Here is a 114,624-nt window from a genome sequence, read left to right as displayed (position 1 = left end):
CAAGGAGTTTTTCGTTTCGACTGCGCCGGAAGTGGGGCGAATTATAGACGTCCAGGATTTGCCGTCAAGAACTAATTTAAGCTTTATTCGGATTTCAACACGATACGCGCAAAAGCCTTCTTCCCGGCCTGACAGACATGGGCGGCACCCAGCTTATATATATAGGTGCGATCCACAACCTCACCATCTATGCGCACCCCTCCCGAACCAAGAAGGTCTCGCGCCGCCGCCGCATTCTTGACCAGGCCCGCTTTATTAAGGACAGCCGCAATCGGCATATCTTCGGCCGCAGTCAATTCGATCTCAGGCAGGTCATCCGGCAACTCGCCATCCTTCATGCGGTTGCCCGCCGCACGATGAGCATTGGCCGCAGCCTCTTCACCATGGAAACGAGCGACGATCTCCTCAGCCAGCTTGATCTTGATGTCCCGAGGATTTGCGCCAGCCTCAACATCCGCACGGAATGCATTGATCTCATCCATGGAACGGAAGCTGAGCAACTCGAAGTAACGCCACATAAGCGCGTCAGGAATGGAAACCAACTTACCGTACATCACTCCTGGCGCTTCCTGGATACCCACATAGTTGCCCAACGATTTGGACATCTTCTTCACACCATCCAACCCTTCCAGCAACGGCATGGTCAGAATGCACTGGGCTTCCTGGCCATAGCCACGCTGAAGCTCACGCCCCATCAGCAGGTTGAACTTCTGATCCGTACCGCCGAGCTCGACGTCGGCACGCAACGCGACCGAGTCATAGCCTTGCACAAGCGGGTAGAGGAATTCATGAATGGCGATCGGCTGACTGGTTTTATAGCGCTTGTCAAAATCATCGCGCTCCAGCATACGAGCCACGGTGTACTGGGAAGTCAGGCGAATGAAGTCCGCCGGCCCCATCTGATCCATCCAGGTAGAGTTGAAAGCGACTTCGGTCTTGGCCGGATCAAGAATCTTGAAGACCTGAGTCTTGTAGGTCTCGGCGTTATCGAGAACCTGCTCGCGAGTCAGCGGTGGACGCGTCGCACTCTTGCCGCTCGGATCACCGATCATCCCGGTGAAGTCACCTATAAGAAAGATGACCTGATGCCCCAAGTCCTGGAACTGACGCAGCTTATTAATAAGCACGGTATGCCCCAGGTGCAGATCCGGGGCCGTCGGGTCGAAACCAGCCTTGATGCGCAGCGGCTGGCCGCGCTTGAGCTTTTCAATCAGCTCGGACTCGACCAACAGTTCTTCCGCACCACGTTTGATCAGCGCTAGCTGCTCTTCAACCGACTTCATAACAGACCCGCAAGGCTCAGATTCAAAGGGACCCAACCATACAAGATCGCACACCAAATACAAGGTTTGCGGGGCGCGCAGACACCAATCCACGACCAGAGTGTCCGCGGGCTTGCTTCGCAGGTGATTTGGTTATATTTTATACAGTTATTTCATCTTCATCATGTCATTCATCTTTTCCAATTCACCTTTTCAAAAGTCAAATTACCTATGACCACAAAACCATCCAAGGCGCCGCCGCTTTACCCCAAGACCCACCTGCTCGCCGCAAGTGGCATCGCCGCCCTTCTTAGCCTGGCGCTCTTGGTATTCCCTTCCAGCGATGTTGAAGCCAAAAAGACGACCCTGAGTCTCGAACTGGAAAGTCCCGCTGAACAACTGACACAAGATCAAGACGCTGCCGAAGCCGTTCAAGCCACAAACGAGGCGACTGCTTCCCCCTTCGCGCAGATCGAAAACACCGCTGAAGACACTGCCGCGTCCGCCCAAGCGGAACCCGCAGCAGAAGAAAAGAAAGACCCGGGCCACCATGAGGTGATTGTTGCCAAAGGCGACACGCTCTCCACCCTCTTCGAAAAGGTTGGCCTGCCGTCGACGTTGGTCCACGAAATCCTGGCCAACGACAAGAAAGCCAAACAGTTCGCTCGACTACAGAGGGGTCAGAAACTCGAGTTCGAACTCAGCCCAGACGGACAACTGACCAGTCTGCACACCAAGCTGAGCGATCTGGAAAGCATCACCCTGACCAAAAACGACAAGGGCTATGCGTTCAACCGCGTCATCACCAAACCCACCGTGCGCTCAGCCTATGCTCATGGCGTCATTAACAGCTCATTGTCGCAATCGGCCGCACGCGCCGGCCTTTCCCATAGCCTGACAATGGACATGGCCAGCGTATTTGGCTACGACATCGACTTCGCTCAGGATATTCGCCAGGGCGATGAGTTCGATGTCATTTACGAACAGAAAATGGTCAATGGAAAAAGCGTCGGCAACGGCCCTATTCTTTCCGCCCGTTTCACCAATCGCGGCAAGACCTACACGGCGGTACGCTACACCAACAAACAAGGCAACAGCAGCTATTACACTGCCGACGGCAACAGCATGCGCAAGGCATTCATCCGTACGCCGGTTGATTTCGCCCGCATCAGCTCAAGATTCTCCGTAGGCCGCAAACACCCAATCCTGAACAAGATCCGTGCCCACAAGGGCGTCGACTACGCAGCTCCCCGCGGCACGCCAATCAAGGCCGCCGGAGACGGCAAAGTGCTGCTGGCCGGACGTCGGGGTGGCTATGGCAACACCGTAATCATCCAGCACGGCAACACTTACCGCACTCTGTATGGCCATATGCAGGGCTTCGCCAAAGGCGTGAAGACCGGGGGCAGCGTCAAACAAGGCCAGGTGATTGGCTATATCGGCACTACCGGCCTGTCCACCGGACCGCATTTGCATTATGAATTCCAGGTCAACGGCGTTCACGTTGATCCACTGGGCCAGAAGCTCCCAATGGCCGATCCGATCGCCAAGTCCGAGCGCTCCCGCTTCCTGGCTCAGAGCCAGCCCTTGATGGCTCGCATGGATCAGGAAAAAGCCACCATGCTGGCCTCGAGCAAGCGCTAAGCCATGGCGCGCTATATCGGCGTGATGTCTGGCACCAGTCTGGATGGACTGGATATCGCGCTGATCGAGCTGACTCCGGCGATCAAGTTGATCGCCACACACTACATCCCCATGCCCGCCTCCCTGCGCGCCGAAATACTTGCGTTGTGCAGCAGCGGGCCCGATGAGATTGCTCGCTCAGCCATTGCTCAACAACACTGGGTAAGGCTGGCTGCGCAAGGCGTCCACACGCTTCTTGAGGGGCAGACGCTCAAACCTGAAGATATCAGAGCGATCGGTAGCCATGGCCAGACCATACGACACGAGCCGGCCCGTGGCTTTACCGTGCAGATCGGCAACCCGGCATTGTTGAGCGAATTGACCGGCATTGCCGTCGTCAGCGATTTTCGCAGTCGCGATGTTGCCGCTGGCGGGCAAGGTGCCCCGTTGGTTCCTGCGTTTCACGAAGCGCTGTTTGAAGAACGGGCTGGCAATCGCGCCGTACTGAATATCGGTGGCTTCAGCAATCTCAGCCTGATAGAACCCGAAAAGCCCGTAGCCGGCTTTGATTGCGGCCCTGGCAACGTATTGCTGGACGCCTGGATACATCAGCAACGGGGCGAGCACTTTGATCGCGATGGCCTGTGGGCGGCCGGCGGAAAAGTCGAACCGGCTTTGCTAAAGACTCTGCTTGGCGACCCGTTCTTTATCACTCAAGGCCCTAAAAGCACAGGCCGGGAAGTGTTCAACCTGTCCTGGCTGACCCAGCATCTGTCGCACCTACCGGCCTTCGCCCCTGAAGACGTGCAGGCAACGCTGCTCGAATTGACGGCCCTGACCATCGTCCAATCACTGCAAAATGCCCAAACCAACACTCAAGAGCTGCTGGTTTGCGGCGGCGGCGCACACAACCGCACACTCATGAAGCGGCTGGCCGACTTACTGCCACACACCCAAGTCAGCAGCACGGCCGCTTACGGGGTAGACCCGGATTGGGTCGAAGCCATGGCTTTTGCCTGGCTGGCCCATTGCTGCCTTGAAGGCATTTCAGCGAATCGCCCAAGTGTCACCGGCGCACGGGGCCTGCGCATACTCGGCGCAATCTATCCCGCCTGAATCCATTTCCCCCGGACAGCAAAACGCCGCAGAGCTGTAAGGCGCTGCGGCGTTCTTATTGAGCCGTCAGATCGAAAACGAAGAACCGCACCCACAGGTCGTGGTGGCGTTAGGGTTCTTGATGACGAAACGCGACCCCTCCAGTCCTTCCTGATAATCCACCTCAGCACCCGCCAGGTACTGGAAGCTCATCGGATCGACCACGAGGCTGACACCTTCGCGCTCGACGATGGTGTCGTCATCAGCCACTTCCTCATCGAAAGTGAAGCCGTATTGAAAACCCGAACAACCACCGCCCGTCACAAAAACGCGCAGCTTTAAACGATCATTCCCTTCCTCATCGACCAGGCTCTTCACCTTGTGCGCGGCACCGTGGGTGAATTGCAAAGCCATGGGGGTGAAGGTTTCGACGCTCATGCTGAATATCTCCCGGCGCTTACGCCGCCATAATGCGTGATGACGCGCATTATCCGCTTCTCCTAGAAAATCGGTCAACTATTTGAGGGGCAGACGCAAACTACACGTTATAAGCTGCAAGCCTGGCACTTCAAGCTTGCAGCCTCAGATTGGAGTTAAGGCAACATCCCTGCGTGGGACAGACCCAGACGCTCATCCAGCCCGAACAGGATGTTCAAGTTCTGCACAGCCTGGCCGGACGCGCCTTTGACCAGGTTATCGATGACTGACAACACCACTACCAGATCGCCATCCTGCGGGCGATGCACCGCGATCCGGCAAACGTTCGCGCCGCGTACGCTACGAGTTTCAGGGTGGCTGCCAGCCGGCATCACGTCGACGAACGGTTCGTTGGCGTAACGCTTCTCGAACAACGCTTGCAGGTCTACGGAACGGTCGACGACGGTTGCGTACAGCGTGGAGTGAATGCCCCGAATCATCGGCGTCAGGTGCGGCACGAAAGTCAGGCCGACATCCTTGCCCGCGGCGCGGCGCAGCCCCTGGCGGATTTCCGGCAGATGACGGTGACCTTTGACTGCGTATGCCTTCATGCTTTCCGACGTCTCGGAATACAACGAGCCGACACTGGCGCCACGGCCGGCACCGCTGACACCGGACTTGCAATCAGCGATCAGACGCGACGCATCGGCAAGACCGGCCTCGAGCAGTGGCAGGAAACCCAGTTGCGTTGCCGTTGGATAGCAGCCCGGTACAGCGATCAGCCGTGCCTGCCTGATTTTCTCGCGATTGACTTCCGGCAGACCGTAGACCGCCTCGTCCAGCAGATCCGGCGCACCGTGGGGCTGACCGTACCATTTGGCCCATTCTTCGGCGTCTTGCAGGCGGAAATCTGCCGACAGGTCGATGACCTTGGTCCCGGCGGCCAGCAGCTCGCCTGCCAAGGCATGAGCGACCCCGTGAGGCGTGGCGAAGAACACCACATCACAGGCTCCGAGGGTCTTGACGTCTGGAACGCTAAACGCGAGGCCGTCGTAATGGCCCCGCAGATTCGGATACATGTCAGCGACGGCCAGTCCGGCCTCGGATCGGGAAGTAATGACCACCACCTCAGCCTGCGGATGCTGTGCCAACAGACGCAGCAGTTCGACACCGGTGTAACCCGTGCCGCCGACGATACCGACCTTGACCATATACCTGCCCTCAACGAACCCACTGGAAAGCTGTCGATGATAGGGGCCGCGCGGCTCGGCGACAACCGCCAAGGTGACGTGTGGGCGCTCTAGCCTCTACTATCGGGCTACCGTGAATCTGGGAATAAACCAAAATGCTCTATCTATGGCTCAAAGCACTTCATATCGTCAGCATGGTCTGCTGGTTCGCCGGCTTGTTCTACCTGCCTCGCCTGTTTGTGTATCACGCTCAAAGTGAAGACAGCATCAGTAAAGAACGCTTCAGCGTCATGGAGCGCAAGCTGTATCGCGGCATCATGGGCCCGGCGATGATCGCCACCCTCGTATTCGGCATCTGGCTGCTCAGTCTCAACGCCAGCGCCTACTTCACTCAAGGCGGCTGGATGCACGCCAAGTTGACCCTGGTGGTGCTGCTGATCGGCTATCACCATATGTGCGGTGCGCAATTGAAGCGCTTCGCCCGTGGCGAAAACACCCGCAGCCATGTCTTTTATCGCTGGTTCAATGAAGTGCCGGTTCTGATATTGCTGGCTATCGTAATTCTGGTCGTCGTTCGGCCGTTCTAACTTCCAATCAGCACCACTTATCCGGGGTACTTCCGATGTCGCTGCCCGCTCTGCTTGAACAACGTTTGCGCCTGCCCGTCGTGGCAGCGCCGATGTTTCTGATTTCCAATCCACAACTGGTACTGGCCTGCTGCCGCAACGGAATCGTCGGCAGCTTTCCGGCGCTGAACCAGCGCGAAAGCAGTGGCTTCAAGGCTTGGCTGGAAGAAATCGAAGCGGGCCTGGCAACAATGGAAGACCCGGCGCCCTATGCCGTAAACCTGATCGTCCATCACAGCAACCCGCGGCTTCAGGCCGACCTGGCCATCTGCATCGAACACAAGGTGCCGATTGTCATCACCAGCCTGGGCGCAGTGAAAGAACTGGTGGATGCGGTTCACAGCTATGGTGGGCTGGTATTCCACGATGTGACCACCCGCCGTCATGCCGAAAAAGCGGCCGAAGCCGGTGTTGATGGCTTGATAGCGGTCGCCGCCGGTGCAGGAGGCCACGCCGGGACCTGGAGCCCTTTCTCACTGGTCGCCGAGATTCGGCAGTTCTTCGATAAAACCCTGCTGCTTGCGGGATGCCTGAACCACGGCCAGCAGATTCTGGCCGCACAACTGCTGGGCGCGGATTTGGCCTACTTCGGCACACGCTTTATCGGCACGACCGAAAGCCATGCACCTGACGCTTATAAAGAGATGTTGCTCACATCCAGAGCCGCGGACATCGTGCATACTCCTGCGGTGTCCGGGGTGCCGGCCAGCTTCATGCGCCAGAGCCTGGAAAACGCCGGTTTCGACCTGGCCGCCCTGCAGGGCAAGGGCGAGGTGGATTTCGGTTCAAAACTCAAGCCGCTGAACGACGAAGCCAAGGCCTGGAAAACCGTCTGGTCCGCAGGCCAGGGCGTGGGTGAAATCCATGATCTGCCAAGTGTCGATCAGCTAGTGGCACGCCTGGATGAAGAATATCGGCAGGCGCTGGCCCGAGCGGCACAACTCGGCAGCCAATGGCCCCGCTGAAATCAGCCTGATCCAAACCATTGCTTAACCTAATGAGACAAGGATGCCTGGCATGAGCGAAACCCGTTTCAATATCGTATTCGATGGCGCCCTGCTGCCGGGTGTCGATACCACCACAGCCAAGCTTAACCTGGCTGAACTGTTCAAAAGTGATGTCAGTGCCATTGAACGGTTGTTCAGCGGGCGCAAGGTGGCGCTTAAAAGCAACCTGTCCCAGGCCGACGCGCAGAAGTACCTGGAGGCTCTCAACAAGAGCGGGATCGATGCCCGGATCGAAGCAGAGCCCTCCCTTGAACTGAACCTGGACGAGGTACAGCATTCGCCGCCGCAGTCGAGCGGACGCCACCCGGACTCAATCATCGACCCGGTATCGCCCTACGCGCCACCCCGAGCCGAGGTGGGTGAAGCAATGGCCGAGTACAGCACGCTCAAGCCCTTCAGCTTCGATGGGCGTATCGGACGGCTGCGATTTCTGGGCTGGACCATGGTCTTGACGCTGGTCATGCTGTTTGTGGTCGGCACAGCCTTTTCACTGGGTCTTACCTGGTTCCTCGCCTCCAGCTCCACAGCAGCAATGATCGTCGGCGGCCTGCTGGGGCTGATCATCGCTCTGGGCTTTGCTTATGTAAGCATTCAGTTCAGCGTCCAGCGCCTGCACGACCTGGGCTGGTCCGGGTGGTTGTGGCTGCTCAACCTGGTGCCGTTCGTGGGCAGTGTCTTCCCCTTCGTACTCATGGCGTTGCCCGGCAACACCGGCGCCAATCGCTATGGCCCCCCGCCGCCGCCCAACAGCACCGCGGTCAAGGTACTTTCGTCGCTGTGGATCGTCATGATCGTAGTGGCTTTCCTTGCCGCAATGGCCGGGACATTCAGCGGCATCACAGAGGAATACGACAGCAGTTCCTTGAGCAGCTATGAGAGCAGCGAACTCATTGATGAAGACACTGCAGAACCTGCCGTCGAAGCAGCCGAGCCTGCTGCGCCTTCTGTAGACTATGAAGAGGAACAATAAGCGCGCTTCGTGCCGGTGACAGCTCAGTACACTGGCGACGGGACCGTTGCGATGGAGAACTGCATGACCCGTTACGCTCTGATCACTGGCGCCTCCAGTGGCATTGGCCTGGCAATGGCCGAAGCACTCGCCCGCCGCGGTCGCGACCTGATATTGGTGGCTCGACAGCGTGATCGGCTGGAAAGTATTGCAATCGAACTGACTCAGCGTTTTGGCGTGGAGGTGTTGTTCCGGGCTTGTGACCTGGGGGAACCGCTGAGGCTTTCGGGCTTTCTGCTTGAGCTGGAAGAAGGCGAACGCCAGATCGACCTGCTGGTCAATTGCGCCGGCATCGGCACCAGCGGGCCGTTCCTGGGCCAGGACTGGATGACCGAGCAAGATCTGATCGAAGTCAACATCCTCGCCTTGACGCGGCTCTGTCATTCGGTGGGCAACAGCATGGCGCTGCAGGGCGGTGGCCAGATCCTGAACGTTGCATCGATCGCCGCGTTCCAGCCTGGACCCTGGATGAGTACCTATCACGCCAGCAAGGCTTACGTGCTGCACTTCTCCGAAGCCCTGCGGGTCGAACTGAAAAAAAGCGCAATCAAGGTATCGGTGCTTTGCCCCGGCCCGACACGAACCGGTTTTTTCGCCAAGGCACAGCTCAATGAACAGAAATTCATCGACAGCAAAGGGCTGATGAGCCCGGAGGAAGTTGCATTGTATGCCGTGCGCGCACTGGAGAAGAACCGGGCGATCATTGTTCCGGGGCGTCGCAATCGCTGGCTGGCTGCGTTACCGCGACTGGGGCCACGATGGCTGGTTCGAACTATCGCCGGCATGAGCAACAAGGCCTGTTGCCCCCGCTGAATGCCTTTATCCGTATAAAACCGGGCTCGCCAATCGAGCCTTCAGTACACTCGACCTCGACTAACCCAATGGAGAAACAGCTGTGGATACTCTGTTTACCAAGATCATCAACCGGGAGATTCCAGCCAAGATCATTTACGAAGATGATCAAGTTCTGGCATTCCACGACATCGCCCCGCAAGCACCTGTGCATTTTCTGGTCATCCCGAAGAAACCGATCCGCACGCTCAATGATCTGACCGAGCAAGACAAAGGCCTGGCCGGGCATATCCTGTTTACTGCCCAGCGCTTGGCGCTCGAGTTGGGCTGCGAAGAAGGTTTTCGTGTGGTGATGAACTGCAATGAACTTGGGGGACAGACTGTCTATCACATTCATATGCATGTGCTTGGGCAGCGTCAGATGCACTGGCCGCCGGGTTGATATCCTTGACCCCACGCAAATCCTCAGCGGCCGATTGGGTTAAACTGGCCGCCGTGATTTTTCCCGGAGGTAAGCATGACTACCCAACGTCACTACTCACCGATTGACCGTCTGCTGCTGCAGGCCGATACCGCGATGCGTACGCTGCTGCCCTTCAGTGGTCAGCCCTACCGCCCATCGCCGGCTATCGTGCAGCCGGACGTGCAAATGAGTGACGAGCAAACCCGCCATGTCGCTGGGTTGATGCGCATCAACCACACCGGTGAGGTCTGCGCCCAGGCGCTGTATCAGGGCCAGGCGCTGACGGCGAAGCTGCCCCAGGTGCGTGAGGCGATGGAACATGCCGCCGAAGAAGAAATCGACCATCTGGTCTGGTGCGAGCAACGCATTCGCCAACTGGGCAGCCATACCAGCGTCCTGAACCCGTTGTTCTACGGGATGTCATTCGGAATCGGCGCAGTGGCCGGGCTGATCAGCGACAAAGTCAGCCTCGGCTTCGTTGCGGCCACTGAACATCAGGTGTGCAAACACTTGAATGAGCATCTGGAGCAATTGCCGGCCGAGGATGAAAAGACCCGGGCGATTCTGGAGCAGATGCGCGAGGATGAAGAGCACCACGCCGAGAGTGCGCTTGAGGCTGGGGGGTTCCGTTTTCCGGCGCCGGTGAAGTTCGGCATGAGCCTGTTGGCCAAGGTCATGACCAAGAGCACTTATCGAATCTGATCGTGCAAGGTGGCGAGGGGATTTATCACCGAGCCACAGCGTTGCACGCTTTAGGGTCTATCCACGCTCTCACAGAAATTAAAAAAGGCGACTACCCATGGGTAGTCGCCTTTTTTTGCACTCGAAATCTTCAGCGCGGCATGTTGCGCGCGTAGAAAATTTCCAGCATCTCGTGTTTCACACGGTCTTCCACCTGGTCCCGCTGTTCAGCAGAAAGGTTGCTGGTAGCGTCGCCGAACAGGTAGTTATCAAGCTCGAAGTTCTTGAGCAGCATTTTGGTGTGGAACAGGTTTTCCTGATACACGTTCACGTCGGTCATCTGGTACGCGTCGCGAGTGTCTTCGGAGAGATAATTCTGAATCGAGTTGATCTCGTGATCAATAAAGTGCTTATGGCCTTCAACGTCGCGGGTAAACCCACGCACACGGTAATCCACCGTCACGATGTCCGAGTCGAACTGGTGGATCAGGAAGTTGAGTGCCTTGAGCGGTGAAATGACGCCACAGGTCGACACATCGATGTCCACGCGGAACGTCGCAATACCATCCACCGGGTGGATTTCCGGGTAGGTATGTACCGTAATGTGGCTCTTGTCGAGGTGGGCCAGGATGATTTCCGGCAACGGGCCCGGGGACTCTTCGATCTGGCTGTCGGTCGGTGTCACCGGCTCTTCCGAGATCAGAATGGTCACGCTGGCGCCTTGGGGTTCATAGTCCTGACTGGCGATGTTCAGGATGTTGGCACCAATGATATCGACAACTTCCGTGAGGATCTGCGTGAGGCGCTTGGCGTTGTACTCTTTATTGATGTACTCAACGTAGGCCTGCTGGTCCTGCGGGGTTTCCGCATAGCAGATGTCATAGATGTTGAAGCTCAAGGTCTTTGTCAGGTTGTTGAACCCATGGAGCTTGAGTTTGCTTTTCACCGTTTGAAAACTCTCTATGTATTGCGGCCTGGCCGCGTGATCAAGCATGCCCGTCAGATGCGAACGACGCACCTGCGTAGGACGGTTAACACCTCTTCGCGATGGCGATTTTGGTTGTCTGTCCAGACAAGGGACCGGTCGGGGACCGATCACTGCCCTGAAAAAAGTGGCGCATTATGCAGAGGTCGGCTTCTGATCGCCAGAGCTTGCACTGCTTTTATGATGGTTGGATGTCGATTCAACCCAATTCGATGATTTCATAATCGTGGGTGATTTCAACACCGGCGGCGCCGAGCATGATGGAAGCCGAGCAATATTTCTCAGCGGACAGCTCAATGGCGCGCTTGACCTGGGCTTCCTTCAAGGCACGCCCCTTGACCACGAAATGCATGTGAATTTTGGTGAACACTTTCGGGTCTTCAGTGGCCCGCTCCGCTTCCAGGAATGCTTCGCAACTTTCGACGGCCTGACGCGATTTTTTAAGGATGCTGACCACGTCGAAGTTACTGCAGCCACCCACGCCCAGCAGCAGCATTTCCATCGGCCGTACACCCAGGTTCCGGCCACCGGCTTCGGGCGGACCGTCCATGACGACCACATGACCGCTACCTGACTCACCGAGGAACATGGCTTCGCCAGCCCATTGGATGCGTGCCTTCATCGCCAAGACTCCACTGTCTGAAAAAAGGGTCGCCAGCTTAGCACAGCCCCCAGCCACGACGGCTTCTGCCTTAGGCTCCCTGACGAATGCACGTAGGTAAATTCTCAAATCAATTAGGGATGCCTCTGTTAAGCTGACGCCAATTAGCTGGCGCATGGCCAGCTATAGCGATTGCCATTCGCGCCCCACAAAAAATCCAAATCAATACACCGCGCAGTCTTTCGGGATACAACCATGGTTGCCATTACTCCCACACCCAAGATCAAGAATCTCGACAAGCTTTTGATGCATTGTCAACGCCGCCGCTACCCAGCCAAGCACAACATCATTTGCGCGGGCGATCGTTCCGACACACTGTTTTTCATCATCAAGGGGTCAGTCACTATCCTGATCGAGGATGATGACGGTCGGGAAATGATCATCGCCTATCTCAATTCCGGGGATTTCTTCGGCGAACTCGGACTGTTTGAACAGGCAGGCAAAGAACAGGAGCGCAGCGCCTGGGTAAGGGCCAAGGTCGAATGTGAGGTTGCGGAGATCAGCTACAGCAAGTTCCGGGAACTGTCGGTGCAGGATCCAGACATTCTTTACGTCCTCAGCGGACAGATCGCACAACGCCTGCGCAACACTACCCGCAAGGTGGGTGACCTCGCCTTCTTCGACGTAACCGGTCGCGTAGCCCGCTGCTTGCTGGAACTGTGCAAGCAGCCCGATGCCATGACCCACCCGGACGGCATGCAGATCAAGGTGACCCGCCAGGAAATCGGCCGGATTGTTGGCTGCTCGCGGGAGATGGTCGGTCGTGTGCTCAAGGATCTGGAGGAGCGCAACCTGGTCAGCGTCAAAGGCAAGACCATGGTGGTGTTTGGAACGCGTTAGGCGAGCAGCGTGGTCAGCAGTTCCCGGTATAGCGCCTCGAGCCGCTGCAGCGCGTGAGACGCCGGGAATTTTTCATGCAAGGCAATATGGCTCTCGGCACGCACTCGCTGCGCCAGGCCACAGGCTTCATTGAAGCGATTCACCGCGGCAACCATCGATTCGCGTTCGTTCTCCAGCAACAGCGCTCCATGCACCAGGCCCACCGGACGTTGGCCGCCTTTGCTCTGACGCCAGCGCTGAGCGGTACCGACCATTTTCCGGCCGTCGAGATTGACATTGAATCGACCATCGCAGAATGCACCGTCGACTTCGCCCAGCGAAGCCACCCCACCCAGCTCATCCAGCAACTGGCAGATCGGATCACACAACCGGCGATAACCGGTTTCGATCCGCCCATGATCGCCTTCGCTACGCGGCGGTGCGTACACCAGGGCGATATTGACGGTAGCGGCAGACTGCGGCACCGGCTCACCGCCGGTTTCGCGCAGCAGCACTGGCCAGCCGTGGGCCGCCGAGACTTCGCAGGCGTGTTCGAACCCCGGTAACCGACTCAACCGACGAGGCATGACCAGCGCGCGATCGTTGGGTTGCCAGAACAACAAGCCGAACTCAGCGTCGCCCGCGCAAATGCTGGCCAGCAAATCCTGTTCGGCTTGCAGGCCGGTTTCGACGCTCAGGGAAATCACGGGCGACATTGAGTCAATCCAGTGTCGAACCGCTTATCGGAACGCCGCGTTCAGGGAAGAACAGACGTTGCAACTCGGTACCCGGATTTTCCGCGCGCATGAACGCTTCGCCCACCAGGAACGAATACACATCGCTGACTTCCATCAGCTCGACATCGGCCCGGTTAAGGATCCCGCTCTCGGTGATCACCAAGCGGTCGCGCGGAATACGCGGCAACAAATCCAGGGTCGTTTCCAGGTTGACTTCGAAAGTATGCAGGTTGCGATTGTTCACGCCGACCAGCGGAGTATCGAGGGTCTTCAAGGCCCGCTCCAGCTCCTCGCCATCATGGACCTCCACCAGCACATCCAGGCCCACGCCTTTGGCGACCGCCGCCAGCTCGGCCATCTTCACGTCGTCCAGAGCGGAAACGATCAACAGCACGCAATCTGCGCCCAGAACGCGAGCTTCAACGATCTGGTAAGGATCGATCATGAAGTCCTTGCGAATCACCGGCAGCGTGCACGCCTCCCGCGCCTGCTTGAGGTATTCATCGGCACCCTGGAAAAAATCAATATCGGTCAGTACCGAAAGGCAAGTCGCACCGCCTTTCTCATAGCTCCTGGCGATGTCGGCGGGAACGAAGTGTTCACGGATCACACCCTTGCTGGGGGATGCCTTTTTGATTTCGGCAATCACCGCTGGCTGCTTCTTCTTGGCCTGATCGATCAGCGCCTTGGCAAATCCGCGCGGCGCATCCGCTGCCCGCGCCAAGGCTTCCAGCTCTGCCAGACTGACCCGAGCACTGCGCCCGGCCACTTCTTCAGCCTTGCGAGCCAGAATTTTTTCCAGAACCGTTGGCACGCTCATCCTTCGTTCTCCACTTTGAATACGGCGGTAAATGCACCCAACTCTTCGAGTTTTTCCCTGGCAAGGCCGGTGTGCAACGCATCATGGGCCAGTTCCACGCCCTGCTTGAGGCTGCTGGCGTGATCCGCCGCATACAACGCGGCGCCCGCATTGAGTACGATCATCTCGGCGGCCTTCTGGCCATTTTCGGTCTTGCGACGCCCCAAGGCATCGCGAATCAGTTCCAGCGACTGGGCCGGCCCATCCACCGCCAGCCCATGCAGGCTCTGGCTCTTCATGCCCAAGTCTTCAGGTTCGACCCAATACTCGCTGATCTGATCATTTTTTAATTCAGCCACGTACGTGGGTGCAGCCAGACTGAATTCGTCCAGGCCATCTTTCGAATGGACCACCAGCACGTGCTTGCTACCCAGACGCTGCAAGACCTCGGCCAGGGGCCGGCACAATGCCTGGCTGAACACACCCACCACTTGATGCTTCACACCGGCCGGATTCGTAAGCGGGCCGAGCATGTTGAACATCGTCCGCAGGCCCAGATCACGACGCGGCGCGGCGGCGTGCTTCATGGCACGGTGGTGGGTCTGGGCGAACATGAAACCGATGCCGACGTTATCGATGCAACGCGCCACCTGCACCGGGGTCAGGTTCAGGTAGATCCCGGCCGCCTCCAGCAGATCGGCGCTGCCACTCTTGCCGGAGACCGCACGATTACCGTGCTTGGCGACGGTGCAACCGGCCGCGGCGACGACGAAGGCCGAGGCGGTGGAAACGTTGAAGATATTGGCGCCGTCACCGCCGGTGCCCACCACGTCCACCACGCCATCCAGGGTCTTGAGCTCGACCTTGTCCGCCAACTCGCGCATGACCGAAACCGCGCCGACGATCTCATCGATGCTCTCGCTCTTCATGCGCATGGCCATCATGAACGCGCCGATCTGCGCATCCGAGCATTGGCCGGTCATGATTTCGCGCATCACGTCACGCATCTCGTCGGTACTCAGGTCGAGATGGCCGACGATACGGCTCAGGGCTGTCTTGATATCCATGAAAAGTCCTTAGCGCGTGCCGCCGGTTTGTTTGAGGAAGTTGGCGAACAGCTCGTGGCCCTGTTCGGTGAGAATAGACTCGGGGTGAAATTGCACGCCCTCGATATTCAGCGTCTTGTGACGAAGCCCCATGATTTCATCCACAGAGCCGTCCTCGAGCTGGGTCCAGGCGGTCAGTTCCAGACAGTCTGGCAGGGTTTGGCGCTCGACGATCAGGGAGTGGTAGCGGGTGACGGTCAGCGGAAGATTCAGACCTTCGAACACGCCCTTGTTCTCGTGAAATACCGGGCTAGTCTTACCGTGCATGACTTGCCGGGCGCGTACCACCTCGCCGCCGAAGGCCTGGCCGATCGACTGGTGCCCCAGGCAGACACCCAGGATCGGCAGCTTGCCGGCGAAGTACTTGATGGCTTCGATGGAAATGCCCGCTTCGGTCGGCGTGCAAGGACCGGGAGAGACCACGATGCGCTCAGGCTTGAGCGCTTCGATCTCAGCGATGGTCAGTTCGTCGTTGCGCACGACCTTGACCTCGGAACCCAGCTCACCGAGGTACTGCACAACGTTGTAGGTAAAAGAGTCGTAGTTATCGATCATCAGCAACATGGCGTAAGCAACCTATTGAATTCACTGACTTTAAATACAGCCTTCCGAGAGCGACCCGCGCGGCGCTGCGCTTGGCAAGGCGTGTGATGGGCCAGCGAAGCGACTTTCAAGCGGGTAAAGAAGGCAAATCGGTACAGGTCCGGCCAGGCCGGCAGAGAACGTTCAGGCGCGCCAACGCCAACGGGCGTGTGCCTTGATCAATTGATCCGGAAGTTTACTGACAATCGACACAGGGGAAGTCTCGTTCATACGTTCCGGCACAGTAGCTTAGCTGGACGGAGCACGCAATATGACGATCCCCTGAAGGGCTTTGAAACAATCGCGACGCGCCTGATGGATGGCAAAAAGCCGGAAGTTTTTGGTACTGTCGTTTCGTTTTCTAACAACAATAAGATAAAACGGACTTTCTCATGATAAAAAAAACGTTGTTCGTACCAATGGCCAGCTGTTTGCTGGCGATGGCCTGCGCCCAGGCGAATGCAGCGCCCAACCCCTATTCCAGCTTCATCGTCTTCGGTGACAGCCTCAACGATGCCGGCCAGTTCGCCGACCCGGACGGTCCGGCCGGGGCCGCCCAACGCTTTACCAACCGCACGGGCCCGCTCTATCTCGACGGAAGCGGCGAATCCTATTCCCTCAATTCCACCCAACTGCTGGGCGGACGGTTGGGCTTTTCCGACGATGAAACCGCAGCATCCACCTCGGCGGTTCGTGCCAGCGAAGGCCTGGCCGATGGCAACAACTGGGCCGTGGGCGGGTATCGTACTGACCAGATCCTCGATTCGATTACCGGTGTTTCCGACACTGGCGAGCGCAGCCGTGACGGATACCTGTTGTCCAATGGCCTGCGTGCCGACCCGAACGCGCTGTATTACCTTTCCGGCGGTGGTAACGACTTCCTCCAGGGACTGGTACTGACCCCCGCCCAGGCGACCGCCGCCGCGGACCGTCTGGCCGACAGCGTCCAGGTGCTGCAAACCGCCGGTGCCCGTTATGTGATGGTCTGGCTGCTGCCCGACCTGGGCCTGACCCCTGCGCTCAATGGCACGCCTTTACAAGACGCCGTTTCGCAGCTCAGCAACCAGTTCAACCAGCAACTGGTCACGCGCCTGCAAGGCATTGATGCCGAAATCATTCCACTGAACGTTCCGTTATTGCTGCAGGAAAGCTTCGCCGATCCGGCACGATTCGGCCTCGCCACTGGCGAAAACCTCACCGCCACCTGCTTCAGCGGCAACGGCTGCACGGAAAACCCCACCTACGGCATCAACAGCGCGACGCCAGACCCCACCAAGCTGATCTACAACGACTCGGTCCACCCCACCGAGACCGGTCAGCAACTGATCGCCGATTACGCCTTTTCCCTGCTCGCCGCGCCATGGGAGCTGACATTGCTGCCGGAAATGGCCCACTCGACCCTGCGCGCCCATCAGGATGAATTGCGCAGCCAGTGGCAATCGGACTGGGAGAACTGGCAGACCGTCGGTCAGTGGCGGGCGATCGTCGCAGGCGGCGGCCAGCACCTGGACATGGACAGCCAGAGCAGTGGCGCCAGCGCCGACGGCAGCGGCTACAGCCTGAACGTCGGTGGCAGCTATCGTCTTAACGAGGCTTGGCGCGTGGGTGTAGCCGCCGGTTTCTACCGCCAGGACATGGAGGCAGGCAGCAACGATTCGGACTACAAGCTCAACAGCTACCTGGCGACCGCTTTCGCCCAGTTCCAGCAGAATCGCTGGTGGGCCGATGCCGCGTTGACCGGCGGCAAGCTCGACTACGACAACCTGGAGCGCAAGTTCGACCTGGGCGTCAACCAGGCGCAAGAGAAAGGTGACACCGACGGCCACCTGTGGGCATTCAGCACGCGCCTGGGCTACGACATCGCCCAGCCGGGCAGTCAGTGGCACCTGTCACCATTTATCAGCGCCGATTATGCGAAGGTGGAAGTCGACGGGTATTCAGAAAAGAGCAACCGCTCCACCGCCCTGACTTTCGATGACCAGACCCGCGACTCGAAACGCTTGGGCATTGGCTTGCAAGGCAAATACAACTTCACCCGTCAGACCCAGGTGTATGGCGAATATGCCCACGAACGCGAGTACGAAGACGACACCCAAAAGGTGAATATCGCGCTCAACAGTTTGCCGGCCAATGATTTCACGCTTGAAGGCTATACGCCGCAAAGTCATTTGAATCGCCTGAGCCTGGGAGTCAGCCACAAGTTGACCAATGATCTGGCGCTGCGAGGCGGTTATACGCTGCGCAAGGACGATGACTTTACTCAGCAGGGGGTGAGTGTCGGGGTCAGTCTGGATTTCTAAAGAGGGCGGCTTGCTTCTGTAGGAGCTGCCGGAGGCTGCGATCTTTTGATCTGCTCTTTCGCTTGCGATTCAATTGTCTGGGACAAGATCGCAGCCTCGTTGCACTCGACAGCTCCTACGCAGTTCCTACGCAGTTCCAGAACGGTTCAGTCGCTTGGGGTCTGCTCGGCCAATGCCACGGCACGGAACATTGCCCGACGCTTGTTCAGGGTTTCTTCCCACTCCAGCACTGGCACCGAGTCAGCAACGATCCCGCCACCGGCTTGGACGTGCAGTTCTCCGTCCTTGATCACGGCGGTGCGGATAGCAATGGCAGTGTCCATGTTGCCGTTCCAGGCAAAATAGCCCACGGCCCCGCCATATACCCCACGCTTGACCGGTTCCAGTTCGTCGATGATTTCCATGGCGCGGATCTTCGGTGCTCCCGACAACGTTCCCGCCGGCAGGATGGCCCGCAGGGCGTCCATCGCCGTCAGCCCGGCCTTCAATTGACCCGTGACGTTGGAGACGATGTGCATCACGTTGGAATAACGCTCGATGACCATCTTTTCGGTGAGCTTCACCGAACCGACTTCCGAGACGCGCCCGGTGTCATTGCGGCCCAGGTCGATCAGCATCAGGTGCTCGGCGATTTCCTTGTCATCTGACAGCAGGTCTTCTTCCAGCGCCCGGTCGGCTTCTTCCGTGGCCCCACGGGGACGGGTGCCAGCGATAGGCCGCACGGTGATCAGATTGTCTTCGACCCGCACCAGCACTTCGGGCGAACTGCCCACGACATGGAAGTCGCCGAAGTTGAAGAAGTACATGTAAGGCGTCGGATTGAAACAGCGCAGCGCCCGGTACAGATCGATAGGCGCGGCCTTGAAGTCGATGGACATCCGTTGCGACGGCACCACTTGCATGCAGTCGCCGGCCAGAATGTATTCCTTGATGGTATCGACGGCCCTTTCGTAATCGTCCTGAGTGAAACTGGAACGGAACACCGGATCGGCCGCCGACTGTTTGCTGAAGTCCAGGCCAGGACGCGGAGTGATCGGCTGCCGGAGTTTTTCCAGCAGCATCTGAAGACTTTTCTGACCTTGCTCGTAGGCGTCTTCCCGGGACGGATCAGCCAGGACAATCGCGTGCATCTTGCCGGCGAGGTTATCGAAGACCACCACTGCGTCAGAGACCATCAGCAAAATGTCCGGCACGCCCAGCGGATCCGGGTTCGGGCAGGTGCCCAGGCGCTTTTCCACATAGCGTACGCAGTCGTAGCCGAAATAACCCACCAGGCCACCATTGAACCGCGGCAGGCCAGGGATGGTGGGCACGTTGTAGCGGGCCTTGAAGGTTTCGACGAAGGCCAGCGGATCTTCGACTTCCAGGCTTTCGATCTCGACGCCGTCATGGGTCACGCTGACACGATGGTCATGGACCCGCAGCACCGTGCGGCACGGCAGGCCGATGATGGAATAACGGCCCCACTTCTCACCGCCCTGCACCGATTCGAGCAGGTAAGAGTTGGGCTCATCGGCCAGCTTGAGGTAGATCGACAGCGGCGTGTCGAAGTCGGCCAGGGTTTCGCAGGCAAGCGGGATGCGGTTGTAGCCGGCAGCGGCTAGACGCAGGAATTCTTCGCGGATCATGGTGTGCCTCGTGGCAGGAGGAGCTGACAGTCAGGTATGCAAACGCGCCGGCTAACCGGCCAGGATCAGGTCAGGCGCGCCAACGCCAGCGGGCCAGGGCCTTCATGACTTTCATCCAGAGTTTGCGAGTGACCACCACGATGGCGTTTCCAGAAGAGGATTGAACAGCGTCGGGCAACGTTATCTCAGCAGCCGGGTCCAGGCAACCGGGAATTAACAGCCGCAAATCGTCAATCACCAACGCGGGAAATTCTTCGGCGATCGGCCGGCCATGGTTGTAGCCGTAGCTCAGCGCCACACATTTGACCCCCGCCGCTTTCGCCGCCAGCACATCGCTGCGTGAGTCGCCGACGAACAGCGATTGGGAGGCCGGAATGTTGGCCATTTTCATCACAAAAAATAGCGCAGCCGGGTCAGGCTTTTTCTGTGGCAGGGTATCGCCACCGATGATCCAGCGAAAATAACGACCGATTTTCATCTGGTCCAACAACGGAGCGACGAAGCGCTCCGGTTTGTTGGTGATCAGGGCCATTTCCACGCCCTGCTTTTGCAGCCACTTGAGGGTGGAGCGCACGCCGGGATAGACCACCGTCAGTTGATGATTGTCTTCGTAGGCGTCATTGAACAACGCCAGCGCCCGCTCGGCCTCGGCATCATCGACACCTTGGGCATCGATGTGGTTGGCCAGGGCCCGGCGCACCAGCATCGGCGCGCCGTTGCCGACCCAGTGGCGCACGGCGTCAATTCCGGCGGTCGGGCGGCCGAGCGTGAGCAGCATGTTGTCCACCGCCGCCGCCAGGTCCGGCACCGAGTCGACCAGAGTGCCATCAAGGTCGAACATCACCAGACGCGGCAAACTGCCGGGAAACAGCTGCTCGAACCCGCTCATGGACGGGCCAGGGCCAGTTCGGCACGCATTTTTTCAATGACCTCTTTGTAGTCCGGCGCATTGAAAATTGCCGAGCCTGCGACAAAGGTGTCGGCACCGGCCTCTGCGATTTCGCGGATGTTGTTGACGTTCACGCCGCCGTCGATCTCCAGGCGGATGTCGCGGCCCGAAGCCTTGATCAGCGCGCGGGCTTCACGCAGCTTGTCGAGCGTGCCAGGAATGAACTTCTGCCCGCCAAAGCCTGGGTTGACGCTCATCAGCAGAATCATGTCGACCTTGTCCATCACGTACTTGAGCACGTCCAGGGGCGTCGCCGGATTGAACACCAGGCCAGCCTTGCAACCGCCCTCACGGATCAACTGCAGGGAGCGATCGACGTGCTGCGTGGCTTCGGGGTGGAAGGTGATATAGGTGGCGCCAGCCTCGATGAAGTCGCCGACGATGCGATCCACCGGGCTGACCATCAGGTGCGCGTCGATCGGCGCCGTGACGCCATACTTGCGCAGCGCCGCGCAGACCATCGGGCCGATGGTCAGGTTGGGTACGTAGTGGTTGTCCATGACATCGAAGTGCACGATGTCGGCGCCGGCGGCCAGAACGTTGTCCACTTCCTCGCCCAGGCGGGCGAAGTCGGCGGAGAGAATCGACGGAGCAATAGCGAAGGGCTGCATGACGCACCTGTTTTGAGCGAAATCACGATGGCGCGCATTGTATACCTCAAGATTTGGCGCGCCCACCGTAGCAGACGATCAATACGCCGCGCGGTAGATCTTCTCGATATCGCTGGCGCTCAGTTTGCGTGGATTGTTGCGCATCAGTCGCTCGATTCCGGCCGCTTCCACCGCCATGGACGGGATCACCTCGTCCGTCACCCCCAGGCTGCTCAGGCCCTGGGGAATTTCCACGGCAGCACACAGCGCAACCATGGCCTCCACGGCTTCGTCGGCGGCTTCAAGGTCACTCAGGTGCGCGGTCTTTATGCCCATGGCTTCGGCGATGTCGCGCATGCGCTCGACGCACGCCATCTTGTTCCACGCCATGACATACGGCAGCAACAAGGCGTTAGCCACACCATGGGACACGTGAAAACGCCCGCCCAACGGATACGCCAGCGCATGCACGGCCCCGACTCCGGCATTGCCGAAGGCCATGCCGGCCATCAGGCTTGCAGTGGCCATGTCTTCGCGAGCTTGCAAATGAGAGGGGTTGGCGTAGGCCTTGGGCAAGGCGCGGGTGATCAGTTTTATAGCACCGATAGCCAAAGCGTCGGTGATCGGCGAGGCATTGAGCGACAGGTAGGACTCGATGGCATGCACCAGCGCATCGACGCCACTGGCGGCGGTCACGCCCCGTGGACAGGTGAGGGTCATCTGCGGGCTGACCAGCGCGACGTCCGGCAACAAATAATCGCTGACAATGCCCTTTTTCAGCTGCGCGGCCTTGTCGGAGAGAATCGCTACGTTGGTGACTTCCGAACCGGTACCGGCCGTGGTGGGAATGGCGATCAACGGTGGGCCTTTGCGCGGCACCTGATCGACGCCGAACAAGTCCTGCAGCTCGCCATGATAACCAGCGTAGGCCGCCACGCTCTTGGCAATGTCGATGGCACTGCCGCCGCCCAGGCCGATCAAGCCATCATGACCACCGTCGCGGTAGGCCTGCATGCAATCTTCGACGATGGCGATTTCCGGATCGGGCATGACCCGGTCGAACACCTCGTAGTCACGCCCGCCCAAATGCTGCAACGCCAGCTCCACGGTGCCGGACTTGACCAGCGCAGCGTCGGTGACGATCAGCGGGTTGTCGACATCCAGCCGCGTCAGCTCGGCCGCCAGTTGCTCGATGGCAGCGGCACCGGTGATCAGTTTGTGGGCGATCTTGAATGAAGAAAGACTCATGTGCGCGGCCTCTTATTCGAGTATGGGCTGGCACAAGGATAGCTCGGTATTGCGGGTTGTCTGCTATTCAGCTCGTGAATGCGATAAAGGAATCTGTGGATGGGCCATTGATCCTCAGACTTGGGTCGTGCGCAGTTTCTCGCTACGCCCACGCAACCACTCCAGAGTCAACAACAGGATCACCGAAAAGGCGATCAGCAGCGTCGCGGCGGCAGCGATGGTGGGGCTGAGGTTTTCGCGGATGCCGCTGAACATCTGTCTTGGCAGAGTTGCCTGCTCGGGACCTGCCAGGAACAGCGTCACCACCACTTCATCGAACGAGGTCGCGAAGGCGAACAGTGCGCCGGAGATCACACCCGGGGCAATCAAAGGCAGGGTCACCCGACGAAACGCGGTCAAGGGCGAAGCCCCGAGGCTGGCGGCGGCCCGAACCAGATTGTAGTTAAAGCCCTGCAAGGTCGCCGACACCGTGATGATGACGAACGGCACGCCCAGCACCGCATGGACCACGATCAGCGAGAAGAAACTGTTGCCCATCCCCAGCGGCGCGAAGAACAGGTAACTGGCCACCCCGATGATCACCACCGGCACCACCATCGGCGAGATGACCAGGGCCATCACCAGTGCCTTGCCCGGAAAGTCGCCACGGGTCAGGCCAATAGCCGCCAGGGTGCCGAAGATCATCGCCAGTACCGTCGCCGCCGGGGCCACGATGACGCTGTTCCTCAGCGCCCGCATCCACTCCGCCGAGGCGAAGAAATCGTGGTACCACTGCAACGAAAAGCCTTGCAGTGGGTACACCAGGAAGCTGCCGGAGTTGAACGACAACGGAATGATCACCAGCACCGGCAGGATCAGGAACAACAGGAGCAGCCCGCAGAATATGCGCAAGCTGTAGAACCACACCCGCTCGACGGGGGACATGTAAGGACTCAGCATTTCAATCTCCCCTCAGCTCAGGCGCAGGCGACTGGCGCCCACCAGCCAGTTGTAAATCAGATAGAGCACGACGGTTGCCAGCAACAACAACCCGCCGAGCGCCGTGGCCATACCCCAGTTGATGCTGGTGTTGGTGTAGAACGCGACAAAATAGCTGACCATCTGATCGCTCGGGCTGCCCAGCAGCGCCGGGGTGATGTAGTAGCCGATGGCGAGGATGAACACCAACAGGCAACCGGCGCCGACACCGGCATAGGTCTGCGGGAAGTACACGCGCCAGAAACTGGCAAACGGATGGCAACCCAGGGAAATCGCCGCACGCATGTAAGTCGGCGAGATGCCTTTCATCACGCTGTAAATCGGCAGGATCATGAACGGCAGCAGGATATGGACCATGGAGATGTAGACGCCAGCGCGGTTGAACACCAGCTCCAGAGGCTTATCGATGATACCCATGGCCATCAGGCCACCGTTGATCAGTCCGCCCGATTGCAGCAGCACGATCCACGCTGCCACCCGTACCAGGATCGACGTCCAGAACGGCAACAGCACCAAAATCATCAGCAGGTTGCTCTGGCGCGACGGCAGGTTCGCCAGCAGGTAGGCCAACGGATAGGCCAGCACCAGGCAGATCGCGGTAATCACCAGGCCCATCCAGAACGTACGGGCAAAAATATCCAGGTAGATCGCCTGATCGGGGGTGGCCGGGGCCAGTTCACCGAGGTCATCGATGCGATGATCGACAGCCGCCAGCAGGTAATACGGGGTGACATCACTGGTGTTGCGGCGGATCACCTGCCAATACGCCGGATCGCCCCAGCGTTCGTCGAGGTTCTCCATCGCTTCTTTATAGGAGGCCGGCTCAGTGGCGAACGGCAGCGCGCGGGCGGTCTTGGTCATCAGGCTGCGGTAGCCAGCCAGTTCCATGTTCAGGCGCTTGGACAAATCGCCCAATGTCTGATTCTTGCGGGCCTCGGCCAGGTCTTCACTGGCGGCCTTGTATACCGGCTCGCCTGGCAACCCACGTCCGTCCCAGGCAGCGACCGCAGCGACGGTGCGCGGCATGCCGTTGACCACTTCCGGGTTGCTGACACTTTTGAACAGCAGCGCCACGATCGGCACCAGGAACACCAGCAACAGAAACAACACCAGCGGCGCGATCAAGGCCTGGGCCTTCCAGCGGTTGACCCGCTCGGCGCGCTTGAGCCGCTGCTTCAAGGTGGGGCTGGTGCCCGCGTTCAGTGGAACGGCGATGGCCATGGCGAACTCCGCAAATCTTTTTGATCGTTACAGAGGCGGCGTACCGCCTCTGTTCTTTTAAAACACCAACCTATGGGAACGAGTCATTGTGGCGAGCGAGCTTGCTCGCGCTGGGCTGCGAAGCGGCCCCAAAATTTTGTCGGCAACGCCAATTTTGTGAGTGCTGCGCACTCAAGCGGGAGCAAGCTCCCTCGCCACAAAAGCCCGTTCACCCATGAACGCTTTGGTTACTTGGCAGCCCAGGAGTTGAAGCGCTGCTCCAGTTGCTCACCGTTATCAGCCCAGAAGCTGACGTCGATCTGCACCTGGTTGGCGATGTTTTCCGGGGTGGTCGGCATGTCTTTCAAGACATCCTTGGACAGCAGCGGTACAGCCTGGGTGTTGGCCGGACCGTAGGCGATGTTTTCCGAGTAGGTCTTTTGCTGCTGCGGCGCCACCGAGAAGGCGATGAATTTCTTCGCAGCTTCGGCGCGGGTCTTGTCCAGGCCGCGTGGGATCGCCCAAGCGTCAAAGTCGTAGATGCCGCCGTTCCACACCACTTTCAGGTTGCTTTCGTTCTGCACCGCGGCGATCCGGCCGTTGTAGGCCGAACTCATGACCACGTCGCCGGAAGCCAGGTATTGCGGCGGCTGGGCGCCGGCTTCCCACCACTGGATGTTCGGTTTGAGTTCGTCGAGCTTTTTGAAGGCGCGATCCTGGCCATCCTTGCCGGCCAGTACCTTGTAGACGTCTTTAGGCGCGACGCCGTCGGCCATCAAGGCAAATTCCAGGGTGTACTTGGCGCCTTTGCGCAGGCCACGCTTGCCCGGGAATTGCTTGGTGTCCCAGAAATCCGCCCAACTGGTCGGCGCGGTTTTCAGCTTGTCGGCGTTGTAGGCCAGCACGGTCGACCATACGAAGAAGCCCACGCCGCAAGGCTGGATGGCACCCTTGACGTAGTCTTCGGCCTTGCCGAACAGAGCCGGATCCAGTTGCTCGAACATGTCTTCGTCACAACCACGGGACAGCTCTGGGGATTCGACTTCCACCAGATCCCACGAAACGCTCTTGGTGTCGACCATGGCCTTGACCTTGGCCATTTCGCCGTTGTATTCACCAGCGATAATCTTACCGTTGCCGGCCGCTTCCCATGGTGCGTAGAAGGCTTTGGCCTGAGCCGCCTTGTTCGCCCCACCAAAAGACACCACAGTCAGGTCCGGGCCCGCCGCCATCGCGCTTGCCGCACCCATCATGCCCAGGGTCAGGGCTGTGAACTTCAGGGATCTCAACATTTATTGTTCTCTCCACGTGCAGGGTTGGTGTTGGTACAGCAGGGGGCGATCAATTCGCCTCTAGAAGGGGGTCGAGCGCACGCACATGCTCGACTTGCCAGCCAAGCGGAACCACGTCCCCAACGGTGAGCCCGGGATCGAGCTCGGCAATGGGTTGTTTCACGAAGAAGTCATTCTTGCCGCAGACCTCCAGGCGAACCCGGACGTGGTCGCCCAGATAGATGAATTCCGCCACCCTCCCTGAGAAGCGGTTGACACATTGTTCGCTTGCGCCGTTGAGGCTCACCCGTTCCGGGCGGATCGACAAGGTCACCGGCTCGCCGGGCTTGCCGACGTTCACCGCCAGGGCCTCGACCTTTTCACCGCGCCCCAGTTCAACCAGGCAACGGTCGCCAGTTTGGCTATGCAGGCGGCCGTTGAGACGGTTGTTCTCGCCGATGAAGTTGGCGACGAAAGTATTTTTCGGCTCTTCGTAGAGAGTGCGCGGCGGGGCAATTTGCTGGATTTCGCCCTGGTGAAACACCGCTACGCGGTCGGACATGGTCAAGGCTTCGCCCTGGTCGTGGGTCACGTAGACCACGGTCACACCGAGGCGCTGATGCAGGTGCTTGATCTCCATTTGCATGTGCTCACGCAGTTGTTTGTCCAGCGCGCCGAGGGGTTCGTCCATCAGCACCAGCTGCGGCTCGAACACCAGCGCCCGGGCCAGGGCCACGCGCTGTTGCTGGCCGCCGGACAACTGCGCCGGGTAGCGTTGGGCAAACGTGTCCAACTGAACCATGCTCAAGACGCGCTTGACCCGATCACTCACGTCGCTTTTGTTCAAGCCGCGCACGGTCAGCGGGAATGCCAGGTTCTCGGCAACGGTCATGTGTGGGAACAAGGCGTAGTTCTGGAACACCATGCCGATGTCACGCTTGTGGGGCGGCACGTTGTTGATGGAGCGCCCGGCTAGTTGGATCTCGCCGGCGGTCGGTGTTTCAAACCCGGCGAGCATCATCAGGCTGGTGGTTTTGCCGGAACCGGACGGCCCGAGCAGAGTCAGGAATTCGCCTTTGCGAATGTCCAGGTTGAGGTCCTTGACGATCAGGTTCTCGCCGTCGTAGCTCTTTTGCACACCACGAAAGCTGACCAGCACATCACTGGCCCCCGCGCTTGAATCGACCTGGCTCATACCCGCACCTTTTGTATTGATGACTGCTTGTGAATCAAGCCTAGTGGAGCCTGGGGGCCGCGCAAATCGGGACGCAGGAGAGAATAGCCTCAGCCGGATGGAAGAGTCGGTGTAGGGATTTCCCTACAAGGATGGCGGGATTGGATAAGAACGGTGGTGAGTTATGAGCTGCAAGCTGCAAGCAAGGGCAAAAGCGGTGCTGGGGCGTGTCGCAAATGGATATGCCGACACACTGCCCCTGTGGGAGCGAGCCTGCTCGCGATGGCGGTGTGTCAGTCAACTACGACGCTGAATGGTCCAACGCTATCGCGAGCAGGCTCGCTCCCACAGGGGATTGTGGTGGGCTTAGAGCAACTTATGCTCCATCGCATACTTCACCAGCTCCGCCAATGAGGTGATGTTGAGTTTCTGCATCAGCCGCGCTTTGTGAGTACTGATGGTTTTGCTGCTCAGGGCCAATTGCTGGGCGATGTCATTGACGTTGGCCCCTTGGGCCAGGCGCTCGAATACCGAGAATTCGCGCTCGGACAGCAGCGAGTGCAGCGGTCGGCTGTCGGTCAGGCCAACTTCGAAAACCATGCGGTCGGCCAACTCCGGGTCGATGTAACGTCCGCCGGCCGCGACCTTGCGGATCGCCATGAGCAGCAAGGCCGGGTCACTGTCCTTGGTCGCGTAGCCGGCGGCACCGACCTTCAGCGCCCGCGCCGCCATTTGCGCCTCGTCGTGCATCGACAACACCAGGATGGCCGGCGGATTGTTCAACGCACGGATCCGCGGGATCGCCTCCAGGCCATTGACGCCAGGCATGGAGATATCCAGCAACACCACCTCACAGGGCACATGCCGCAGGGTCTCCAGCAATTGCTCGCCATTGCTCGCCTCCCCCACGACCACCAGGTCCTTCGCCAGGCCAATCAACTGTTTAATGCCTTCGCGGACGATGGTGTGGTCTTCGGCTACCAGTACACGGATCACTCTTTTCTCCAGATTCAGGTTCTCATCGCGAGCAGGCTCGCTCCCACAGGGTTGTGTGCGTGTATGTATCTCAATCAATGTGGGAGCGAGCCTGCTCGCGATAGCGTCAGCCAAGCCAACCAAAAACCATCAGGCCTCATTCACCGGCACCCGCACCGCCAGGGTCGTACCCTCCCCTGGCTCACTTTCCAACGATAACTGCCCGCCCATGATCAACACCCGCTCCCGCATGCCGACCAGACCAAAGGAGGTCGGCCGACCCGTGGCGGGAACGAATCCTACACCGTCGTCGCTCACCGTCAGACAGAGCTGGTCGTCTTCCTGCACCAGCGTCAGTTCTACAGTATGCGCCTGGGCATGGCGCATCACATTGGTCAGCGCTTCCTGGAGAATCCGAAACAGGCCGATGGCCTTGGCGTCGCTCAAGGGTGGCAGGTTATCCGGCACCTGCACCAGGCACGGGATCTGCGTGCGCGCCTCGAAACGCCGCGCCTGCCATTCAATGGCCGAGGCGATGCCGGCGTCAAGGATCGGAGGTCGTAGCGCCGTCGCCACGTCCCGTACCAACTGGAACAGTTGGGCAATCAGGCGTTTCATGCTGTTGAGCCGCTCTTGCAGGCCCGGGTCGAGCTGCGCATAGGCCAGTTCGCACATGGACGTTTCCAGCTTCAAGACCGTCAACATCTGACCCAGCTCGTCGTGAACTTCCCGGGCTATACGCGCTTTTTCCTCTTCCCGCACGCTCTCCAGATGCGCCGACAATTCGCGCAGTTGTTCCCGGGAGCTGGCCAGCTCGAGTTCGATGCGCTTGCTTTCGGTGATATCCCAGACGATGCCATCCCAGACGTAGGCACCGTCCTCGAGACGACGGGTAATGGCCTTGATCTCGGCCCAGCGCTCCCGACCTTCGCGGGTCAGAATGCGGCCCTGCCACGACCAGTCGCTGTCGCTGTCCAGCGCCTGGTCCTGAGTGCGGTGGTAACTGGCCTTGTCCTGAGGGTGTACGAGGCTGCGCAGGCCGGTGTCGCTACGGGCCAGGGTCGCGGGGGAATACCCCACGAGGCTTTCGCTGCCTTCACTGATGTAGGCAAAGTCGATCTGCCCGGTCACGGGGGCCCGTTCCAGGCGAAAGACCAGGCCCGGGACGTTGGCGGCGATCCCCTGCAAGCGCGCCTCGCTTTCGCGCAGCGCCGCCAGCGCACGACGGCGCTCGGTTACGTCGTTTATGTAGACCACCAGGTATTCGGCATCTCGAAAACGCAGGAAGCTCAAGGAAACGTCGGCTGGAAGGATACTTCCATCGGCCCGCACGCATTCGGTTTCGAAACTCTGTGGCCCCTCCTCGCTGGCCCGGGCACGCTTCCACAGGTTCAGCCAGCGATCCATGTGCAGGCCCGGTTCGAAGTCGATCAAGGGTCGCTCAATGATGGCGCCCGGCGCATAGCCCAGCATGATTTCGGCAGCGCGATTGGCATAGCGTACATGGCTATCCCAATTGACCCAGAGAATGCCGACAGTGCTTTGATCGATGGAAAATTGCGTCAGGCGCAGGGCTTCCTCGCTGGCGGCCCGCTGGGCGATGTCATTTCGCGCGTAGCGCAGGCGCCGTTCCAGCGCCCTTTGCTCGCGGCGCTGCCAGAACACGATGGCCACGCAGCTCAAGAGCAGGGCCAGCAGCAACAGGGTCAGGTTTTGCCAGAAACCCGGGGAATCGGTCAGCCGCGGATATTGGGGTTTGAGCCAGCGACTGTGCAATTGCTCAAGTTCCTTGGCCGGAATCGCCTGCAAACCGCTCTCGATGATGTCGGCCAACTCCGGCCAATCCCGGCGGGTGGCGACGCGCAACAGTTGCGGCAGGCCGATATCGCCCACGACCACCAGCCCGGAGAATTCGGGCTCGACCATCAATCGCCCTAGCTGCGCCTCATCGACCACCGCGTAACCGGCCTGTTGACTCAACAACAGTTGCAGGGCCTGGCGTTCCAACGGTACGCCTTGAAGATTCAACGTCGGGTAATTGCTGCGCAAATAATCGGCCGTGGTGCTGGGCATGCGCACCGCCACCCGCACTTGAGCATCGAGCTTTTCCAGTTCGACCCCTTCGGCACCTTTCTTCTGGCCGACGATCAATTGCGGCACGCGCATGTAGGGGTCGGAAAACCGCCAGAGACGCAGCCCGGCCGGGGTCTGGGTCAGTCCTGGGGCAACGTCCACCTCACCGGAGCGCAACGCCGCTTCCAGTTGCGCCACGTCCTGGAAATTGCGCCAGGTCAGCTCGACATTCAACGCCTTGCCCAACCATTGCATCAGCTCGACATTGGTACCGGACAGACGCTGCAAGCGCCGGTCATATTGCGCATACGGCGCCTGCAACACGAGCCCGACGCGCAGTTGCGGATGCTGGAGCAGCCATTGTCGCTGGCCTGCGTCCAGTTGCACTTCATTTACCGACGGTGCAGGCGCGGCCCACGCCATCAAGGGAAGCCATAAACAGCCGATAACCCACAGGCAGCAAAAACGCATCTTCGAAGTCTCACGCACTGACAAATACTGACCAACCCATTAGGCTGCCGGAAATACTTCTGGCCCTGGAATATCCGATGCCCTTTGTTTATCGCCTGGCATTGCCAGCATTGTGCCTGTCGCTGATCCTGCCGAGTGCCTTTTCTGTACAGGCTGAAGAACCGACGCCCGCGGCGGCCGATCAAACCGCCGAGGAAAAACCGGTCGAACGTCCGCCTTTACTCGAGCGTAGCGAGGAAGAAGCGACGGCACTTGAACGAAATCTCCCTCTTCAGGAGCAACAACAGCTACAGACCGGCAGCGACACTTTCCTGGCTCTCTGGAAGCCGGCCAACACTAGCGAGCCCCAAGGCGCGGTCATCATAGTCCCCGGCGCCGGCGAAACTGCTGACTGGCCTCAAGTGATCGGCCCATTGCGCAAAAAACTACCGGACATTGAGTGGAGTAGCCTGAGTATCACCCTGCCGGATCTGCAAAGCGACGTCATCGCACCGCGCGTCGTGGAAACTCCTCCCGAAACCAAACCGGCCGACGTGGCCGGCGCAGCACCGGACGCCACCACCGCAGCACCGATTGAACAGGTGGCGGGCGGCGAGGCCGACGCTGTGGATCCGGTCGTTGCCCAAACCAACGAGGAACACCTTCTGGCCGATGCCGAACGTATCTTTGCCCGTATCGATGCGGCACTGGCTTACGCCGAACAGCAGAGCGCCCGCAGCATTGTTTTGCTGGGCCACGGCACCGGCGCCTATTGGGCGGCACGCTACCTGAATGAAAAACAACCTTCGCAGATAGAGCGTTTCGTGATGGTCGCCGCCCAGACTCCGGTCACAGTCAAACCCGCCCTGGCCGAACTGACCCCCACCTTGAAACTGGCGACCGTCGACATCTTCTACATGGACAAACCGCAGGATCGCAATGAAGCACTGGAGCGCCTGCAGGCCAGCAAACGTCTTAAAGGTTCTAGCTTCAGTCAGGTATCGCTCAAAGCAGTGCCCAATTCATCGGCACAGCAGGAACAGCTGTTTCGTCGGGTTCGCGGGTGGTTGAACCCGCAAAAGCCGGGGGAGTGAGGCTTAGGCAAACCCCAAGCCAGCCACAGCGGCTATCACCTTCTAGCGAAAATCCCGCCGCTCGCGGATCAACCGATAGGCGTTATGCAACTCTCGGGTTCTGTCGGTGGCGTCACGGACCTGCAATGGCGTCGCCCCACTACCGGCAATCTTGTCCGGGTGGTGACGGCTGAGCAGGCGACGGTAAGCCCGCTTGATCTGCGACGGCTCGCTGGTGGCCGAAACCCCCAGCAAACGCAACGCTTCCTGATAGGTCACACCGTTGTTGGGCAGCGAATGTTTGTGTGGTTCGTAATCCACCGCCAGTGCCTGGACCTGCTGCGGCGTCCAACCCAGCCACTTGCCCCACTGGGCAAGCAACTCACGCTCGCCGGTGCCTGCGCGACCATCGGCCCAGACCATCCGCCAGCAGGCCCGCAGCACGCCTTCCGCCGCATGGGGCTGGGTCGCAAGGCGACGCAAATAACCGCGCAAATGGTCGTTTCCGGTTTTGCCCCGGTTGAATGCCGCGACCGCCCGGCGCTGCGCCGGTTCGCTCAAGTCCAGGGCGCGCATTTCCTGACGAGCCTGTTGGATGTGACCATCGACCACTCGGCCATCGCTCTTGGCCAGTCGCCCAAGCAGTACAAACAGCAACTCATCGTTGCGTAACGCTGGCCGACCACCCAAACGCTCGCGCACCTGCGCCCAGCCTTGCAGATTAAGTCGCCGATCCAACGCCTGTCCTAACAACGCACCCAGCATGGCCCCCGGAATGCTGGCTATGGCAAAGCCCGCCCCGGCTCCAATCAGAGTCCCTGGCCACCACATATCAACGGCTCGCTTCTATCAAGATTTCAACCTGCGCCAAACGTTCATGAGTCCCTACATCCACCCAGTGTCCCTTCAGGTGCTCGCCGCTGACCAGGCCCTCGGCCATGGCCTTGCGTAGCAGCGGTGCGAGTTTGAACGCGCCGTCCGAGCAGCCCTCGAACAACCGCGGATGCAAGACGGCAATGCCGCTGTAGGTCAGTTTGTCGGCAGCGTCCCCGCCATCATGAATCTGTCCGTCGGCCAGGATGAAATCGCCCCCCCGGTGGTGTTCGGGATTATCCACCAGCACCAAATGCGCCAGGCCGTCGAGAGGCCGGCGCAAGGCGCTGAGATCGTAGTCGGTCCAGATGTCGCCATTGATCACCACGAACGCTTCATCGCCCAGCAACGGCAGGGCGCGGAAAATGCCACCGCCGGTCTCCAGCGGCTCACCCTCCGGGGAGAATTGGATACTCACGCCGAAACGGGAACCGTCCCCCAGATAATCTTCGATTTGCTGACCGAGCCAGGCGTGATTGATCACAATGTCTCTGAACCCGGCCCGAGCCAAGGCACGCAGATGGTATTCGATCAAGGGAACGCCGCCGGCGCGAACCAGCGGTTTGGGCGTGGTGAGGGTCAAGGGGCGCATGCGCTCCCCCTTACCCGCCGCCAGGATCATCGCTTTCATGCTATCGCTCCGGCCGATTGCCGCAGGCTGGAGAGCAACTGATCGAGTTCCGCCAGTTCAGGACGACGGGCAATGACCGCTTCTATATAGGCAAAGAAGCGCGGCACATCGCCCAGGTAACGCGGCTTGCCGTCGCGGTGGCAAATACGCGCGAAAATCCCGATGACCTTGAGATGGCGCTGCACGCCCATCAGGTCGCTGGCCCGCAGGAAGTCCTCGAAGTCCGGCTGGACCGGAATACCTAGCGCACCGGCCTGCTGCCAGTAACCCTCGAGCCAGCCGCGCACGCGCTCATCGGGCCAACTGAGAAAAGCGTCCTTGAACAGGCATGTCACGTCATAGGTCACCGGGCCATAGACCGCATCCTGAAAGTCCAGCACGCCGGGGTTCGGTTCGCTGAGCATCAGGTTGCGCGGCATATAGTCGCGATGCACCAGCACTTTCGGCTGAGCCAGCGCGCTGTTGATCAGAAGGTCGCTGGCCTGTTGCCAGAGCGCTTGTTGAGCAGCATCGAATTCGATGCCCAGTTCATGCTTGACGTACCACTCAGGAAACAGCTCCAGCTCCCGGCGCAGCAAAGCGACGTCGTAGCTGGGCAGTGGCGCGACCATCGGCAGTTGTTGAAAAGCCATGAGGGCCTGCAAGGCATCGCGGAATAATTCGTCGGCATTTTCGTCGGTGATCACGTCCAGATAAGTCTGATTGCCCAGGTCATTGAGCAAAAGAAAACCGCGATCGAGGTCTTCGGCATAAATTTTTGGCACGTTGATGCCGGATTTCGCCAGCAAAAACGCAATGTCCACGAAGGGTTTGCAGTTTTCCTGGGGCGGTGGCGCATCCATCACGATCAAACTGCGGCCCTCGCCTTCCCAGCGGAAATAACGGCGGAAACTCGCGTCGCTGCTGGCCGCGGTCAACGTGGCCGGGGGGACGGCGCCCCAGCCCTGTTGAACAAAAAGGATCGGCAGCTGTTCATCGAGCCAAACTTTCAGGTGTTGCAAGCGTACATCTTGGTCAGGCATTGCAAGGGTCTCCGACGGCGCTAGCCGTCAAGCGGGTCATGCTTTATTATCCAGCATCTTTTTCAGACCATCGAGAGGCGTGCGGCCCACACCGCGGGCAGATGGCACGCAGGAAGCCCGGACTAATAAGATGGCATTGAAATCCCCCGCGTTTCGTAAAAAATTTCCGTTGCTGGTCACCGGCAGTCTGCTGGCCCTGCAACCCCTGGCCTCTTCATTCGTCGTCGCGGCGCAGCAGTATGACTGCTCCGTCTCCGCTTCGGGTGCCTGGGACTGTTCGCCCAAGACGCCGGCTGCTGCATTGCCGCCGCGCCCGGTGCATGACGGCAGTGCGGTTTCCGCCAGCGGCGACGCTCCGGCCGACAGCAGCTCGGGCGAAGAAGTCGGCGACAAGCCCGTGCTCGTCACCGAAGCCAAGGGCCGCGGCCTGAAGTCTCGCAGTGCGGACTACAGTCACCTGGACTGGGTTCCACGGGAGAACCTCACCCCTGCCCAATTGGCCGAAACCGGTCCTTATTGCGCTGGTGCCTATATCGAGCCTGTTCGTCCTGGCATGAATGACAAGACGGACAAAAGCGACGCTCCGACCTTCCTCGGCGCCAAGGCATCGCGCTACCAGCAGGAAGAACAGGTGGCGACGCTCGCCGGCGACGTGGTCATGCGTCAAGGCAGCATGCAGGTCGAGGCCGACGAGGCCAACCTGTACCAGGCTGAAAATCGCGGTGAGTTGAGCGGCAACGTGCGCGTTCGTGACAACGGTGCGCTGATCGTCGGCGACCACGCCGATGTGCAACTGGACACCGGCGAAGCCAAGGTCGACAACGCCGAATACGTGATGCACAAGTCGCGCATCCGCGGCAACGCGCTGTACGCCAAGCGTGCCGAAAACGCGATCATCCGCCTCAAGGACGGGACGTACACCACGTGCGAGCCGGGCAGCAACGCCTGGACGCTCAAGGGCAACAACATCACCCTGAACCCGGCTACCGGCTTCGGCACCGCGACCAACGTGACGCTGCGGGTCAAGGACTTCCCGGTCCTGTATACGCCGTACATCTATTTCCCGATCGATGACCGTCGCCAGTCCGGCTTCCTGCCGCCGACTATTGGCACCGGCAGCGATACCGGCTTTTTGCTGGTCACTCCGTATTACTTCAACCTGGCACCCAACTACGATGCCACGTTGTACCCGCGCTACATGAGCAAGCGCGGCCTGCTGATGGAAGGCGAATTCCGCTACCTGACCAAGTCCAGCGAAGGTCAGTTCGGTGCGGCGTACCTCAACGATGAAGAGGACGAACGTAGCAAGCAGTCCGACTACAGCAAGACCCGTTACATGTACAACTGGCAGCACAAGGGCGGGCTCGATTCGCGCGTGCTGACGGAAGTCGACTACACCAAGATCAGCGATCCTTATTACTTCCAGGATCTGCAGACCGACCAGATTGGTGTCGAGTCCAGGGAATACGTGAACCAGCAAGGTGCGGTCAGCTATCGGGGTGACAGCTACGTTGCGCGAGTGAATGCCCAGGCTTACCAGATGGCAACGATTTCGAAAATCACGCCGTATAACCGCCTGCCGCAGATCACCTTCAATGGCGCACTGCCGCAACACCCGTATGGTCTGGATTTCGCTTACAAGACGGAATTGGTGCGGTTTGATCGGGATTTGCGGACGGGTAACTACTCCGACGAGGACGGCAACACCGAGCCGTGGCTGGACACCAACGTTCGCGGCCTGGCAAGGGCTAACGGCAATCGCCTGAACCTGGCACCGGTCATGAGCCTGCCGATGGAGGCGACGTACGGCTACATCAAGCCGGCGCTGAAGTATCAATACACTCAGTACGACCTGGATCTGGACGGCACCGGTAAATCGCAAATCGCCGCACAATCTGCCGAAACTGATCGCCTGCGGGGTACTTACAGTGGCAGCCAGAGCCGCGGGGTTCCAATTGCCAGCATCGACAGCGGTCTGTACTTCGACCGGGACACCCAGTGGTTTGGCAGTAACTATCGTCAAACCCTGGAGCCGCGCCTGTTCTACCTCTATGTCCCAGAGAAAGATCAGAGCGACATCCCGGTTTTCGACACTGGCGAATCCACCTTCAGCTACTCCTCGCTGTTCCGGGACAACCGTTTCTCCGGCTCCGACCGTGTCGGCGACGAGAACAAACTCTCCCTGGGCGTGACCAGCCGCTGGATCCAGGAAAACGGTTTCGAGCGCCAGCGCGTCAGCGTCGGCCAGGCCTTTTACTTCAAGGACCGCGAAGTTCAACTGCCGGGCATCGATTTCAACACTCGTGAAGATGCCAAGTCAGACGTATCTCCCTACGCACTCGAGTACGAGTTCCGCTGGAACCGCGATTGGCGCACCACGGCTACCTACAACTGGGACCCGGACACCCGCAGCCCTCGCTCGGGCAGCGCGATGTTCCACTACCAGCCTGAAGACAACCCGAACAAGGTCATCAACGCCGGTTACCGCTACCGCAACGACCAGGTCCGCTACGACCAGACTACTGGCCAATGGTCCGTGGGCGGCGGCGACTACGGCACTCCCGGCACTCCGGGCTACGTGAAGGACTACTACAAAATCAAGCAGCACGACTTCTCGGTCATCTGGCCAGTCGTGCCGCAGTGGAACCTCATCAGCCGCTGGCAGTATGACTACAACCGCAACCGTACCCTGGAAGCCTTCGGTGGTTTCGAATACGACAACTGCTGCTGGAAACTGCGCCTGATCAACCGTTACTGGGTCGACTATGAAGAGTTCAGTCAAGCCGCCCCGGAAAACGAAAAGGGCGACCACGGCATCTTCCTCCAAATTGTCCTGAAGGGACTCGGCGGCCTCACCGGCGCCAAGGTAGAGAGCTTCCTCGACAAAGGCATCCAAGGTTATCGTGAACGTGAAGACCAAGCTTTCTGATTGTCTGCGCCCGCTGATGCTGGGCGCGCTGTTCCTGGGTACCGCGGCCAACGCCGCGGTACAACCCATCGACAAAGTGGTGGCCATCGTCGATAACGACGTGGTCATGCAAAGCCAGCTGGACCAGCGTGTCCACGAAGTGCAGCAGACCATCGCCAAGCGCGGAGGCGGCCTGCCGCCTCCGGGCGTGCTGGATCAACAGGTGCTCGAACGCCTGATCGTCGAAAATCTGCAATTACAGATTGGCGAACGCTCGGGCATCCGCATCACTGATGAAGAACTGAACCAGGCCGTCGGCACCATTGCCCAGCGCAACAACATGACCGTTGACCAGTTCCGCGCCGCGCTGGCTCGCGACGGCCTCTCTTACGAGGACGCTCGCGATCAGATCCGCCGCGAGATGATCATCAGCCGTGTGCGCCAGCGTCGTGTAGCCGAACGCATCCAGGTGTCCGAGCAGGAAGTGAAAAACTTTCTCGCCTCCGATCTGGGCAAAATGCAGCTTTCCGAGGAACTGCACCTCGCGAACATCCTGGTTCCTACGCCGGAAAGCGCCAACTCCGAAGCCATCCAGAATGCTTACCGCCAGGCGATGGACATCTACCAGCAGCTCAAGCAAGGCGCCGACTTCGGTCAGGTGGCCATTGCCAAGTCTGCCAGTGACAACGCACTGGAAGGCGGTGATATGGGCTGGCGCAAGGCCGCCCAACTGCCACCTCCGTTCGATCGCGAACTGAGCAGCATGGCTGTGGGTGATATCACCCAGCCAGCCCGTACGCCCGGCGGCTTCATCATTCTCAAACTGTTGGAAAAACGCGGTGGCGGTACTCAGGTGCGTGACGAAGTGCATGTTCGTCATATCCTGATCAAACCGAGCGAGATCCGCAGCGAAGCCGAAACCAAGCGCCTGGCGGAAAAGCTTTATGAGCGCATCGAAGCGGGTGAAGATTTCGCCGAGCTGGCCAAGAGCTTCTCGGAAGACCCGGGTTCAGCCCTCAACGGCGGCGACCTGAACTGGGTTGACCCGAACGCACTGGTACCCGAGTTCCGCCAGGTGATGGCCGAAACACCCCAAGGCCAGCTGTCCAAGCCGTTCAAGAGCCCTTATGGCTGGCACGTACTGGAAGTCCTTGGCCGCCGCGCCACCGACAGCACTACCCAGGCTCGTGAACAACAGGCGATGACCGTGCTGCGCAACCGCAAGTACGACGAAGAGCTGCAAACCTGGCTGCGTCAGATCCGCGACGAAGCCTACGTCGAAATCAAACTTCCTGGTGCAGACCAGGCAGCGCAGTGAAACCCAAGCGTTTCGCGCTGACACCCGGCGAGCCTGCCGGCATTGGTCCCGACCTGTGCCTGCTGCTCGCCTCGCAACCCCAGCCACATCCCCTGATAGCCATCACCAGCCGCGACCTGCTCCTCGAGCGAGCCGCGCAGTTGGGGGTGGCCGTCGACCTGCTGCCCGTGACACCGCAAGCCTGGCCGGATGTCCCGGCACCCGCCAATAGCCTGTATGTCTGGGATACGCCGCTGGGCGCCCCGGTGGTTACCGGGCAACTGGACGAGGCCAACGCGGCATTCGTCCTGCAAACCCTGACCCGCGCTGGCCAGGGCTGCCTGGACGGGAGTTTCGCCGGCATGATCACCGCTCCGGTGCATAAGGGCGTGATCAACGAATCCGGGATTGCCTTTTCCGGGCACACCGAATTCCTGGCGGACCTGACCCACACCACACAGGTGGTAATGATGCTCGCCACTCGTGGCCTGCGCGTAGCGCTGGTGACCACTCACCTGCCCTTGCGGGATGTCGCCGACGCCATCACCCCACAACGCCTGGAGCGGGTCACGCGGATATTGCACGCTGACCTGCAAGAAAAGTTCGGCATCGCCCGGCCCCGTATCCTGGTGTGTGGGCTCAACCCCCATGCCGGTGAAGGCGGGCATCTGGGCCATGAAGAAATCGACACCATAGAACCCACCTTGGAGCGCTTGCGCAGCGAGGGCATGGACCTGCGTGGCCCGCTGCCTGCCGACACTCTGTTTACCCCCAAATATCTGGAGCACTGCGACGCAGTGCTGGCGATGTACCACGATCAGGGCCTGCCCGTGCTGAAGTACAAAGGCTTCGGCGCGGCGGTCAATATAACCCTGGGCCTGCCGATCATCCGCACGTCAGTGGACCATGGCACCGCCCTGGACCTGGCCGGCAGCGGCAGGATCGATACCGGCAGCCTGCAGGTCGCCCTGGAAACCGCCTACCAGATGGCCGAGACCCATTTATGACCGAGCAATACCAACACCGCGCGCGCAAGCGCTTCGGCCAGAACTTCCTGCATGACGCAGGCGTAATCGATCGCATCCTGCGCTCCATCAATGCCAAACCTGACGATCGTCTGCTGGAGATTGGCCCGGGTCAGGGCGCCCTGACCGAAGGCCTGCTCGGCAGTGGTGCGCAACTGGACGTGGTGGAACTGGACAAGGACCTGATCCCGATCCTCAACCAGCAGTTCGCTGGCATGAGCAATTTCAACCTGCACCAGGGCGACGCGCTGAAGTTCGACTTCAAGAGCCTGGAGGCTACGCCCAACAGCCTGCGGGTGGTGGGAAATCTGCCGTACAACATCTCCACGCCGCTGATCTTTCACCTGCTGAGCAACGCTGGCCTGATCCGCGACATGCACTTCATGTTGCAAAAAGAGGTGGTCGAACGGCTCGCTGCAGGCCCTGGCGGCGGTGACTGGGGTCGCTTGTCGATCATGGTTCAGTACCACTGCCGGGTCGAACATCTGTTCAACGTCGGCCCAGGGGCATTCAATCCGCCACCAAAAGTCGATTCGGCCATCGTCCGGCTGGTGCCGCATGCCGTCCTGCCGCACCCGGCCAAGGATCATCGCCTCCTGGAGCGCGTCGTGCGCGAAGCCTTCAATCAGCGGCGCAAAACCCTGCGCAACACCCTGAAATTACTGCTCAGCAGTGCCGAAATCGAAGCCGCTGGCGTTGATGGCAGCCTGCGTCCCGAACAGTTGGACCTGGCGGCTTTCGTGCGCCTGGCCGACAAGCTCAGCGAACAGGTAGCACCGAAAGCTGACGCCAGCTGACAAGCTCATCGCTATCGGGTGGGACGTCTGGTCTACTACCCGATACTTGGCCTAGACTGATCTCATCAGCTACGCCCGCGTCCCGCTTCGCTTTTAAGGCCTTTTTTGCATGTCCGATCTTCGTTATCAGGTCGACGTCAGCGTCGCCACCCGCTTTCTGGCAGAACAGTCGCAACCCGAGCACAACCGTTTCGCCTTCGCCTACACCATTACCGTGAGCAACAACGGCTCACTGCCGGCCAGGCTGCTGTCGCGACATTGGGTCATCACCGACGGCGATGGTCATGTCGAGCATGTGCGCGGCGAGGGCGTGGTCGGCCAGCAACCGCTGATCGAGGCTGGGAAAAGCCATAGCTACAGCAGCGGGACGGTGATGACCACCCAGGTCGGCACCATGCAGGGCACCTACCAGATGCTGGCAGAGGACGGCATGCGCTTCGACGCCATCATCAAGCCCTTTCGCCTGGCGGTGCCCGGAGCCTTGCACTGATGGCTACGTATGCGGTCGGCGATCTGCAAGGTTGCCTTGACCCGCTCAAATGCCTGCTGGAACGGGTCGCCTTCGACCCGCAGAAAGACACGCTGTGGCTGGTGGGCGACCTGGTCAATCGCGGCCCACAATCGCTTGAGACCTTGCGTTTCCTCTACAACATCCGTGATTCGCTGGTCTGCGTACTCGGCAATCATGATCTGCACCTGCTGGCCGCCTGGCAGAACATCGAGCGCCTGAAAAAATCCGACACATTGAGCGAGATCCTCGATGCCCCCGATTGCGTCGAGCTGCTGGAATGGCTGCGCCTGCAAAAACTCATGCACTACGACGAGCAGCGCAACCTGGCGCTGGTGCATGCCGGTATCCCACCCCAGTGGTCCTTGCGCAAGGCGCTCAAGTGCGCCGGCGAAGTCGAACAAGCGCTGCGCGACGACAACCTGTTCGGCCCCTACCTGGATGGCATGTACGGCAATGAGCCGGTCAAATGGGATAACGATCTCACCGGCACCGCTCGTCTTCGAGTCATCACCAACTACTTCACCCGCATGCGTTTCTGCACCCGCGACGGTAAGCTGGACCTCAAGGCTAAGGACGGCATCGAGACCGCGCCACCCGGCTATGCCCCTTGGTTCAAACACAAAGAGCGCAAGACCCGTAACCTGAAGATTATTTTCGGGCATTGGGCGGCACTGGAGGGCCAATCCGACGAACCCGGGGTTTTCGCCCTTGATACCGGCTGCGTGTGGGGCAGCGCGATGACGCTGATGAACGTCGACTCGGGCGAGCAGCTGCGTTGCGAGTGTGACGAACAGGGTCACACCAAGCCCCTTCATCATTCGACCATTGCATCAGTAACCACCGCTACCATCGTTTGATCGGTGCCGCGCGTCAGGCTACAGGAGTCCTAAATGACCGCATTTAAACGTATTCCCCCAGAACAGGCCCAGGCCCTGCGTGAAACAGGCGCGGTTGTGGTCGACGTTCGAGATCCGGCCACATTCGCCGCCCTGCACATAAGCGGCTCGACCCATCTGGATAACCACTCCCTGTCCGAATTCATCCGCAATGCGGACCTCGATGCTCCCGTGGTGGTGGTCTGTTATCACGGCAACTCCAGCCAAAGCGCAGCCGCTTACCTGGTCAGCCAAGGCTTCTCCGATGTCTATAGCCTGGATGGCGGCTTTGAGCTGTGGCGCACGATTTATCCTGCAGAAACAGCCCCAGGCAACCCGGAATAATTTTTATGACGCCCAAGCCCACGTGAACCGCGGGTTTGGGTGACGGCGGACGAACGGCCTGCCACAACTTATTACGCATTCAACCTTTACCTCTCCGATTCCGAACTATCCTTAGCCTCAGGCCATCCAAAACAGGGGAGAGCCGGTACACCGGCGCGCGGGTTCATCGGGAGACAGCTTTCAGGAGACGGCATTTCTGAAAGCATTCTGGGGGGTAAACGGCAGCTGGGTTCCCAGCGGCCGACCAGCATCGACTGATTGATCCGACACCGGCTCCACGTATCGAGCGAGGTGACGTCATGAGTATTTTTAGCCACTTCCAGCAACGTTTCGAGTCCACGCGGCAGGAGGAATACTCGCTGCAGGAATACCTCGATCTCTGCAAACAGGACCGCAGCGCCTACGCATCGGCTGCTGAACGCCTGTTGCTGGCAATCGGAGAACCGGAACTGCTGGATACCTCGGCCAATTCGAGGCTTTCGCGGATCTTTTCCAACAAAGTGATTCGCCGCTATCCGACCTTCCAGGACTTCCATGGCATGGAAGAATGCATCGACCAGATCGTGTCCTATTTCCGCCACGCGGCTCAGGGTCTGGAAGAGAAGAAACAGATCCTGTACCTGCTTGGTCCCGTCGGCGGCGGTAAATCGTCCCTGGCCGAGAAGCTCAAGGAACTGATCGAAAAGGTGCCCTTCTACGCCATCAAGGGTTCGCCAGTGTTCGAATCCCCCCTGGGGCTGTTCAACGCCACCGAAGATGGCGCGATTCTGGAAGAAGACTTCGGCATTCCGCGCCGCTACCTCAATACCATCATGTCGCCATGGGCCACCAAGCGCCTGGCCGAGTTCGGTGGTGACATCAGCCAGTTCCGGGTGGTCAAGCTCTACCCTTCGATCCTCAACCAGATCGCGGTAGCCAAGACCGAACCGGGGGATGAAAACAACCAGGACATTTCGGCCCTCGTGGGCAAGGTCGATATCCGCAAGCTGGAGGAGTTTCCACAGAACGATGCCGACGCCTACAGCTATTCGGGTGCGCTGTGCCGGGCCAACCAGGGCCTGATGGAATTCGTCGAGATGTTCAAGGCACCCATCAAAGTGCTGCACCCCCTGCTGACCGCAACCCAGGAAGGCAACTACAACAGCACCGAGGGCCTGGGGGCGATTCCGTTCAGCGGCATCCTGCTGGCGCACTCCAACGAGTCGGAATGGCACACCTTCCGCAACAACAAGAACAACGAGGCCTTCATCGACCGGATCTATATCGTCAAGGTGCCGTACTGCCTGCGAGTCACCGATGAGGTGAAGATCTACGACAAACTACTGTTCAACAGCTCGCTGTCCAAGGCCCACTGCGCCCCTGACACGCTGAAAATGCTTGCCCAGTTCACCGTGCTGTCGCGCCTCAAGGAACCGGAGAACTCAAACATCTATTCGAAGATGCGGGTGTATGACGGTGAAAACCTCAAGGACACCGATCCGAAGGCCAAGTCGATCCAGGAATACCGCGACAACGCGGGGGTCGATGAAGGGATGAACGGTCTGTCCACACGCTTCGCCTTCAAGATCCTGTCCAAGGTATTCAACTTCGATCCACACGAGATCGCCGCCAACCCGGTTCACCTGCTGTATGTGCTGGAACAGCAAATCGAGCAGGAACAATTCCAGGCGGAAACCCGCGAGCGTTATCTGCGCTTCCTGAAGGAATACCTGGCTCCGCGTTATATCGAGTTCATCGGCAAGGAAATCCAGACCGCGTACCTGGAGTCCTACAGCGAATATGGGCAAAACATCTTCGATCGCTACGTGCTTTACGCGGACTTCTGGATCCAGGACCAGGAATACCGCGATCCGGAAACGGGCGAAATCCTCAACCGTGTGGCGTTGAACGAGGAACTGGAAAAAATCGAGAAACCGGCCGGGATCAGCAATCCCAAGGATTTCCGCAACGAAATCGTCAACTTTGTCTTGCGAGCCCGGGCCAACAACAACGGCAAGAACCCGACCTGGCTCAGCTACGAAAAGCTGCGAGTGGTCATCGAGAAGAAGATGTTCTCCAACACCGAAGACCTGTTGCCGGTCATCAGCTTCAACGCCAAGGCCAGCAAGGAGGACCAGCAAAAACACAACGACTTCGTCACACGCATGGTCGAACGTGGCTACACCGACAAACAGGTACGCCTGCTCTCCGAGTGGTACCTGCGGGTCCGGAAATCGCAGTGAGGCAGTAGCAAGCTACAAGCTACAAGCTGCAAGAAAAAAGCGCGTAAACCTGATATCCGGGGCACCGCGCCTACTTGCAGCTTGTAGCTCACAACTTGAAGCTGCCCAGAGGGCCACCTATGAGCTATGTGATCGACCGACGCCTAAATGGCAAGAACAAGAGCACGGTGAACCGCCAGCGGTTTCTGCGGCGTTACCGTGACCACATCAAGAAGGCCGTTGAAGAGGCGGTCAGCCGCCGCTCCATTACCGACATGGAACATGGCGAGCAGATCAGCATCCCCGGACGCGACATCGACGAGCCGGTGCTTCACCACGGGCGTGGCGGCAAACAGACCGTCGTGCACCCCGGCAACAAGGAATTCACCAGCGGCGAACACATTCCACGTCCGCAAGGCGGAGGTGGCGGGAGAGGTCCGGGCAAGGCCGGCAACTCCGGCGAGGGCATGGATGAGTTTGTGTTCCAGATTACCCAGGAGGAATTCCTTGAGTTCATGTTCGAGGACCTGGAGCTACCCAACCTGGTCAAGCGCAACCTGACCGGCACCGACACCTTCAAGACAGTACGCGCCGGCATCAGCAATGAAGGCAATCCGTCGCGCATCAATATCATCCGCACGCTTCGTTCGGCCCACGCGCGGCGCATCGCGTTGTCGGGTAGCAGCCGGGCAAAATTGCGCGAAGCCAAGGACGAACTGGCCCGTCTGAAGCGCGAAGAACCCGACAATTTTGGCGATATTCAAGAACTGGAAGCGGAGATCGAAAAACTTAGCGCACGGATCCACCGTGTGCCATTCCTCGACACTTTCGATCTCAAGTACAACCTACTGGTGAAACAACCCAACCCCAGCTCCAAGGCCGTGATGTTCTGCCTGATGGACGTGTCGGGCTCCATGACCCAGGCCACCAAGGATATCGCCAAGCGGTTCTTCATCCTGCTGTACCTGTTCCTCAAACGGAACTACGACAAGATCGATGTGGTGTTCATCCGCCACCACACCAGCGCCAGGGAAGTGGACGAAGAGGAGTTCTTCTATTCCCGGGAAACCGGCGGCACGATTGTCTCCAGTGCCCTGAAGCTGATGCAGGAAATCATGGCTGAACGCTACCCTGCCAATGAGTGGAACATCTATGCAGCCCAGGCATCCGACGGCGACAACTGGAACGATGATTCGCCCATTTGCCGCGACATCCTGATCAACCAGATCATGCCGTTCGTCCAGTACTACACCTATGTGGAAATTACTCCACGGGAACATCAGGCGTTGTGGTACGAATATGAACGCATCGCCGAAGCGTTTTCCGACACATTTGCCCAACAGCAATTGGTCTCGGCCGGGGATATCTACCCGGTCTTCCGTGAACTCTTCCAGCGCAGGTTAGTGACATGACCGCCAAAAAAGAGCAGAAACGCCAGCCCATTTCCACCGGCTCAGAATGGACGTTCGAGCTGATCCAGGCCTACGACCGAGAAATCAGCCGTATCGCGGATCGTTATGCCCTGGACACCTACCCGAACCAGATCGAGGTGATCACTGCCGAGCAAATGATGGACGCCTACGCGTCGGTCGGCATGCCGCTGGGCTATCACCACTGGTCCTACGGCAAACACTTCCTCAGTACCGAGAAATCCTACAGCCGCGGTCAAATGGGGCTGGCCTACGAGATCGTGATCAACTCCGACCCCTGCATCGCCTACCTCATGGAAGAAAACACCATCTGCATGCAGGCGCTGGTGGTGGCCCATGCGTGCTACGGCCACAACAGCTTCTTCAAGGGTAACTACCTGTTTCGCACCTGGACCGATGCCAGCTCGATCATCGATTACCTGGTATTTGCCAAGCAATACATCATGCAATGCGAGGAGCGTCACGGCATCGACGCCGTGGAAGACCTGCTGGACTCCTGCCACGCGCTGATGAACTACGGCGTGGACCGCTACAAACGACCGTATCCGATTTCCGCCGAAGAGGAACGCCGGCGTCAAAAGGACCGCGAAGAACATCTGCAAAAGCAGATCAACGATTTGTGGCGCACCATTCCCAAAGGCGCCGACAAGTACAGCGAGAAAGACAACGCGCGCTTCCCTGCCGAACCCCAGGAAAACATCCTCTACTTCATTGAAAAACACGCTCCGCTACTGGAGCCGTGGCAGCGGGAAATCGTGCGCATCGTGCGCAAGATCGCTCAGTATTTTTATCCACAGCGCCAGACCCAGGTCATGAACGAGGGTTGGGCCACGTTCTGGCATTACACGCTGATGAACGACCTGTATGACGAAGGCCTGGTCACTGACGGTTTCATGATGGAGTTCCTCACGTCCCATACCAGCGTGGTGTTCCAGCCCGGTTTCGACAGCCCGTACTACAGCGGCATCAATCCTTACGCCCTGGGCTTTGCCATGTATCGCGATATCCGGCGCATGTGCGAAGACCCTACCGAGGAAGATCGGCGCTGGTTCCCGGACATTGCCGGCTCGGACTGGTTGTCCGCCATTAAATTTGCGATGAGCAGCTTCAAGGATGAGAGCTTCATCCTGCAGTACCTCTCGCCCAAGGTCATTCGCGACCTGAAACTGTTCAGCATCCTCGATGACGACCAGAAGGATGACCTGTTGGTGCCCGCTATCCATGATGAAAGCGGGTATCGCACCATCCGCGAGACGCTGGCGGCACAATACAACCTGGGCAATCGCGAGCCCAACGTTCAGATCTACAGCATCGATCGCAGGGGCGATCGCTCGCTGACGCTGCGTCATCAGGCGCACGATCGCAAACCGCTGGGCGATTCAACCGACGAAGTCCTCAAGCACCTGCACCGCCTCTGGGGGTTCGACATTCACCTGGAAACCTTGCAGGGCGACCAGGTGATGAAAACCCATCACGTGCCGCCCAGAACCGAACAAACCGAAGGAGACTATGGCCGCCTGGACTTGGCCGTCATTCATCTTTGACCCCGTTTTCACCTCCGAACGTCTGGCGCAAAGGTTATCCTGTCGGACCAACGGAGGTTTTTTATGCAGATCTATAAAGTCGGCGGCGCCGTTCGCGATCGCCTGCTGGGCATTCCTGTCACTGACATCGATTGGGTCGTGGTGGGGGCTAGCGCCGAGGACATGCTCGCCAAGGGCTTTCGCCCGGTGGGGGCGGATTTTCCGGTATTCCTCGACCCCAAGACCGGTGAGGAATACGCCCTCGCCCGCACCGAACGCAAAAGTGGCCGTGGTTATGGTGGCTTCGTGTTCCATGCCAGCCCCGAAGTCACCCTCGAAGAGGACCTGATCCGCAGAGACCTGACGATCAACGCCATGGCCGAAGACGACCATGGCAATCTTACCGACCCGTACAACGGCCAGCGCGACCTCGAAGCCCGCCTGCTTCGCCATGTTTCTCCCGCGTTCGCCGAAGATCCCCTCCGGGTCTTGCGGGTTGCCCGCTTTGCCGCACGCTATGCTCCGTTGGGTTTCAAAGTGGCGGACGAAACCCTTGAGCTGATGCGCCAGCTCAGCGACTCTGGCGAATTGCAAGCCTTGACCGCAGAACGTAGCTGGAAAGAAATCTCCCGCGCCCTCATGGAAAGCCAGCCACAGGTGTTTATCCAGGTCCTGCGCGATTGCACAGCCCTCAAGGTTTTGTTGCCCGAGGTTGATGCACTGTTTGGCGTGCCGCAACCCGAGGCCCATCACCCTGAAATCGACACCGGCGCCCACACCCTCAGCGTGCTGGAGCAGGCGGCACTGCATGCACAGCCACTGACTGTCCGTTGGGCGTGTCTACTACATGATCTGGGCAAAGGTCTGACGCCCGAACACGAATGGCCCCGACACATCGCCCATGAGCACAAGGGCTTGAAGCTGATCAAGGCGGTCAATGAACGTTTCAAGGCCCCACGCGACTGCCAGGAACTGGCGTTATTGGTCGGTCAATACCACACCCATGGTCATCGTGCGCTCGAATTGAAGGCGTCCACTTTGCTTGAGCTGTTGCAAAGTTTTGACGTGTATCGCCGCCCCCAGCGCTTTGAGGAGTTCATCGCAGCGTGCGAAATGGATGCTCGTGGCCGCAAAGGCTTGGAGAATCGGAGTTATCCACAGGCGGATTATCTGCGCGGCGCAGCAGTGGCTGCGCGCGGAGTGGCGGTGCAACCCTTGCTGGAGAAAGGCTTCAAGGGACCTGAACTGGGGGAAGCGATCAAGCGTGAGCGGCTTCGGGCATTGAAGGCGTACAAGGATGCGGCGAACTGACGGAGCTTTGTGTCGGCTTGTATCTCGGGAGCATAGGCCGCCGCCATCGCGAGCAGGCTCGCGCCCACAGGATTTCGCGGAGCGCTCAGGGTCATCGCGATGACGTCAGGCCTGACAGCAGCTCCAAAGGCGTGAGCGGTACACCCCGCCACTCAAAAGCCACCGGAGCCAGCACCTGGTCAATCTGCGACTCATCCCACAACGTAGCGAAGTTTTTACCTACGCCAGGATGAATCCGATCGGGCGCAATCAACGACAACGGCCAAAGGACAAAGGCATTCTTGAGGATTTCGGCGCGGGGCAGGATCAAACCGTCGAAGTTGCCGACCTGCTCGCCATACAACAACACGTCGATATCCAGCGGCAGCCCCTTGCGGTCCGGGGCATAACGACCATTGTCCGCCTCGATGAACTTGAGGCGACGGTCCAGCTCCATCAGCGGCAGATCCGTAAAGGCCGACACGACGAAATTGAAAAACGGCCCGCTCTTGATCCCCACCGGCTGGCTCTCGAACACCGCCGAACAGCGTATGTCCACCAGGAAGCCGGCGAGGGCTTCAAGACCCGCGCACAAATGGGTTTCGCGCTCGATATTGCTGCCGAGCCCGAGAAAAACCTGAGTCAGCGACATCCGCGCTCGATCTCCACACCCACACCACTGGCCGCCGGCACAGCACCAGGCTTGGTCACTTTCAGCCGCAGCCAGGTAATCTTGAACTCGTCCATCAGCTCTTGAGCCAGTCGTTCGGCAAAGGTCTCGACCAACTGGAATCGGGCTTGCTCGGCAAACGCCTGGATGCGCGACGATACACTGGCGTAATCAAGCGCCAGGGTCAGGTCATCGCCTGCGGCGGCGGGACGGTTATCCCAAGCGAAACTCAGATCAAGCCGCAGACACTGGCGGATGCCTCGCTCCCAGTCGTAGGCACCAATGACCGTGTCGACTTCCAGGCCCTCGATAAACACTCTGTCCAAGCACTCTTCTCCGCAGCACGACAAGGGCGCAATGCGCCGTTAGAATCAGGGCGTCCTCGCCCGGAATAGTTAGCATGTTTTGGTTACTGGCGACTCTCGCCTACCTGCTCGGCTCGCTGTCCTTCGCCATTTTGCTCAGCCGCCTGACCGGTCGCCCGGATCCGCGAATGAGTGGCTCGGGCAATGCCGGCGCCACCAACATGCTGCGCCTGGCCGGCCGCAAACTCGCCATCCTGACCCTGCTTGGCGACCTCTGCAAAGGCCTTGTACCGGTTCTGATCGCCAATCTTGCAGGACTTTCGTTGCAGCAACAGGCCTGGATTGGTGTCTGCGCCGTCATCGGTCACTTGTTCCCGCTGTACTTTCGCTTTCGCGGCGGCAAGGGTGTCGCCACCGCCGCCGGCATGCTGCTGGGCCTGTATCCACCCGCTGCCCTGCTGGCCGTCGCTGCCTGGCTGCTGACGTTCTACCTGACCCGTACCAGCTCCCTGGCCGCACTGATCGCCACACCGCTGATCCTGCCGTTGCTGGCCTGGCAGGAGCCGGCGGTCTTGCTGCCGGTGACCGCACTCGTCGCACTGATCGTCTGGCGCCACCGAGGCAATCTACGCGACCTGTTTGCCGGGCGCGAACGGCATTTTTAGTCCGCGCGCCTTACAGAGGTGATAACTGCTCCATGGGCCAGCGCGCCTGCACGCTGATCGCCAGGCTTTCGTGCTGGCCGGCTTGCAAACGCTGGCACCCGGCGAAGGCAATCATCGCACCATTATCTGTGCAGAACTCCGGCCTGGCGTAGTAAACGTCGCCGTTCATGCTGCCGAGCATCTTCTCCAGAGATACGCGCAAAGCCTTGTTCGCGCTGACCCCGCCAGCGATCACCAAACGCTGTAGTCCGGCCTGTTTCAGGGCACGCTTGCACTTGATGGTCAAAGTCTCCACCACCGCCTGCTGGAACGCCAGCGAGATGTCGCAACGGGCTTGCTCGCCGTCGTCTGCGGCACTGACGCATTGCTGCCAGGTGTTCAGGGCGAAGGTTTTCAGGCCGCTGAAGCTGAAATCCAGACCGGGGCGGTCACACATCGGACGCGGAAACACAAAACGTCCTTCAACCCCTTGGGCCGCCAACCGTGCGATTTCTGGACCGCCCGGGTAATTGAGGCCCATCATTTTCGCAGTTTTGTCGAACGCTTCACCGGCAGCGTCGTCCAGGGTTTCCCCCAACAACTCGTATTGGCCGATGCCATCGACCCGGACCAACTGCGTATGACCGCCAGAGACCAACAAAGCGACGAACGGAAACTCTGGCGGTTGCGGCTCCAGCATCGGCGCCAGCAGATGGCCTTCCATGTGATGCACACCCAGGGCCGGGATACCCCAGGCAAAGGCCAGCGCCTGGGCGCAGGAGGCCCCCACCAGCAGCGCGCCCACCAGGCCCGGCCCGGCGGTGTAGGCAATGGCATCGATCTCGGTCGGCACACAACCGGCTTCGGCCAGGACCTGGCGGATCAAGGGCAGCATGCGCTTGACGTGATCACGGGAGGCCAGTTCGGGCACCACGCCGCCATAGGCGCGGTGCAGATCGATCTGGCTGAACAGCGCATCGGCCAGCAGGCCGCGTTCACTGTCGTATAGTGCGACACCGGTTTCGTCGCAGGAGGTTTCTAATCCCAGTACTAGCATGGGTTTGCGCCTTGTAGAGGCTGAATTCGAAGGCGCGCATAATAGTCGCCGCGTTGTGCCCCGACCAGCGGTTTTCGATCAGAGGCTTTGCATTCCGAGCGATGAGGGGTTAACATCCGCAACCCTTAAAAACCGACGTCTTCAAGTGCTCTTTTGCCGCGAGGATGTTGACCCCGGTAATGAATGAAGGTAGCTCTGGATGCCAGCCGTCAAAGTAAAAGAGAACGAACCCTTCGACGTAGCACTGCGTCGTTTCAAGCGCTCCTGCGAAAAAGCCGGTGTTCTGGCTGAAGTTCGTAGCCGCGAATTCTACGAGAAGCCGACTTCCGAGCGTAAGCGCAAAGCAGCAGCCGCTGTTAAGCGTCACGCCAAGAAAGTTCAGCGCGAACAGCGCCGCGCCGTACGTCTGTACTAATACACAGACGTCCGTAGCAAGCTTCTGCCAAGCCCGGCCTTCAAGCCGGGCTTATGGCATTTGCGGAAAACGCTTGATGCTTCACCGTCAACGTCGCGCATGCGATCGAGACGACCTGCTTTACCACGTCAGACCTGGCTCTTTTGCCAGCGGTGCACGTCTCTTCTGACGAGCCTTCCAAGGCTACTGACGAGCACACCCCTGATTCCTCTAACGACGATCAGCCCAAGGCACCTGCTTGCGTGCCCGCCTGATGATCCGAGGCCCGACCGGCCGTTACCGGACTCAGCGCAACATATTCAAACAGTCGAAAACTGATTAGTTATTAACGTCAGTGGATTATCGGCAGATACACTTCCCGACAGCGATGATGCAGACGACCCGGTCGAGCCACCGTTTTACCGTGCCTCAAGACCTAGAGTCGGTTACGCCTGCTGATTTCGGGTCCATATTTCGCGCAGTGATGATGAGAACGCCATGGCCGGGCTGATTCCCCAGAGCTTTATTGACGACCTCCTGAACCGCACCGACATCGTCGATGTGGTCAGCTCTCGCCTGCAAATGAAAAAAGCCGGCAAGAACTACACGGCCTGCTGCCCGTTCCATAAGGAAAAGACCCCCTCCTTCAGTGTCAGCCCCGACAAACAGTTTTATTACTGCTTCGGCTGTGGCGCTGGTGGCAATGCCCTCGGTTTCATCATGGACCACGACAACCTGGATTTTCCCCAGGCTGTCGAAGAACTGGCCAAAGCCGCCGGCATGGAAATTCCCCGCGAGGAAAGCGGTCGAGCGCACAAACCGCGCCAACCGACCGACTCGCCGCTCTATCCGCTACTGACCGCGGCGGCCGATTTTTATCGCCAGGCCCTCAAAAGTCATCCTGCCCGCAAAGCGGCAGTGGATTATCTCAAGGGCCGCGGCCTGACCGGAGAAATCGCCCGGGACTTCGGCCTAGGCTTTGCCCCGCCCGGCTGGGACAATCTTTACAAGCATTTAAGCAGCGACACCTTGCAGCAGCGCGCCATGATCGACGCCGGCCTGCTGATAGAAAATGCCGAAACCGGCAAGCGCTACGACCGCTTCCGCGACCGGGTAATGTTCCCGATCCGTGACACCCGCGGGCGGATCATCGCGTTTGGCGGCAGGGTCCTGGGCGACGACAAACCCAAGTACCTGAACTCCCCGGAAACCCCGGTATTCCATAAAGGACAGGAACTCTACGGGCTGTACGAAGCACGCAAGAACAACCGCAACCTCGACGAAATCATCGTCGTCGAAGGCTACATGGACGTGATCGCCCTGGCCCAGCAAGGTCTGCGCAATGCCGTTGCGACCTTAGGCACCGCCACCAGCGAAGAGCACATGAAGCGCCTGTTTCGCGTCGTGCCCAGCGTGTTGTTCTGCTTCGACGGCGACCAGGCTGGCCGCAATGCCGCCTGGCGAGCACTCGAAGCCACGTTGCCATGCCTGCAGGATGGGCGGCGAGCGCGCTTTCTGTTTTTACCCGAGGGCGAAGACCCGGACACCTTGGTGCGCTCCGAAGGAACCGATGCATTCCGTGCGCGGATCAACCAGCACGCGCAACCGCTGGCCGATTATTTTTTCCAGCAGTTGACCGAAGAAGCCGATCCACGGTCCCTCGAAGGCAAGGCTCATATGGCCACCCTCGCGGCACCGCTGATCGACAAGGTACCCGGCGCCAACCTGCGCACACTGATGCGCCAGCGCCTGACCGAAATCACCGGCCTGAACAGCGAAGCGGTCAATCAGCTGGTTCACAGCGCCCCCCAGGAAGCGCCGCCGGCTTACGACCCGGGCATCGATTACGACGCGATGCCGGATTTCGCCGACTATCATCAACCTCAGCAGGACTATGCGCCGCAGCAGGAATGGACGCCGAAAAAACCCGGCAGCGGCGGCAAGAAATGGGACAAAAAACCCTGGGACAAAAACGGTAAGCGCGGCGATCGCGACCAGCCACGTGCCCCGCGCGTGCCGGCCGCCGTCGAACCACCAACACTGGCCGCCCTGCGGACTTTGCTGCACCACCCGCAACTGGCTGGAAAAGTCGAGGACGCGGGGCACTTCGCCGCCGAGGACCACAGCAATACGCAATTGCTAATCGCACTCCTTGAAGCCGTGCAGAAGAACCCCAAGCTAAACTCTTTCCAGTTGATCGCCCGGTGGCACGGCACTGAACAAGGACGCCTGTTGAAGGCCCTGGCCGAGAAGGAATGGCTGATTGATGGAGACAACCTTGAACAACAGTTTTTCGACACCATTACTAGCTTGTCCGCCCGCCAACGCGAGCGAAATCTGGAACAACTTCTGCGAAAAGCTCGCCAGAGCGAGTTGACCAGCGAAGAGAAAAACCAATTGCGCGACTTACTCAGCCGCAATGTTTGCGCATCAAACCCGACCTCAACTGGCGCGTGAGGTCACAGCTCAGGTATAATCCTCGGCTTGTTTTTTGCCCGCCAAGACCTTCAGTGGATAGGGTGTTATGTCCGGAAAAGCGCAACAGCAGTCTCGTATCAAAGAGTTGATCCTATTGGGTCGTGAGCAGGGCTACCTGACTTACGCGGAGGTCAACGACCACCTGCCGGAGGATATTTCAGATCCGGAACAGGTGGAAGACATCATCCGCATGATCAACGACATGGGGATCAACGTATTCGAGGTTGCTCCAGATAAGGATGCCCTTATGCTGGCCGACGCCGATACCGACGAGGCGGCCGCTGAAGAAGCGGCTGCAGCGTTGGCAGCGGTCGAGACCGACATTGGTCGCACCACCGATCCCGTGCGCATGTACATGCGTGAAATGGGCACGGTAGAGCTCCTCACGCGTGAAGGCGAAATCGAAATCGCCAAGCGTATTGAAGAAGGCATCCGCGAAGTGATGGGCGCAATCGCGCACTTCCCTGGCACGGTTGACCATATTCTCTCCGAGTACACCCGCGTCACCACCGAAGGTGGCCGCCTGTCCGACGTCCTGAGCGGTTACATCGACCCGGACGACGGTATCGCGCCGCCTGCAGCCGAAGTGCCGCCGCCGATCGACGCGAAAGCCGCCAAGGCTGACGACGACACCGATGACGACGACGCTGAAGCCAGCGACGACGAAGAAGAAGCCGAAAGCGGTCCGGATCCGGTCATCGCTGCACAGCGTTTCGGCGCGGTGTCCGACCAGATGGAGATCACCCGCAAGGCGCTGAAGAAGCACGGCCGCAGCAATAAGCAGGCGATTGCCGAGCTGTTGGCACTGGCCGAGCTGTTCATGCCGATCAAACTGGTGCCAAAGCAGTTCGAAGGCCTGGTAGAGCGTGTTCGTGGCGCCCTGGATCGTCTGCGTCAGCAAGAGCGCGCGATCATGCAACTTTGCGTGCGTGATGCCCGCATGCCACGTGCCGATTTCCTGCGTCAGTTCCCTGGTCACGAAGTCGACGAAAGCTGGACTGATGCCCTGGCCAAAGGCAAAAGCAAATACGCCGAAGCGATTGCCCGCCTGCAACCGGACATTATTCGTTGCCAGCAGAAGCTGACCACGCTGGAGGCCGAAACCGGCCTGACCGTCGCCGAGATCAAGGACATCAACCGTCGCATGTCGATCGGTGAGGCCAAAGCCCGCCGCGCGAAGAAAGAGATGGTCGAAGCGAACTTGCGTCTGGTGATTTCCATCGCCAAGAAGTACACCAACCGCGGCCTGCAATTCCTCGATCTGATCCAGGAAGGCAACATCGGTCTGATGAAGGCGGTGGACAAGTTCGAATACCGTCGTGGCTACAAGTTCTCGACTTATGCCACCTGGTGGATCCGTCAGGCGATCACTCGCTCGATTGCCGACCAGGCCCGCACCATCCGTATTCCGGTGCACATGATCGAGACCATCAACAAGCTCAACCGCATTTCCCGGCAGATGTTGCAGGAAATGGGTCGTGAACCGACGCCGGAAGAGCTGGGCGAACGCATGGAAATGCCTGAGGACAAGATCCGCAAGGTATTGAAGATCGCCAAAGAGCCGATCTCCATGGAAACCCCGATCGGTGATGACGAAGACTCCCACCTGGGTGACTTCATCGAAGACTCCACCATGCAGTCGCCGATCGATGTCGCCACCGTTGAGAGCCTCAAGGAAGCGACTCGCGAAGTACTTTCCGGCCTTACTGCCCGTGAAGCCAAGGTACTGCGCATGCGTTTCGGCATCGACATGAATACCGATCACACCCTTGAGGAAGTCGGTAAGCAGTTTGACGTGACCCGTGAGCGGATTCGTCAGATCGAAGCCAAAGCCTTGCGCAAATTGCGCCATCCGACGCGAAGCGAACATCTGCGCTCCTTCCTCGACGAGTGACGTTAAAAACCCCCGGCCCTGCCGGGGGTTTTGTTATGTGCAGATAAAATCCCCTCCTTGCGCGCCCCCGCCCTATTGCCCGTCTACACTCGAAACATCCTCCCCAAGCCATGACGAGACCGTGATGCCCAGACTGACGGCCGTGATTTTGCTGTCATTGATGACCTGGACCGCAACGGCTGGCGCGCTGACGCTTACAGACGAAGAGCGCCGCTGGCTCAAGGACCACCCCGACTTGCGCCTGGGTGTAGACGCCTCCTGGCCGCCGTTCGAGTTTCGTGACGATCAAGGGCGATATCAGGGCCTGGCCGCCGACTACGTGGATGTTATCCGCGAGCGGCTGGCTGTCACACTCACGCCCATCGAGCCTGTCAGTTGGACCATGGTGCTGGAACAAGTCGCACAGGGCAAAATCGATCTGTTGCCGGGCATCATGTCCACCCCAGAACGTCAGAGTTACCTGGCCTTCACCCGCCCATATCTCGACTTCCCGATAGTCATCCTGGCCCATCACGGCGGTGCCGAACCTCATAATCTTGAGGATCTGTACGGGTTGAAAATCGCCGTGGTGGAAAACTATGCCCCCCACGAACTGCTGCGCAACCACCATCCCGACCTGAATCTGATGGCGCTGCCCAATGTCAGTTCAGCTCTGCAGGCCCTGGCAACTGACAAAGTGGATGCCGTGGTGGGCGACCTGGCTTCCAGTGTCTGGAGCCTGCGCCAGCTCAAGCTCGACGGCCTCTATGTCAGCGGAGAAACGCCCTATCGCTATCAACTGGCAATGGGCGTCCCACGAGAAAACAAGATACTGGTGGGGATCCTGGACAAGGTGATAGCGGACATGACCCCAGTCCAGATCAGCGAAATCCAGGAAAAATGGGTCGGCAATGTCCGAGATTATCGAAGGTTCTGGTCAGATCTGCTGCTTTACGGCTTGCCTGCGCTGTTCCTATTGAGCGGTGTCCTCGCGGCGGTGATTCGCATCAATCGTCGCCTCAGCTCAGAGATCGCGCGACGAGTCGATCTGGAACAAGAACTGCGCAGCAGCGAATACCACTATCGCGGGCTGGTGGAGAGCCTTTCAGCAATTGCCTGGGAGGCAAGGGTCAGCGATTTTACCTACAGCTATGTATCGCCCCACGCCGAAGAACTGCTCGGTTACCCCCTCGCCCACTGGCTGATTCCAGGGTTCTGGCGCAACATTATTCATCCTGCCGACCTGATCCGCGCCCAGACCTATTGCGATCATGAAGTGCTGGCGGGCCGAGACCATTGCATTGATTACCGCGTGATCACCGCTGACGGCCGCTGCCTGTGGGTACGCGATATCGTCAGCCTGATCGAGCACGGCCACGAGCCGGTGATGCGCGGGTTGATGATCGACATCAGTGAAGCCAAACGCACCGAAGAAGCGCTGCGTCTATCGGAGCAGAAGTTCGCTTCGGTATTCCGCCAGTGTCCGGACATCCTGGTGATTGCGCGCCTGCTGGACGGTTGCCTGTTGGAGGTCAACAAAGCCTTCGAAGAACAAATTGGTCTGAGCGCCGCAGAGGTGGTAGGCCAGACCGCGACCGAACTGAACATCTGGGGCAATCAGAACGTGGGGCCGGGGCTGCTGCAAAGATTGCAGGCCGGCAGTATCCGTAATCTGGAAATGACTTTCCGCCGCAGTAACGGCCAGGTGTTCACTGGGCTGATCTCCGCCGAACCCTTCGACCTGGACACCACCCCAGCCTTGGTCGTGGTGGTCCGTGACATCAGCCAGCTCAAGGAAACCCAGCAGCAATTGCAAACCTCCGAAGAGAAGTTCGCCAAGGCTTTTCACGCCTCGCCCGACGGCCTGCTGCTGTCCCGACAAAGTGACGGCCTGCTGATTGAGGTCAACGAAGGCTTCAGCCGCATTACCGGTTTCAACAGCGCCCTGTCGGTGGACCGCTCCACCCTGGACCTGGGCATCTGGGTCAACCTCAACGAGCGCAAACAGATGCTCGACCTGCTGCAACGAGACGGTTATGTCAGGGATTTCAGGTGCCATATCCGCCGCAACGACGGGCAGGTACGGCTTTGTGAGGTATCCAGTCGGCCCCTCCCCATCGGCAACGAGGACTGCATGCTGACCATCGCCCGGGACATCACCGAACGCCACCTGATGCAGGAAAAGCTGCAACAGGCCGCAACGGTATTCGAGAGCACCGCCGAAGGCGTGTTGATCACCGATACGCAACAACACATCAGCGCGGTAAACCGTGCCTTCAGCGAAATCACCGGCTATAGCGAAACCGAAGCCCTGGGCCATACCCCGCGGCTGTTGGCTTCCGGCCTGCATGACAGCGCGTTTTACGCCGCGATGTGGCATCAGTTGACAGCCGATGGCCACTGGCAGGGGGAGATTTCCAATCGGCGTAAAAACGGCGAGCTGTATCCCAGTTGGCTGACCATCAGTGCGGTGCGTAATCGGGATCGGGAGATCACCCATTTCGTTGCGGTCTTTGCCGATATTTCCAGCCTCAAACACGCCCAGGCCCGACTTGACTACCAGGCGCACCACGACCCGCTCACCGGCCTGCCGAATCGTACATTGTTCGAAAGCCGCTTACTGATGGCTCTCAACAGCCAGCAGGAAAATGGAGGCCAGGGTGCGGTGCTATTTCTGGACCTGGATCGCTTCAAGCACATCAATGACAGCCTGGGGCACCCGGTGGGGGATCTGCTGCTCAAGGGCATCGCCGTGCGTCTGCGTGAGCAGTTGCGCGATATCGACACCGTGGCGCGCCTGGGTGGAGACGAATTCATCATCTTGCTGCCAGGCCTGCAACAACCCAGCGATGCCGAGTACATCGCCCAGAAGCTGTTGAATTGCTTTGCCGCGCCGTTCCAGGCCGGCGAGCATGAATTCTTCATCAGCGCCAGCATCGGCACCAGCCTGTACCCGCAAGATGGCTGCGACGTTGCCACCCTGGTCAAGAATGCCGATGCGGCGATGTACCGCTCCAAAGCCAAGGGTCGCAACCGGGTGGAAAGCTACACCCGCGACCTCACCGCCCAGGCCAGTGAGCGGGTGGCTCTGGAACACGAGTTGCGACGAGCCATAGAACGCAACGAGTTGTCGCTGTCTTACCAACCAAAATTCAGCCTCGCCGACAACCAGCTGGTGGGCGCCGAGGCGCTGATACGCTGGACCCATCCCACGTTTGGCGACGTGCCGCCGGAACATTTCATCCCCTTGGCGGAAGAAAACGGCATGATCCTGCAAATTGGCGACTGGGTACTGGAATGTGCCTGCCGGCAACTGTCCGAATGGAACGATACCTATGAAAGTCTCGGCCCACTGTCGGTCAATCTTGCCGGAGCCCAACTGCGCCAACCCAACCTGCTGGGACGTATCGAACAACTGCTGCGTGAGCACCGTCTCAAGCCCGGCTTATTGCAACTGGAAATTACTGAAAACTTCATCATGAGCCAGGCCGAAGAGGCGCTGGCGGTGCTGCACCAACTGAAAAAACTCGGCGTGCAACTGGCGATCGACGACTTCGGCACCGGCTATTCCTCCCTGAGCTATCTCAAACGCTTGCCACTGGATTTTCTCAAGATCGACCAGTCCTTCGTCCGCGGCCTGCCCGATGACCCCCACGACGTGGCCATCGTGCGGGCAATCATCGCCCTGGGCCGCAGCATGCAATTCACCATCATCGCCGAAGGCGTCGAAACCCTGGCCCAGCAGCAATTCCTGGCTGAAGAAGGGTGCGAACAGATCCAGGGCTACATCGTCAGCCTGCCCCTGTGCGCCGAAGAGTTCGCCGCAACGTTTCTTCGTATGACCGTATCGGATTTTTCGGATAGCACAGCCGAGAAACCGTCGTTATAATCCGCGACCTACTGAGGGCCTATAGCTCAGTTGGTTAGAGCAGAGGACTCATAATCCTTTGGTCCACGGTTCGAGTCCGTGTGGGCCCACCATCTTGAAAGCCGCGCATTGCGCGGCTTTCGTCGTTTCTGAGCGGCAAGACTGGGCGCCGTTGCCAGAGCTGGTAGCCAAGTTGCTTCGGGATGAGGGCATCATCCATGTCATATATCCGCAACCAGCTATATTGAATGTCACCTATACCGGGCACTCAGAAAAATAGCAGTAGCACTCATGTGAACAGATATTTGAAAACCCTGAGACTGATTGCGCATAACTATCAGGGCCCAAACTTACCGCTCTGTAGTACAGTTGCGCCCGCCAGGGCCCGGCCACTGCCAGCGATAAAGGCCGGTGCTGCCCTCGAACAACTCGACGGTGCCATGTTGCGGGTTTTCGGATCGGGAACGATCGGCGGCATCGAAACGTCCGAAGACGAGAAATCGGATGTAAAACCAGGCATAAAACTGATCGCGGGACGCTCAAGAAAGTCGTTCCGCCGATAATAAGAAATATAGGAGAAACAGATGGAATTCCTGCAAACGCTGTTTGGGTATGTCGACAGCCTCACGTGGGGGTGGTCGCTCATACCCATTCTCGTAGTCTTCGGAGTGTTCATCACGATTATGTCGGGTTTCGTCCAGTTCGAATTCTTCGGCCGGATGTTCCGCGTACTCTCAGGGAAGAACCAGAACAGCGACCCCAACAACCTCAGCGCACGCCAAGCGCTGCTCGTATCGGTGGGCGGCCGCGTGGGCGGCGGAAACATTGCCGGCGTAGCCGTCGCGATCACACTCGGTGGGCCCGGAGCGGTTTTCTGGATGTGGTGCATCGCGCTCATCGGCATGGCAACCAGTCTCGTCGAATGTACGCTTGCCCAGATTTATAAGCGCACTGACGGTGAACACTCCTTCCGTGGCGGCCCAGCCGACTATATCCGGCATGGCCTCGGGTCGAACTACAACTGGCTTGCGATAGTTTATGCAATCTGTCTGCTGGCGGCCTTCGGCCTTGGCTTCAATGCCTTCCAAGGCAACACTGTTGCCGGCGCGATGCAGGATTCGTTCGGGATCAGCCGCTTTGTGACCGGAGCGCTACTGGTCCTTGTTACCGGGTTCGTGATCTTTGGTGGCATCAAGCGCATCGCCAAGGCGGCCGACGTCGTGGTACCCGTCATGGCGCTGGGTTACCTGGCGCTTGCCCTGATCGTCATCGTGATGAACATCGGTGAAATTCCGGCGCTCTTCGTACGCATCGTCTCGAGCGCCTTCGGCTATGAAGAAGCCATCGCCGGTGGCATGGGGGCTGCGATCGCGCAAGGCTTGCGCCGCGGGCTGTTCTCAAACGAGGCGGGGCTTGGTTCGGCACCGAACGTCGCAGCCACTGCGCTGGTCCATCACCCGGTCAGCCAGGGCATCACCCAATCGTTCTCGGTTTTCATCGACACGATCGTGATTTGCTCGTGCACGGCGTTCATCATCCTGCTGGGTGATGTCTACGTTGCCGGCGCAACGGGTATCGACGGTGTCGTGCTGACACAGCAGTCACTGGCCAGCCATTTTGGTGAGTGGTCGCGCTACGCGTTGAGTCTGGCGATCCTGCTCTTCGCCTTCTCGTCCATCATCTATAACGTTTATCTGGGTGAGAACGCACTGGCGGCCATCACCCAATCCAAACCCGCCCTGCTGGTGCTGCGCGTGTTGATCCTGGGCTTGATTTTCCTCGGCGCCGCCGCCCCGAACGCCACCTCGGTCTTCTTCTTCTCAGACCCGATGATGGGCATTCTGGCACTTGTGAACCTGATTGCGATTCTGATGTTGTTCCCTACTGCAATACGGGTGATCAACGACTTCCGCGCGCAGTTGAAAGCCGGTGTGGCAAGGCCGGTCTTCGATCCGGCAAAATTCCCCGACCTCGATCTCGACCGCAAGGCATGGGATACGAATCGCTGGAAATGATCCTGACCCGGTCGCAGCCTGGATTGGGCTGCGGCCACCTCTGAAACGGGCTGATGCCCGCATCGTCAAATCTGCTGATACTGCCGCCATGAGCAAAGTCATGGTGGCAGGCATTTCCCGACCGCATCCCAATGGAGTCGGTGGCAAAGGCATGTAACATGCCTACCACCGATATCCACGCCGGAGCCCATCTTGTCTGACAGCCGCCCTCCCGTCCTCGACGAAATCGACCGCCAACTGATTGCCGCCCTGCAAATCAATGCCCGGGAAAGCGTCGCCATGCTCGCCCGACAATTGGGCATCGCCCGCACCACCGTGACTTCGCGGCTGGCACGGCTCGAGAAGGCCAAGGTGATTACCGGGTACGGCGTGCGTCTGGGACAGCGGGTGATTGACGGCGGGTTGCAGGCTTATGTCGGCATCAAGGTTCAACCGCGCTCCGGCAAGGAAGTGCTACGGCGCTTGAGTGCGATGGCCCAGGTCCAGCAACTGTGCGCGGTCAGCGGCGAATTCGACTATGTGGCCTGGCTGCGCACGGACTCGCCGGAGCAGCTGGATCAGTTACTGGACCAGATTGGCAGTGTGGAGGGGGTGGAGAAAACCACCACTTCGATCATCCTCAGCAGCAAGATCGACCGGGGGCAGCCGGTCTGAGCGTGCGACTTAACGTGCTCACGATGGCATCGGACCATGACCGACATGCCGCTATCGCGAGCCGGTGCGCTCCCACAGAGAATGCGGGTTACTGTGTTTGATGGGAGAAATTTTCTATCCTGACCTGCCCATCAGGGAAAGTTGCGATAATTTCCAATTCCCCCCCCATAGCACGAATGTAATTACGCAATGTGCTGATGTACATGTCGGTGCGACGCTCCATCTTCGACACCGCTGCCTGATTGATATGCAGCGTCCTGGCCAGAGCCTCCTGGCTCAACTCCTGCGCCTGACGCAACTCGTGAAGCGGCATTTCTGCCCTCAGTTTCTGATACAGAGCCTGCGTACGAGCCTGGGCGTCAGGCGAACGACGCGCTACTAAATCTGCAAACTTCTTAGCCATTGTCACAGCCCTCATTCTTCAAGACTTCCAAATGCTCGTCATAAAGACGCTCAGCCAACGGTACGTGCTCCTGATACCAGCGATCCTGGCCCGTTTTGTCCCCGCCGATCAGCAGAATGGCGCAGCGGCGCGGATCAAATGCATACAGCACACGATAAGGTCTGCCTGCATGTTGCACCCGTAACTCCCGAAGGTGGCCATGGCGCGAACCTTTGATATCGCTGGTGTGAGGAAAACCCAAATGTGGCCCGGCATCACCAAGCAACATCACCGATACCTGCACAGCGTCCTGCTCAGACTCACTGAGACGGTTCCACCACCTCTCAAATTCATCGGTGTACTCAACATCCCATCTCATTCCAATATGCCACCCAAGTTATATAACCTCAAGGGAATAACCTTAGGTGCTTCAGACGCTGCCTGGCCAGCTTGATCCCCCGGGCAATTGTTAAATGGGGTTTCTGTGAGAGTTCGATGTGGATCGACAGCATGAATGGTCTGAAAGAGACCATCACTTCGAAACTTATCTAATGTGAAAACGGGCTTGCTCGCGACCAGAAGGTTCACAGGGCGCAGCTTCGTCATTACGACTAACCCACGCATCAAAATGACTCATAACAATCCAGAACGACGACACATTGCGTCTTATTAACGTGTTTCGCCCTCTCTAGAATGGCTGGCATCTTTCCTATACTCAGACGCGCACGCCGCGTCGAGTCGCCCAATCAAGGTCCGCCATGAACAAGCACAATCGCCACCCAGCAGACGGCAAGAAGCCCATCACCATTTTCGGGCCGGACTTTCCTTTCGCTTTTGACGACTGGATCGAACATCCGGCCGGCCTGGGCAGTATTCCCGCTCACAACCATGGGGCGGAAGTCGCGGTTGTCGGTGCCGGGATCGCCGGCCTGGTGGCGGCCTACGAGTTGATGAAGCTGGGCCTCAAGCCAGTGGTCTACGAAGCGTCGAAAATGGGTGGGCGCCTGCGCTCACAAGCGTTCAACGGCGCCGAGGGTATTATTGCCGAACTGGGGGGCATGCGGTTTCCGGTGTCGTCCACGGCGTTCTATCACTACGTCGACAAACTGGGCCTGGAGACCAAACCGTTTCCCAACCCTTTGACCCCGGCCTCGGGCAGTACGGTCATCGACCTGGAAGGCCAGACCTACTACGCACAGAAGATGGCCGACCTGCCGGCATTGTTCCAGGAAGTGGCCGACGCCTGGGCGGATGCGCTGGAGGACGGTTCGCGCTTCGGCGATATCCAGCAAGCGATTCGCGACCGCGACGTGCCACGCCTCAAGGAACTGTGGAACACCCTGGTCCCCCTGTGGGACGACCGCACTTTCTACGACTTCGTCGCCACGTCCAAGGCGTTTGCCAAACTCTCGTTCCAACACCGTGAAGTGTTCGGCCAGGTTGGTTTCGGCACCGGCGGCTGGGATTCGGACTTTCCCAACTCGATGCTGGAAATCTTTCGCGTGGTGATGACCAATTGCGACGATCACCAGCACCTGGTGGTCGGCGGCGTCGAGCAGGTGCCCCATGGCATCTGGAAACATGTGCCGGAGCGCTGCGCGCATTGGCCAGAAGGTACCAGCCTCAATTCGTTGCACCTTGGCGCCCCCCGCAGCGGTGTGAAGCGCATCGCCCGTGCCGACGATGGTCGCTTCAGCGTAACGGACGTGTGGGACAACACCCGCGAATATGCAGCGGTGCTGGTCACCTGCCAAAGCTGGCTGCTGACCACTCAGATCGAATGCGAAGAGGCGCTGTTCTCGCAAAAGATGTGGATGGCCCTGGACCGCACCCGCTACATGCAATCGTCGAAGACTTTCGTAATGGTCGACCGACCGTTCTGGAAGGACAAGGATCCGGAAACCGGCCGCGATCTGATGAGCATGACCCTCACCGATCGCCTCACCCGTGGCACCTATCTGTTCGACAATGGCGATGACAAGCCGGGGGTCATTTGCCTGTCGTACTCGTGGATGAGCGATGCGCTGAAAATGCTCCCCCATCCGGTGGAAAAGCGCGTGAAGCTGGCCCTCGATGCCTTGAAGAAGATCTATCCCAAGGTGGACATCGCCGCACGGATCATCGGTGATCCGATCACCGTATCCTGGGAAGCCGACCCGCATTTCCTCGGCGCTTTCAAGGGTGCCCTGCCCGGCCACTATCGCTACAACCAGCGCATGTACGCACACTTCATGCAGGACGACATGCCGGCCGAACAGCGAGGGATCTTTATCGCCGGCGATGACGTCTCATGGACACCCGCCTGGGTTGAGGGCGCGGTACAGACCTCGCTCAATGCCGTGTGGGGGATCATGAAGCACTTCGGTGGTGAAACTCACCCCGAGAACCCGGGTCCAGGTGATGTGTTCGACGAAATCGGTCCGATCGCCCTGCCCGAATAAAAGGAGTTTTTGATGCGTGTAGCCCTTTACCAATGTCCACCGCTGCCGCTGGATCCGGCCGCCAACCTGCAACGCCTGCATCAGGTGGCGCTGGAGGCCAGGGGCGCCGATGTGTTGGTGTTGCCGGAAATGTTCCTGACCGGCTACAACATTGGCGTCGACGCGGTGAATGTATTGGCCGAGGTCTACAACGGCGAATGGGCGCAGCAGATCGCTCGTATCGCCAAGGCGGCCGGCCTGGCGATTGCCTATGGCTACCCGGAACGCAGTGAAGACGGGCAGATTTACAACGCGGTGCAACTGATCGATGCCCATGGCGAACGTCTGGCAAATTATCGAAAGAGTCACCTGTTTGGCGATCTGGATCACGCGATGTTCAGCGCTGGCGATAGCGAGCTGCCCATCGTCGAGCTTAACGGCTGGAAGCTCGGCTTTCTGATCTGTTATGACCTGGAATTCCCGGAAAACGCCCGGCGCCTGGCCCTGGCCGGCGCCGAACTGATCCTGGTGCCCACCGCCAACATGCAGCCCTACGAGTTCATCGCCGATGTCACCGTGCGCGCCCGGGCCATCGAAAATCAGTGTTTCGTGGCTTACGCCAATTATTGCGGTCATGAAGGTGAGTTGCAGTACTGCGGCCAAAGCAGCATCGCCGCCCCCGATGGCAGCCGCCCTGCCCTTGCCGGGCTGGACGAGGCCTTGATCGTGGGTGAGCTGGATCGGCAACTGATAGAAGATTGCCGGGCGGCCTACAACTACCTGCATGACCGCCGTCCTGAGCTTTACGACGACTTGCACAAACACTGATTGAGGATTGAGAAAGGGCCCTGATCCGCTAGCATGGGCGCATCCTTGTTCTGGAAGCGCCCATGCCGGTCCCCGACTCCCTCCGCCCCCACACTGAAATCCTGGCCAACGGCTTGCGGGTGACCTTGCGTCATGTCCCGGGCCTCAAGCGCAGCGCCGCGGTACTGCGCGTCGCCGCTGGCAGCCATGATGCCCCTCTGGCCTGGCCGGGCATGGCGCACTTGCTCGAACATCTGTTCTTCCTCGGCACCGAACGGTTTCCCGCCGGGGAGAACCTGATGGCCTACGTACAGCGGCACGGCGGTCAGGTCAATGCGCGCACCAGTGAACGCACCACGGATTTTTTCTTCGAACTGCCTCCCGCAACCTTCGTCGACGGGCTGGAACGGCTGTGGGACATGCTCGCCCAGCCACGTCTGGATGAAGCTGATCAGTTGCGGGAACGCGAAGTGCTGCACGCAGAATTCATCGCCTGGTCCCAGGATGCGGCCGCCCAGCGACAGCTTGCCTTGTACGGCGGAGTGTCAGCGTCCCACCCGCTGCGGGGTTTTCACGCCGGCAATCGCGACAGTCTCGCGGTGGAGCACGCAGCATTCCAAACCGCATTGCACGACTTCTATCGCCATTTCTACCAAAGCCGCCAGATGGCCCTGAGCCTGACCGGCCCGCAAAGCATCGATGCCTTGAAAACGCTGGCGGAACAGTTCAGCAACCATGTACCGACCGGTGAAGCGGTTGCCAGACCGGCACCGCCAAAACTGATGGCGTCGTCCCAGACCCGTTATCAACAGGCCCACGAAGGTTGTTTCGACCTGCTGTTCGCCTTCGAAGCGTTGCCAGCCGCCTCGCCCCAAGCCCTGGATTTTCTCTGTACGTGGCTGAACTCCAGCAAACCGGGCGGCCTGCTCGCCACGTTGCGTCAGCGCGGCCTGGCTGACAGCCTCAAGGCCACCGCGCTGTATGAATATGCCGGACAGGCACTGCTGCACATCGAATTCAAGCACAGCAACGCTCAGGCAGCGGCGCATATCCAACCGTTGCTGCACGACTGGCTGGGATTCTTTGCCGCCCAAAACGACTGGGCACCGTTGCGCCAGGAGTTCACCGCGTTGTTGCAACGTCGGCAGGAGACAGGATCGGCCTTGCAGTTGGCCCGCTGGGACTGCGAAGGACGTGACACGCCGCTGCTGGCAAACGACCTCGTGAGGCTCAGGGAAATCCTCAAGCAACTGAATCCTGCCAATAACGTCGTGGAACCCTGGCAACTGCCCGCGCCCAACCCGTTCCTGCAAACACCCAGCGAAGCGCCTCGCGCCGGGCTGATACGCGGCCAGACCAGTGCCCATCGCGGCTTGCGAACCTTCGCCCAGGACCGCTCCCGGGGCCGACGGGAACGCTCGCCCATGCAGTTCAGCCAGGCGCTGCCAGACAACGGCCGTGAAGGCGCGGTTTACCTGCGCTGGCAACTGACGACCCAGGCACCGCTCGACGTTCAATCCAGGCTCGACCGACACTTGGAGGATGTGCGCGAAGAGGCTCGGCAGGCCGGCGTGGAGGTCAGTTTCGAACCCTGCGGCCATCAATGCCTGCTGAAACTGGTCGGCTTGCAGGCACCGATCCCGTTGGTGCTCGAACACGTTCTGGCGAAGCTTGCCCAACCGCTGCCAATGGCCCAGGCCGGTGACGAAACCCCATCGATGGCGATTCGACAGCTGTTGAAGGTGTTGCCGGATCATTGCCGGCAATCACCAGCGCTGCCACTGCCCGACAGCGATCAAAACATGTGGACAACGGCTCGCTGGGACGGGCTGTCCATCGGTTTGTCGGCCGCCACCCAAGGGGCGCTTGGCCCGGTGCTGGCCCGCGTACCGGGCAATGCCGGCGAGGACGTCAGCCTGACGGCGGCACCGCGCGGGCAACGCATCTGGCATACGCTCCAGACCCACGGCGAAGAAGCGGCCGTGTTGCTGTTTTGCCCGACGGCCACCCTGGCGCTGGCCGACGAAGCCGCCTGGCGCTGGCTGGCACAACTGTGCCAGACGCCGTTCTACCAGCGCCTGCGCGTCGAGTTGCAGTTGGGTTATGCGGTGTTCAGTGGGTTGAAGCAGATCGATGGACAAACCGGGGTGTTGTTCGGTGTCCAATCGCCCAGCCTTTCGGCAACACAACTGATCGCCCACATCGAGCAATTTCTGGCTGCGTTACCGGCGCTGATCCAGCAGCTCGATGATTCATCCCTGACCGGCCAGCAGCAGGCCCTCGCTGCCCAGCTCCAGAGCAGTGCCCTGCCCTTCGCCCAGGCCGCCGAACTGCTCTGGCAGGGCAAGCTGGCCGGCCGCTCGTCGGATCACCTTGAACAACTCGCCGCTGCCATCCTGTGCCTGGACCGCGCCCAGCTAGAAGCAGCCGCCCAGAGTTTGATCGATGCGCAAGGGGGATGGTATTGCCTGAGCAACGGCGGCTGCGCGCCAGAACACTGGTAAGCGGAGAAGCGATCATTGCAGTCGCTGTAATGAGCTTTCTTCGAGAATCGCAGCGAACGAATTTGTCAGATTTAGTAACATAGGCGCCTAAGCATCTGAACATCTCCGAACGGAGGTGGACTATATGTATAGGTCTCCACCGTTCCATCGACCCCAATCCCCCCAACCAAAGGAGTATTCCCATGTCCTGGTCCAAACCCGCATATATCGACCTGCGTATCGGTTTCGAAGTCACCATGTACTTCGCCAGCCGTTGATTGCTGCAGGCGGTTAAACGCGCAGCACAACGCCTCGGCCAGCCGGGGCGTTTTTTATTTCGGTTTGCAGATGGAGCGGCCATGTTTGTCCAGATTCTAGGATCCGCCGCCGGCGGCGGTTTCCCCCAGTGGAATTGCAACTGCGCCAATTGCGCAGGTTTTCGCAACGGCAGCCTGCGGGCCCAGGCACGTACCCAGTCGTCCATCGCGATTTCCGATGACGGTGTGAACTGGGTGCTGTGCAACGCCTCCCCGGACATTCGCGCCCAGCTCCAAGGGTTCGCCCCGATGCAACCGGGCCGGGCACTGCGGGATACCGGTATCGGCGCCATCATTTTGATGGACAGCCAGATCGACCACACCACCGGCCTGCTCAGCCTGCGCGAAGGCTGCCCGCATCAAGTCTGGTGCACCGACATGGTCCATGAAGACCTGAGCACGGGTTTTCCGCTGTTCAACATGCTGACCCACTGGAACGGCGGGCTGAGCTGGAACCGCATCGAACTCGACCAAAGCTTCACCATCGCCGCCTGTCCGAACCTGCGCTTCACCCCACTGCCCCTGCGTAGCGCCGCCCCGCCCTATTCACCGCACCGCTTCGACCCGCACCCGGGCGACAACATCGGCCTGATCGTCGAAGACCTGCGCACTGGCGGCAAGCTGTTTTACGCCCCGGGCCTGGGCAAGGTCGACGGACCGCTGCTGGAGATCATGGCCGGCAGTGATTGCCTGTTGGTGGACGGCACGATGTGGGACGACGATGAAATGCAGCGTCGTGGCGTCGGCACCCGCACCGGCCGGGAGATGGGCCATCTGGCACAGAACGGGCCTGGCGGGATGATCGAAGTGCTGGAGCAACTGCCCGAGCCGCGCAAAGTCCTTATTCATATCAACAATACCAACCCGATCCTCGACGAAGATTCACCCGAGCGGGCCGAGCTTGTACGTCGAAAGATTGAAGTGGCCTACGACGGAATGAGTATTGAGTTGTAGGACGGGCGGAACCAATGTGGGGTTGAGCTTGCGGTGTGTTAGCCAGGTTGATGATGCCTGAAAGGATGCTATCGCGAGCAGGCTCGCTCCCACAGTAGTTCGAGTCGCATTGGATATCTGACTCACAGCAAAACCAGTGTGGGAGCGAGCCTGCTCGCGATGGGGCCAGCCCTGACGCCACAGAACCCACGGGCATTTCCCGGAGAACCCAAAATGACTGACACCCCCCTGTCCCCCGCCGAGTTCGAAGCGGCCCTGCGTGCCAAAGGCGCGTATTACCACATCCACCACCCGTATCACGTGGCGATGTATGAGGGGCGCGCCACTCGCGAGCAGATCCAGGGCTGGGTCGCGAACCGTTTTTACTATCAGGTGAACATCCCGCTCAAGGATGCCGCGATCCTGGCCAACTGCCCGGACCGGGAAATCCGCCGCGAGTGGATCCAGCGCCTGCTCGACCATGACGGCGCGCCCGGTGAAGACGGCGGCATCAAAGCCTGGCTGCGGCTGGGTCAGGCGGTGGGGCTGGATCCCGATCAACTGCGCTCCCAGGAACTGGTGCTGCCGGGCGTGCGCTTCGCGGTGGATGCCTACGTCAACTTCGCCCGCCGGGCCAGTTGGCAGGAGGCCGCCAGCAGCTCCCTGACCGAAATGTTCGCACCGCAGATCCATCAGTCGCGCCTGGACAGCTGGCCGCAGCATTACCCCTGGATCGACCCCGCCGGCTACGAATACTTCCGCACCCGCCTGGGCCAGGCCCGGCGTGACGTGGAGCATGGCCTGGCGATTACCTTGCAGCATTACACCACCCGCGAAGGCCAGGAGCGCATGCTGGAGATTCTCCAGTTCAAACTGGATATCCTCTGGAGCATGCTCGATGCCATGAGCATGGCCTACGAATTGAACCGCCCGCCCTATCACAGCGTGACCGGGCAACGGGTGTGGCACAAAGGAATTACCTTATGAGTTTCGACCGCAGCAAGACCCCACGCTGGCGCCCCGGCTATCGCTTTCAGTACGAGCCGGCACAGAAGGGCCACGTGCTGCTCTATCCTGAAGGCATGATCAAGCTCAACGACAGCGCCTCGCTGATTGGCGGCCTGATCGATGGTGAACGGGATGTCGCGGCCATCATCGGTGAATTGGAGAAGCAGTTCCCCGACGTGCCGGAACTCGGTGACGACATCGAGCAATTCATGGAGGTCGCCCGTGCAGAGCATTGGATCGAACTTGCCTGAAGTCACGGGCCTGCCGCCCAAGCCTGAAGTCGGCCTGCCGCTGTGGTTGCTGGCCGAGCTGACCTACCGTTGCCCGTTGCAATGCCCGTACTGCTCCAATCCGCTGGACTTCGCCGAACAGGGCAAGGAGCTGAGTACCGAGCAGTGGTTCAAGGTGTTTCGCGAAGCTCGTGAGATGGGCGCCGCGCAATTGGGCTTCTCCGGCGGCGAGCCGCTGGTGCGCCAGGACCTGGCCGAACTGATCGCCGAGGCGCGCAGGCTGGGTTTCTACACCAACCTGATCACCTCTGGCATCGGCTTGACCGAGCAGAAAATCAGCGATTTCAAAAACGCCGGCCTCGACCACATCCAGATCAGTTTCCAGGCCAGCGACGAGCAGGTGAACAACCTGCTGGCCGGCTCGAAGAAAGCCTTCGCGCAAAAACTGGAAATGGCCCGGGCGGTCAAGGCCCACGGCTATCCGATGGTGCTGAACTTCGTCACCCATCGGCACAACATCGACAAGATCGACCGCATTATCGAGCTGTGCATCGCCCTTGAAGCCGACTTCGTCGAACTCGCCACCTGCCAGTTCTATGGCTGGGCGCAGCTCAACCGCGTCGGCTTGCTGCCCACCCGGGAACAACTGGTGCGCGCCGAACGTGTCACCAACGAATACCGCGCCAAGCTGCAAGCCCAAGGGCATCCGTGCAAGTTGATCTTCGTCACCCCGGACTATTATGAAGAACGCCCCAAGGCCTGCATGAACGGCTGGGGCAGCATTTTCCTGACCGTCACACCGGACGGTACTGCATTGCCCTGTCACGGCGCCCGTCAGATGCCCGTGCAATTTCCCAATGTGCGCGACCACAGCATGCAGCACATCTGGTACGACTCGTTCGGCTTCAATCGCTTCCGTGGCTATGACTGGATGCCCGAGCCGTGCCGCTCGTGTGATGAAAAAGAAAAGGACTTCGGCGGCTGTCGCTGCCAGGCGTTCATGCTCACGGGCGACGCGAGCAATGCCGACCCGGTGTGCAGCAAATCCGAGCATCACGGGATGATTCTTAAGGCTCGGGAAGACGCCGAGCATGCCACGCAAACCATTGAACAACTGGCCTTTCGCAATGAACGAAACTCACGCCTCATCGCTAAAGGCTGAGCCTTTCAGCGCCACCCAGGCCGTTGCGGCAGGCATCGACTTCGCTGAGCTGCAGGCCGGGCCCCTTGGACTGTTCTGGAATGAATACCGTCCCGAAGACGGTACCTGCCGGATCTGGCACTGGCAGGATGCCAAAGCCCGATGCCTGACCCCGGACGGGCTCAGTGCGCGCAGCCGGGTTTATGAATACGGCGGCGGATCGTTCTGCCTGAGCGACGACGGTGTGCTGTTCGTCAATGAGGCCGACCAGCAGGTGTATCACCAGTCGCTGGCCAGCGAACAGCCCGTGGCGCTGACCTCGGGGGATTGTCGATATGGCGATCTTCACTTCGCTTGCGGCCAGGTGCTGGCAGTGGAGGAGCAGGCCAATCAGCATCGCCTGGTCTCGATCGGGTTGGCGGATCATCAGCGGCATCTGCTGGCCGAAGGTGCGGACTTCTACGCCACGCCGACCTTGAGCCCTGATGGTCGACGGCTGGCCTGGGTGGAGTGGAGCCGCCCCCATCAACCGTGGACGTCAACGAGACTGATGCTGGCCGAACGCAACGCTGGCCCCTGGAGCGAGCCACGTTGCATAGCGGGCAGCGGGCACGAGGAGTCCATTCAGCAACCGCGTTTTGATCATTGCAGTCGCCTCTATTGCCTGAGCGATCGTGGCGGTTATTGGCAACCCTTGATTGAATCCGCCGACGGCCTGGAGCCGCTGCCCGCCGCCGAAGCCGATCACGCCCCTGCGCCATGGCAACTGGGCGGCTGTACGTGGCTGCCGGTGGGCGAGCGCGAATACCTGGCGAGCTGGACCGAGGCGGGATTCGGGCGACTGGGTCTTTGCCGCAGTGGCGGCGGATACGAAGATTTCACCGGTACTTACACGCGTTTTCGCAGCCTGGCACTGGATGAGCGGTTCATTTATGCCATCGCTGCCTCGCCCGTCAGCCCGTCGGCGGTAATCGCCATTGATCGGCAAAACCATAAAGTGGTGGCGCTGGCCGGGGGCGTCGCCCCGTTACCCGTCGAACACATCAGCCGCCCCCGAACCCTGTGCTATCCCTCGGCTTCCAGCCAAGCCCATGGGTTCTTTTATCCCCCGGCCATGAACGCCGAAGAAAAACCGCCACTGGTGGTGTTCATCCATGGCGGACCGACCTCGGCGTGTTATCCCATCTTTGATCCGCGCATCCAGTATTGGACCCAGCGCGGCTTTGCCGTGGCCGATCTCAATTACCGCGGCAGCAGCGGTTATGGCCGGGCCTATCGACAGGCGCTGTATTTGAACTGGGGCGTGGTAGATGTCGAGGATGCCTGCGCAGTGGTCACGCACCTTGAAGAGCAAGGCTTGATCGATGGTCGTGGCGCGTTCATTCGTGGCGGCAGTGCAGGAGGCTACACGACTCTTTGCGCCCTCGCGTTCCATGACGTGTTCCGTGCCGGCGCCAGCCTCTATGGCGTCAGCGACCCCGTCGCCCTGGCCCATGCCACGCATAAATTCGAAGGCGACTATCTGGATTGGCTGATCGGCGACCCGCAACAGGACGCCGAACGCTACCGCGACCGCACACCGCTGCTGCACGCTGACCAGATCCGCGCACCGGTGATATTTTTCCAGGGTGAACTGGATGCCGTGGTCGTGCCGCAGCAGACACGCGATATGGTCGAGGCATTGCAGAACAACGGCATCGCGGTAGAAGCGCATTACTACGTCGATGAGCGCCATGGCTTTCGCAAGGCGATCAACCAGGCTCATGCGCTGGAGCATGAATGGTTGTTCTATCGCAGGGTGATGGATGGCCCCCTATAGGGCAAATGCAAAACCAAATGTGGGAGCGAGCCTGCTCGCTACAACGGTGGATCAGTCCATGGAGATTTTGACTGGATCTACTGCTATCGCGAGCAGGCTCGCTCCCACAGGGGATTTGTGCAAACCAACAAATTCAGCGCTTGGCGATGATGTACACCGCATGCACGATACCCGGGATATAACCCAATAGAGTCAGCAGGATGTTGAGCCAGAATGCCCCGCCGAAGCCCACTTGCAGAAACACACCCAACGGCGGCAGTAGGATGGCGATGATGATTCGAATGATATCCATGGATGACTCCTGATTGGCGATGGCCACATTGCCATATAGCTCATGGACACCTGACCGCTCGTCAGGGTTCAGTGAGAAGCAGTCCAGGAGGGAGGAAGCGCGGGAAGATAAAAACGCGGACAAAAGAAAACCCCGCCGAAGCGGGGCTTTGCAGACTGTTTCCCTGACATCCATTTCACTCCGCCATCCTGGCAGAATCCTACGTGTCCGTGTTTTTGCTTTGCGCATCCTGCGCGACGTCCATGTGAAGTAGATTAGCCCTGGATCCAATCTGCCGATAGAGGGAAAACGCCAGTACGTTGTGTAAGCGTTTGCTTACACAACATCAGTTTTTAGAACTGCTCAGGCTCCAACAGGAACAGCGACTCGCTACCCGCTTTCACCGAAGCACTCAGAGAGTGAATACGCGGCAGCAAGCGGGCGAAGTAGAACCGTGCCGTACCCAGTTTGCTCGCATAGAAATCATCCTGGGCTTCTTTGCCCAAAGCAGCCTTGGCCATCAGCGCCCACATATAAGCATAGGCGGTGTAGCCAAACGCCTGGAGATATTCCACGGAGGCCGCACCGATTTCGTTCGGGTTGCTTTTCGATCGGTCCAGCAGCCATTCGGTCAGCTCATCCAACGTACCGACAGCATCGTTCAGCGGCTTGGTGAACTCCGCCAGATCGCTGCTCGCGGTAGCGGTGAAGTGGCGAATTTCGTCAGTGAACAGTTTGTAGAACGCCCCGCCGCTGCCGACGATCTTACGCCCCACCAAGTCCAGCGCCTGGATACCGTTGGTGCCTTCGTAGATCTGGGTGATGCGCACGTCACGCACCAGTTGCTCCTGGCCCCATTCGCGAATGTAACCGTGACCGCCGAAAACCTGCTGGCCATGGACAGTGGTTTCCAGCCCCAAATCGGTCAGGAAGGCCTTCGCCACAGGTGTCAGCAAGGCCACCAGATCTTCTGCACGCTTGCGGGTGGCCGGGTCTTCGCTGAACTTGGCGGTGTCCAGTTGCATCGCCACGTAGGTGGAAAATGCCCGGCCGCCCTCGTTCGACGCTTTCATGGTCAGCAACATCCGACGCACGTCCGGGTGGACGATGATCGGGTCAGCGACTTTGTCTTTGTTCTGTGCACCGGTTGGCGAACGGCTTTGCAGGCGGTCACGGGCGTATTCAATGGCGTTCTGGTAGGAGCGCTCACCGGTGGCCAGGCCCTGGATACCCACCCCAAGACGCTCGTAGTTCATCATGGTGAACATCGCCGCCAGGCCTTTGTTCGGCTCGCCGACCAGGTAACCCGCGGCTTCGTCGAAGTTCATCACACAGGTGGCGGATGCCTGGATGCCCATCTTGTGTTCGATCGACCCGCAATTGGCCGCGTTACGCGCACCCAGGCTGCCGTCGGCATTGACCATGAACTTGGGCACCAGGAACAACGAAATGCCTTTCGGGCCTGCTGGCGCATCCGGCAACTTCGCCAGCACCAGGTGAATGATGTTTTCGGTGAGATCGTGTTCGCCGCCAGTAATGAATATCTTGGTGCCGCTGACCTTATAGGAGCCGTCGGCCTGAGGTTCGGCCTTGGTGCGAATGATGCCCAGGTCCGTACCGGCATGCGGCTCGGTCAGGCACATGGAGCCGGCCCAGACGCCGGCGTACATGTTCGGCAGGTAGGCGGCTTTCAGCTCTTCACTGGCGTGGGCATTGATCGACAGGCAAGCCCCGGCGGTCAGCATGGGGTACAGGCCGAAGGACAGGCTGGCGGAGTTGACCATTTCTTCGACCTGGGCCGAAACAGCCTTGGGCATGCCCATGCCGCCGTAGGTCGGATCACCACCGACACCGACCCAGCCGCCTTCAGCGTAAGTCTTGTAGGCCTGAGGGAAACCGGCTGGCGTGGTGACGGCACCGTCAGCCCAGTGGCAACCTTCTTCGTCAGCTGCGCGGCTGAGGGGGGCGACGCTTTTGCTGGTGACTTTGCCGGCTTCCTCAAGGATCGCCTCGACGGTTTCAGCGTCTACGGTCTCGGCCAGCGCCGGCAGTTGAGCCCAGAGTTTCGCGACCTCGAACACTTCATTGAGGACGAAGCGCATATCGCGCAGGGGCGCTTTGTAGTCAGCCATGGCAAACCTCGCAGGATCTAAACAATTGGTTCGTAAGAAAACGGTTTTTGCAGTGGTCTGAGTGTACCTCAACAACTTTTGCGACACATAGGGTCATCCGGTGACTGCTTTGTTATTTTTAGTCATCACGGAAAGACCGCAGGCTTCGTCAGCTCCTATGGAATACACGCTCTTCTGTAGGAGCTGGCGAAGCCTGCGATCTTTGCTCCCCTCTCACATCAGAGGGCAAACAACTCCGCTGGCAGCTTCATCAAGCAATCGCTCCCCGCCTCAACAGCAGCCCGATGGGCTGCAGTCCTTGGCAGCAGCCGCTTGAAGTAAAACTCACAGGTCACCAGTTTGCCCCGACAGAAACCTGCGTCACCTTCGCCTGCGTCAAGTTGCGCCTGGGCCACCAACGCCATGCGCAACCACAGATAGGCCAGGATGATGTAGCCGCTGTACATCAAATAGTCCACCGAAGCGGCGCCGACTTCATCGGGGTTCTTCATGGCTGCCATGCCGACCTGGGTAGTGAGCTCGCCCCATTGCCGGTTCAGTTCATCGAGTTGCGCGATATAGGACTTGAGTTGTGGGTGATCGGCATTTGCAGCGCAGAATTTGTGGACGATTTTGGTGAACCCTCGCAGCAACTTGCCCTGGCTGCCCAGCACCTTGCGCCCCAATAGATCCAAGGCCTGGATACCATTGGTGCCTTCGTAGATCGGCGCAATGCGACAGTCTCGCACCAGTTGTTCCATGCCCCATTCACGTATGAAGCCATGGCCGCCAAACACTTGCATGCCGTGGTTGGTCACCTCCAACCCCGTGTCGGTCATGAAAGCCTTGCAGATGGGAGTGAGGAACGCCAGCAGGTCTTCGGCCTCCTGGCGGGCGGTTTCGTCGCTGCTCAGGTGTGCGATATCCAAGAGTTGCGCGGTGAAGTAAGTCAGCGCCCGGTTGCCCTCGTTGAAGGCTTTCATGGTCAGCAACATCCGACGCACATCGGGATGGACGATGATCGGATCGGCGGCTTTTTCCGGCGCCTTGGGACCGGTCAGCGAGCGCATCTGCAAACGGTCGCTGGCATATTTGATCGCACCCTGGAAGCTTGCTTCACCGAGGCACAGGCCCTGCATGCCGGTGCCCAGCCGGGCATGGTTCATCATGGTGAACATGCAGTTCAGGCCCTTGTTCGGCTCGCCGATCAAGAATCCCTTGGCCCCGTCGAAATTCAGCACGCAGGTGGCGGACGCCTTGATGCCCATTTTGTGCTCGATCGAGCCGCAGGAGACACCATTGCGCGGTCCCGCTTCGCCACTGGCGTCTGGCAGGAATTTGGGCACGATGAACAGCGAGATACCTTTGGTCCCGGCAGGGGCATCCGGCAGTTTGGCGAGCACCAAGTGAATGATGTTGTCGCTCATGTCGTGCTCGCCGGCGGAAATGAAAATCTTGCTGCCGGTAATCGCGTAGCTGCCGTCGGCCTGAGGCAAGGCGCGGGTCTTGATGATGCCCAGGTCCGTGCCGCAATGGGCCTCGGTGAGACACATCGTGCCGGTCCACTGACCGGCCGTGAGCTTGGTGAGGTAGGCCTGTTTCTGGTCTTCGGTGCCGTGGGCATGAATGGCCGACATCGCACCATGGGTCAGGCCTGGGTACATGCCCCAGGAGGTGTTGCTGGAGCCGACCATTTCGCTGATGACCAGGCCCAGGGAACTGGGCAATCCTTGGCCGCCGTAAGCCGGGTCCGCCGCCAGCCCGTGCCAGCCGCCCTCCACGTATTGTGCGAACGCCTGCTTGAAGCCTGCAGGCGTTGTGACCACGCCGCTGTCGAAATGGCAGCCTTCTTCGTCACCGGAGCGATTGAGCGGCGCCAGCACATTCTCACAGAACCTGGCGCCTTCCTCGAGGATCGCGCTGACCATGTCCGGGCTGGCATCGTCGGCGCCCAGTTCGGCATAACGGCCAGGGAAATCGAAGACGTGGTCGATCAAAAAGCGCATGTCGCGCAACGGGGCTTTGTACTCGGGCATGGTGGTCTTCTCCGGTAACAGGTCGTTCAAACCTACTGCCGGCCACCGAGGCCCACAATCACAGTCCAGACGCTGAATGCGCCGTCATCACTCAACCCGCGGCAACTTCCATGCGCACCGCGCCGCGACGGTTCTGCCCATAGGCAATCACACAGTTACGCCCAGCCCCCTTGGCGTTGTAAAGGGCCTGGTCGGCGGACTTGAGGACTTCTTCAGGGGTGCGCTGTTCGATGCGTTCGGCCACGCCGATGCTGACCGTCACCGATACACAGGATGCCCCGGCACCGGCACGACGCTGGCGACCTTGTTGATCATCCTGGGGACGACTGTCGGGATTGCGTAGCTGAATGCTGTAATTCGCGATGGATTCGCGAATGACTTCCAGATGAGGCATGCACTCTTCGATGGTTTTGCCTGCAAATACCAGCGCGAACTCCTCTCCACCGTAGCGATAGGCCCTACCGCCACCGCTGATTTTCGACAGTTTGCTGGCGACCAGCCGCAGTACCTGGTCACCCACGTCATGGCCGTGGGTGTCGTTGAATTTCTTGAAATGGTCCACGTCGCTCATCGCCAATACATAATTGCGACCCAGGCGCTGCATGCGCTCATTCAGCGCCCGACGCCCCGGCAGGCCGGTCAGTTCGTCACGGAACGCCATTTGATAAGCCTCATGGGCGACCGCGGCCGCGATCATCAGCATCACCTGGCTGCACATGATGTTCAGGGTAAACGGCAGGATGAAAGTCTTCGGTAACATCCAGAACACCCCGAGCAAACCCACCAATTGCGCGGCATGCAACGGTCGCGGGTGGCGCCAGTATTGCCAGGCCAGCAACAGGAAGGCTGCGATGAAAACCGGGTAGGACAACTGGATCAGGCTCATCCAGGCGCCGTGCAACGCAGGCCAGCGGATCTCCGAAAGCCACAACAGCAACGCCTGGGGAAAGCTTTGCTCCAGGGCCAGCGCCACGCTCCCAAAGACCAGCAGCACCGCGAACCGCGCCACCATGTCCTGGAACAAATGGGTTCTCTCCTGCCACGCGGCGAACAGGCCAAACAACAACGGCAGCAACAGGCAGACGAGGTGGAATACCACTGCTGCGTCCTCGCGCACCTTACCGTTGTCACGGTAGAAGTCGGTCTGGGTGTCCAACAGGTAGTAAGCGATATACACCGTGACCATCAGAAACAGCTCACGCTGGCGTCGGTAAACGGCGCAATACGCACCGCCCAGCAACAACACCAGTGTAGGAAGAACGTTGAACAGAGAGGTGAAAAAGACGTTGAGGTCTTTGACGTAGGCAGCCGCAAGCCCCGCCAGTAATAACAGCAGCGAGGGTAGAAAGTGACTCCAACGTACGGCGGAAGAACGCGACAAGGGTAAAGCTCCGACCCAACTGATGAAAGATGGCATTGTGCCTGCTGCTGGAGCAGTAAGGCACGCGAGATGTGACAGATGTCACACTGCCACCCCCTTGTAACGGCAGGACGGAAGGTTTTCTTAGGGTCTTGGAGAGGAATGTTGTGCCGGGAGCACCATAATCCCTTGTGGGAGCGAGCCTGCTCGCGATGACGGCGGCACATTCAATATCATTGCGAGCTGACCCACCGCTATCGCGAGCAAGCCCGCTCCCACAAGGGGATTTGGACCAGTTACAAAAAAGCCACTGTCCCCGAAGGTCCAGCGGCTTTGGAAGAACCGCGTAAGGCTTAGTAACCCAGTGCGAAGTCTTCTTCTTTCATATCCATCAGGTTGTTGGCGCCCGACAGCATGGTTGCCACGTGCGTACGAGTGCGCGGCAGGATGCGCTGGAAGTAGAAGCGCGCGGTCTGCAGCTTGGCGGTGTAGAAGGCTTCTTCGGTGGTGCCGGCTGCGAGTTTTTCCGCCGCCAGGCGTGCCATGTCAGCCCAGAAGTAGGCCAGGCAGGCGTAACCGGAATACATCAGGTAATCCACCGAGGCCGCGCCCACTTCTTCGCGGTCTTTCATGGCGGCCATACCGACCTTCATAGTCAGCTCGCCCCACTCCTTGTTCAGCGCAGCCAGGGGTTCTACGAATTCTTTGACCGCTTCGTTGCCTTCGTTGCCCTGGCAGAATTTGTGGACGATCTTGGTGAAACCCTTGAGCGCTTCGCCCTGGGTCATCAGCACTTTACGGCCCAGCAGGTCGAGGGCCTGGATGCCGGTGGTGCCTTCGTACAGCATCGAAATGCGGCTGTCGCGAACGTTCTGCTCCATGCCCCACTCGGCGATGAAACCGTGACCGCCATAGATCTGCACGCCGTGGTTGGCCGATTCGAAGCCGACTTCAGTCATGAACGCCTTGGCGATCGGCGTCATGAACGCCAGCAGCGCATCGGCTTTTTTCTTCTCTTCTTCGTCGACGCCGTATTTGACGATGTCCACTTGCTTGGCGGTGAAGTAAACCATCGCCCGGTTACCTTCGGCGAAGGCCTTCATGGTCAGCAGCATGCGACGCACGTCAGGGTGCACGATGATCGGGTCGGCAGCCTTGTCCGGCGCTTTCGGGCCGGTCAGGGAACGCATTTGCAGACGGTCGCGGGCGTATTTCAGGCCACCCTGGAAGCCGATTTCGGCGTGGGCCAGACCTTGCAACGCGGTGCCCAGGCGTGCGGTGTTCATGAAGGTGAACATGCAGTTCAAGCCTTTGTTCGCCGGGCCGATCAGGAAACCGGTGGCCGCGTCGAAGTTCATCACGCAAGTGGCGTTGCCGTGGATGCCCATTTTGTGTTCCAGCGAACCGCAGCTCACCGCATTGCGCTGACCAATGGAGCCGTCGGCGTTAGGCAGGAACTTGGGAACGATGAACAGCGAAATGCCTTTGGTGCCGGCCGGAGCATCCGGCAGGCGTGCCAGAACGATATGGACGATGTTGTCGGCCATGTCGTGTTCGCCGGCCGAAATGAAGATCTTGGTGCCGCTGACCTTGTACGAACCGTCGGCCTGTGGCTCGGCTTTGGTACGCAGCATGCCCAGGTCAGTGCCGCAGTGCGGCTCGGTCAGGCACATGGTGCCGGTCCATTCGCCGGAAACCAGCTTGGTCAGGTAGGCCTCTTGCTGCTCGGGCGTACCGTGCTCGGAAATGGTGTTCATCGCGCCATGGGACAGGCCTGGGTACATGCCCCACGACCAGTTGGCTTCGCCAACCATCTCGCTGACCGCCAGGCCCAGGGACTCCGGCAAGCCTTGACCGCCATGCTCCACGTCGTGGGCCAGGCTTGGCCAGCCACCTTCGACGAATTGCTTGTAGGCTTCCTTGAAACCGGTCGGGGTCTTCACACCGGATTCGCTCCAGGTGCAGCCTTCGATGTCGCCCACACGGTTCAGCGGCGCCAGCACCTGCTCACAAAACTTGGCGCCTTCTTCGAGAATGGCGTCAACCATATCTGGAGTGGCGTCCTGGCAAGCCGGAAGGCTCTGATAATGCGCTTCATAGCCAAGCAGTTCGTCACGAACGAAGCGAATATCACGCAAGGGGGCCTTGTAGTCAGGCATAGCGATAAACCTCTGCTGATGTAACCGGGAATGAACGACCGCATGGATTTGTTGTGACGGTCAAACAGTTGTTTGAAACATACGTTTACGCCTAAATCTTGTCAAGCGCCGATCCGTTACCGCTCGTCCCGCGTTCAAAATTCAAACAGCGAACCGCCCACGGCGCCAGCTCAACCGGACGTAGTGACTGTCAACTCTTACAGGTTCGCAAGCGCAAGAAAGCTGATGTACTGCCTCCGAACGCAACGGCACGGGACCACTCAATCCAGACTAGTGCCGATTGGAGGAAAGCGACATGGACAATCAATCCACAGGAAGCAATTCAAATCGCAGGCCAGGCGACCTGGACCGGTCTTTCGGTACAGAAGGTTCAATCCAATTCAATGAGGGCGGCAATACCACCGCTATCGTCTCCGATGGCGGCGGCAAGTTGATCTTCACCTTGAACCTTGAGAGTCGTTTCGTGCTGACGCGCTATCTACGTGACGGAATCGAGGACGATACATTCAGGTATGTTTTGTTAAATTTTCGGGATCGCGACGACAGCACACCGACGCGCGTATTGTTGCAAGAGGATGAAAAAATCCTGGTTATAGGGTCGTCATACAAAGCTGACGAACAAGACCAAGACAAATGGCAAGCGGCTGTCGTACGAATTGATACAGATGGCACGATAGATAATTCGTTTGGTTGGTTAGGTAGGGCAGTTTTGCCTGGGCCGAACAATCGCAACGGGCCCTCTCCCCTGAATTACAAACACGTCGACGGATGCCTGCAAATAGATCAAAAGATACTGATCTGTGCCAGTTACGACGCTTTTGAAGGAGACGACAAACCGCTCAAAAAGCTGAACCGCCTGTTTTGTCTTCGAGACAATGGTGTACTCGATCCGGACTTCGGCTCGGGTGGCTTTATTGATATCCAATTCCACGGCTATGAGAGTCGCGCCTGTGATGTACAAGTCCAACGTGATCGCAAAATCATCGTGGCGGGCAGTTCGTACCGCCTAGACGGAACGCCCAGGACACGAACCGTTGCTCGCTACATGCCAACAGGCGAACTGGACCCGAGTTTTGGTAGCGACGGTTTCACTGAAATAGCCGTCGAGGAGGGGCCTGTACAATCACTCGCTCCCTATCCTTTTCAATCTGATATCGTCAGCCGCGTACTGGTACAGGATGACGACAAAATTCTTGTCGCAGGCTACGCAGATGCTACCGATGGACAGCAAAGCGGCTTACTCGTCAGGCTGGAGGCGAACGGCCGAATGGATGGAAGTTTCAATGACGGCAAACCGCTTTTGATTAGTTATCCGTCAAAAGAAACAACCATCCATTCGATGACGCTGCAAGCGGATGGCAAAATCCTGTTAGTAGGCCGCGCCTCAGCTTCCCTGGTATGCGAGCGTGTGGATCAGAACGGACAGATAGAAGGCTTCCTTTCCGAACAACCGGAAGGTCAAAGCTCCGACGTCACCGTTCAAGTCTCTGGACGGGTCGTAGTAGCGGGCAATTCTCAGGGCCCTAAGCCCCATATTTGGGGATTCGTTGGAAACTGACGAGACCGGAAAATGCACTGGACGATCCTCTCTCGAGTGCATTTACCGCTGCGGCAACCAACGATATCAAGCGAAGGTATCGATCAACGTACCGAGCATTTCGTCGGAGGCCTTGGCCACGTTCACGCCCAACTGGACCTGAAACTTGCCTTGGGACATTTCGACCATATTGCTGGCCAAGTCCGATTGCTGGCTGCGATCCACTGACCGTAGGCGATCGGCTTGCAGTTCGGACGACTGGCTGGTGACCGAACGTTCGATCGTATTGTTGGCGATCTGGCTCGAAGCTTGATCGACACGGTTCTGCCCTGTCTGAATAGTGCTCAGACCGGCGTAGAACGCGGTATTTCCTGAGATTTCCATGGCAGAGTTCGTCTTCTTGAGGGTTGGCAGTGCCCATTGAAGCAGAAGCCCCGGGAAAAGGCCCGACAAAAACACTAATGGCACAGTGCCTTGTCATAGTGAAAACCTTAGTAGTCCAGCAAATCCAGGTGCAGATGCGCAGCCACGGCTTCGGCGGTGACGCCCTTGATTTTCGGCACACGCCCCAGGCACGGCGCCGGCAGACGTTCGGCCAGGGTCGCCAGATTTTCTTCCAGGCGCGATGTCTTGGGGTCGATGATATTGGCCACCCAACCAGCCAGTTGCAAGCCGTCCCGGGCGATGGCCTCGGCGGTCAGCAGGGCGTGGCTGATGCAACCCAGGCGCACACCCACCACCAGGATCACCGGCAGCCCCAGCGCCATCGCCAGGTCCGAGAGGTTGTCCTGATCGGCCAGCGGCACGCGCCAGCCACCCGCGCCTTCGATCAGGGTGAAATCGGCCTTCAAGGCCAACACTTCACGCATCGGCCCCAGCAACGATTGTACCGTCAGGGCTACGCCGGCCTCTCGAGCGGCCAGGTGAGGCGCGATCGCCGGCTCGAACGCCAGCGGATTGACCTGGGCATAATCAAGCGGCACCGAGCACTCGGCCAACAGCGCCAAAGCATCAGCATTGCGCAACCCTTTGGGTGTCACCTCACATCCGGAAGCCACAGGCTTGCCTGCCGCGGTGCTCATGCCAGCCTGTCGCGCAGCGTGCAGCAGGCCGGCCGCGACGGTGGTTTTGCCCACGTCGGTGTCGGTGCCGGTGATGAAATAAGCCTGGTTCATAGCGGTTTCTCCAGCACGGCGTAGACCACCTGATAGGTCGCGGGCAAACCCTGTACCTGACGAAACTGTTCGTAAGCATCAACCAGCGCGAGGATCCGCGCTCTACCCGTTAACCCACCGGGCCGGCCGGGGTTCAGATTGTGCGCGCCGAGGGCTTTCAGTTCATGAGTCAGGCCGCGCACATCCGGGTAATGCATCACATGGGGACGGTTTTCCAGGCTGACAACGTTCAACCCGCTGGCCTCACATAGCTGTTGATACGTTTCGAACGCGCGAAAGCGGTTGACGTGCACCAGGCCATCCACCTGACGCCAGCTGTCGCGCAATTCATACAACGTGCCGACGCAAAGGCTTGTGAAGGCAAACACGCCACCGGGTTTCAACACACGATGGACTTCGTTTAACACCGAGGCAAAATCCGCACACCACTGCACCGCCAGACTGGAGAACACCAGCTCGCAACTCGAGGTCTGCAAGGGCAACCGCTCGGCGTCACCGGCTATAAAGTGCGCAGCCCCGCCCTGAGGGCGAGCATGGTTGAGCATGCCTTCGGCGATATCCAGCGCCAACCCGTTCGCCTCGCCGAAGCGCGCACCCAGCGCCCGGGTGAAATAGCCGGTGCCACAACCCAGGTCCAACCAGCGCTCAGGCAGGATCGAAGCAGGCAGCCGGTCCAGCAACTGCTGGCCGACGTCGCGCTGCAGCTCGGCCACGCTGTCGTAACTGGTCGCAGCCCGGGAAAACGAGGCCGCCACCTGGCGCTTGTCCGGCAAGGCACCGGGCAATTTGGGAACAGACAAATCAGTCATCATCGGACTCATGCAAAAAAGCCTGAATCGCCCCCGCTACTCCGTGGGGGTCCTCCAAAGGGAATCCGTGGCCAGTCTGTTCGATCAGACCGATTTCAACATCCGGCAGCAACACCAGCAACTCACCTGCCGCCTCCGCCGGTACCAGGGCGTCGAGCCCGGCAAACAAGTGAAGCTGCGGGCCACCGAAGCCCTGCAAGGCCGCGCGGGTATCCAGTTGCGCCAGCAGTTCGAGCCCAGCCATCAACACATCGGGTGAAGTGACCGGCGCACCCGCCAGCAATAACCGCGACAAGCCACGCGGATCGCTGCAACCCTGGGCGCACAACAAACTGAAGCGTTTGAGGGTCTGGCGCGGATCGGCGGCGCATCCGGCGAGAAACCCATCGAAGATTTCATCGGCTATCGCGCTCGGCCATTGATCATGGGCCACGAAAGAAGGGTTGCTCGCCAGGGTCAGCAAGCCGCAGCAGCGCTCGCCCCGACGCGCCGCCAGCTCGCCGGCCAGCATGCCGCCCAGGGACCAGCCACCCAGCCAGGCATCTTGGGGCAGTGTGGCGTCCAGCTCATCGAGCCATTCATTGAGATCGCTTGAGGTCAGTGCCGGCAACGGCTCGATCTCGACCCGCAGATGTTCATCGAGCCCTTGCAGCGCAGCCGCCAGAGGCTCCAGCGGGGAAACGCCCAAGCCCCAACCGGGCAGCAATATCAGTCGATCACGCATGGCTTGACTCCGGTCCCAATTGTGCAAAACACTCGGCCAGTGCCTCGAGCAGTAGCTGCACCTGAGCTTCACTGTGAGCGGCGGTCAAGGTCACGCGCAAACGGGCGCTGCCGGCCGGCACGGTGGGTGGGCGGATCGCCGTAACCATCAGTCCCCGCTCACGCAACATTTGCGACAAGCGCATCGCCCGCCCCGCATCGCCGATCAGGATCGGCTGGATCGGCGTGAAGCTGTCCATCAGTTGCAGGCCGATCTGCTCGGCACCGTGACGAAACTGGCGGATCAGCACTCGCAAATGTTCGCGCCGCCAATGCTCGCTGCGCAGCAGCTCAAGGCTCTTGAGCGTAGCGCAGGCCAGGGCCGGCGGTTGGCTGGTGGTGTAGATGTAGGGACGAGCGAACTGGATCAGGCTTTCGATCAGCTCTTCACTGCCGGCGACAAAAGCACCGGCAGTGCCGAAGGCTTTGCCCAGGGTGCCAACCAATACCGGCACGTCATCCTGGCTCAGGCCGAAATGTTCGACGATCCCGCCGCCATTGGGCCCCAACGGACCGAAGCCATGGGCATCGTCGACCATCAGCCAGGCGCCCTTGGCCCTGGCTTCACGGGCCAGGGCCGGTAGATCAGCGATGTCGCCGTCCATGCTGAACACACCATCGGTGACCACCAACGTATTGCCGGTGGATTTCTCCAGACGGTTGGCCAGGCTCTGGGCATCGTTGTGCAGGTACCGGTTGAAGCGCGCGCCGGACAGCAAGCCGGCGTCGAGCAACGAAGCGTGGTTGAGTCGATCCTCCAGCACCGTATCGCCCTGCCCCACCAGTGCGGTGACCGCGCCAAGGTTGGCCATGTAGCCCGTGGTGAACAGCAGTGCCCGCGGGCGGCCGGTCAAGTCAGCCAAGGCTTCTTCCAGGGCATGATGAGGCCGGCTGTGGCCGATCACCAGATGGGAGGCGCCGCCACCGACGCCCCATCGGGCCGCGCCGGCGCGCCAGGCTTCGATCACCTGCGGATGATTGGCCAGGCCCAGGTAATCATTGTTGCAGAACGCCAGCAGGCGTTGGCCGTCCACCACCACCTCTGGCCCCTGCGGACTTTCGAGCAGCGGGCGCTGGCGATAGAGGTTTTCGGCACGACGGGCAGCCAGGCGTGCGGCGAGATCGAAGGGCATGCAGGCCTCGGGGTGAACCGCTATTTAAAGACTGGAGGAGATCCCCCTGTGGGAGCGAGCCTGCTCGCGATAGCGGCGTGCCAGTCAACATAAATGTTGAATGTTCCATCGTCATCGCGAGCAGGCTCGCTCCCACATTTTTTTGCGTCAGCTCAGAGGGCGGCGTTGTAAAACTGCTCGCTGCTCTTCTGCTCCACCAGCGCCTGTTCAATCGCTGCCTGATGCACTTCATCGGCGTGCTCTTCGCGGGCCTCCGGCTGGATGCCCAGGCGAGCGAACAGTTGCATGTCCTTGTCGGCTTGCGGGTTGGCGGTGGTCAGGAGTTTGTCGCCATAAAAAATCGAGTTGGCGCCGGCAAAAAATGCCATCGCCTGCATCTGCTCGTTCATTGCTTCGCGGCCGGCAGACAGCCGCACATGGGACTGGGGCATCATGATCCGCGCCACGGCGAGCATACGGATGAAATCGAAAGGATCGATCTCTTCGGCATTCTCCAGCGGCGTGCCGGCGACTTTGACCAACATGTTGATCGGCACCGATTCCGGGTGCTCCGGCAGGTTCGCCAGTTGGATCAGCAGGTTGGCGCGATCGTCCAGGGACTCGCCCATGCCCAGGATGCCACCGGAGCAGATCTTCATCCCCGAATCTCGCACGTAGGCCAGGGTTTGCAGACGCTCGCTGTAAGTGCGGGTGGTGATGATGCTGCCGTAGAACTCCGGCGAGGTGTCGAGGTTGTGGTTGTAGTAGTCCAGGCCCGCTTGGGCCAGGGCCTGGGTCTGGTCCTGATCGAGGCGGCCCAGGGTCATGCAGGTCTCCAGGCCCATGGCCTTCACGCCTTTGACCATCTCCAGCACATAAGGCATGTCCTTGGCCGACGGATGCTTCCACGCCGCGCCCATGCAGAAACGGGTCGAGCCGATAGCCTTGGCACGCGCGGCCTCTTCAAGGACTTTCTGCACTTCCAGCAACTTTTCTTTTTCCAGCCCGGTGTTGTAGTGGCCGGACTGCGGGCAATATTTGCAATCTTCCGGGCAGGCGCCGGTCTTGATCGACAGCAGCGTGGACACCTGAACGCGGTTGGCGTCGAAATGCGCGCGGTGCACGGTCTGCGCCTGGAACAACAGGTCATTGAAGGGCTGGACGAAGAGAGCTTTGACTTCGGCCAAAGACCAGTCATGACGCAGGTTGGCAGTGGTGCTGGCGCTCATGGGCATTTCCTTGATTATGCTTGGCTGGCACCTGGGAAACGGAATACCCACAGGCGCGACACGGATGTTCGGCATATTTAAGGAAGAGTCATGCGCTGTCAACCACGATACGATGGACCGGTTTACATCTGGTTAAAAAATAAACAATCTTGTCTGCTGTGTGGCGAAACTACCGACACGCTCCAACCCATTTGCACCCCCTGCGAAAGCGAGCTGCCCTGGCTCGGCCACCAGTGCAGTATCTGTGCCTTGCCGCTGCCCATGGCCGGACTGCATTGCGGTCAGTGCGCCACGCAGCCGCCCGCCTTCGAGCGGGTCCTGGCGCCATGGGCCTACGATTTTCCTATCGACAGCTTGATCGCCCGCTTCAAACATCAGGCCAAATGGCCACTTGGTCGGCTGATGGGCGAACTGCTAGCACAGTCCTTGCAACATCACTTCAATGAAGGACTGGAGCAGCCCGATGCACTGGTGCCGGTACCGCTTGCCAACCGGCGCTTGCGCCAGCGCGGTTTCAATCAGGCCTCGATGCTTGCACGCTGGCTCAGCGCGGCATTGAAGATCCCTTGCGAAGAACAACTGCTGCGGCGCATCCAGGACACCCCCGCCCAGCAGGCACTCGATGCCAGGGCCCGGCGCCGAAACCTGCGCCAAGCCTTTGCCGTCACACCCGACGCCGTGCTGGGCAACCGTCACCTTGCCTTGGTGGACGATGTGCTCACTACCGGCGCCACTGCCCAGGCGCTGGCCCGCCTGTTGCTGGATGCCGGTGCCGCCCGGGTCGATGTGTATTGTCTGGCACGCACGCCGAAACCCGGTGAGCCGGCTTGACGCGCCGCGTTCGAGGCGCCAACGTCCGCCCATGATTCCTTTACGCAGTTTTCCGTCATGTCATTGCCCCCGCTCCTGACCCAGCACATCGTCCGGCGCCCACAACGCATCGCCTTGTTGCAGCACATCGCCGAACAAGGCTCGATCACCCGCGCCGCCAAGAGCGCGGGCCTGAGCTACAAGGCCGCGTGGGATGCCATCGACGAATTGAACAACCTGGCGGACCAGCCGCTGGTGGAGCGTAGCGTTGGGGGCAAAGGCGGTGGCGGTGCAAAACTGTCCCAGGAAGGACTGCGCGTGCTGCGCCTGTATCAGCGCCTGCAAGCCTTGCAGGCGCAATTGCTGGAGGCGAGCGAAGATGCCGGGGATCTGGGCCTGCTCAGTCGCCTGATGCTGCGCACCAGCGCGCGCAATCAGTTGCACGGCAAAGTCCTGAACATTGAGCCCTTGGGTCATAACGACCGGGTTTACCTGGAGCTCGCACGGGGCCTGGTTATCCAGGCGCAGATCACCCATGACAGCACGGTACGCCTGGAACTGGGTATCGGCACTGCCGTGGTTGCCCTGATCAAGGCCGGCTGGCTGGAACTGCACCCGGTCGATCCGCCGGAAAAAACGGGCAACAACCCTGGGGAAAATGCCTTGCGTGGGGTGATTGAATACGTTGCCGCCGCCGAAAACGGCCCCAGCGAAGTGCGCATCGGTCTGCCCAACGGCCAAACGCTGTGTGCGTTGGCCGATCCGCTGCAACTGCGCGAACGAAACCTGGATACCGGCTCACCGGTACAAGTGGAGTTTTCGGCGACAAATGTGCTGCTCGGCACACCGTTGTAGCGCGCTGCAACAAAAGCGTCATCGCCCGGCTTTAAGGTGGCTGCCAAAACCAGCAGGGAGCCTCAGATGAGCCTATTAGAAGAAAACCAATCCACCGACCTGGAAAAGATCGTCGGCCTGAGCCGTCGAAGCTTCATCAGCGCCGGCGCCCTGTGCGGCGCGGCGATGTTCCTGGGCGGCAACCTGCTGAGTCGCAGCGTACTGGCCGCCGCCGTCAGCGAAGGCAACAGCAAGCTGCTGGGCTTCAACAGCATCGCCGCCGCCACGGCCGACACCATTACGCTGCCGCCGGGCTACAAATCCTCGGTGCTGATCAGTTGGGGTCAACCCCTGCAGAAAAATGCACCGGCGTTTGATCCGAGCGGCAATGGCACCGCCCGCGCCCAGGAAATGCAGTTTGGCGACAATAACGACGGCATGAGCCTGTTCCCGTTTCCCGGCGACGACAACCGGGCGCTGATGGCGATCAACAACGAGTACACCAACTACCCATACCTCTTCCCCCATGGCGGCCAGCCGAAGTCGGCCGAAGATGTACACAAGGCCCAAGCCTGTGAAGGTGTGTCGGTGATTGAAATACAGCGTCAGGGCGGACAATGGCGATTCGTGCAGGATTCGCGCTACAACCGCAGGATTCATGGCAACACGCCAATTGATCTCGGTGGCCCCGCCGCCGGCCATGACTTGATGAAAACCAGCGCCGACAAGAGCGGCAAGAAAGTGCTGGGTACTTTCCAGAACTGCGCCAATGGCATGACGCCGTGGGGCACTTACCTGACCTGCGAAGAGAACTTCACCGACTGCTTTGGCAGCAGCAAGGCGGACCTGCAGTTCGATAAGGCGCAGAAGCGTTACGGCGCCACCGTCGCCAGCAGCGAAATCGACTGGCACCTGCACGACCCGCGTTTCGACCTGGCGAAAAACCCCAACGAACTCAATCGTCACGGCTGGGTGGTGGAGATCGACCCGTTTGACCCGAAATCCACCCCGGTCAAACGCACGGCCCTGGGTCGTTTCAAGCACGAAAACGCCGCCCTGACACAAACCAGCGACGGTCATGCCGTTGTCTACATGGGCGACGACGAGCGCGGCGAGTTCATTTACAAATTCGTCAGCCGGGACAAAATCGACCACAAAAAACCCAAGGCCAACCGTAACCTGCTGGATCACGGCACGTTGTACGTGGCGCGCTTCGATGCCGGTGATGCCAACCCGGACCATCCCAAAGGCATGGGCCAGTGGATCGAGTTGACCCATGGCAAGAACGGTCTTGACGCCAGCAATGGTTTCGCCGATCAGGCCGAAGTCCTGATCCATGCACGTCTGGCCGCCACCACTGTCGGCGCCACCCGCATGGACCGTCCGGAGTGGATAGTCGTCAGCCCCAAAGACGGCCAGGTCTATTGCACCCTGACCAACAACTCCAAGCGCGGCGAAGCCGGCCAGCCGGTGGAAGGGCCCAATCCTCGGGCCAAGAATGTCTACGGGCAGATCCTGCGCTGGCGCACCGACCGCGACGATCACGCTTCCAGCACTTTCGCCTGGGATTTGTTTGTGGTCGCCGGCAACCCGGCGGTACACGCCAACACGCCAAAGGCCGGCTCGTCCAACATCAACCCGCAGAACATGTTCAACAGCCCCGATGGCCTGGGCTTCGACAAGGCCGGGCGGTTGTGGATTCAGACCGACGGTGATTTCAGCAATACCGGGGACTTTGCCGGCATGGGCAACAACCAGATGCTCTGCGCCGACCCCGACAGCGGCGAAATCCGTCGATTCCTGGTCGGACCGGTGGGTTGCGAAGTGACCGGGATCAGCTTCTCGCCGGACTACAAAACCCTGTTCGTCGGCATCCAGCATCCCAGCGGCGGCTCGACGTTCCCTGAACATCTGCCCAATGGTAAGCCGCGGTCGTCGGTGATGGTGATTACCCGCGAGGATGGCGGGGTCATCGGCGCCTGACACTTTGTGGCGAGGGAGCTTGCTCCCGCTGGGTTGCGCAGCGACCCCACTTTATTTTGTGGGCGCTACGCACCCAAGCGGGAGCAAGCTCCCTCGCCACAAAGAGCAATTGAAGTCTCACCGATTAATCCCGACTGCTTTGCGCTACCATGCTGGGCCGGACGCGGCAGCCCTGCCGCTGCGCAGGAGTCAGCATGTCCCATCCGTTTGAAACCCTCACACCCGACCTGGTGCTCGATGCCGTTGAAAGCATGGGCTTGCTCAGCGACGCCCGTGTGCTGGCCCTCAACAGCTATGAAAACCGTGTCTATCAGGTGGGTATCGAAGACGCCGAGCCGCTGATCGCCAAGTTCTACCGCCCTCAGCGCTGGACCAACGAAGCGATTCTGGAGGAGCACCGTTTCACCTTCGAACTGGCCGAATGCGACGTGCCGGTGGTAGCGCCGCTGATTCACAACGGTGTCAGCCTGCACGAACACGCCGGGTTTCGTTTCACCCTGTTTCCCCGGCGCGGCGGCCGCGCGCCTGAGCCGGGCAACCTCGACCAACTCTATCGCCTGGGGCAATTGCTCGGGCGCCTGCACGCAGTCGGGTCTACCCGCCCGTTCGAACACCGTGAAGCGTTGGGCGTGAAAAACTTCGGCCATGATTCGCTGACCACCGTGCTGCAAAGCGGTTTCGTGCCCCGCAGCCTGCTTCCGGCCTACGAGTCAGTGGCCAGGGATCTGCTCAAACGGGTCGAAGAGGTCTATGCCGCCACGCCCCACAAGAACATCCGCATGCACGGCGACTGCCACCCCGGCAACATGATGTGCCGCGACGAGGTTTTTCATATCGTCGACCTGGACGACTGCCGCATGGGGCCGGCGGTACAGGACTTGTGGATGATGCTCGCCGGTGATCGTCAGGAATGCCTGGGACAATTGTCGGAATTGATGGACGGCTACCGTGAGTTCCATGACTTCGACCCGCGTGAACTGGCCTTGATCGAGCCACTGCGTGCCCTGCGCCTGATGCATTACAGCGCCTGGCTGGCGCGCCGTTGGGACGATCCGGCGTTCCCGCGCAGTTTCCCGTGGTTCGGCAGCGAACGCTACTGGGGCGACCAGGTGTTGGCGTTGCGCGAGCAACTGGCGGCGCTCAATGAGGAGCCGTTGAAGTTGTTCTGATCGGGCTGGGTTCCAACACCCACTGAAACCCTGTGGGAGCGAGCCTGCTCGCGATTGCGGTGGAACAGTCGCCATTTATGTTGACTGACACATTGCTATCGCGAGCAGGCTCGCTCCCACATGAGGACCTGCGGTGGAACTACTCCTAGCAAGGTTCACGGCACAATCTGACAAATCCCCTTACAATCACTCTTTTGTTAGCTGCCTAAGCAAGGATTCTGCATGCAAGCCGCCAACCCGCGTCGCGGGTATATCCTGGGCCTGAGCGCCTACATCATCTGGGGTCTGTTCCCGATCTATTTCAAAGCCATCGCCAACGTGCCCTCGGTGGAAATCATCATCCACCGGGTGTTGTGGTCGGCCTTGTTCGGCGCGGCGTTGCTGATGGTCTGGAAACACCCGGGCTGGTGGCGCGAACTGCGGGACAATCCACGCCGACTGGCGATCCTCGCCTTGAGCGGTACGCTGATCGCGGCCAACTGGCTGACCTACGTCTGGGCGGTGAACAACGGGCGCATGCTCGAAGCAAGCCTGGGTTACTACATCAACCCGCTGGTGAACGTATTGCTCGGCATGTTGATCCTGGGTGAACGGTTGCGGCGTATGCAGTGGCTGGCGGTGGGGTTGGCCGCGGTCGGTGTGGCGCAGCAGGTCTGGCAGGTGGGCAGCCTGCCATGGGTGTCGCTGGTACTGGCGCTGACGTTCGGCTTTTATGGGCTGATCCGCAAGCAGGCCCCGGTCAAGGCCCTACCTGGGCTGGTGGTGGAAACCTGGATGCTGGTGCCGATCGCCGTTGCCTGGTTGTTGTTCAACCCGGCGGCTACCAGTGCCCAAGCGGTTTTCTGGACCACCTCCGAAGCCTGGTGGCTGGTGGCGGCGGGTCCCGTGACACTGGTGCCACTGGTGTGTTTCAACGCCGCAGCAAGGCACTTGCCCTACACCACCTTGGGCTTTCTGCAATACATCGCCCCGACGCTGGTGCTACTGCTGGCGGTGCTGCTGTTCGACGAGCATCTGTCGTCCAGCACATTAGTGGCGTTCCTGTTCATCTGGGCAGGGCTTGCGGTGTACAGCATCGATGCCGTGGTGAGCATGCGCCGACGCAACTGATCAAAAATCGAACAACCTCGCGCAGGCCAAACACGACGTGGCCTGCGGCGATCCGCCCCAAGGTTATCCACAACCTGATCCCCGCCGTTTGTGCACAAGCCATTGAAAACTGGTGATTTTTTAATCACTCATCATCAAGCCCCGGCCCATATGGGCTGGCGGCGTGTCTCTACAGGTTATCCACAGGCAGGCGCAGTTTTTCCTTGGATAACCTGTATCAGCTTTCGTCGTTGAGTTTCAGCTCCACCATCAGCTCATCGGCCAGGGTTTCAAGGCGCTCCTGCAAAGTGTCCAGAGACAAGGTCACCGGCACCCCGAGAATCGCTTCACCGTGAAACAGCAACTCGCTGCTCATCGGCGCCGGTCGCACGTCCGTGACCAGTCGCTCGACGTTGACACCCTGCTCACTCAGCAAGCGGGTGATGTCGCGCACGATGCCAGGACGGTCATTGCCCACCAGCTCCATCGCGATAGGTTTCCAGGTGCAGGACTCTTCGACGATGCCCTCGGCGATCAGCACCCGGATGTTGTGGGCCGACAGGCCTTGCAGGGCTTCGATCAGTTCGTCATGGGATTCGGCCGGAACGCTCAGGCGCAGGATCCCGGCAAATTGTCCTGCCAGGCGCGACATGCGGCTTTCCAGCCAGTTACCGCCATGCTCGGCGATGCAAAGGGCGATGTGCTCGACCAACCCGGGCTTGTCCGGGGCGAAAACAGTGATGACGAGATGGTCCATGGCGCGAGCCCTCTGGTTGATGGAAGGGACAGTATAGGCAGGTGGTCGCGGACAGACTGTGGGCTTAGGGATTTATACCTCATCCACTGTGGGAGCAAAGCTTGCTCGCGATACAGGCGCATCGGTTCCGGACGACTGAGATATCTTCATCGCGAGCAAGCTTTGCTCCCACAGTGGATGGCGCTCCAGCAGTATCGTGTACAAGTTTCAATATTTATCTGGAACAATCACTCTGTTTTTTGAGAACATCCCATGCCTCGTTGTGACCGTAGCACGTTAGTGGGTCGCGGAACGACGCAATTAGTCTAATTTTCACAACCGCAATTGATCATGTAGTATGCCGCAGCGCGCACTACATAACGTTGGACCGATGTCTGCTTAAGGCGCAGTCGCATCCCTGAAAGCCCCGTCAGCAAGGCTTAACGCCCGTGATAGGTCCCACCCAGCCGCCAGCGATGGCATGTACTGGTTCCGGGGTTTGTGGTTTAAATGTCCCGAGGCTTCATTGTCAAAATCGAAGAGCTGAAAAGCGAAATAGCTGAGCAGAGTGAGGCAAGCAATGACTGAACACGTTCAAGTCGGTGGCCTGCGGGTCGCCAAAGTCCTGTTCGACTTCGTGAATAACGAAGCCATCCCCGGAACCGGCCTCACCGCCGACACGTTCTGGGCCGGTGCCGACAAAGTCATCCACGACCTGGCCCCGAAGAACAAAGCCCTACTCGCCAAACGCGACGATTTCCAGGCACAGATCGATGCCTGGCACCAGGCCCGTGCCGGCCACGCCCACGATGCCGTGGCTTACAAAGCCTTCCTGCAAGACATCGGTTATCTGCTGCCAGAAGCGGCGGACTTCCAGGCCACGACGCAAAATGTCGATGACGAAATCGCCCGCATGGCCGGCCCGCAGTTGGTCGTGCCGGTGATGAATGCCCGCTTCGCTCTCAACGCATCGAACGCCCGCTGGGGTTCGCTGTACGACGCGCTGTACGGCACCGATACCATCAGCGAAGCCGATGGTGCGGAAAAAGGCAAAGGCTACAACAAGGTGCGCGGCGACAAGGTCATCGCCTTTGCCCGCGCCTTCCTCGACGAAGCCGCGCCGTTGGCGGCCGGTTCCCATGTTGATTCCACCGCTTATAAAATCGTCGACGGCAAACTGGTGGTTGCCCTCAAGGGCGGCAGCAACAGCGGCCTGCGTGACGACGCGCAACTGATCGGTTTCCAGGGCGACGCTTCGGCACCGACCGCCGTGCTGTTGAAGCACAACGGCCTGCACTTCGAAATCCAGATCGACGCCAGTACCCCCGTCGGCCAGACCGATGCCGCCGGCGTCAAAGACATCCTGATGGAAGCCGCGCTGACCACCATCATGGACTGCGAAGACTCGGTCGCCGCCGTCGATGCTGATGACAAAGTGGTGATCTACCGTAACTGGCTTGGTCTGATGAAGGGCGATCTGTCGGAACAGGTCGCCAAGGGCGGTCAGACGTTTACCCGCACCATGAACCCCGATCGTGCGTACACGACTGGCGATGGTTCGGGCCTGACACTGCATGGCCGCTCGCTGCTGTTCGTGCGCAACGTCGGTCATCTGATGACCATCGACGCGATCCTGGACAAGCACGGTAACGAAGTGCCGGAAGGCATCCTGGATGGCCTGATCACCAGCCTGGCGGCAATCCACAGCCTCAACGGCAATACTTCGCGTCGCAACAGCCGTACCGGCTCGGTGTATATCGTCAAGCCGAAGATGCACGGGCCGGAAGAGGCCGCGTTCACCAACGAGCTGTTCGCCCGCGTCGAAGACGTGCTGAACCTGCCGCGCAACACCCTCAAGGTCGGGATCATGGACGAGGAGCGCCGGACCACGGTCAACCTCAAGGCCTGCATCAAGGCCGCCAGCGAACGCGTGGTGTTCATCAACACTGGTTTCCTGGACCGCACCGGCGACGAAATCCACACTTCCATGGAAGCTGGCCCGATGGTGCGCAAGGCCGACATGAAGGCTGAGAAGTGGATCGCCGCGTACGAAAACTGGAACGTCGATATCGGCCTGAGCACTGGCTTGCAAGGTCGTGCACAGATCGGTAAAGGCATGTGGGCCATGCCGGACCTGATGGCCGCGATGCTGGAGCAGAAAATCGCTCATCCTATGGCCGGTGCCAATACCGCATGGGTTCCATCGCCGACCGCTGCTGCGCTGCACGCGCTGCATTATCACAAGGTCGACGTGTTCGCCCGTCAGGCCGAACTGGCCAAACGTACCCGCGCCTCGGTGGACGACATCCTGACCATCCCGCTGGCAGTCAACCCGAACTGGACACCGGAGCAGATCAGGAACGAACTGGACAACAACGCCCAGGGCATCCTCGGTTACGTGGTGCGCTGGATCGACCAGGGCGTAGGTTGCTCCAAGGTGCCGGACATCAACGATATTGGCTTGATGGAAGACCGTGCGACGTTGCGTATTTCCAGCCAGCACATCGCCAACTGGCTGCGTCACGGCATCGTCACCCAGGACCAGGTGATGGAAAGCCTCAAGCGCATGGCGCCGGTGGTGGATCGCCAGAACGCCAGCGACCCGCTGTACCGACCATTGGCACCGGACTTCGACAGCAACATCGCCTTCCAGGCGGCGGTGGAGTTGGTGATCGAAGGCACCCGGCAGCCAAACGGCTATACCGAGCCGGTGCTGCACCGTCGTCGTCGCGAGTTCAAGGCAGCCAATGGGTTGTGATTGAGGGGTAAAACGCAGCCCAAGAAAAAGCCCTGATCGAAAGATCAGGGCTTTTTCATTGCAAAATCACCAAGCCCTGGCTGATGCTCGAGTCATCGGGGCGAGGGGATTTATCTGTGGGAGCAGCCTTGCTCCAACAGACAATTTTAAAGATCCATCCCCAGCTCATGTTTGACCAGGCCCAGCAATTTTTCCGTATCAATGGGCTTGAGCAAAAAATCCACTACGCTCAGGTGCATCGCTTCAATGGCGTCCTTCACGTCCGCATCGCCGGAGACGAGGATGATCGGCAGCGCTGCCCGCTCCGACTCCCGCACCAGACGGACCAGCTCCAGGCCATCGACATTGCCCATACGCAAGTCAGTGATCAACAGGCCGATCGACGGCTTGGTTTCCAGCAACTTGAGCGCCGTTTCACCGCTGGCGGCGGTCATGCAATGAATACCGTCCAGCGCCAGAATTTCCGACAGCAACTCGCGGGCGTCCTTATCGTCATCGACGATCAAGACTCGCTGCGGCGGCAGATCAGGTTCCAGCATGACGGCACTCAGCGCCTCGCGCTCGGCGTCACTCAAAATATCGTGGTCGGACATGATGCTCTCTACGTTCTTTAAATCGGTCCCCGGCACAGTGGTCAGACATCGTTCTGCTGCGCTTCAATGTGCACTTCGTCGGATTTTTTTCCAAGTATATTTACTACAGGCTTTTCGGAGGCCAAACGTGGGATTTTTCTACAGTTTCGGCGCCTTTGTAGCGACCTAGACTTACGTCCAATGGGCACCCTACCCTCAGGGGTTGACCATGGAGACAGATCCGACCACAACAATTCAAAAAGACTGCGCCATAGTTATGAAAAAAACGGACGCCTTTACCCAGGCAGGGAAAACCGCGGTGTTGCAAAACATCCAGGGAACGCTGCAATTCCTCCAGCGCTTTCCCCCGTTCAACCAAATGGAAAACGCTCACCTGGCTTACCTGGTGGAGCAATGCCTGCTGCGTTTTTACGCACTGGGAGAAACCATCATCAAACCGGCCGACGGCACGGTGGAACACTTCTATATCGTCAAGCAGGGCCGGGTCGTGGGCGAACGTCCGCATTCGGCGAAAGCAGGCACCGAAACCACTTTCGAAATCACCACCGGCGAATGCTTCCCCCTTGCCGCGCTGCTGGGTGAGCGGGCCACCCGCACTGAGCACCGGGCCGGCGAGGACACCTTCTGCCTGCAGTTGAACAAGCTGGCTTTCATCAAGCTGTTCGCCCTGTCGAGCCCGTTTCGTGATTTCGCCCTGCGTGGGGTCAGCAGTCTGCTTGACCAATTCAATCAGCAAGTCCAGCAGAAGTCCGCGCAAACCCTGGGCACCCAATATTCCCTCAACACCCGGCTGGGCGAACTGGCGATGCGTCATCCGGTGAGTTGCCCCCCCGACATGCCACTGCGCGAAGCGGTGAAACTGATGCATGAGCAGCAGGTCGGAAGCATTGTGGTGGTGAACGAGCAGAAAGCGCCGGTAGGGATCTTTACCCTGCGTGACCTGCGGCATGTGGTCGCCGACGGTTCCGGGGATTTTTCCGAAGCCATCGCCGCGCACATGACCCCGACACCTTTTTATCTTTCGCCGGACCACAGCGCCTTCGACGCGGCCATTGCCATGACTGAGCGCCACATCGCCCATGTATGTCTGGTCAAGGACCATCGCTTGTGCGGCGTGGTGTCCGAACGCGATCTGTTTTCCCTGCAGCGGGTCGACCTGGTGCATCTGGCACGGACCATCAGCAGTGCCCCGAAAGTCGAGAGTCTGGTGGCCCTGCGCGGCGAAATCGGGCAATTGGTGGAGCGCATGCTGGCCCATGGCGCATCGTCGACGCAGATCACCCAGATCATCACACTGCTCAACGACCACACCGTGTGCCGGGTCATCGAACTGACCCTGGCCGACAAGGGTGACCCGGGCGTGCCGTTCAGTTGGTTGTGTTTCGGCAGTGAAGGCCGACAGGAGCAGACCCTGCACACCGACCAGGACAACGGCATTCTGTTCGAAGCCCGGGACGCCGCCCAGGCGGCGCAGATCCGCGGGCTACTGCTGCCCATCGCTCAACAGATCAACCAGAGCCTGGCCCTCTGTGGTTTCACCTTGTGCAAAGGCAACATCATGGCCGGCAACCCGGAGCTGTGCCTGTCCCGCGCCGAATGGGCCCGACGCTTTGCCGCGTTCATTCGTGAAGCCACGCCGGAGAACCTGTTGAGTTCAAGTATCTATTTCGACCTGCGGGTGGTCTGGGGCGACGAGCAAGGCTGTGAGCAGTTGCGCCAGCAGGTGCTCGAACAGGTGGCCGATAACCGTTTGTTCCAGCGCATGATGGCCGAGAACGCGCTGCGTCATCGTCCGCCGGTGGGACGCTTCAGGGATTTCGTGCTCAGCCGCAAGAACGGCGAAAAAGCCACTCTGGACCTGAAAGTGCAAGGCCTGACGCCTTTTGTCGACGGCGCCCGCCTGCTGGCCCTGGCCAATGGCATCGAAGCCAACAATACCCTGGAGCGCCTGCGGCAACTGGTCATCAAGGACGTGATCCAACCGCTCGATGGCGCGGCCTATGAAGAGGCCTATCACTTCATTCAGCAAACCCGGATGCAACAACATCAACTGCAAACCCGCGAGAACCTGCCCTACTCCAACCGGGTCGACCCCGACAGCCTCAACCATCTGGACCGGCGCATTCTGCGCGAATCCCTGCGCCAGGCCCAACGGCTGCAAAGCAGCCTGACGCTGAGGTACCAGTTGTGAGCATTTTTTCCTGGTTACGCCCGGTCCAACCGATGTTGTCTGAAAACGTGCAACAGCGCGTGGAACGCCTGCCGACACCTTCGCCTCTGGGGGAGTACAGCCTGAGAGAGCAACGCTGGGTGGTGCTGGATCTGGAAACCACGGGGCTGAATCTGAATAAAGATCAGGTGCTGTCCATTGGTGCGATCGTCATAGAAGACGGCGCTATCGACTTCAGCCAGCAGTTCGAACGCACCTTGCAGTGCGACAAGCAGAAGCTAGGGCCGAGCGTATTGATTCATGGCCTGGCGCCGAGTGAAATTGCCGCGGGCAGCGATCCAGCCGAGGCGCTGCTGGCGTTCATGGAGTTCGTCGGCGACAGCCCACTGCTGGCGTTCCACGCACCGTTTGACTCCCACATGCTGGGGCGGGCCCTGAAGGACTACCTCGGTTATCGTTTGCAGCACCCATTTCTGGATGTCGCTGACCTGGCGCCGATGCTCTGTCCACAGGCGCACTTGCGCAAGGCTGGACTGGACGACTGGATCGACTGGTGCAAACTGCAAGTCTTCGACCGCCATAACGCCAGCGCCGACGCCCTGGCCACCGCCGAACTGGCGCTCATTCTGTTCAGCCGTGCCCGTCAGCAGCAGATCCATAGCCCGCTTGAGCTGCAACAGCGCCTGAGCCAATGGAAGCGGCGGCAACGGGCGCCTTCGCTTTAACCCATGGGTGATTGACCTGTGGAAGCAAGGCTGCTCCCACAGACTCACCTGAACCCGCGGAGCGTGCTCCGACCAGCGCCAATTGCTTTCCCTGCCCCGCCTCTGCGACAATCGCGAACAATTCTCGTTACTTAAAACATCGGTGATGCTTCGTGTCGTCAGTCCCAAGCCCCCACAGTGATCTGGTTGGTGCGTTGTACCGTGACCATCGCGGGTGGCTATTGGCATGGCTGCGCCGCAACGTCGCCTGCCCGCAGCGGGCCGAAGATCTGAGCCAGGATACCTTCGTGCGCCTGCTGGGCCGGGAGGAACTGACAGCGCCCCGGGAGCCCAGGGCGTTTCTGGTGGCGATCGCCAAGGGACTGCTGTTCGATTATTTCCGTCGGGCGGCGCTGGAGCAGACCTACCTCACCGAGCTGATGCTGATCCCGGAGAACGAACAACCGTCGGTGGAAGAGCAGCAACTGATCCTCGAAGACCTCAAGGCTATTGATCGGCTGCTCGGCAAATTGTCGAGCAAGGCCCGTGCCGCCTTCCTTTATAACCGCCTCGACGGCCTCGGCCATGCAGAAATCGCCGAGCGCCTGGGGGTTTCCGTGCCACGGGTGCGGCAGTACCTGGCCCAGGGCATGCGCCAGTGCTACATCGCACTTTATGGTGAGCCAACATGAGCACGCCTTCGTCCAAACCCGTCTCGACCGGGGTTCTGGATGCGGCCATTACCTGGCAACTGTCCCTGGACTCAGGCGGCGGCAGCGCCCAGGAGCGTGAAGCATTCGCCCAATGGCATGCCGCCGACGAAGAACACGCCCGGGCCTGGCGGCAGTTGGGCATGCTCGACCAACGTTTCAGTGTCGCCAACGGCCCTGGGCGAGCCGCGTTGTTGCAATCCAGAGCAAACATTCGTCGCCGGGTGCGCAAGCTCGGCAGCAGCCTGGCCAGTATTGTTGCAGTGATCGGTCTGGCGTTGTTTGCCGGGGATCGTTACTTGCCGCTGGATTACTGGCTGGCCGACCAGCGCACCACCACCGGCGAGCAACGCATCCTGCGCCTGGCCGACGGCACGCTGATCAACCTCAACACCCACAGTGCGCTGGACGTGCGTTTCGATGACACGCAGCGACGTATTGTCCTGCAAGAAGGCGAGATCCTGGTGGAAACCGGCCACAACGATCCACGCCCGTTTATCGTTGAAACCCGCGAAGGCAGCATGCGCGCCCTGGGCACCCGATTTTTGGTCAAGCGAGAAGCAGAAGGCACGCGCTTGAGCGTGTTGAAGTCGGCGGTGGCGGCGCATCCGCAGGCCACCGACGAAGAGCAGATCCTGCGCGAAGGCCAGCAGGTGTTGATGCGCCGCGACGGCCTCGGGCCGACAATGGCCCTGAGTCCGGGCGCCGATGCCTGGACCCGCGGCATGCTGGTGGTGGACAACGCCCGCCTCGAAGACCTGGTCCATGAACTGGGCCGCTATCGGCGCGGCTACCTGGGCGTCGAGCCACACGTGGCAGACCTGCGCATCACTGGCAGCTTCCCGCTGCACGACACCGATCTGGCACTGAGCGCCCTGCTGCCGACCTTGCCGGTGCAGGTCGAGCATCACACGCGCTGGTGGGTGGTGGTGGGGCCGAGGGCCGAGACCAAACCTTGAGGAATCTGGAGTCAGTGATGGCGCCATCGCGAGCAGGCTCGCTCCCACAGTGGAGCAGCGTTGTACACACCGCTGGGGTTCGCTGAATATCAAATGTGGGAGCGAGCCTGCTCGCGATGAGGCCAGCCCGGCACAAAAACCAGTTGGACACCTCACCCTGAATCTAAATTATTTTCATCCAGCCCTATCACTTTTTAATTTTCATCCGGCACCCAGGCAATTGAGAAACATTTCCATTCAGGAGCCGCCGTATGTCCCGCCCGCTAGACACCCTGTTGCGCCCCAGTCTGTTGGCCGTCGCCATCGCTTTTGCCGCCCCGTTGGTCAGCGGTCCGTTGCTGGCCGCCGAACAAGCCTCGAGCGTGCGTGCCTACAACTTGCCCGCCGCGCCATTGGCCACCACCTTGAACCAGATCGCCAGTCAGGCCGGTCTTGCCCTGAGCCTGACCCCGTCCCTGGCCTCGGGCAAAACCTCGGCACCGGTCCAGGGCCAGTTCGACGCCATTGGTGCATTGCGTGAGGCCTTGCGCGGCACTGGCCTTCAACTGGAACAAAGCAGCGCCGGCACCTACAGCCTGGTGGCCGTACCCGAAGGCGTAATGGCGTTGCCGGAAACCAGCGTGATCGGCGCCGGCCTCAGCGAAACCGCGTGGGGCCCGACCGACGGCTACGTCGCCACTCGCACGGCGGCCGGCACCAAGACGGATACGCCGATTGTCGAACTGCCGCGCTCGGTTTCCGTGGTCACACGCCAGCAGATGGAAGATCGCTCGGTCCTCAACCTCAATGACGCCCTGCGCTACACCGCTGGCGTGCAGAGCAGCGGCTACGGCTCGGACTCACGCAACGACTGGCTGCTGGTGCGCGGTTTTGTACCGACGCAGTTCCTCGATGGCCTGCCGCTGCCCAAGGGCAACTACGTCACGCCGAAAATCGAGCCCTGGAACCTCGAACGCATCGCCGTGCTGCGTGGTCCGGCATCTTCGGTCTACGGCCAGACGCCACCCGGTGGCATGCTGGACATGGTCAGCCGTCGCCCGCAAGCCGAAAGCAGTCACGAAGTCGAACTGCAAGCCGGCAGCAACGAACACAAGCAGATCAACTTCGACAGCACCGGCAAGGTCGATGACGAAGGCCAGTTCCTGTATCGGCTCAGCGGCACGGTGCGCGACAGCAACGCCCAGGTCGATCACATCCCGGACAAACGCTACAACATCGCCCCAAGCCTGACCTGGAACATCAACGACGACACCCGCCTGACGTTCCTGTCTCAATACACCCGCGACGACACCGGCATCACCGGGCAATTCCTGCCGCTGCAAGGCACCAAGCTGTCGTCGCCGGCCGGCAAGATTTCCCACCACAAAAACCTGGGTGATCCGGACTGGGAATTCTACGACCGTACCTACTACGCCCTCGGCTATGCGTTCGAACATCGCCTGAACGACACCTGGCAGTTCCGCCAGAACCTGCGCTACACCAAGAGCGATCTGGAAACCCAAGGCATCTCGGCTGGCGGGCAATTCTGGCCAGACGGCCCCGACCAATCGGTGGACGCCGACGGCAACGTCAAGCGTAGCGCCAGCGTCATCAACGAAGACATCAGCCAGTTCGCCGTGGACAACAATTTCCAGGCCGACTTCCAGACCGGCGCCCTCAGCCACACCCTGCTGCTGGGCCTGGATCACCAGCGCTCCAACAGCAATTCGCGCTGGGATTGGGGTTCGACTGGCGTGCCGACCAGCAACATCCACAACCCGATCTACGGACAGGATTTCTCCAACGTCCAGTACTTCACCATGTATGACTACAACCAGAAGACCCATCAAACCGGCCTGTACGTGCAGGACCAGATCGCCCTGGACAACTGGCGCCTGACCCTCGGTGGCCGTGAGGACTGGATTCACACCGGCACCGAATTCCACAACTTGAACAACGTCACCAACACCCAGCGCGACAAGAAATTCAGCGGCAACGCGGCGTTGAGCTATGTCTTCGATAACGGTGTGACGCCCTACATCTCCTTCGCCCAATCGTTCCAGGCGGCGGCAGGTTCAACCGTCAACAGCACCGAAGCGTTCAAGCCGACAGAAGGCGAACAATACGAAGCGGGCATCAAATACCAGCCACCCGGCACCAAGACCCTGTTGACCGCTGCGGTGTTCGACCTGACCCAGAAAAACAACTCCGTGACCGAAAACAACGTCACCCGCCAAGTGGGTGAAGTCCAGGTGCGTGGCCTGGAACTGGAAGCCTCAGGCGATGTAACCGACAACCTGAAACTGGTCGGCTCCTACACCTACAACGACAGCGAAATCACCAAAGGTTCTGCGGCTGAAAAGGGCAAGCGCATGGCCCAGGTGCCACGCAACCAGGCCACCGCCTGGGCCGATTACACCTGGCACAACGGCCCGCTGGACGGCTTCGGTGTCGGTGCGGGTGTGCGTTATGTCGGCGACACCTATGGCAACACCACTAACACCAATTGGGGCCATGTCGGTTCATACACCGTGTATGACGCGTCGGCCCATTACGATCTGGGTCGCCTGAACAACTCGCTCAAAGGGGTATCGGTGGCGGTGGATGCAAAAAACGTCTTCAACAAGGACTACCTGTCCACTTGTGACGGCTTCTATTGCTACTACGGCGATCAACGCAGCGTCGTCGCCAGCGTGAAATACAAATGGTAAACGGTTAGCATTCGCACCCACCCTTTTTAGAGTGGCGCGGTGTGGGAGCAAGGCTTGCCCGCGATGGAGGCGACTCGGTTTCTGAAGGACCGCATTGCCTGTTTCGCGGGCAAGCCTTGCTTCCACAGATAAATCCCCTCGCCTCAAGGGGCCCTTTTGGCATTCGGATCAATCATGAAAAGCAAAACCATCCGCCGCTGGTCCTTCGTCCACACTTGGACCAGCCTGATCTGCACGGTGTTTCTGCTGATGCTGGCGATCACCGGGCTACCGTTGATTTTTCATCACGAAATCGAACACCTGCTAGGCGATGCTCCCGAGCTTCGGCAGATGCCGGCCAACACAGCAAAGTTGGACCTTGCGCAGCTGGTGGAAAAAGCCAAGGCCCATCGCCCGGGTGAGGTGGTCCAGTATTTTGGCTGGGACGAGGATGATCCCAACGGTGTCATCACCATCATGGCGCCGACGCCGGGCACCGAACCCAACTCCTCTCACACGTTCATGCTCGATGCCCGCACCGGCGAGGCCCTGGAAATGCCCTCGGCCAACGGCGGTTTCATGATGGTGATGCTGCGCCTGCATGTGGATATGTTCGCCGGCTTGTCAGGCAAATTACTGTTGGCGTTCATGGGCCTGTTGTTCGTGATCGCCATCGTCTCCGGTGTGGTGCTGTACCTGCCATTCATGCGACGCCTGAAATTCGCCACGGTGCGCCAGGACAAATCCACGCGGCTGCGCTGGCTCGATTTGCACAACCTGATCGGCGTGGTCACGCTGGTCTGGGCGCTGACGGTGGGTGTTACCGGTGTCATCGCCGCGTGCGCCGACCTGATCATCGCCGCCTGGCGCAACGACAGCCTCAGCGCCATGGTCGAGCCCTATCGCGACGCCCCGCCGCTGACGCAACTGGCCCCGGCGACCCGCTTGCTGGACATCGCCAAAGAGGTTGCGCCGGGCATGGAACCCAGCTTCATCGCCTTCCCCGGCACGCTGTTTTCCAGCGAACACCACTACAGCGTGTTCATGAAAGGTGACACCCACCTGACCTCCCATTTGCTGACACCCGTCTTGATCGACGCCAGCACCCTGGACGTCACTGCCGTGGCTGAACGGCCGTGGTACATGGATATGATGAGCCTGTCCCTGCCGCTGCACTTCGGCGACTACGGCGGTCGGCCGATGCAGATTTTCTGGGCGACCCTGGACGTGCTGACCATCATCGTCCTCGGCAGCGGCGTCTACCTGTGGCTGGTGCGGCGCAAGGCGGCCAAGCGCGCAACCCTCGGCACGGAGGTCGCTTCGTGAGACCTCGGCAGTCGAGTTTCTGGAAAGTGTTTGGTATTCCCGTGGCAATCGGCGTGCTGAGCGCCGCGGGGTTATTTTCGGCATTGCTGGGCGACGGGGCCTGGGACGCCGTGAGTTGGGTGGGGCTGGGAATACCGACGGTCTTGGGGACTTGGGGCTTATTCAAACGCGGATAACGCCTGCCAGACGCGTCCCCTGTGGGAGCGGGCTTGCTCGCTCCCACACTGGAACTCGCCAGCCGAGCCGGAACTGTCTAGGCTAAGCCCCTGCCCGTTAATCGAGGATACCTGCATGTCGGCCCCCAGCATGACGCTGTTCCACAACCCCGCTTCGCCTTTCGTGCGCAAGGTCCTGGTGCTGCTGCACGAAACCGGCCAGCAGGACCGCGTGGCGCTGCAGCTCAGCCAGCTCACGCCGGTCAAACCGGATTTGGCACTCATGGATGACAACCCCCTGAGCAAGATCCCAGCCTTGCGCCTGGCCAACGGCAATGTCATCCACGACAGTCGCGTCATTCTTGATTACCTCGACCACCAGCATGTCGGCAATCCGCTGATCCCCCGGGACGGCGCGGCCCGCTGGCGGCGCCTGACCCTGGCGTCCCTGGCTGACGGGATCATGGATGCCGCGGTGATGATTCGCTACGAAACCGCCCTGCGACCTTCAGAAAAACACTGGGCCGAGTGGCTCGATGCGCAACGGGACAAGATCCGCCGCGCCCTGGGCATGCTCGAAGCCGAGGCAATTGCCGAGCTGGCCTGCCATTTCGACATTGCATCCATCAGTGTGGCCTGCGCCCTGGGTTACCTGGACCTGCGCCATCCCGACCTGGAATGGCGCAAGGCCAATCCGCAACTGGCGCAGTGGTTTGCCGAAGTGAGCTTGCGGCCCTCGATGGTTGAGACGGTGCCCAAGGTCTGACTTTGCGGTGACTGTACCGGCGTCATCGCGGGCAAGCCTTGCTCCCACAGGTTGAGCCCGGCCCTTGTGGGAGCAAGGCTTGCCCGCGATGGCAGCGCAGCGGATCCAAGGGAAACAACTGCGCGAGCCGCGTCACCAACACTTCTCGCCATTGCCGGTCCTCGCGCAACCCCAGCGACCGGCTCATTTCACCTCCCCCAGATCGAACGTCATCGCGGCCGTCGGCTTGGCTCCCACCCGGTACCAGTCCAGCTTACGGGTCAATACCATGAACACACCGAGCAGACCGAACAGCAACAGCGAGCCCATCAGCAAAGCGTAGTCCTCGGCACTCAACAATCCATAGAGCAAGCCGTACAAGCCCGCCAACCCCGCTGAAAACCCCAGGCCATGGCTCACGCTGCGCAACACATGGCAAACATAGAACCCGATCAGCAGCACACAGGCACTGGCTGACACCAGGTAGGCCAGGGCGAAGCCGATGTGTTCCGACAGGGACAGCAGCAACAGGTAAAAGAACGCCAACGCCGCGCCCACCAAGGCGTACTGGACCGGATGCACCGCCAGGCTCTTGAGTACTTCGAAGAGAAAGAACCCGGCAAACGTCAGCGCAATGAACAGCAGTGCATATTTGATCGCCCGGTCGCTCTTGAGGTACTGGTCCACCGGATCGATGAAACTCACACCAAAGGCACGGCTGCGGAACGCTTCGCAGCCATCGCTTGGCTCGCAGGCTTGCAGGGTTTCCAGCAGGTTTGTAGAGAAAAACGATGTCTGCCAGTCGGCACTGAAGCCCTGCTCATTGATGTCGCGCCGGGTAGGCAGGTAGTTGCCGATGAAGCTCGGGTGCGGCCAGTCGGCCGACAGGTGCACTTGGGTGGATTTACCTACCGGCAGAATCTGTAACTGACCGGTGCCTTGCAGCCGCAGGTCGAAACCGAAGGTCAGTTCAGCACTGCCCTGGGCCGTGACCATGGGCAGCGGCACATGCACGCCCTGCCCCAGCCAGCCGGTCCGCGAGCCGGGCAGGAAATCGACGGTCTGCTGGTTGAGCGTCAGGGTCAGTGCATTCTCAATGCCGCGGATGTCGCTGATGCCCACGCTCAGGTACGGTTCGTCAAAGCGGTAGTCGGCAAAATCCTTGGTGGCTACGCCGAAACGCTCAGGCACCTTGAAGTGGCCGTCGACCCGGTTGTCGGCATGAAACAACCGCGCCTCGTAGATCCCGCGTGCACGAGTTTCTGTGCGGATCTGGCCGTCGACGTCCAATTGCTCCGGCAGAAAATACAACTCACCGCTTTGCTCGACGGTTTCCAGGAAACGCACCCCGGTCTTCTCGTTGGTATTCCAGACCCGCACATCCTTGCGAAACGGCACCACGATCATCGGCCCGATGAGTTGCTGGCTGTGACTGGAACTGCGGGCGATGTCCTGCAGTACCTCGTCACGCAGCTCCTGGCGCTCGTCGATGAGGCCGTTGATCATCAACAGCGGGATCATCAGCAGGAGGATCAATAGGGCAATCATGCCCAGTTTTATGGCGAGGCTGCGGTTCATGTGGGGCTCTCCCTGTTCGATTGACGGAGAGCTTGAGCCGGCAGTGTGCTGGGGTTATGGAGAGATTGTGGAGATTGTATGGAGATGTGAATCTGTAGGAGCTGGCGAAGCCTGCGATCTTTTGATCTTCCGCTCCAGACTCAATTGCCAGGGGAAAGATCGCAGCCTCGCTTCGCTCGGCAGCTCCTACAATCATCGCGAAGAACTGTGGTTTCAGGGCAACCGCAAAACCACCTCCACCCCACCCTCGACATTGCCAATACTGAATTCCCCGGCATGCAACTGCACCACTTCCTCCACGAAGTTGAGCCCCAAACCGGTGCTCTTGCGGCCGCTGTCCGGGCGCGGCAGGGAGTAGAAGCGTTCGCTCAGACGCGCCAGGGCGTAGTCGGGAATCGGTTCGGCCTGATTGAACAGCCGGATCTCGACGCGGTTGCCGACACGCTCGGCACTCAGGAGCAACAGCCCGTTGACGGGCGTGAAGTCCAGGGCGTTTTCCAGCAAATTGCCCAGAGCCTGACGCAACAGAAATGGCTCCCCGGTCAGCGCCAGGTCGACAGCAATGTGCCGCTCGATCCGCAACTGCCGGCTTTCGATCCAACCACTGCGGGCTTCCAGCAGTTCGTCCATCAATGTCGCCAGCGGCACGGCAATCTCTTCTTCCAGTCCCTGTCGCTGCTCGACCTGGGCCAGGTTGAGCAAACGCTCGATCAATTGCTGCATGCGCACGCTTTCGTTGTCGATGTTGCTGACGAAACGCTGGCGCTGGGCGTTCGGCATGTCGCTCTGGAGCAGCTCGGCGGCGCCACGGATCGCCGCCAGCGGGCTCTTGAGCTCGTGAGTCAGGGTGTGCACGTAGCGCTCGACGTAAGCCTTGCCTTCCAGTTGGGTGCGCATGTGTTCCACCGCGCCCGCCAGTTGCTCGAACTCGCCGCCGCGATAATGCGGCACCTCCACCCGTTGTCCCTGGCTGACGGCCTCGGCATAAACGGTCAAGCGCCGCAGCGCCGCGCTCAGCCACCACGACAACAAGGCGCCCAACAGCAGCCCCAGGCCGATCAACCCGACGCCGTAAGCCAACAGACGCTGCTCGGTGCGGTCGACATAGGGTTGCAGCGAGCTGTTGGGCTTGGCCACGGTGACCACGCCGATAATCCGGCCGTTGTCGCGAATCGGCGCGCCAACGTGCATCACCGAAGACGTCGGATCATCGGCAACGCTGCGGGTCGAGCGCGCCCCGTATTGTCCGCGCAGGGTCAGGTAGACGTCGTTCCAGCGCGAATAATCCTGGCCCACCGCCGCACCGCTGGAGTCGAGCACCACGATGCCCTTGGCGTCCGTGACGTAGATACGATGGTTGACCTGGTTCTTTGGCAACCCCCAGATCGATGCCGCCGGCTGGCGCTCACCGTAAGCCTTGAGCAGTTGCGGCCAGCGGTTCTGGTTGAGGGTGCCGGCCTTGAAATCGTCCCGCAGGATCTCGGCCATCAGGTTGGCGGTGTCCACCAGGGTTTCTTCGGTGGACTGGCGCACGCCGGGGCGTATTTCTTCCATCACCGTGTTGAGGACGAAATACCCGGTCAAACCGATGAACAGCACATACACCAGGAAAATCCGGATGCCCAGCGACATCAGCTATGCCCCGGGCTGTAGCTGTAACCCAGGCCACGGTGAGTCTGGATCGGTTCAGCCTCGGCCCTGACCAGGCGCAATTTGGCGCGCAGGCTCTTGATGTGGCTGTCGATGCTGCGCTCGTAACCGGCATCACTGGCCACACCCAGGGCGTCGAGCAACTGTTCGCGGCTGAACACGCGCTCGGGTTGCTCCAGCAGACAGTTCAACAGACGGAACTCGTGGCGGGTGAGATTCAGCGATTTGCCGCGATAGTTGATCTGCACCCGGTCGGCATCGACCTGAAACAGCCCCATGCCAGGCTCCACCGCCGGACGCGGCGCGACCCGCTTGAGGATAGCGCGGACCCTTGCCGCCACTTCCCGAGGGCTGAACGGTTTGACCACATAATCGTCCGCCCCGATCTCCAGCCCCACTACCCGATCGATCTCAGCATCCCGGGCTGTAAGAAAGATGACCGGAACGTCGCTGAAACGTCTGAGATTTTTGCACGTCTCGAATCCACTGATATCCGGCAGGCCCACGTCGAGGATGATCAGGTCCGCCGGGGTGTGTTGCTGATGCTCAAGCGCGGCCGCGCCGAGGCTCAGCCAGGTAGTGTCGAAGCCCTCCCCTTGCAGGGCAAACACCAGCGTATCGGCAATGGCGGCTTCGTCTTCGACAATCAGAATGTGAGGCATGGCTTGCGTGCCCGGCAGTAAAGTTGCCGGAACGGTGCCCCAACCCTGGGGGCACGTCAATCAGGGAAATCAGCAGTCGGGCTTGTCCGCGGTATAGCGTCGGGCCGGGTTCACCGCCGCGTCGAACTTGCGCAGGGCCTTGGCGCCGATCAGCAGCGGGTAGTTAAAGCTGCTGCGGTCCGTCAGGTTGACCTCAACGGTACGCTTGACATCACCCAGGCACATTTCAAGCTCCACCACCGGACGTTTGCTGGGGGCAGCCGATTCATCGTCGTCTTCATCTTCCTCCGAACGGGTCTTGATCTTGCTGATGCGTGCGACCTTGTGTTCATAGATCTTGTTGCTCGCGCCCTTGGTCGCCAGGCGGAACCGCACCCAGTCATCGCCGTCACGGGTGAAGGTTTCGATGTCCTTGGCCGACAGCGAGGCGGTCAGGGCACCGGTGTCCATCTTGGCCTTGAGCACTTCACCGCCGATTTCCGGCAGCGCGATATATTCGTAGCGCCCGTACAGGGTCGGCTCGGCGGCCAGCACTGGAAGGGCCACCAGGGAAAGCAGAGCGAGAAGGGATTTCACGTAATGGACTTCCTTTGTAAGGATGGGCAGCGGGATTTTAGACCGTGGGCTGTGAATTCGTTCGGTTGGCGTCAAGAACATCTCTGCCGGGGAAAGGGGGGTCTGTGGGAGCAAAGCTTGCTCGCGATACAGGCACCACGGTTCCAGAGAAATAGCGTTACCTTCATCGCGAGCAAGCTTTGCTCCCACAGATCACTTCGCTCGCCCCAGGTTGCTCGTTTCACCTCGATTTGGCCTGCCGCCCGAAGCTGCTTATCATGGCCCGCCCACCTGTTTGCAAGAATCATGTATGCGCCGCCTGCTCACCGGCTGTTTTGTCACCCTGCTGCTGTTACTCAACACCCTGGTGCTGTTCGGGCCGTTGATGGTGTTCGCGCTGCTCAAACTGGTCCTGCCCGGGCGTCTTCGAGACTATGCCTCGTGGGCAGTGATGTGGATCGCCGAGACTTGGGCCGAAATCGACAAACTGATCTTCGCCCTGTGCATCCCCACCCGCTGGGACATACGCGGCGGCGGCGACTTGCGTCGCGACACCTCTTACCTGGTCATCAGCAATCACCAGTCCTGGGTCGACATCCCCGCCCTGATCCAGGTTCTTAACCGACGCACGCCGTTCTTCAAGTTCTTCCTCAAGAAAGAGCTGATCTGGGTACCGTTCCTGGGCCTGGCCTGGTGGGCGCTGGATTACCCGTTCATGAAGCGCTACACCAAGGCTTTCCTGGCAAAAAACCCGGAGCTGGCCGGCAAGGACCTGGAAATCACCCAGCAGGCCTGCGAGTTGTTCAAACGCCAACCGGTCACCGTGGTGAATTACCTCGAAGGCACACGCTTCACCACCGCCAAGCGCCAACAGCAACAGTCAGCCTTCACCCACCTGCTCAAACCCAAGGCCGGTGGCGTGGCATTCGTGCTGGCCGCGCTGGGCGAGCAACTGGACGCGGTGCTGGATGTGACGGTGGTGTACCCCCAGGAACGGACGCCGGGGTTCTGGGATTTGATCAGCGGTGCGGTGCCGAAGGTCATTATCGACATCCAGACCCGCGAGCTGGACCCGGCGCTGTGGCAGGGCGATTACGAAAACGACCCGGTGTTTCGCCAGCATGTCCAGAACTGGGTCAATCGGCTCTGGACCGAAAAGGACCAGCGCATCGCCGCCCTGCGCAACCAGCGCGGCTGATCAGATACCGGCACCGGCACCCCAGATTCCACCCAGGTTCTGCAGCAGCGAACTGGCCACGCCCTGCTGGCCGAGGTATTCAAGGATCACCGGGGCAAACTGGCCGATCATGCCGCTGTCCATGCCCAGCGCGCTGAAGGCGTTGTTCAGGTCGTTGGTGTCCTTGACGTTACCCAGCATGCCGTCGAGCAAGGCGTTTTTGTCCGACCCGCCACCGAGCAAACCGCCCAGGCCACCCAAGCCATTCAGCCCACCGATGGCGTTGTTGCCAGCGATCTGGTCCAGGCCCGGGACACTTTTGCTCAATTCGGAAAACTGCGGCTCACTGAGTCGATTCTTCGCCAGCCCCAGCATCGCACCGGCACCGCCAATGGCCTGTTCCGGGGTGATCTTGAGCTCCGAGCCCAGGGTATTGAGCAACCCGGCAGCTTGCGGCGCAGCTGCCACCGCGCCCTCCCCCTGTTGATCGCCCTGCATCGCCGCCACCGCATTGGCCGCATCACTGAGGCTGAACTGCGCGAGGGCCGGGCTGCTTGCCAGCGCAAGCAGGCAAGACAGTGCAAAACCGCGTGAAACCTTCATCCGGGACTTCCTCTTGAGCATGAAAAAGCCGCTCATAAAGAGCGGCATAAAGCGTGCGTTGGACTGGGGTCCAGGGGGATTGTTCCCTAAGACGTATTACATCTGCGGCCGGTAATGGCAATCGCGGTACTGTTCCAGCACAGCCACGCAAAGCTCCCTGCCCTCGCCGTTGGCTTGCTCCCTGTAGGAGCTGCCGAAGGCTGCGATCTTTTGATCTTTCGCTTGAGACTCAAGTGTCTGGGGAAAGATCGCAGCCTCGTTTCACTCGGCAGCTCCTACACAGCGTCCACGACCCAGCGGGAGCGATCTCTGGCCACAATTGGCGATCAATCATCGTCAACTAAAAATCTTACAACTACTTGGGAAATCACCCGCGACAGCGAGCCTTGCCCAAGCCAATCTGCGATGCCTATAGTTCGTCCCGTCGTCCACATGGCGA

The 114,624-nt window shown here is 59.8% G+C and carries 99 protein-coding genes and 1 tRNA gene; 55 read left to right on the top strand and 45 right to left on the bottom strand.

Going from position 1 to position 114,624, the window contains the following annotated elements; all coding sequences use genetic code 11:
• Nucleotides 1-83: 83 nt before the first annotated feature.
• Nucleotides 84-1,283 (bottom strand): tyrosine--tRNA ligase, encoded by a 1,200-nt coding sequence (tyrS, locus tag MA884_RS14165; protein ID WP_256231110.1) that lies wholly within the window; start codon nt 1,281-1,283, stop codon nt 84-86.
• A gap of 210 nt (nt 1,284-1,493) precedes the next feature.
• Here tyrS and MA884_RS14160 point away from each other — a divergent pair, with 210 nt between their 5' ends.
• Together MA884_RS14160 and MA884_RS14155 are read left to right on the top strand one after the other, a co-directional pair.
• A complete protein-coding gene (locus MA884_RS14160; RefSeq protein ID WP_256231113.1) occupies nt 1,494-2,906 on the top strand; it encodes a peptidoglycan DD-metalloendopeptidase family protein in 1,413 nt (470 codons plus the stop codon).
• A 3-nt stretch (nt 2,907-2,909) separates the two neighbouring features.
• Entirely contained in the window at nt 2,910-4,001 is a 1,092-nt protein-coding gene (locus MA884_RS14155; RefSeq protein ID WP_256231109.1) for an anhydro-N-acetylmuramic acid kinase, read from the top strand.
• 66 nt (nt 4,002-4,067) lie between these two features.
• Here the strand turns inward: MA884_RS14155 and erpA are convergent, their stop codons facing one another.
• A complete protein-coding gene (gene erpA, locus MA884_RS14150; protein ID WP_123343855.1) occupies nt 4,068-4,418 on the bottom strand; it encodes an iron-sulfur cluster insertion protein ErpA in 351 nt (116 codons plus the stop codon).
• 155 nt (nt 4,419-4,573) lie between these two features.
• Nucleotides 4,574-5,608, bottom strand: a complete 1,035-nt coding sequence (gene argC, locus MA884_RS14145; protein WP_256231108.1) for an N-acetyl-gamma-glutamyl-phosphate reductase — start codon at nt 5,606-5,608, stop codon at nt 4,574-4,576.
• 134 nt (nt 5,609-5,742) lie between these two features.
• On the opposite strand from argC, the gene hemJ reads away from it, so the two are divergent.
• The 6 genes from hemJ to coq7 all read left to right on the top strand — a co-directional run bounded on the left by hemJ (nt 5,743) and on the right by coq7 (nt 10,186).
• Nucleotides 5,743-6,174 (top strand): protoporphyrinogen oxidase HemJ, encoded by a 432-nt coding sequence (gene hemJ, locus MA884_RS14140; RefSeq protein WP_256231107.1) that lies wholly within the window; start codon nt 5,743-5,745, stop codon nt 6,172-6,174.
• Between the two features lie 35 nt (nt 6,175-6,209).
• The gene (locus MA884_RS14135) at nt 6,210-7,178 is read left to right on the top strand and encodes a nitronate monooxygenase family protein (RefSeq protein WP_256231106.1); all 969 of its coding nucleotides are present in this window, start codon (nt 6,210-6,212) and stop codon (nt 7,176-7,178) included.
• Between the two features lie 52 nt (nt 7,179-7,230).
• Entirely contained in the window at nt 7,231-8,190 is a 960-nt protein-coding gene (locus MA884_RS14130; protein WP_256231105.1) for a DUF805 domain-containing protein, read from the top strand.
• Nucleotides 8,191-8,253: 63 nt separating this feature from the next.
• A complete protein-coding gene (locus MA884_RS14125; protein ID WP_256231104.1) occupies nt 8,254-9,042 on the top strand; it encodes an SDR family oxidoreductase in 789 nt (262 codons plus the stop codon).
• Nucleotides 9,043-9,124: 82 nt separating this feature from the next.
• Nucleotides 9,125-9,463, top strand: a complete 339-nt coding sequence (locus MA884_RS14120; RefSeq protein WP_256231103.1) for a histidine triad nucleotide-binding protein — start codon at nt 9,125-9,127, stop codon at nt 9,461-9,463.
• Nucleotides 9,464-9,538: 75 nt separating this feature from the next.
• Nucleotides 9,539-10,186, top strand: a complete 648-nt coding sequence (coq7, locus tag MA884_RS14115) for a 2-polyprenyl-3-methyl-6-methoxy-1,4-benzoquinone monooxygenase (RefSeq protein WP_256231102.1) — start codon at nt 9,539-9,541, stop codon at nt 10,184-10,186.
• 130 nt (nt 10,187-10,316) lie between these two features.
• On the opposite strand, the gene speD is transcribed toward coq7, so the two are convergent.
• Nucleotides 10,317-11,111, bottom strand: coding sequence for an adenosylmethionine decarboxylase (gene speD, locus MA884_RS14110; RefSeq protein ID WP_047228048.1), 795 nt, complete (start codon nt 11,109-11,111; stop codon nt 10,317-10,319).
• A gap of 238 nt (nt 11,112-11,349) precedes the next feature.
• Nucleotides 11,350-11,772 carry an OsmC family protein gene (locus tag MA884_RS14105; RefSeq protein WP_003206127.1) on the bottom strand — a complete coding sequence of 141 codons (423 nt, stop codon included), beginning with the start codon at nt 11,770-11,772 and terminating at the stop codon, nt 11,350-11,352.
• A gap of 234 nt (nt 11,773-12,006) precedes the next feature.
• Between MA884_RS14105 and crp the strand changes: the two genes are divergently transcribed.
• The gene (gene crp, locus MA884_RS14100; RefSeq protein ID WP_214912445.1) at nt 12,007-12,651 is read left to right on the top strand and encodes a cAMP-activated global transcriptional regulator CRP; all 645 of its coding nucleotides are present in this window, start codon (nt 12,007-12,009) and stop codon (nt 12,649-12,651) included.
• On the opposite strand, the gene MA884_RS14095 is transcribed toward crp, so the two are convergent.
• Genes MA884_RS14095 through MA884_RS14080 form a run of 4 tightly spaced genes read right to left on the bottom strand, consistent with a single transcriptional unit; the run spans nt 12,648 to nt 15,836 of the window.
• Nucleotides 12,648-13,346, bottom strand: a complete 699-nt coding sequence (locus MA884_RS14095) for a lipoate--protein ligase family protein (protein WP_256231101.1) — start codon at nt 13,344-13,346, stop codon at nt 12,648-12,650. The genes crp and MA884_RS14095 overlap by 4 nt on opposite strands.
• A gap of 4 nt (nt 13,347-13,350) precedes the next feature.
• Nucleotides 13,351-14,187, bottom strand: coding sequence for an indole-3-glycerol phosphate synthase TrpC (gene trpC, locus MA884_RS14090; protein ID WP_256231100.1), 837 nt, complete (start codon nt 14,185-14,187; stop codon nt 13,351-13,353).
• Nucleotides 14,184-15,233, bottom strand: coding sequence for an anthranilate phosphoribosyltransferase (gene trpD / locus MA884_RS14085; protein WP_256231099.1), 1,050 nt, complete (start codon nt 15,231-15,233; stop codon nt 14,184-14,186). Before trpD ends, trpC begins: the two co-directional genes overlap by 4 nt.
• Before the next feature lie 9 nt (nt 15,234-15,242).
• Nucleotides 15,243-15,836, bottom strand: coding sequence for an aminodeoxychorismate/anthranilate synthase component II (locus tag MA884_RS14080; protein ID WP_256231098.1), 594 nt, complete (start codon nt 15,834-15,836; stop codon nt 15,243-15,245).
• Between the two features lie 410 nt (nt 15,837-16,246).
• Between MA884_RS14080 and estP the strand changes: the two genes are divergently transcribed.
• Nucleotides 16,247-18,154, top strand: coding sequence for an esterase EstP (estP, locus tag MA884_RS14075; protein ID WP_256231097.1), 1,908 nt, complete (start codon nt 16,247-16,249; stop codon nt 18,152-18,154).
• Nucleotides 18,155-18,300: 146 nt separating this feature from the next.
• Here estP and trpE read toward each other — a convergent pair whose 3' ends face one another.
• From trpE to MA884_RS14025, 10 genes are all read right to left on the bottom strand, one after another.
• Nucleotides 18,301-19,782, bottom strand: coding sequence for an anthranilate synthase component I (gene trpE / locus MA884_RS14070; RefSeq protein ID WP_256231096.1), 1,482 nt, complete (start codon nt 19,780-19,782; stop codon nt 18,301-18,303).
• A 70-nt stretch (nt 19,783-19,852) separates the two neighbouring features.
• Nucleotides 19,853-20,671: a phosphoglycolate phosphatase gene (locus MA884_RS14065; protein WP_256231095.1), complete on the bottom strand. Its 819-nt coding sequence runs from the start codon at nt 20,669-20,671 to the stop codon at nt 19,853-19,855.
• Nucleotides 20,668-21,342 carry a ribulose-phosphate 3-epimerase gene (rpe, locus tag MA884_RS14060; protein ID WP_256231094.1) on the bottom strand — a complete coding sequence of 225 codons (675 nt, stop codon included), beginning with the start codon at nt 21,340-21,342 and terminating at the stop codon, nt 20,668-20,670. Before rpe ends, MA884_RS14065 begins: the two co-directional genes overlap by 4 nt.
• Nucleotides 21,343-21,420: 78 nt before the next feature.
• Nucleotides 21,421-22,569, bottom strand: coding sequence for an iron-containing alcohol dehydrogenase (locus tag MA884_RS14055; protein WP_256231093.1), 1,149 nt, complete (start codon nt 22,567-22,569; stop codon nt 21,421-21,423).
• A 114-nt stretch (nt 22,570-22,683) separates the two neighbouring features.
• Nucleotides 22,684-23,508, bottom strand: coding sequence for an ABC transporter permease (locus MA884_RS14050; protein ID WP_256231092.1), 825 nt, complete (start codon nt 23,506-23,508; stop codon nt 22,684-22,686).
• 12 nt (nt 23,509-23,520) lie between these two features.
• On the bottom strand, nt 23,521-24,768 hold the full coding sequence (locus tag MA884_RS14045) for an ABC transporter permease (RefSeq protein ID WP_256231091.1): 1,248 nt from the start codon (nt 24,766-24,768) through the stop codon (nt 23,521-23,523).
• A gap of 227 nt (nt 24,769-24,995) precedes the next feature.
• Nucleotides 24,996-26,039: an ABC transporter substrate-binding protein gene (locus MA884_RS14040; RefSeq protein WP_256231090.1), complete on the bottom strand. Its 1,044-nt coding sequence runs from the start codon at nt 26,037-26,039 to the stop codon at nt 24,996-24,998.
• 49 nt (nt 26,040-26,088) lie between these two features.
• Nucleotides 26,089-27,213 carry an ABC transporter ATP-binding protein gene (locus MA884_RS14035; RefSeq protein ID WP_256231089.1) on the bottom strand — a complete coding sequence of 375 codons (1,125 nt, stop codon included), beginning with the start codon at nt 27,211-27,213 and terminating at the stop codon, nt 26,089-26,091.
• A gap of 345 nt (nt 27,214-27,558) precedes the next feature.
• The gene (locus MA884_RS14030) at nt 27,559-28,188 is read right to left on the bottom strand and encodes a response regulator transcription factor (RefSeq protein ID WP_076383435.1); all 630 of its coding nucleotides are present in this window, start codon (nt 28,186-28,188) and stop codon (nt 27,559-27,561) included.
• A 129-nt stretch (nt 28,189-28,317) separates the two neighbouring features.
• Nucleotides 28,318-30,711, bottom strand: a complete 2,394-nt coding sequence (locus MA884_RS14025; RefSeq protein ID WP_256231088.1) for a PAS domain S-box protein — start codon at nt 30,709-30,711, stop codon at nt 28,318-28,320.
• A 77-nt stretch (nt 30,712-30,788) separates the two neighbouring features.
• Here MA884_RS14025 and MA884_RS14020 point away from each other — a divergent pair, with 77 nt between their 5' ends.
• Nucleotides 30,789-31,784, top strand: coding sequence for an alpha/beta hydrolase family protein (locus MA884_RS14020; protein WP_256231087.1), 996 nt, complete (start codon nt 30,789-30,791; stop codon nt 31,782-31,784).
• Nucleotides 31,785-31,826: 42 nt separating this feature from the next.
• Here MA884_RS14020 and MA884_RS14015 read toward each other — a convergent pair whose 3' ends face one another.
• The 3 genes from MA884_RS14015 to MA884_RS14005 are packed head-to-tail and all read right to left on the bottom strand — an operon-like array spanning nt 31,827 to nt 34,289.
• Nucleotides 31,827-32,594 (bottom strand): TerB family tellurite resistance protein, encoded by a 768-nt coding sequence (locus MA884_RS14015; RefSeq protein ID WP_256231086.1) that lies wholly within the window; start codon nt 32,592-32,594, stop codon nt 31,827-31,829.
• Nucleotide 32,595: 1 nt separating this feature from the next.
• A complete protein-coding gene (murU, locus tag MA884_RS14010; RefSeq protein ID WP_256231085.1) occupies nt 32,596-33,267 on the bottom strand; it encodes an N-acetylmuramate alpha-1-phosphate uridylyltransferase MurU in 672 nt (223 codons plus the stop codon).
• Nucleotides 33,264-34,289: an aminoglycoside phosphotransferase family protein gene (locus tag MA884_RS14005; protein WP_256231084.1), complete on the bottom strand. Its 1,026-nt coding sequence runs from the start codon at nt 34,287-34,289 to the stop codon at nt 33,264-33,266. The genes murU and MA884_RS14005 overlap by 4 nt, the downstream gene beginning before the upstream one ends.
• A gap of 130 nt (nt 34,290-34,419) precedes the next feature.
• Between MA884_RS14005 and MA884_RS14000 the strand changes: the two genes are divergently transcribed.
• From MA884_RS14000 to MA884_RS13950, 11 genes are all read left to right on the top strand, one after another.
• The gene (locus MA884_RS14000) at nt 34,420-37,218 is read left to right on the top strand and encodes an LPS-assembly protein LptD (protein ID WP_256231083.1); all 2,799 of its coding nucleotides are present in this window, start codon (nt 34,420-34,422) and stop codon (nt 37,216-37,218) included.
• Nucleotides 37,199-38,515: a peptidylprolyl isomerase SurA gene (gene surA / locus MA884_RS13995; RefSeq protein ID WP_256231082.1), complete on the top strand. Its 1,317-nt coding sequence runs from the start codon at nt 37,199-37,201 to the stop codon at nt 38,513-38,515. The genes MA884_RS14000 and surA overlap by 20 nt, the downstream gene beginning before the upstream one ends.
• Complete coding sequence (pdxA, locus tag MA884_RS13990) at nt 38,512-39,501, top strand: 4-hydroxythreonine-4-phosphate dehydrogenase PdxA (RefSeq protein ID WP_256231081.1); 990 nt, start codon at nt 38,512-38,514, stop codon at nt 39,499-39,501. Before surA ends, pdxA begins: the two co-directional genes overlap by 4 nt.
• The gene (gene rsmA, locus MA884_RS13985; protein WP_256231080.1) at nt 39,498-40,316 is read left to right on the top strand and encodes a 16S rRNA (adenine(1518)-N(6)/adenine(1519)-N(6))-dimethyltransferase RsmA; all 819 of its coding nucleotides are present in this window, start codon (nt 39,498-39,500) and stop codon (nt 40,314-40,316) included. Before pdxA ends, rsmA begins: the two co-directional genes overlap by 4 nt.
• A gap of 109 nt (nt 40,317-40,425) precedes the next feature.
• Nucleotides 40,426-40,806 carry a Co2+/Mg2+ efflux protein ApaG gene (apaG, locus tag MA884_RS13980; RefSeq protein WP_256231079.1) on the top strand — a complete coding sequence of 127 codons (381 nt, stop codon included), beginning with the start codon at nt 40,426-40,428 and terminating at the stop codon, nt 40,804-40,806.
• Complete coding sequence (locus MA884_RS13975) at nt 40,806-41,684, top strand: symmetrical bis(5'-nucleosyl)-tetraphosphatase (RefSeq protein WP_256231078.1); 879 nt, start codon at nt 40,806-40,808, stop codon at nt 41,682-41,684. The genes apaG and MA884_RS13975 overlap by 1 nt, the downstream gene beginning before the upstream one ends.
• Nucleotides 41,685-41,717: 33 nt before the next feature.
• Nucleotides 41,718-42,047: a thiosulfate sulfurtransferase GlpE gene (gene glpE, locus MA884_RS13970; protein ID WP_256231077.1), complete on the top strand. Its 330-nt coding sequence runs from the start codon at nt 41,718-41,720 to the stop codon at nt 42,045-42,047.
• Between the two features lie 299 nt (nt 42,048-42,346).
• Nucleotides 42,347-44,269 (top strand): PrkA family serine protein kinase, encoded by a 1,923-nt coding sequence (locus MA884_RS13965; protein ID WP_047228075.1) that lies wholly within the window; start codon nt 42,347-42,349, stop codon nt 44,267-44,269.
• A 119-nt stretch (nt 44,270-44,388) separates the two neighbouring features.
• Nucleotides 44,389-45,660 (top strand): YeaH/YhbH family protein, encoded by a 1,272-nt coding sequence (locus tag MA884_RS13960; RefSeq protein ID WP_256231076.1) that lies wholly within the window; start codon nt 44,389-44,391, stop codon nt 45,658-45,660.
• Nucleotides 45,657-47,222, top strand: a complete 1,566-nt coding sequence (locus MA884_RS13955) for a SpoVR family protein (RefSeq protein ID WP_256231075.1) — start codon at nt 45,657-45,659, stop codon at nt 47,220-47,222. The genes MA884_RS13960 and MA884_RS13955 overlap by 4 nt, the downstream gene beginning before the upstream one ends.
• 63 nt (nt 47,223-47,285) lie before the next feature.
• Complete coding sequence (locus MA884_RS13950) at nt 47,286-48,512, top strand: multifunctional CCA addition/repair protein (protein WP_256231074.1); 1,227 nt, start codon at nt 47,286-47,288, stop codon at nt 48,510-48,512.
• 91 nt (nt 48,513-48,603) lie between these two features.
• Here the strand turns inward: MA884_RS13950 and folK are convergent, their stop codons facing one another.
• Together folK and folB are read right to left on the bottom strand one after the other, a co-directional pair.
• The gene (folK, locus tag MA884_RS13945; RefSeq protein ID WP_256231073.1) at nt 48,604-49,143 is read right to left on the bottom strand and encodes a 2-amino-4-hydroxy-6-hydroxymethyldihydropteridine diphosphokinase; all 540 of its coding nucleotides are present in this window, start codon (nt 49,141-49,143) and stop codon (nt 48,604-48,606) included.
• A complete protein-coding gene (folB, locus tag MA884_RS13940) occupies nt 49,134-49,487 on the bottom strand; it encodes a dihydroneopterin aldolase (protein ID WP_256231072.1) in 354 nt (117 codons plus the stop codon). Before folB ends, folK begins: the two co-directional genes overlap by 10 nt.
• Before the next feature lie 74 nt (nt 49,488-49,561).
• Here folB and plsY point away from each other — a divergent pair, with 74 nt between their 5' ends.
• A complete protein-coding gene (plsY, locus tag MA884_RS13935) occupies nt 49,562-50,131 on the top strand; it encodes a glycerol-3-phosphate 1-O-acyltransferase PlsY (RefSeq protein WP_256231071.1) in 570 nt (189 codons plus the stop codon).
• Between the two features lie 10 nt (nt 50,132-50,141).
• On the opposite strand, the gene tsaD is transcribed toward plsY, so the two are convergent.
• Nucleotides 50,142-51,167 (bottom strand): tRNA (adenosine(37)-N6)-threonylcarbamoyltransferase complex transferase subunit TsaD, encoded by a 1,026-nt coding sequence (gene tsaD, locus MA884_RS13930; RefSeq protein WP_256231070.1) that lies wholly within the window; start codon nt 51,165-51,167, stop codon nt 50,142-50,144.
• A 199-nt stretch (nt 51,168-51,366) separates the two neighbouring features.
• Here tsaD and rpsU point away from each other — a divergent pair, with 199 nt between their 5' ends.
• From rpsU to MA884_RS13895, 7 genes are all read left to right on the top strand, one after another.
• Nucleotides 51,367-51,582 carry a 30S ribosomal protein S21 gene (rpsU, locus tag MA884_RS13925; protein ID WP_002551877.1) on the top strand — a complete coding sequence of 72 codons (216 nt, stop codon included), beginning with the start codon at nt 51,367-51,369 and terminating at the stop codon, nt 51,580-51,582.
• 477 nt (nt 51,583-52,059) lie between these two features.
• Nucleotides 52,060-54,018, top strand: coding sequence for a DNA primase (dnaG, locus tag MA884_RS13920; protein WP_256231069.1), 1,959 nt, complete (start codon nt 52,060-52,062; stop codon nt 54,016-54,018).
• A 67-nt stretch (nt 54,019-54,085) separates the two neighbouring features.
• Nucleotides 54,086-55,933 (top strand): RNA polymerase sigma factor RpoD, encoded by a 1,848-nt coding sequence (gene rpoD, locus MA884_RS13915; RefSeq protein ID WP_256231068.1) that lies wholly within the window; start codon nt 54,086-54,088, stop codon nt 55,931-55,933.
• 124 nt (nt 55,934-56,057) lie between these two features.
• Nucleotides 56,058-59,801, top strand: coding sequence for a bifunctional diguanylate cyclase/phosphodiesterase (locus tag MA884_RS13910; protein ID WP_256231067.1), 3,744 nt, complete (start codon nt 56,058-56,060; stop codon nt 59,799-59,801).
• A 15-nt stretch (nt 59,802-59,816) separates the two neighbouring features.
• Nucleotides 59,817-59,893: transfer RNA gene (locus MA884_RS13905), tRNA-Ile, on the top strand.
• Nucleotides 59,894-60,364: 471 nt separating this feature from the next.
• Complete coding sequence (locus MA884_RS13900; protein ID WP_256231066.1) at nt 60,365-61,795, top strand: sodium:alanine symporter family protein; 1,431 nt, start codon at nt 60,365-60,367, stop codon at nt 61,793-61,795.
• 192 nt (nt 61,796-61,987) lie between these two features.
• Nucleotides 61,988-62,449, top strand: coding sequence for an Lrp/AsnC family transcriptional regulator (locus MA884_RS13895; protein WP_256231065.1), 462 nt, complete (start codon nt 61,988-61,990; stop codon nt 62,447-62,449).
• Nucleotides 62,450-62,537: 88 nt separating this feature from the next.
• Here MA884_RS13895 and MA884_RS13890 read toward each other — a convergent pair whose 3' ends face one another.
• Together MA884_RS13890 and MA884_RS13885 are read right to left on the bottom strand one after the other, a co-directional pair.
• On the bottom strand, nt 62,538-62,852 hold the full coding sequence (locus MA884_RS13890; RefSeq protein ID WP_256231064.1) for an XRE family transcriptional regulator: 315 nt from the start codon (nt 62,850-62,852) through the stop codon (nt 62,538-62,540).
• Nucleotides 62,845-63,210, bottom strand: coding sequence for a type II toxin-antitoxin system RelE/ParE family toxin (locus MA884_RS13885; protein WP_256231063.1), 366 nt, complete (start codon nt 63,208-63,210; stop codon nt 62,845-62,847). Before MA884_RS13885 ends, MA884_RS13890 begins: the two co-directional genes overlap by 8 nt.
• Before the next feature lie 379 nt (nt 63,211-63,589).
• Between MA884_RS13885 and MA884_RS13880 the strand changes: the two genes are divergently transcribed.
• The 9 genes from MA884_RS13880 to MA884_RS13840 all read left to right on the top strand — a co-directional run bounded on the left by MA884_RS13880 (nt 63,590) and on the right by MA884_RS13840 (nt 73,989).
• Nucleotides 63,590-65,272, top strand: a complete 1,683-nt coding sequence (locus MA884_RS13880; protein ID WP_256231062.1) for an NAD(P)/FAD-dependent oxidoreductase — start codon at nt 63,590-63,592, stop codon at nt 65,270-65,272.
• Between the two features lie 12 nt (nt 65,273-65,284).
• Nucleotides 65,285-66,079: a carbon-nitrogen hydrolase family protein gene (locus tag MA884_RS13875; protein WP_256231061.1), complete on the top strand. Its 795-nt coding sequence runs from the start codon at nt 65,285-65,287 to the stop codon at nt 66,077-66,079.
• Nucleotides 66,080-66,141: 62 nt separating this feature from the next.
• Complete coding sequence (gene pqqF, locus MA884_RS13870) at nt 66,142-68,562, top strand: pyrroloquinoline quinone biosynthesis protein PqqF (protein WP_256231060.1); 2,421 nt, start codon at nt 66,142-66,144, stop codon at nt 68,560-68,562.
• Between the two features lie 182 nt (nt 68,563-68,744).
• Nucleotides 68,745-68,819, top strand: a complete 75-nt coding sequence (pqqA, locus tag MA884_RS13865; RefSeq protein WP_003177660.1) for a pyrroloquinoline quinone precursor peptide PqqA — start codon at nt 68,745-68,747, stop codon at nt 68,817-68,819.
• 81 nt (nt 68,820-68,900) lie between these two features.
• On the top strand, nt 68,901-69,812 hold the full coding sequence (gene pqqB, locus MA884_RS13860) for a pyrroloquinoline quinone biosynthesis protein PqqB (RefSeq protein WP_256231059.1): 912 nt from the start codon (nt 68,901-68,903) through the stop codon (nt 69,810-69,812).
• A 213-nt stretch (nt 69,813-70,025) separates the two neighbouring features.
• Entirely contained in the window at nt 70,026-70,778 is a 753-nt protein-coding gene (pqqC, locus tag MA884_RS13855) for a pyrroloquinoline-quinone synthase PqqC (protein WP_256231058.1), read from the top strand.
• Entirely contained in the window at nt 70,775-71,050 is a 276-nt protein-coding gene (gene pqqD / locus MA884_RS13850) for a pyrroloquinoline quinone biosynthesis peptide chaperone PqqD (RefSeq protein WP_256231057.1), read from the top strand. Before pqqC ends, pqqD begins: the two co-directional genes overlap by 4 nt.
• Complete coding sequence (gene pqqE / locus MA884_RS13845) at nt 71,022-72,191, top strand: pyrroloquinoline quinone biosynthesis protein PqqE (RefSeq protein ID WP_256231056.1); 1,170 nt, start codon at nt 71,022-71,024, stop codon at nt 72,189-72,191. The genes pqqD and pqqE overlap by 29 nt, the downstream gene beginning before the upstream one ends.
• A complete protein-coding gene (locus MA884_RS13840; RefSeq protein WP_256231055.1) occupies nt 72,157-73,989 on the top strand; it encodes a S9 family peptidase in 1,833 nt (610 codons plus the stop codon). Before pqqE ends, MA884_RS13840 begins: the two co-directional genes overlap by 35 nt.
• A gap of 133 nt (nt 73,990-74,122) precedes the next feature.
• On the opposite strand, the gene MA884_RS13835 is transcribed toward MA884_RS13840, so the two are convergent.
• The 5 genes from MA884_RS13835 to MA884_RS13815 all read right to left on the bottom strand — a co-directional run bounded on the left by MA884_RS13835 (nt 74,123) and on the right by MA884_RS13815 (nt 81,926).
• Nucleotides 74,123-74,281 (bottom strand): YqaE/Pmp3 family membrane protein, encoded by a 159-nt coding sequence (locus MA884_RS13835; RefSeq protein ID WP_038436734.1) that lies wholly within the window; start codon nt 74,279-74,281, stop codon nt 74,123-74,125.
• 332 nt (nt 74,282-74,613) lie between these two features.
• Nucleotides 74,614-76,392, bottom strand: a complete 1,779-nt coding sequence (locus MA884_RS13830) for an acyl-CoA dehydrogenase C-terminal domain-containing protein (protein WP_256231054.1) — start codon at nt 76,390-76,392, stop codon at nt 74,614-74,616.
• Nucleotides 76,393-76,610: 218 nt separating this feature from the next.
• Nucleotides 76,611-78,407 carry an acyl-CoA dehydrogenase C-terminal domain-containing protein gene (locus MA884_RS13825; protein ID WP_256231053.1) on the bottom strand — a complete coding sequence of 599 codons (1,797 nt, stop codon included), beginning with the start codon at nt 78,405-78,407 and terminating at the stop codon, nt 76,611-76,613.
• A 91-nt stretch (nt 78,408-78,498) separates the two neighbouring features.
• Nucleotides 78,499-79,788, bottom strand: a complete 1,290-nt coding sequence (locus tag MA884_RS13820; RefSeq protein WP_256231052.1) for a GGDEF domain-containing protein — start codon at nt 79,786-79,788, stop codon at nt 78,499-78,501.
• Nucleotides 79,789-80,120: 332 nt separating this feature from the next.
• On the bottom strand, nt 80,121-81,926 hold the full coding sequence (locus MA884_RS13815; protein ID WP_256231051.1) for a phenylacyl-CoA dehydrogenase: 1,806 nt from the start codon (nt 81,924-81,926) through the stop codon (nt 80,121-80,123).
• Nucleotides 81,927-82,221: 295 nt separating this feature from the next.
• On the opposite strand from MA884_RS13815, the gene MA884_RS13810 reads away from it, so the two are divergent.
• Nucleotides 82,222-83,484: a hypothetical protein gene (locus tag MA884_RS13810; protein WP_256231050.1), complete on the top strand. Its 1,263-nt coding sequence runs from the start codon at nt 82,222-82,224 to the stop codon at nt 83,482-83,484.
• A gap of 66 nt (nt 83,485-83,550) precedes the next feature.
• On the opposite strand, the gene MA884_RS13805 is transcribed toward MA884_RS13810, so the two are convergent.
• The 6 genes from MA884_RS13805 to bioB all read right to left on the bottom strand — a co-directional run bounded on the left by MA884_RS13805 (nt 83,551) and on the right by bioB (nt 88,550).
• Complete coding sequence (locus MA884_RS13805) at nt 83,551-83,847, bottom strand: pyrroloquinoline quinone biosynthesis protein PqqE (protein ID WP_256231049.1); 297 nt, start codon at nt 83,845-83,847, stop codon at nt 83,551-83,553.
• Nucleotides 83,848-83,954: 107 nt separating this feature from the next.
• On the bottom strand, nt 83,955-84,638 hold the full coding sequence (gene bioD / locus MA884_RS13800; RefSeq protein WP_256231048.1) for a dethiobiotin synthase: 684 nt from the start codon (nt 84,636-84,638) through the stop codon (nt 83,955-83,957).
• Nucleotides 84,635-85,447, bottom strand: a complete 813-nt coding sequence (bioC, locus tag MA884_RS13795) for a malonyl-ACP O-methyltransferase BioC (RefSeq protein ID WP_256231047.1) — start codon at nt 85,445-85,447, stop codon at nt 84,635-84,637. The genes bioD and bioC overlap by 4 nt, the downstream gene beginning before the upstream one ends.
• Nucleotides 85,440-86,171, bottom strand: a complete 732-nt coding sequence (locus tag MA884_RS13790) for an alpha/beta fold hydrolase (protein ID WP_256231046.1) — start codon at nt 86,169-86,171, stop codon at nt 85,440-85,442. The genes bioC and MA884_RS13790 overlap by 8 nt, the downstream gene beginning before the upstream one ends.
• Nucleotides 86,164-87,342 (bottom strand): 8-amino-7-oxononanoate synthase, encoded by a 1,179-nt coding sequence (gene bioF / locus MA884_RS13785; protein ID WP_256231045.1) that lies wholly within the window; start codon nt 87,340-87,342, stop codon nt 86,164-86,166. Before bioF ends, MA884_RS13790 begins: the two co-directional genes overlap by 8 nt.
• A gap of 152 nt (nt 87,343-87,494) precedes the next feature.
• Nucleotides 87,495-88,550, bottom strand: a complete 1,056-nt coding sequence (bioB, locus tag MA884_RS13780) for a biotin synthase BioB (RefSeq protein WP_256231044.1) — start codon at nt 88,548-88,550, stop codon at nt 87,495-87,497.
• A gap of 90 nt (nt 88,551-88,640) precedes the next feature.
• On the opposite strand from bioB, the gene MA884_RS13775 reads away from it, so the two are divergent.
• The 5 genes from MA884_RS13775 (at nt 88,641) to rarD (ending at nt 94,456) form a co-directional block, all read left to right on the top strand.
• Complete coding sequence (locus MA884_RS13775; protein WP_256231043.1) at nt 88,641-89,381, top strand: ComF family protein; 741 nt, start codon at nt 88,641-88,643, stop codon at nt 89,379-89,381.
• Nucleotides 89,382-89,438: 57 nt separating this feature from the next.
• Nucleotides 89,439-90,215: a TOBE domain-containing protein gene (locus MA884_RS13770; protein WP_256231042.1), complete on the top strand. Its 777-nt coding sequence runs from the start codon at nt 89,439-89,441 to the stop codon at nt 90,213-90,215.
• 66 nt (nt 90,216-90,281) lie between these two features.
• On the top strand, nt 90,282-92,177 hold the full coding sequence (locus MA884_RS13765; protein WP_256231041.1) for a PhoX family phosphatase: 1,896 nt from the start codon (nt 90,282-90,284) through the stop codon (nt 92,175-92,177).
• Nucleotides 92,178-92,371: 194 nt separating this feature from the next.
• Nucleotides 92,372-93,346 (top strand): serine/threonine protein kinase, encoded by a 975-nt coding sequence (locus MA884_RS13760; RefSeq protein WP_256231040.1) that lies wholly within the window; start codon nt 92,372-92,374, stop codon nt 93,344-93,346.
• A gap of 222 nt (nt 93,347-93,568) precedes the next feature.
• On the top strand, nt 93,569-94,456 hold the full coding sequence (gene rarD / locus MA884_RS13755; protein WP_256231039.1) for an EamA family transporter RarD: 888 nt from the start codon (nt 93,569-93,571) through the stop codon (nt 94,454-94,456).
• Between the two features lie 217 nt (nt 94,457-94,673).
• Here rarD and MA884_RS13750 read toward each other — a convergent pair whose 3' ends face one another.
• Complete coding sequence (locus MA884_RS13750) at nt 94,674-95,192, bottom strand: glycine cleavage system protein R (RefSeq protein WP_256231038.1); 519 nt, start codon at nt 95,190-95,192, stop codon at nt 94,674-94,676.
• A 559-nt stretch (nt 95,193-95,751) separates the two neighbouring features.
• On the opposite strand from MA884_RS13750, the gene MA884_RS13745 reads away from it, so the two are divergent.
• A complete protein-coding gene (locus tag MA884_RS13745; protein WP_256231037.1) occupies nt 95,752-97,929 on the top strand; it encodes a malate synthase G in 2,178 nt (725 codons plus the stop codon).
• 146 nt (nt 97,930-98,075) lie between these two features.
• Here the strand turns inward: MA884_RS13745 and MA884_RS13740 are convergent, their stop codons facing one another.
• The gene (locus MA884_RS13740; RefSeq protein WP_047228125.1) at nt 98,076-98,522 is read right to left on the bottom strand and encodes a response regulator; all 447 of its coding nucleotides are present in this window, start codon (nt 98,520-98,522) and stop codon (nt 98,076-98,078) included.
• A gap of 256 nt (nt 98,523-98,778) precedes the next feature.
• Here MA884_RS13740 and MA884_RS13735 point away from each other — a divergent pair, with 256 nt between their 5' ends.
• The 8 genes from MA884_RS13735 (at nt 98,779) to MA884_RS13700 (ending at nt 107,981) form a co-directional block, all read left to right on the top strand.
• Entirely contained in the window at nt 98,779-100,713 is a 1,935-nt protein-coding gene (locus MA884_RS13735; RefSeq protein ID WP_305518927.1) for a putative nucleotidyltransferase substrate binding domain-containing protein, read from the top strand.
• The gene (locus tag MA884_RS13730) at nt 100,710-101,417 is read left to right on the top strand and encodes a 3'-5' exonuclease (protein WP_256231036.1); all 708 of its coding nucleotides are present in this window, start codon (nt 100,710-100,712) and stop codon (nt 101,415-101,417) included. The genes MA884_RS13735 and MA884_RS13730 overlap by 4 nt, the downstream gene beginning before the upstream one ends.
• A gap of 152 nt (nt 101,418-101,569) precedes the next feature.
• Nucleotides 101,570-102,088, top strand: coding sequence for an RNA polymerase sigma factor (locus MA884_RS13725; RefSeq protein ID WP_256231035.1), 519 nt, complete (start codon nt 101,570-101,572; stop codon nt 102,086-102,088).
• Nucleotides 102,085-103,065: a FecR domain-containing protein gene (locus MA884_RS13720; protein WP_256231034.1), complete on the top strand. Its 981-nt coding sequence runs from the start codon at nt 102,085-102,087 to the stop codon at nt 103,063-103,065. Before MA884_RS13725 ends, MA884_RS13720 begins: the two co-directional genes overlap by 4 nt.
• Before the next feature lie 251 nt (nt 103,066-103,316).
• A complete protein-coding gene (locus MA884_RS13715; RefSeq protein ID WP_256231033.1) occupies nt 103,317-105,755 on the top strand; it encodes a TonB-dependent siderophore receptor in 2,439 nt (812 codons plus the stop codon).
• Between the two features lie 174 nt (nt 105,756-105,929).
• Nucleotides 105,930-107,060, top strand: coding sequence for a PepSY domain-containing protein (locus MA884_RS13710; RefSeq protein ID WP_256231032.1), 1,131 nt, complete (start codon nt 105,930-105,932; stop codon nt 107,058-107,060).
• On the top strand, nt 107,057-107,236 hold the full coding sequence (locus MA884_RS13705; RefSeq protein ID WP_256231031.1) for a hypothetical protein: 180 nt from the start codon (nt 107,057-107,059) through the stop codon (nt 107,234-107,236). Before MA884_RS13710 ends, MA884_RS13705 begins: the two co-directional genes overlap by 4 nt.
• Before the next feature lie 115 nt (nt 107,237-107,351).
• On the top strand, nt 107,352-107,981 hold the full coding sequence (locus MA884_RS13700; RefSeq protein WP_256231030.1) for a glutathione S-transferase: 630 nt from the start codon (nt 107,352-107,354) through the stop codon (nt 107,979-107,981).
• Nucleotides 107,982-108,164: 183 nt separating this feature from the next.
• Here MA884_RS13700 and creD read toward each other — a convergent pair whose 3' ends face one another.
• The 4 genes from creD to MA884_RS13680 all read right to left on the bottom strand — a co-directional run bounded on the left by creD (nt 108,165) and on the right by MA884_RS13680 (nt 112,426).
• Entirely contained in the window at nt 108,165-109,538 is a 1,374-nt protein-coding gene (creD, locus tag MA884_RS13695; protein WP_256231029.1) for a cell envelope integrity protein CreD, read from the bottom strand.
• A 213-nt stretch (nt 109,539-109,751) separates the two neighbouring features.
• On the bottom strand, nt 109,752-111,170 hold the full coding sequence (gene creC, locus MA884_RS13690) for a two-component system sensor histidine kinase CreC (protein ID WP_256231028.1): 1,419 nt from the start codon (nt 111,168-111,170) through the stop codon (nt 109,752-109,754).
• Complete coding sequence (gene creB / locus MA884_RS13685) at nt 111,170-111,850, bottom strand: two-component system response regulator CreB (protein ID WP_256231027.1); 681 nt, start codon at nt 111,848-111,850, stop codon at nt 111,170-111,172. Before creB ends, creC begins: the two co-directional genes overlap by 1 nt.
• 69 nt (nt 111,851-111,919) lie before the next feature.
• Complete coding sequence (locus tag MA884_RS13680; RefSeq protein WP_256231026.1) at nt 111,920-112,426, bottom strand: ATP-dependent zinc protease; 507 nt, start codon at nt 112,424-112,426, stop codon at nt 111,920-111,922.
• A gap of 289 nt (nt 112,427-112,715) precedes the next feature.
• On the opposite strand from MA884_RS13680, the gene MA884_RS13675 reads away from it, so the two are divergent.
• Nucleotides 112,716-113,603, top strand: coding sequence for an acyltransferase (locus tag MA884_RS13675; RefSeq protein WP_256231025.1), 888 nt, complete (start codon nt 112,716-112,718; stop codon nt 113,601-113,603).
• Here the strand turns inward: MA884_RS13675 and MA884_RS13670 are convergent, their stop codons facing one another.
• Nucleotides 113,604-114,185, bottom strand: coding sequence for a DUF2780 domain-containing protein (locus MA884_RS13670; protein WP_256231024.1), 582 nt, complete (start codon nt 114,183-114,185; stop codon nt 113,604-113,606). It lies immediately after the preceding gene.
• Nucleotides 114,186-114,624 lie beyond the last annotated feature (439 nt).

The organism is Pseudomonas sp. Q11, assembly GCF_024494355.1.
Taxonomy (GTDB): Bacteria; Pseudomonadota; Gammaproteobacteria; order Pseudomonadales; family Pseudomonadaceae; genus Aquipseudomonas; species Aquipseudomonas hefeiensis.
Note: the sequence above shows the minus strand (reverse complement) of the source record. Positions and strands in the feature narration are given on the sequence as shown.

What these genes read in the sequence shown, in the direction of transcription:
- tyrS (WP_256231110.1), bottom strand. Translation starts at nt 1,283, where the DNA reads ATGAAGTCGGTTGAAGAGCAGCTAGCGCTGATCAAACGTGGTGCGGAA.
- MA884_RS14160 (WP_256231113.1), top strand. Translation starts at nt 1,494, where the DNA reads ATGACCACAAAACCATCCAAGGCGCCGCCGCTTTACCCCAAGACCCAC.
- MA884_RS14155 (WP_256231109.1), top strand. Translation starts at nt 2,910, where the DNA reads ATGGCGCGCTATATCGGCGTGATGTCTGGCACCAGTCTGGATGGACTG.
- erpA (WP_123343855.1), bottom strand. Translation starts at nt 4,418, where the DNA reads ATGAGCGTCGAAACCTTCACCCCCATGGCTTTGCAATTCACCCACGGT.
- argC (WP_256231108.1), bottom strand. Translation starts at nt 5,608, where the DNA reads ATGGTCAAGGTCGGTATCGTCGGCGGCACGGGTTACACCGGTGTCGAA.
- hemJ (WP_256231107.1), top strand. Translation starts at nt 5,743, where the DNA reads ATGCTCTATCTATGGCTCAAAGCACTTCATATCGTCAGCATGGTCTGC.
- MA884_RS14135 (WP_256231106.1), top strand. Translation starts at nt 6,210, where the DNA reads ATGTCGCTGCCCGCTCTGCTTGAACAACGTTTGCGCCTGCCCGTCGTG.
- MA884_RS14130 (WP_256231105.1), top strand. Translation starts at nt 7,231, where the DNA reads ATGAGCGAAACCCGTTTCAATATCGTATTCGATGGCGCCCTGCTGCCG.
- MA884_RS14125 (WP_256231104.1), top strand. Translation starts at nt 8,254, where the DNA reads ATGACCCGTTACGCTCTGATCACTGGCGCCTCCAGTGGCATTGGCCTG.
- coq7 (WP_256231102.1), top strand. Translation starts at nt 9,539, where the DNA reads ATGACTACCCAACGTCACTACTCACCGATTGACCGTCTGCTGCTGCAG.
- MA884_RS14105 (WP_003206127.1), bottom strand. Translation starts at nt 11,772, where the DNA reads ATGAAGGCACGCATCCAATGGGCTGGCGAAGCCATGTTCCTCGGTGAG.
- crp (WP_214912445.1), top strand. Translation starts at nt 12,007, where the DNA reads ATGGTTGCCATTACTCCCACACCCAAGATCAAGAATCTCGACAAGCTT.
- MA884_RS14095 (WP_256231101.1), bottom strand. Translation starts at nt 13,346, where the DNA reads ATGTCGCCCGTGATTTCCCTGAGCGTCGAAACCGGCCTGCAAGCCGAA.
- trpC (WP_256231100.1), bottom strand. Translation starts at nt 14,187, where the DNA reads ATGAGCGTGCCAACGGTTCTGGAAAAAATTCTGGCTCGCAAGGCTGAA.
- trpD (WP_256231099.1), bottom strand. Translation starts at nt 15,233, where the DNA reads ATGGATATCAAGACAGCCCTGAGCCGTATCGTCGGCCATCTCGACCTG.
- MA884_RS14080 (WP_256231098.1), bottom strand. Translation starts at nt 15,836, where the DNA reads ATGTTGCTGATGATCGATAACTACGACTCTTTTACCTACAACGTTGTG.
- estP (WP_256231097.1), top strand. Translation starts at nt 16,247, where the DNA reads ATGATAAAAAAAACGTTGTTCGTACCAATGGCCAGCTGTTTGCTGGCG.
- trpE (WP_256231096.1), bottom strand. Translation starts at nt 19,782, where the DNA reads ATGATCCGCGAAGAATTCCTGCGTCTAGCCGCTGCCGGCTACAACCGC.
- MA884_RS14065 (WP_256231095.1), bottom strand. Translation starts at nt 20,671, where the DNA reads ATGAGCGGGTTCGAGCAGCTGTTTCCCGGCAGTTTGCCGCGTCTGGTG.
- rpe (WP_256231094.1), bottom strand. Translation starts at nt 21,342, where the DNA reads ATGCAGCCCTTCGCTATTGCTCCGTCGATTCTCTCCGCCGACTTCGCC.
- MA884_RS14055 (WP_256231093.1), bottom strand. Translation starts at nt 22,569, where the DNA reads ATGAGTCTTTCTTCATTCAAGATCGCCCACAAACTGATCACCGGTGCC.
- MA884_RS14050 (WP_256231092.1), bottom strand. Translation starts at nt 23,508, where the DNA reads ATGCTGAGTCCTTACATGTCCCCCGTCGAGCGGGTGTGGTTCTACAGC.
- MA884_RS14045 (WP_256231091.1), bottom strand. Translation starts at nt 24,768, where the DNA reads ATGGCCATCGCCGTTCCACTGAACGCGGGCACCAGCCCCACCTTGAAG.
- MA884_RS14040 (WP_256231090.1), bottom strand. Translation starts at nt 26,039, where the DNA reads ATGTTGAGATCCCTGAAGTTCACAGCCCTGACCCTGGGCATGATGGGT.
- MA884_RS14035 (WP_256231089.1), bottom strand. Translation starts at nt 27,213, where the DNA reads ATGAGCCAGGTCGATTCAAGCGCGGGGGCCAGTGATGTGCTGGTCAGC.
- MA884_RS14025 (WP_256231088.1), bottom strand. Translation starts at nt 30,711, where the DNA reads ATGCGTTTTTGCTGCCTGTGGGTTATCGGCTGTTTATGGCTTCCCTTG.
- MA884_RS14020 (WP_256231087.1), top strand. Translation starts at nt 30,789, where the DNA reads ATGCCCTTTGTTTATCGCCTGGCATTGCCAGCATTGTGCCTGTCGCTG.
- MA884_RS14015 (WP_256231086.1), bottom strand. Translation starts at nt 32,594, where the DNA reads ATGTGGTGGCCAGGGACTCTGATTGGAGCCGGGGCGGGCTTTGCCATA.
- murU (WP_256231085.1), bottom strand. Translation starts at nt 33,267, where the DNA reads ATGAAAGCGATGATCCTGGCGGCGGGTAAGGGGGAGCGCATGCGCCCC.
- MA884_RS14005 (WP_256231084.1), bottom strand. Translation starts at nt 34,289, where the DNA reads ATGCCTGACCAAGATGTACGCTTGCAACACCTGAAAGTTTGGCTCGAT.
- MA884_RS14000 (WP_256231083.1), top strand. Translation starts at nt 34,420, where the DNA reads ATGGCATTGAAATCCCCCGCGTTTCGTAAAAAATTTCCGTTGCTGGTC.
- rsmA (WP_256231080.1), top strand. Translation starts at nt 39,498, where the DNA reads ATGACCGAGCAATACCAACACCGCGCGCGCAAGCGCTTCGGCCAGAAC.
- apaG (WP_256231079.1), top strand. Translation starts at nt 40,426, where the DNA reads ATGTCCGATCTTCGTTATCAGGTCGACGTCAGCGTCGCCACCCGCTTT.
- MA884_RS13975 (WP_256231078.1), top strand. Translation starts at nt 40,806, where the DNA reads ATGGCTACGTATGCGGTCGGCGATCTGCAAGGTTGCCTTGACCCGCTC.
- glpE (WP_256231077.1), top strand. Translation starts at nt 41,718, where the DNA reads ATGACCGCATTTAAACGTATTCCCCCAGAACAGGCCCAGGCCCTGCGT.
- MA884_RS13965 (WP_047228075.1), top strand. Translation starts at nt 42,347, where the DNA reads ATGAGTATTTTTAGCCACTTCCAGCAACGTTTCGAGTCCACGCGGCAG.
- MA884_RS13960 (WP_256231076.1), top strand. Translation starts at nt 44,389, where the DNA reads ATGAGCTATGTGATCGACCGACGCCTAAATGGCAAGAACAAGAGCACG.
- MA884_RS13955 (WP_256231075.1), top strand. Translation starts at nt 45,657, where the DNA reads ATGACCGCCAAAAAAGAGCAGAAACGCCAGCCCATTTCCACCGGCTCA.
- MA884_RS13950 (WP_256231074.1), top strand. Translation starts at nt 47,286, where the DNA reads ATGCAGATCTATAAAGTCGGCGGCGCCGTTCGCGATCGCCTGCTGGGC.
- folK (WP_256231073.1), bottom strand. Translation starts at nt 49,143, where the DNA reads ATGTCGCTGACTCAGGTTTTTCTCGGGCTCGGCAGCAATATCGAGCGC.
- plsY (WP_256231071.1), top strand. Translation starts at nt 49,562, where the DNA reads ATGTTTTGGTTACTGGCGACTCTCGCCTACCTGCTCGGCTCGCTGTCC.
- tsaD (WP_256231070.1), bottom strand. Translation starts at nt 51,167, where the DNA reads ATGCTAGTACTGGGATTAGAAACCTCCTGCGACGAAACCGGTGTCGCA.
- rpsU (WP_002551877.1), top strand. Translation starts at nt 51,367, where the DNA reads ATGCCAGCCGTCAAAGTAAAAGAGAACGAACCCTTCGACGTAGCACTG.
- dnaG (WP_256231069.1), top strand. Translation starts at nt 52,060, where the DNA reads ATGGCCGGGCTGATTCCCCAGAGCTTTATTGACGACCTCCTGAACCGC.
- rpoD (WP_256231068.1), top strand. Translation starts at nt 54,086, where the DNA reads ATGTCCGGAAAAGCGCAACAGCAGTCTCGTATCAAAGAGTTGATCCTA.
- MA884_RS13910 (WP_256231067.1), top strand. Translation starts at nt 56,058, where the DNA reads ATGCCCAGACTGACGGCCGTGATTTTGCTGTCATTGATGACCTGGACC.
- MA884_RS13900 (WP_256231066.1), top strand. Translation starts at nt 60,365, where the DNA reads ATGGAATTCCTGCAAACGCTGTTTGGGTATGTCGACAGCCTCACGTGG.
- MA884_RS13890 (WP_256231064.1), bottom strand. Translation starts at nt 62,852, where the DNA reads ATGGCTAAGAAGTTTGCAGATTTAGTAGCGCGTCGTTCGCCTGACGCC.
- MA884_RS13885 (WP_256231063.1), bottom strand. Translation starts at nt 63,210, where the DNA reads ATGAGATGGGATGTTGAGTACACCGATGAATTTGAGAGGTGGTGGAAC.
- MA884_RS13880 (WP_256231062.1), top strand. Translation starts at nt 63,590, where the DNA reads ATGAACAAGCACAATCGCCACCCAGCAGACGGCAAGAAGCCCATCACC.
- MA884_RS13875 (WP_256231061.1), top strand. Translation starts at nt 65,285, where the DNA reads ATGCGTGTAGCCCTTTACCAATGTCCACCGCTGCCGCTGGATCCGGCC.
- pqqF (WP_256231060.1), top strand. Translation starts at nt 66,142, where the DNA reads ATGCCGGTCCCCGACTCCCTCCGCCCCCACACTGAAATCCTGGCCAAC.
- pqqB (WP_256231059.1), top strand. Translation starts at nt 68,901, where the DNA reads ATGTTTGTCCAGATTCTAGGATCCGCCGCCGGCGGCGGTTTCCCCCAG.
- pqqC (WP_256231058.1), top strand. Translation starts at nt 70,026, where the DNA reads ATGACTGACACCCCCCTGTCCCCCGCCGAGTTCGAAGCGGCCCTGCGT.
- pqqD (WP_256231057.1), top strand. Translation starts at nt 70,775, where the DNA reads ATGAGTTTCGACCGCAGCAAGACCCCACGCTGGCGCCCCGGCTATCGC.
- MA884_RS13840 (WP_256231055.1), top strand. Translation starts at nt 72,157, where the DNA reads ATGAACGAAACTCACGCCTCATCGCTAAAGGCTGAGCCTTTCAGCGCC.
- MA884_RS13835 (WP_038436734.1), bottom strand. Translation starts at nt 74,281, where the DNA reads ATGGATATCATTCGAATCATCATCGCCATCCTACTGCCGCCGTTGGGT.
- MA884_RS13830 (WP_256231054.1), bottom strand. Translation starts at nt 76,392, where the DNA reads ATGGCTGACTACAAAGCGCCCCTGCGCGATATGCGCTTCGTCCTCAAT.
- MA884_RS13825 (WP_256231053.1), bottom strand. Translation starts at nt 78,407, where the DNA reads ATGCCCGAGTACAAAGCCCCGTTGCGCGACATGCGCTTTTTGATCGAC.
- MA884_RS13815 (WP_256231051.1), bottom strand. Translation starts at nt 81,926, where the DNA reads ATGCCTGACTACAAGGCCCCCTTGCGTGATATTCGCTTCGTTCGTGAC.
- MA884_RS13810 (WP_256231050.1), top strand. Translation starts at nt 82,222, where the DNA reads ATGGACAATCAATCCACAGGAAGCAATTCAAATCGCAGGCCAGGCGAC.
- MA884_RS13805 (WP_256231049.1), bottom strand. Translation starts at nt 83,847, where the DNA reads ATGGAAATCTCAGGAAATACCGCGTTCTACGCCGGTCTGAGCACTATT.
- bioD (WP_256231048.1), bottom strand. Translation starts at nt 84,638, where the DNA reads ATGAACCAGGCTTATTTCATCACCGGCACCGACACCGACGTGGGCAAA.
- bioC (WP_256231047.1), bottom strand. Translation starts at nt 85,447, where the DNA reads ATGACTGATTTGTCTGTTCCCAAATTGCCCGGTGCCTTGCCGGACAAG.
- MA884_RS13790 (WP_256231046.1), bottom strand. Translation starts at nt 86,171, where the DNA reads ATGCGTGATCGACTGATATTGCTGCCCGGTTGGGGCTTGGGCGTTTCC.
- bioF (WP_256231045.1), bottom strand. Translation starts at nt 87,342, where the DNA reads ATGCCCTTCGATCTCGCCGCACGCCTGGCTGCCCGTCGTGCCGAAAAC.
- bioB (WP_256231044.1), bottom strand. Translation starts at nt 88,550, where the DNA reads ATGAGCGCCAGCACCACTGCCAACCTGCGTCATGACTGGTCTTTGGCC.
- MA884_RS13775 (WP_256231043.1), top strand. Translation starts at nt 88,641, where the DNA reads ATGCGCTGTCAACCACGATACGATGGACCGGTTTACATCTGGTTAAAA.
- MA884_RS13770 (WP_256231042.1), top strand. Translation starts at nt 89,439, where the DNA reads ATGTCATTGCCCCCGCTCCTGACCCAGCACATCGTCCGGCGCCCACAA.
- MA884_RS13765 (WP_256231041.1), top strand. Translation starts at nt 90,282, where the DNA reads ATGAGCCTATTAGAAGAAAACCAATCCACCGACCTGGAAAAGATCGTC.
- MA884_RS13760 (WP_256231040.1), top strand. Translation starts at nt 92,372, where the DNA reads ATGTCCCATCCGTTTGAAACCCTCACACCCGACCTGGTGCTCGATGCC.
- rarD (WP_256231039.1), top strand. Translation starts at nt 93,569, where the DNA reads ATGCAAGCCGCCAACCCGCGTCGCGGGTATATCCTGGGCCTGAGCGCC.
- MA884_RS13750 (WP_256231038.1), bottom strand. Translation starts at nt 95,192, where the DNA reads ATGGACCATCTCGTCATCACTGTTTTCGCCCCGGACAAGCCCGGGTTG.
- MA884_RS13745 (WP_256231037.1), top strand. Translation starts at nt 95,752, where the DNA reads ATGACTGAACACGTTCAAGTCGGTGGCCTGCGGGTCGCCAAAGTCCTG.
- MA884_RS13740 (WP_047228125.1), bottom strand. Translation starts at nt 98,522, where the DNA reads ATGTCCGACCACGATATTTTGAGTGACGCCGAGCGCGAGGCGCTGAGT.
- MA884_RS13735 (WP_305518927.1), top strand. Translation starts at nt 98,779, where the DNA reads ATGAAAAAAACGGACGCCTTTACCCAGGCAGGGAAAACCGCGGTGTTG.
- MA884_RS13720 (WP_256231034.1), top strand. Translation starts at nt 102,085, where the DNA reads ATGAGCACGCCTTCGTCCAAACCCGTCTCGACCGGGGTTCTGGATGCG.
- MA884_RS13715 (WP_256231033.1), top strand. Translation starts at nt 103,317, where the DNA reads ATGTCCCGCCCGCTAGACACCCTGTTGCGCCCCAGTCTGTTGGCCGTC.
- MA884_RS13710 (WP_256231032.1), top strand. Translation starts at nt 105,930, where the DNA reads ATGAAAAGCAAAACCATCCGCCGCTGGTCCTTCGTCCACACTTGGACC.
- MA884_RS13700 (WP_256231030.1), top strand. Translation starts at nt 107,352, where the DNA reads ATGTCGGCCCCCAGCATGACGCTGTTCCACAACCCCGCTTCGCCTTTC.
- creD (WP_256231029.1), bottom strand. Translation starts at nt 109,538, where the DNA reads ATGAACCGCAGCCTCGCCATAAAACTGGGCATGATTGCCCTATTGATC.
- creC (WP_256231028.1), bottom strand. Translation starts at nt 111,170, where the DNA reads ATGTCGCTGGGCATCCGGATTTTCCTGGTGTATGTGCTGTTCATCGGT.
- creB (WP_256231027.1), bottom strand. Translation starts at nt 111,850, where the DNA reads ATGCCTCACATTCTGATTGTCGAAGACGAAGCCGCCATTGCCGATACG.
- MA884_RS13675 (WP_256231025.1), top strand. Translation starts at nt 112,716, where the DNA reads ATGCGCCGCCTGCTCACCGGCTGTTTTGTCACCCTGCTGCTGTTACTC.
- MA884_RS13670 (WP_256231024.1), bottom strand. Translation starts at nt 114,185, where the DNA reads ATGAAGGTTTCACGCGGTTTTGCACTGTCTTGCCTGCTTGCGCTGGCA.